Origin of the sequence: Methylobacterium sp. Leaf465 (assembly GCF_001424705.1) — a bacterium.
Lineage (GTDB): Bacteria > Pseudomonadota > Alphaproteobacteria > Rhizobiales > Beijerinckiaceae > Methylobacterium.
In genome coordinates, this window is sequence record NZ_LMRA01000023.1 from 56,563 (window position 1) to 166,082 (window position 109,520).

The following is a 109,520-nucleotide window of genomic DNA, read 5'->3' on the forward strand; positions in this document are numbered from 1 at the left end:
GCGTGTCCAAGAGTTGTCGTTAACGGCGCATCAAGCACTCGGGTGCCGGGGCATCAGCCGTGCGGACCTTCGCTACGACGACACACCGGGGGGAACCGGTGCCCTCGTCGTGCTGGAGGTCAACACGCAACCCGGCATGACGAAGACGAGCTTGGTCCCGGAGATGGCAGCCCATGCGGGCTATAGTTTCGGTGAGCTCGTTCAATGGATGGTGGAGGACGCAACGTTGGGCCGCTAGGGGCCGAAGGCCCGCTCGGCGGCCACGGCCTCCTCGGGTCGGGCCTGCCGGGTCCGGCCGCCGGCACCGTGCGTTCGGTCCGGTCCGCGCTGGCGGCGCGCCTGCGCCGCTTCACGCCGCCCGGTCGGCGCTCCCGCCTCGCGGTCCCGATCGAGCGCCGCGTCCCGCGCCACCTCGGGACGGCGGCCTTCTCGGTCTCCTTCGCCGCCCTCGCCCTCGCCGGCTTCATCGGCAGCGGCGCCTATGATCGCTTCGTGGCCGAGCACGGCCGCCCCCTCGACATCGCGGCGCGGATCGCCGGCTTCGGCGTCGAGCGCGTCACCATCTCGGGCATCGCCCGGCTCTACGAACGCGAGGTGCTGCAGGCCGCCGGCATCGACGGCCACTCCTCGGTGGTCTTCCTCGACGTGGCGGAGGCCCGCGAGCGCCTGCTGGCGGTGCCGCTGATCGCGAGTGCCTCCGTGCGCAAGGTCTATCCGAACGAGATCGTCATCACCCAGGTCGAGCGCGAGCCCGCCGCCCTCTGGCAGCGCAACGGCGAGATCGCCGTGATCGCCGCCGACGGCACGGTGATCGACCAGATGCGCGACGACCGCTACGCCGCGCTTCCCCTCGTGGTCGGTGACGACGCCAACCTCAAGCTCAAGGACTACCTCGCCCTGATCGAGGCGGCCGGCGCCCTGGCCGAGCGGGTCAAGGCCGGCACCTACGTGTCCGGACGGCGCTGGACGCTCAAGCTCGACGGTGTCGACATCCGCCTGCCCGAGACGGGCGCCACCGAGGCCCTGGCTCGATTGGTCAAGCTCGAGCGCGACAACCGCATCCTCGAGAAGGACATCATCGCGGTGGACCTGCGCATGCCCGACCGGGTGGTGGTGCGGCTCACCGAGGAGGCGGCCGCGGCCCGCGCCGAATCCCAGAAGAAGTCCAAGCCCAAGGGGACCAGCACATGAGCCGCACGATCCGTCCGGCGCATCCCGCGTCCCGTCCCCGTTTCACCTCCTCCGCTCGGTAGCCCGATGCACGACCCGCACGGCCTCACCCCACGCCTGAAGCCTCTCTCCGCCCGGCGCAGCACCACCCTCTCGGTGCTCGACATCGGAACGAGCAAGGTCGTCTGCCTCATCGCCGAGCTTCAGCCGGCCGAGGCCCTCACCACCCTGCGCGGGCGCACCCACTTCGCCCGCGTCATCGGCATCGGCCACCAGCGTTCGCAGGGTCTCAAGGGCGGCGTCATCGTCGACCTCGAGGCCGCCGAGGGCGCGATCCGCCAGGCGGTCCACGCCGCCGAGCGGATGGCGAAGGTCGAGGTGCAGTCGGTCATCGTCAACATGTCCGGCGGCCGGATCGGCTCGCAGCACTTCGAGGCGCGCGTCGGCACCCGCACCGGCACCGTCACGGGCTCCGACGTGGAGCGCGTGCTGGAGACCGCCTCCGCGCACGGCGTCAGCCCCGGCCGGGCGGTGCTCCACGCTCTGCCCACCGGCTACGCCATCGACGGCCAGGGCACGGTCATCGATCCGTCGGGCATGATGGGCGACGCCCTCGGGGTCGACCTCCACGTGGTCACCGGCGAGGCGGCCGCCGCCCGCAACCTCATGCTCGCCGTCGAGCATTGCCACCTCGGCGTCGAGGCGGTGATCGCCACCCCCTACGCCGCCGGGCTCTCGGCCCTGGTCGACGACGAGGCCGAGATGGGCGTCGCCGTGGTCGACATGGGCGGCGGCACCACCAGCGTCGGCGTCTTCTCCGGCGGCCACCTCGTCCACGTGGACGCCGTGGCGGTCGGCGGCCACCACGTCACCATGGATATCGCCCGCGGCCTCTCCACCCGGGTCGCCGCGGCCGAGCGCCTCAAGACCCTCTACGGCTCGGCCATCGCCACCGCCTCCGACGAGCGCGACATGATCGCGGTCCACGGGGTGGGCGAGGACGAGGGCGATGCCCCCAACCACGTGCCGCGCTCGCAGCTCGTGCGGATCATCCGCCCCCGCGTCGAGGAGGTGGTGGAACTGGTGCGCGACCGCCTCCGGGCCGCCGGCTTCTCGGCCCAGGCCGGGCGGCGAGTGGTGCTGACGGGGGGCGCGAGCCAGCTCGTCGGTCTGCCGGAGGTCGCCCGCCGGGTGATGGAGGGCCAGGTCCGCATCGGCCGGCCGCTCGGCATCCGCGGCCTGCCGGAGGCCGCCAAGGGACCCGCCTTCTCCGCGGCGGTGGGCCTCCTGGTCTACCCGCAGGTGGCGCATGCGGAGCATTTCGAGCCGCGGGGCCACGGAGCCTTCGCCGGCACGGGAACGGACGGCTACCTCTCGCGCGTCGGACGCTGGATCCGCGAGAGTTTCTGAGACGACCGCCGTCGCGCCCCAAACCCCACACATCGGGGTGGGTGCGAACGGCCAGACGAGAATCGGCGCCTTCCTCAACCGAGGCGTCAAACGAAACGTGAAAGGCACGAGAGGCTCGACACCATGGCCATCAGTCTGCAGGCGCCGGATATCCGGGAACTCAAGCCCCGCATCACCGTCTTCGGTGTCGGCGGAGCCGGCGGCAACGCCGTCAACAACATGATCGAATCCGGCTTGCTGGGCTGCGAATTCGTGGTCGCCAACACCGACGCCCAGGCGCTGACCTCCTCGAAGGCCGAGCGCGTGATCCAGATGGGCCTCGGCGTGACGCAGGGCCTCGGCGCCGGCTCGCACCCCGAGGTCGGCTCGGCCGCCGCCGACGAGGTCATCGACGAGATCCGTGACCAGCTCTCCGGCGCCCACATGTGCTTCATCACCGCCGGCATGGGCGGCGGCACCGGCACCGGCGCGGCCCCCGTCATCGCCCGCGCGGCCCGTGACATGGGCATCCTCACCGTCGGCGTCGTGACGAAGCCGTTCCAGTTCGAGGGCGTGCGCCGCATGCGCACCGCCGAGGCCGGCATCCAGGAGCTCCAGGCCGCCGTCGACACCCTGATCGTCATCCCGAACCAGAACCTGTTCCGGGTCGCCAACGAGAAGACCACCTTCGCCGACGCCTTCGCGATGGCCGACCAGGTGCTGTACTCGGGCGTCGCCTGCATCACCGACCTGATGGTCAAGGAAGGCCTGATCAACCTCGACTTCGCCGACGTCCGGGCCATCATGCGCGGCATGGGCAAGGCCATGATGGGCACCGGCGAGGCCTCGGGCGAGAACCGCGCCAACCGGGCCGCCGAGGCCGCCATCGCCAACCCGCTCCTCGACGACGTCTCGATGAAGGGCGCGCGCGGCCTGCTGATCTCGATCACCGGCGGCAACGACCTCACCCTCTACGAGCTCGACGAGGCCGCCACCCGCATCCGCGAGGAGGTCGATTCGGACGCCAACATCATCCTGGGCGCCACCTTCGACGAGAGCCTCGACGGCATCATCCGGGTGTCCGTGGTCGCCACCGGCATCGAGCCGGCGCTGATCGCCGCCAACTCGCAGAACAACCCCGACATCGTCCAGACCGAGCAGCGCATCGCCGAGGTCGCCGAGCGTCTGCGTGCGGAAGCGAGGGCGCGGGCCGCACAGCCCGCGTCGACCTTTCGCCCCATCGGACAGGACGGAGCCGTAGCGGCCCCGGCCGCGCCGCCCGCCGCACCGGCGTCGCTGCAGGCCGCCCCGATCCAGGCCGCTCCGGTCCAGGCTCCGGTGCAGCAGGCCCTGCGCGCCCCCGAGCCGATGGCCCTCGCCCCCGAGCCGATGCGGGTCGAGCTGCCCCAGGCTCCGGTGATGCGCGACGAGGTGATGCTGACGCAGACCCAGCCGCGCGCCGCCATGTCCTACGAGCCCGCACCGATGCCGGCTCCCGAGCCCGCGCCCCAGCATGCCGCCGGCCCGTTCGTGCCGCCCCGGCCGGCCGTGGCCGTGGCCCGCGCCCCGCGCATGCCGCAGATCCAGGACCTGCCGCTTCCCGCCCAGGCCCAGCTCCGGGCCCGCGAGGAGCAGCCGGCCGAGCCGGCGGGCGATTCCAAGCGCATGACGCTGCTGCGCCGTCTCGCGACGGTGGGCTTCGGCGGACGCCGTGAGGAGGTCGAGGCCGCGCCGCTTCCGCAGATGCGGGCGCCCGCCGCCCCGGTCCCGCAGGCCGCTCCGCCCGCGGACTACGCCAAGCGCGCTCCCGTTCAGGCTCCCCCGGCCTACCGCCCGGCCCAGGGCAACCTCGATCCTCAGGGTCGCGTCGCTCCCCAGGCCCGCATGATGGACGACGACCAGCTCGAGATCCCGGCCTTCCTGCGCCGCCAGGCGAACTGAAACCGGGGTCCGGCGGACGCGTCAACGCCAAGGCTGAGATATTTCAGCCACAGGCCCGGAGCCTCGCGGCTCCGGGCTATGCCTATTGTTAAACCGTTGTTCCAAAACGAGATTCGGATTCGCTGGTAGAAACCGCGGCTGTAACACAGCGTAAGAATCCGTGATTTGGCCTGCCTTGGAGGCGCGGCTATACGAATTTTGGAACGACAAGGCGCGGTGGTTTCGGCCATCAGACGCCGGCAGGGGCTTCGAGCAGCGGACGGATCGCAAGGGGCGCAGGGCCCATCCCGACGGGATGGGCGCGCCCGATCACGGCCGAGGGCTATGGAATGCGAACGAACCAACAGACGACACTCAAAGCCCCCGCGACCCTGAGCGGCATCGGCGTCCATTCCGGGAACCCGGTCGAGATCACGCTGCATCCGGCGCCCGCCAACCACGGCATCGCCTTCCTTCGCACCGGAATGCCCACCGGCAACGACCGGCTCATCAAGGCCCATCACGCCTGCGTCTCCGCCACCGAGCTCTGCACCGTCATCGGTGACGTCGAGAGCGGCGCGGTCGCCACCATCGAGCACCTGATGTCGGCGCTCTACGGTCTCGGGATCGACAACGTCCTCGTCGAGATCGACGGCCCCGAGATGCCCATTCTCGACGGCAGCGCGCTCCCCTACGTCCAGGCCATCGACGCCGTGGGCACCGCGACCTGCGGCGCCGCCAAGCGCTGGATCAAGGTCCTCCGCTCCGTCCGCATCGAGGTCGGCCGGGCCTTCGCCGAGCTCCGCCCCATCGACCGGGGCTTCCGCCTCGACGTCGAGATCGATTTCGAGAACCCGGTGATCGGCCGGAGCCGCAAGGCGATGGACCTCACCCCCTCCGCCTACCGTCGCGAGATCGCCGGCGCCCGCACCTTCGGCATGATGCGGGACGTCGAGCGCTACTGGAAGGCGGGCTTCGCCCTCGGCGCCTCCCTCGAGAACACCGTCGCGGTCAGCGAGACCGCCGTCGTGAACCCCGAGGGCCTGCGCTACGCCGACGAGTTCGTCCGGCACAAGTTCCTCGACGCCGTGGGCGATCTCGCCCTCGCGGGTCTCCCGCTCCAGGGCGGCTACCGCTCCTATTGCGGCGGTCACCGCATGAATGTCGGCGTCCTCACCGCCCTGTTCTCCGATCGCGCCAACTACGCCATCGTCGAGGCTCCCGGCGCCCGCCGCGAGACCAGCCTGACCGAGTTCGGCGCCAGCCTCGGCATCGCCGCCTTCGTGGGCGATCTGTAGCGCCACCGACACACTGCCGTCGTTTCTGTCCAGGGCGTGGCCCGCCCGCCGCTTTCGCGCCCAAATCGCGCTCCACGGTGAATCGGGCGTGAAACGGGACGTCCGTCCGGTGTGCAGCGCACCCGGATCGTGGCATGAGGCCGTCAGCCACGCGACCGACCTTTGTGATGGCTTGACGACGCGAGTCCGAGAACGGACCCGTCTGTTGGGGGAACACCGGAATGCGCCTTACTCATCCCAACCGCGGTGCGATGGCGGCCGTGCTGGTGTCCGTCCTCGGCCTCGGCCTCGGCGGATGCGACGCCCTCGACTCGATCAATCCCTTCGCCGAGAAGTACAAGCCGGAAGTGGTTCCGGATGTTCCCGCCGACAAGCTCTACAGCGAGGGCTTGGCGCGGATGGAAGACAAGGACTACGAGGGCGCCTCGAAGAAGTTCGGCGAACTCGACAAGGCCTACAGCTATTCCGACTGGTCGCGCAAAGCGCTGCTGATGACGGCCTACGCGAATTACGAGGGCGCGAAGTACGACGACGCGATCAACGCCTCGAAGCGCTACCTGCAGCGCCACCCGGCGAGCAAGGACGCGGCCTACGCCCAGTACCTGATGGCGATGTCGCACTACAAGCAGATCCCCGACGTGACCCGCGACCAGGACCGCTCCGAGAAGGCGCTCGCCGGCCTGCAGGAGCTCGTGCAGAAGTACCCGACCTCTGAATACGCGGCCGACGCCAAGGCCAAGATCCAGATCACGCGAGACCAGCTCGCCGGCAAGGAGATGGAGGTCGGGCGCTTCTACCTCGAGCGCCGTAACTTCCCGGCCGCGATCAACCGGTTCCGCGACGTGGTCAGCAAGTACCAGACGACCCGTCACGCCGAAGAGGCCCTGGAGCGCCTGACCGAGGCCTACATGGCCCTCGGCCTGACCCAGGAGGCCCAGACCTCCGCCGCCGTGCTCGGCCACAACTTCCCCGACAGCCCCTGGTACAAGGATGCCCACGCGCTCCTGCAGAACGGGGGTCTCGAGCCGCGCGAGGAGAAGACCTCGTGGATCAGCAAGGTCTATCGCGGCGTCATCGGGCGCACCGCCGAGGCCCAGTAATCCCGGCGCCGCTCCGGCGCCCGTTCGGCGATCCGAGCGCCGCTTGGCCGCTCCCGGTGGGGGCGGCATCTTTTTGCGTGAAGCCGGCGGCACTTCGCCGTAAGGACAGCGCCAGGCTTCACAACGGGACCTCAGACGCGGCATGCTGAGCCAGCTCGCGATCCGCGACATCGTTCTCATCGACAAGCTCGTCCTGAACTTCCGCGAGGGCCTCAGCGTCCTTACCGGCGAGACGGGCGCAGGCAAGTCGATCCTGCTCGACGCCTTCGCGCTGGCCCTCGGCGGCCGCGGCGACGGCCGCCTCGTGCGTCACGGGGAGGGGCAGGGCGCCGTCACGGCCGTGTTCGACGTGCCCCTCGATCATCCGGCCCGTGCGCTCGCCGCCGAGGCGGAAATCGACACCGAGGGCGATCTCATCCTGCGTCGCGTGCAGATGGCGGACGGTCGCACGCGCGCCTTCGTCAACGACCAGGCCGTCGGCGTCCAGGTCCTACGGGCCATCGGCGCGGCCCTCGTGGAGATCCACGGGCAACACGACGACCGGGCCCTGGCCGATCCCACCACCCACCGCGCCATCCTGGACGCCTTCGGGGGCCTGCAGGGCCCACTGGTTCAGGTCGCCGAGGCGGCCAAGCGCGTGAAGGGCGCCCGCTCCGCCCTGTCCGAGCACCGGGCCCGGGTCGAAGCCGCTGCCAAGGAATCCGATTTCCTGCGTCATGCCGTGGCGGAGCTCGAAACCCTCGCGCCGGAGCCGGGCGAGGAGACCACCCTGGCCGAGCGCCGCACGGTGATGCAGCAGAGCGAGAAGGTCGCGCGCGAGCTGAACGAGGCGATCGAGGCTTCGGGCGGTCCCATCGTTTCCCATCTCTCCTCCGCCCTGCGCAAGCTGGAGCGCCGGGCGGCGCAGTTGCCGGCCCTGGTCGAGCCCTGCGTCGCCGCCCTCGACACCGCCCTGACCGCCCTCGACGAGGCCCACACCATCCTCGACGTGGCCCTGCGCGAGGCGGAGTTCGATCCGCGGGAGCTGGAGCGGGTGGAGGAGCGGCTGTTCGCGCTTCGGGCCGCCTCGCGGAAATACCAGGTGCCGGTGGACGACCTCGCGGCCCTGCGCGCGCGCTACGCCGCGGACGTCGCGGCGATCGACGCCGGCGAGGAAGCCCTCGGCGGCCTGGAGGCGACGCTCGCCGCGGCCGAGGCCGCCTACGCGAAGGCCGCGGCCAAGCTCACGGAGGGCCGCAAGCGCGCGGCCAAGGCCCTCGACGCGGCGGTGAAGGCCGAGCTGCCGCCGCTCAAGCTGGAGCGCGCCCGCTTCATCACCGAGATCGCCACCGATCCGGACGCCCGCGATCCGTCCGGCTACGACCGCGTGGAGTTCTGGGCCCAGACCAATCCCGGCACGCGCCCGGGGCCGATGATGAAGGTCGCCTCGGGCGGCGAACTCTCGCGCTTCATGCTCGCCCTGAAGGTGGTGCTCGCCGACAAGGGGTCCGCGCCGACCTTGATCTTCGACGAGATCGACACCGGCATCGGCGGGGCGGTGGCGGATGCGATCGGCGCCCGGCTTGGGCGCCTCTCCACTCGGGTCCAGGTGGTGGCTGTGACTCACGCGCCGCAGGTGGCGGCGCGGGCGGAGACGCACTTCCTGATCGCCAAGGACCCCGTGAAGGGCAGCGACCGGGTCGCCACCCGGGTCGCCTCCCTCGAAGCTCCCGCGCGTCGCGAGGAGATCGCCCGGATGCTGGCCGGCGCGACGGTGACCGACGAGGCCCGGGCCGCGGCTGCGCGCCTGCTTCAGGCGGCCGACGTCTGAGCGTAACGGCGCGGCGCAGCCTTTAACGGTTCCTTAACCATGTTGGGCGACACTCGTTGAACGGCGAGTGTGCTCCATTTCGGCGCCGGCGTTGGATCGCTCGAACGAGGGACTGAGACGTTGGACCAGAGAGTTTGCGACGGCGAGATGCGGGAGGACACGACGCATGCGTGTCAGCCCAACCTGCCCGACGACACGCGGTACCGTCTCGGAACCGCGCTGCGATCGATCTACGAAGAAACCTGCGACACCCTGCCGATCCCGGACAGCCAGATCGATCTCCTCCTGCGCCTGAGGCACAAGGAGCGGGACCTGCGGCGGCTCGACTAGGGGTCTACTACCAGCGCCGCGCATTGGGCTGCCGCTTGTACTCGGCGGCGCGGATCTGGGTGAGGACGCGGTCGAGGCTGAGGAGCAACACCTTCTCGTCGTCGGCCGCCTGATCCACGGCCACTTGGCCCGGGCCGAACTGCCGGCGCAACTGCACCAACGACAATTGGCGTTCCAGATCCTCGCGCTGCGCATGCAGGTCAAGGAAGGCGGCCTCGTCGGCATCGATGGCAGTCGTCGGCTCCGTCACGGCTCGTCACCTTCTCTCGCCGGTCGGGGACCGGCGACGAAGATCAACGCGCGAAGTCCCGAAACCGTGCCGCGCTCGCGCGCGACGGATCAGCGAAAGCCGCCGACGCGCCGGTCTCGCTTGCGCTCGGCGGCCGGCTGGTAGGCGATCTGTGCGTGGGCGGTGCAGTAGGGCAGGCCGGTGATCGAGCGGTCGCCGCAGTAGTGGAAGTCGGGCGAGGTCGGATCGCCGATGGGCCACCGGCACATCGATTCCCGCAGGTCCATGATCGTCACGCGACGGGAGATCGTCAGGGCCACGGGCTGCACCACGGCCGGTGCGGCTGCGGGAGCCGCGAAGGCAACGGGAGCTTCGTCGAGGTCCGGGGCCACGATCGCGGGCGCCACGACCTCCAGCTCCGGCTCGCGCACGACCTTGCGGGGCGATACGCCGGGCGTCTCGGCCGCCTTGACGCGGCCCGACAGGCCGAGCCGGTGGACCTTGCCGATCACTGCGTTGCGGGTCACGCCGCCGAGCTGCGTCGCGATCTGGCTGGCGCTCAGGCCATCCTCCCACAGCCGGCGCAGGAGATCGACCCGCTCGTCCGACCAACCCGGGACCGTTTCCGTCATAGCCCCCTCCGAAATCGCCCGCTTCCGTCCGTTCGGCTCACGTGACGCCCCTGCACCGGGCCTGCGGCGCCGAGATCAAGACCGTCATCGCAGGAAGGACAGCGGCCCCCCGGCCGTCGATGTGCGAACCGTACAGGACGCCGAGACGCCGAGGCAAGTGCGGGCAGGATCAGGCCCCGGCACCCCGCTCACCTGTCCACCGGCAAAGGCCGAGCTGCCGCGCGCCGGCCGGCCTCGCCCGTGCGGCCCGGATAAGCTAGAGCGGCGGCTCCGTGCCCTCCCGTCCGCCCCCTGACCCCCTGCGAGTGTTCATGACCGCCCTGCCGCCCATCGCCGTCTTCGACCTCGACGGAACCCTGGCCGAGACCGCCGGCGACCTGATCGGCACCCTGAACGTGATCCTGCGCCGCGAGGGCCTCCAGGCCCTGCCCCTCGAACAGGCCCGGGACATGATCGGGGCAGGCGCCAAGGCCCTGATCCAGCGTGGCTTCACCACGGCCGGCGAGCCGCTGTCGACCGAGCGGCTGGAGGCGCTGTTCTCGGACTTCATCGCCCATTACGGCGACCATCTCTGCGAGCAGTCGCACCTGTTCCCCGGCGTGGTCGAGGCTCTGGACGCCCTGCGCGCCCGCGGCTTCCTTCTCGCCGTCTGCACCAACAAGTACGAGGGCCAGGCCGTGCGCCTCCTCGAACTCCTCGGGGTGGCCGACCGCTTCGCGACCATCTGCGGCCGCGAGACCTTCCCGTACTTCAAGCCGGATCCGCGCCACATCACCCTGACCGTCGAGCGTGCCGGCGGCGATCCGGCCCGGGCCGTGATGGTGGGGGATTCCCGCGCCGACATCGATGCCGCCAAGGCTGCCGGGATCCCGGTGGTGGCGGTGCCCTTCGGCTACACCGACCTGCCCGTGACGGAGCTCGGCCCGGACCGGGTTATCGCCCATTTCGACGATCTCGGCGCCGCCGTGGAGGCCCTTCTCCCCGCCGCCTGATGCGAGCGACGGTTGCGGACCACGAAAAAGGGCCGCCCCACGGGGCGGCCCTCTCTCATTCCGACGTGGCGTGCCGGTCAGTTGATCCGGTCGGCGAGGTTGGCCGAGTGGGCGTGCTCGCCGGCGATGTACGGCAGCGCCTGGTTGGCGAACTCACGACCCTGCGCGTTGTCGCCGTTGCGGGCGTAGGAGGCGTAGAGGCCGAGGGTGCGGGCGTCCGAGTTGGCCTGCTGGTCGACGTAGGTGCGGTCGAAGTCGCGGCCCGCGCGGGCGGACTTCAGACGGTCGATGCGGCCCTGGCCCTCGGCGCCGATGGCGACGCGGCGGCCCGGCTCCGAGGGGCTGTTGTCGACGAGGCCGACGCCGCCGAGGACGCCGCCCACGACGCGTTGGGCGATGGTGGCCGAGATCGTCACCGGGGCGAGGACGACGCCGATCGGGTTGTCGAGGCGGGTCTCGAAGGGCTGGGTGTCGGACACGACGGTGCCGCCGGCGGTCAGCGAGGTGCCCTCGGGCAGCAGCGCCTGGGTGGTGGCCTTACGCTCGACCAGAACGTTGTGGGCGTACTGACGGACGCGCGGGTTGCGCGAGCGCTCCAGGGCGATGCGGCTCGACTCGATGCTGACGGCATCCGAGCGCAGCGCCGCGGCGCGGAAGTCGGAGGTGTCGGTCACGGTCGGCTGGTTGTCGCCGAATTGCGGCGCGACGCGGAACGACAGGGGCTCCTGGGCGAGCGCCGGAGTGGCGAGGGCGGCGACCGACAGGCCGAGGGCGGCGAGGAGGGACTTGGTCATGGCAGGGTCTCTTTCCGGGGCGCCCGCACGGCGCCGTTCTTGTTGATCGTTTGCGGTGCGGCAACACGCGGCCCAAGCGGGCGTTCCACCCTGCGTCGCATTGGAGCATTGCGTTCGGAGGGGTGTCATTCCGCCGGCCCGACTCCAAAGCGGCGCCGTTCCCCGAGGGGGGATGCCGGTGCGCCCGTCGGATGTCGCGTCCGCCGGCGCGGGGCACCGCAGCGCGCCGCCCTCCGCGATCAAGACCGGCGACCCGGACGCCATGGTCCACTACCGGTTCGACGGACCGACCGTCGCGCGGCAGCTGCGGATCAACCGGGGGGCCTGGCCCGTCGTACGGATCGCCGCCGAACCGGCTCCTGGTCCGTGTCGCCGATCTCGCCGCCGGGCTCGGCCGGACCCGAGGCGGAGGCGGCGCGAGGCACCTCTCAGTGCGCTTCCTCCCAGTTCAGGGCGGCCCGGGCCTCGACCACCAGGGGCACCCGCAGGGTCAGGGCGGGGGCGGGGGCGTCGACCATGATGCGGGTGATCACCGGCAGGGCCTTCTCGACCTCGTCCTCGGGCGCCTCGAACACGAGTTCGTCGTGCACCTGCAGGAGCATGCGCACGTTGAGGCGCTCGGCCCGGAGCGCTTCCTCCATGCGGATCATCGCCCGGCGGATGATGTCGGCGGCCGAGCCCTGGATCGGGGCGTTGATGGCCTGACGCTCGACGGAGGCGCGCTCGTTGGGATTGTTCGAGCGGATCTGCGGGTAGTGGCAGACCCGGCCGAACAGGGTGGTGACGTAGCCGAGATCCCGGCAGCGGCGCTTGGTGTCGTCGATATAGGCGCGGATGCCGGGGAAGCGTTCGAAATACTGCTTGATGAAGGCCCCGGCCTCCTCGCGGCCGATGCCGAGGCGGTCGGCGAGGCCGAAGGCCGAGATGCCGTAGATGATGCCGAAATTGATGGTCTTGGCGCGCCGGCGCAGGTCCGGCGTCATCTCGGCGAGCGGCACACCGAACATCGCGCTGGCGGTGGCCGCGTGGATGTCGATGCCGTCCGCGAAAGCCTGGCGCAGCTGCGGGATGTCGGCGATGTGGGCGAGGAGGCGCAGTTCGATCTGGCTGTAATCGGCCGAGATCAGGCGGTTGCCCTCCGCCGCCACGAAGGCGCGGCGGATGCGGCGCCCTTCTTCCGTGCGGATCGGGATGTTCTGCAGGTTCGGCTCGGAGGAGGAGAGCCGGCCGGTGGTGGTGGCGGCCAACGAGAACGAGGTGTGGACCCGGTCGGTCTCGCGGTCCGCATGCTGCTGCAGCGAGTCCGTGTAGGTGGATTTCAGCTTGGCGAGCTGGCGCCATTCGAGGATCTTCTTCGGCAGGGGGTGCCCGGCCTGGGCCAGCTCCTCGAGCAGGGTCGCGGGCGTCGCCCACTGGCCCGAGGGCGTCTTCTTGGCGCCGGGCAAGCCCATCTTGCCGAACAGGATGTCGCCGATCTGCTTGGGCGAGGAGACCTGGAATCTCTCGCCCGCATCCTCCTGGATCTCCTCCTCCAGGCGCACCAGGATCTGGGAGAAGTCGCCGGACAGGCGGCTCAGCATGTTGCGGTCGACGCGGATGCCCTGCCCCTCCATCCGGGCGATCACCGGCACCAGCGGGCGCTCCAGGGTCTCGTAGACGGCGACGCGCTTCTCGGCCACGAGCCGCGGCTTCATCATGCGCCAGAGGCGCAGGGTGACGTCGGCATCCTCGGCCGCGTAGGCGGTGGCCTTGTCCAGCGCCACCCGGTCGAAGGTGATCTTGGCCCGGCCGGTGCCGGCCACGTCCGAGAAGGTGATGGGCTGGTGTCCGAGGTGGCGGCGGGCGAGCTCGTCCATGCCATGTCCGCCCTTGCCGGCATCGAGCACGTAGGAGATCAGCATGGTGTCGTCGAAGGGCGTCACGCGGATGTCGTAGCGGGACAGGACGGCGAGATCGTATTTCAGGTTCTGGCCGACCTTCAGCACGCCGGGATTTTCAAGGAGCGGCTTCAGGCGCTCGATCACCACCTTCGCGTCGATCTGGCCCGCCGCCGGCTGGAACGCCTCCGAGGCCGCCTTGGCGTCGCCGAACAGGTCTCCGTCCGCGCCCTTGACGGGCTCCTGGTGCCGGAGCGGGATGTAGGCCGCCCGTCCCGGCGCGACGCAGAGGGAGACGCCCACGAGGTTGGCGTGGTTGGCGTCCAGCGAATCCGTCTCGGTGTCGACGGCGATGACGCCGGCCTCCTCGGCCTCGGCGATCCAGGCGTCGAGTTGCTCGACGGACTGAATCGTCTCGTAGGCGGCCGTGTCGAAGGGCTTCACCGCCTCCGCCGCCCGCGCCGCCACGAGGCCGGCGGGGGTCGGCTCGGAGGGGCCGCGGGGCTTGGGCGCGACGTCGGGCAGGCCGAGATCGGCGAAGGGATCGACCTCGCCGCTCGGCGCGCCGGACGCGGTCTCGGGATCGACCGGCACGGGATCACCGTGGGCATCGGGGAAGAACGGGGCGTCGGGCGCGGGCTTGCGGTTCGGCAGCAGCGCCGGGTCGGGCTGCACCGCCTCCGGGTCCACGTGGAGCATCTGGGCGATGCGCCGGGTCAGGGTGTTGAACTCCATCGCCTTGAGGAAGCCGACGAGTTTCTGCGGATCGGGCTTGGGCAGGCGCAGGTCGTCCAGCGGCACCGGGAGGGGCACATTCTCCTCCAGCGCCACCAGCTTTCGCGAGAGCCGAGCCTGATCGATGCTGGCGAGCAGGGTTTCGCGGCGCTTGGGCTGCTTGATCTCGGCGGCGCGATCGAGCAACGCGTCGAGGCTGCCGTATTCCTTGATGAGCGCGGCCGCCGTCTTCAGGCCGATGCCGGGCACGCCCGGCACGTTGTCCGAGGTGTCGCCGATCAGCGCCAGGGCGTCGCCGATCTGCTCGGGGGTGAGGCCCTCCCACTTGGCGATGATCGCATCGCGGTCGAGGTTGCGCTCGGGCCGGTAGCCGGGCTTGCCCTTGGCGCCGGACTCGAAGTCGTAGAACCGCACCAGGGGGCCGACGAGCTGCATCAGGTCCTTGTCGGAGGACACGATGATGACGCCGGCGCCCCGCGCCTCGGCCTGGCGCGAATAGGTGGCGATGAGGTCGTCGGCCTCGTAGCGGATGAGCTCGATCGGCTGCAGGCCGAAGGCCCGCACGGCGTCGCGCATCAGCGGCATCTGCCGCTTGAGGTCGTCCGGCGCGTCCGGCCGGTGGCCCTTGTAGTCGGGAAACAGCTCCTTGCGGAACGAGCCCTCCGACTTGTCGAACACGATGGCCAGATGCGTCGGCATCACCCCGGCCGCGCCCTCCTGCACGAACTGGGCGATCTTGGTGCAGAACAGCCGCACCGCCCCGGTGGGCAGGCCGTCCGACGGCCGGGTGTTGTACTTCTGGTCCTGGTTGATCGACTGGAAGTAGGCGCGAAAAATGAACGAAGAGCCGTCGACCAGGATGAGCTGATCGCCGGGGCCGACGGGCTTTTCGGAGGAGGAAGCGGTCATCGATCGATCAACGAAAGGAGGGGGCAAATGGCGACGTCGCCGCGAAGATCATTGGTCGGACCGTAGTTCGTTCCGGCATACCGTGAGTAGGTCAGGCAATGCCTCATGGACGGTCCCGCACAGAAGCTTTGCCGAGACACGCTCATATCGATGCCGATAGACGTTCCCCGAGTCCGCGATCTGCCGCCATGGGATATGGACGTTCCGGAGTCGGGTTTCCTCGTCGACGCGCCGACTCGCCTCCGAGATGATATCCAGGCAGCGCGTCACGCCGTAGAGTAGAAGCCGGTTGCTGGCGAAATCTTCGAAGCTCAGGTCCGCAGTGAAATCCTGAGCCGCTTCAACATTTTCGATGATGCCGAGCAGGGCGCGGCGGCCCCGCTCAGAAAGCATGGATCGCGTCGCGCTCGGCTCCGGGGCGTACGTGAGGCTTCAGCACCGAGCGGGTTGCGACATCCACTTCGACAGGGAACAGATCGGCGATGAACCCGACGACGCCGACGTACCCGTAGACATCCCGGATGGTGGTCTCGTCGATGTCGATCATGACATCGAGGTCGCTTGCCGCATGCGCCTCGCCACGCGCGACGGAACCGAATAGGGCGGCATGCAGAACGCCCCGTTCGCGCAACTCGGCCTCGTGCGCGCGAAGAATCTCAAGGGCGGTGCTGCGATCCATACCGCGACCGTACTGGAAATCAGACCTGAGCTGAAGGGCTCCCCCTCACGTCGCCGCCCCCACCGTATCGGCCATCCGGGCGTCGCGGGTGCCGAGCGGCTGCTCGGGGCCGCGGGTGGTATCGGCCTCGGTCTGGTGCTCCATCTCGGCGTTGATCTCGGCGCCGATGAGCACGATCGTGGTGGAGATCCAGATCCAGGTCATGAAGCCGATCACGGCACCCAGCGAGCCGTAGGTCTCGTTGTACTTGCCGAAATTGGCCACGTACCAGGAGAAGCCCAGCGAGGTGATGAGCCAGGCCACGGCGGCCAGGGCGCTGCCCCAGGTCACCCAGCGCCAGCGCGGGGCGTCGCGGCTCGGGCCGTAGCGGTAGAGAAGGGCGAGGCCGCCGAGCACCGCGGCGAGGAGCACCGGCCAGCGCAGCAGGGCGATGTACCAGGCCTCCGAACTCAGCCCGATGATGTTGATCGCCGCCGGCACCACCACGATCCCGACCAGCGCCAGGATGATGAACAGCAGCGCGCCGCCCGTGAAGGCCAGCGAGCGCAGGTTGAGCCAGACGAAGCTGCGCGTCTCGCGTTCCTCGTAGACGATGTTCAGGGCGGAGAAGACCGCCTTCATGCCGCCGTTGGCGCTCCACAGCGACAGCACGATGCCAGTGAAGAAGGTCAAGCCGAGGGTGGTGTCGCCCTTGGCGGCGATGCGTTTGACCTGCTCGCCGACGATGTCGAGGGCCCCGGAGGGGATGACACCCTGCAGGCTCTGCAGGTGCTCGTTGATGGTGGCCACGTCCGCCACGAGCCCGTAGCACGAGACCAGGGCGGCGATGGCGGGGAAGATCGCCAGGAGCACGTAGAAGGTCACGCCGGCTGCGACCGAAACGATGTTGTTCTCCGAGACGTCGTGGAATGCCCGCATCCCGATATCCTTCCAGCCCTTCGCCGGGATGTCGGACGGCGTGCGCGCGCCGCGGCCGCGCTCGGGCTCGGCGCTGGCCACCCGGCGGGCCTCGGTGCCGGCATGGGACGGGGAGGGCTGGCGGGTCGGATCCTTCGGCATCGCCTGGGCCGGTGCCGTCCCTCCGGCCCGACGCGGGAGCGCGACGAAGCCGAGAAGTGCGGTGGCGAGGGCCACGGTCCAGAGGGTCGAGTTTCGGGTCTCGACTGCATTGGGTGCAGTCGAATGCTCGTTCGGTGAGGTCATCGATCGTCCGTTCCGCCGAAGGAATCGTAATCGCAAGGTGATGCTGGCGTTGCTCGACGCAACAAACGTTGGTTCGACAACGGGAGGTGACGGCCAAGAGTTTCCTTCCGGTTCACGGAAAAGCGAGCGCGGGCGACGCGGCGGCCCAGCCGGATTTATTCCGCGAAACCCCCGTCCGAGGGCCGACGTTGTGCGTCGGGGCACGCGAAGCGACGCGCGGTGCGGAATTTCGGGGCCAGCCTGGACGTGAGGGCCGATCGCGGCTTGCCCTCGCGGGCGCCACGCGGCACGGCCGAGGGAGCCCCAGACCTCGACCCCAAAACCTCGACCCGGAGACTCCCGACCCGTGCCGCACGCGACAGAGCTGATCGCCATCATCGCCCTCGGCCTCGTGCTGGCCTTCGTGTGCGGAATGCTGGCGCAGCGCCTGCGCCTGCCGCCCCTCGTGGGCTACCTCCTCGCGGGCGTCCTCGTCGGCCCCTACACGCCGGGCTTCGTGGGCAACAGCCAGCTCGCCGGCCAACTCGCCGAGATCGGCGTGATCCTGCTGATGTTCGGCGTCGGCCTGCATTTCTCGATCAAGGACCTGATGGCGGTGCGCACCATCGCGCTGCCGGGCGCCATCGTGCAGATCCTGGCGGCCACCGCCATGGGCGGCGCGCTGGCGCTGGCCTGGGGCTGGGGCCTCGGGGCGGGGCTCGTCTTCGGCCTTGCCCTGTCGGTGGCGAGCACGGTGGTGCTGCTGCGGGCGCTCGAGGAGCGTCGGCTCCTCGACAGCGACAAGGGACGCATCGCGGTGGGCTGGCTGATCGTCGAGGATCTGGCCATGGTGCTGGCCCTCGTGCTGCTGCCGGCGCTGGCCCCCTCCCTCGGGGGCGACGGGGCGGGCGTCGCGCACCATGCCGGGGACGGCAATATCTGGCTGACCCTGGGGCTGACGCTGGCCAAGGTCGGGATCTTCGCCGCCGTGATGCTGGTGGGCGGGCGCCGCTTCGTGCCCTGGCTCCTCGACCAGGCGGCACGCACGGGCTCGCGCGAGCTCTTCACCCTGGCGGTGCTGGCCCTGGCGCTCGGCATCGCCTTCGGTTCGGCGGAGCTCTTCGGCGTCTCGTTCGCGCTCGGCGCCTTCTTCGCCGGCATGGTGCTCGCCGAATCCGACCTCAGCCATCAGGCGGCGGCCGATTCCCTGCCGCTGCAGGACGCCTTCGCGGTGCTGTTCTTCGTCTCGGTCGGCATGCTGTTCGACCCCGGCATCCTGATCCGCGAGCCGCTCTCGGTGCTGGCGGTGCTCGGCGTCATCCTCATCGGTAAGTCCCTGGCGGCGGTGGCGATCGTGCTGGCCTTCCGGCATCCGCTGGGCACCGCCCTCACCATCGCGGCGAGCCTCGCCCAGATCGGCGAGTTCTCGTTCATCCTCGTCAGCCTCGGCCTGTCCCTGAAGCTCCTGCCGGAGGAGGGGCGCGACCTCATCCTCGGCGGCGCCATCCTGTCGATCACCCTCAACCCGCTGTTCTTCGCGCTCACCGACTGGGTCGGCCGCAAGGTCGCCGAGCGTCCGGCCCTGGCCGCCCGCTTCGAGCGCCAGGGCGCCGCGGCCCTGGCGGTCACCAGCGAGAGCCCGCCGCATCGGGGCCACGCGATCCTCATCGGCTATGGTCGGGTCGGCAGTACCATCGGCCAGGCGCTCAAGGCCTGGGACCTTCCCTACATCGTCCTCGACCGCGACCGCCGCCGGGTCCTGGAGTTGCGCCAGGAGGGCATCGAGGCGGTGTTCGGCGACGCCACGGCGCCGGGCATCCTGCAGGCCGCCGACATCGCCCAGGCCCGCCTGATCGTGGTCGCGACCCCGGAGGCCCACACGACGCGGCGCATCGTCGAGCTCGCCCGGGAGATCCATCCCGGCATCGACACCCTGGTGCGCACCCACAACGACGGCGAGCGCCGCCACTTCGAGGAGCAGGGCGTCGGACTCGTGCTGATGGCCGAACGCGAACTGGCCTTCGGCATGACCCTCTACGCCCTGCGCAGCCTCGGCCTGAAGGAGGGCGAGGCCCGCATCTTCGTCGACAGCACCCGGGTCGAGAGCCGCTCCGCCCCCATCGAGACCGCGATCGACCAGGTCACGCCGGAGCTGCGCCCCCACAAGGAGGAGGGGGCGTGAGGCGTCAGGCGGCCAGGGAGCGCCCGAGGTCGTGGACGCGGCGGAGATCGGCCACGAAGGCCGCGTAGGCCTCCGCCTTCGCCTCGTCCGGCAGGCGCAGCAGGTAGGACGGGTGCACGGTGATGAACCCCGCATAGGGTTTTTCGAAATCCGCCGGGCCGCGCGCCCGGGTGATCGGGATCTGTTTGCCCGTCAGCGCCAGCACGGCGGTGGCGCCGAGCGCCACCACGAGCTTCGGCGCGACGAAATCGAGCTCCCGGTCGAGCCACCAGCGATAGTGGCTGACCTCGCCGGCGGTGGGCTTCTGGTGGATGCGGCGCTTGCCCCGCTCCTCGAATTTGAAGTGCTTGACCGCATTGGTGAGGTAGGCCTCGCCTCGCGCGATCCCGGCCTCGGCCATCGCCCGTGAGAGCAGTTGCCCGGCTGGGCCGACGAAGGGGCGCCCCTGGCGGTCCTCCTGGTCGCCCGGCTGCTCACCCACGAAGGCGATGGACGCGCCCAGCGGTCCTTCGCCGAGGACGGCCTGGGTCGCGCCGGGGACCAGCGGCTCCGAGCGCCGGATGAGGGCGTTGAGCGCCTCCAGCGAATCCGGGGCCTGGTCCGCCATGGCCGCGACGGCCCGGGCGGGATTGCGCTTGACCGGCATCTGCGGCGTCCTCTCGATCATGGCGCCGGTCCGCGCCGCCGCCTGCCGGACGAGGCCCGGAATGGCGGCGGTCTCGGGCATGTTGCGCCAGTACTTCTTCGGCATCTCCGCCCGCATCGCGGCGAGGTTCGTCCGGGCGGGGTTGAACGTGCTCTCGTAGTAATCGCGCCAGCCGGCCTCGAATCCGTCCTGTGCCGGTGCGTCCTCGCGTCGCCCTGGCGGTCCGAACGCGAGGACATCGCCGTCCCAGCGGGCGGAGGCCTCCGGCGTCAGGATGGTCCAGTCCAGTCCGCGGAAGCGATCGACGAAGAACGGGGCGGCGGCCCCCAGGATGTGGTGGTCCGGCTCGAACCAGGCGACGAAGCGCTCCGGCCCATCGCCCTCCACGCGGCGGAAGCGCAGGAAGGCGTGCATCTTGTGCAGGTCGCGGGCGATGGCCTTGCGCATCCGCTCCAGGCGATGGACCAGCGGGTCGCTCGAGATCTCCAGCAAACGCCGCTCGCCGCGCTGGATGCGCCAGATCAGATCGTAGAGCAGGGCGTAGCGCTCAGGGTCGCGGTGCAGCACCACCCGGGCGACCATCTCGCCCACCCCGCGCGGCAGGCTCAAGGGAGCTTCCTCCGAGGGCGCGGGGGGCGGCGCCCCGAACAGCCCGGACGCTTCGCCGATGGACCACAGCACCCGCTCCGGCGGGATGCCCCGGCCGGCGAGGCGACGGGCCGCGGCCCGGAAGCCCTCGAGGTCGGCGCCCGGGGAGAGGTCGACGGCTTCGAGCGCGCCGCGCCCGAACCCTGTCCCCTCCGCGGGGGAGGGAGGAGCCGATCGGTGTGCGCCCGCCATCCTAGAACAGCGACAATTGCTTGGGCGGGTCGGCGAGCCGTGCCCGCAGGTCGAGCCGGTCGGTGAGGCCGCCCGCCGGATGGTAGTCGGCGGCGATGAGGAAGGGCCGCGCCCGCTTCAGGGCCGAGGTCAGGCGGGCGACGTCGTCGAGGCGCAGGCGGGTGTGCCGGCGGGCCCGGATGATCTTGTCCACCGCCCGGGCGCCGAGGCCTGGCACCCGAAGCAGCATCTCGCGGTCGGCGGCGTTCACGTCGACGGGAAAGCGCGCCCGGTGCTTCAGGGCCCAGGCCAGCTTCGGGTCGATGTCGAGGGAGAGCATCCCGTCCTCGGTGGCATCGGCCACGTCGTCGGGGGTGAAGGCGTAGTACCGCAGCAGCCAGTCGCCCTGGTACAGGCGGTGCTCGCGCTGGAGCGGCGGCGCAGTCAGCGGCAGGATGGTGGACCCGTCCGGGATCGGACTGAAGGCCGAGTAGTAGACCCGCTTGAGGTTGTAGGAGCCGTAGAGCAGGGCGCTCTTGCGGATCAGCGCCTCGTCCGTGGTGGCGTCGGCCCCGACGATGACCTGCGTCGACTGCCCGGCCGGCGAGAACCGGCGCTTCTCGGATTTCGCCTCGGCGATGCGCTCGCCGATCTGCGCGATGGCGTTCTGGATGACGGCGCCGTCCTTCTCGGGGGCCAGGCGCTCCAGGCTCGCCTCGGTGGGCAGCTCGACGTTGATCGACAGACGGTCGGCGTAGAGGCCCGCCTCCTCGATCAGCCAGGGGCTCGCCTCCGGGATCGATTTCAGGTGGATGTAGCCGCGAAAGCCGTGGTCGCGCCGCAGCGATTTCGCCACCCGCGTCAGCAGCTCCATGGTGTGATCGGGCGACTTGATGATGCCCGACGAGAGGAACAGGCCCTCGATGTAGTTGCGCTTGTAGAACTCCACCGTGAGGGTCACGACCTCCTCGACGGAGAACTTCGCCCGCTGCACGTTGGAGGAGCGCCGGTTCACGCAGTAGGCGCAGTCGAACAGGCAGTAATTCGTCAGCAGGATCTTCAGGAGCGAGATGCAGCGCCCGTCCGGCGTATAGGCGTGGCAGATGCCGGCGCCGGTGGTCGAGCCGAGCTCGCCCTTGCCGGCCGTGCGCTTGGGCGCCCCGGACGACGAGCACGAGGCGTCGTACTTGGCGGCATCGGCGAGGATGCGCAGCTTCTTCGCGAGCATTTCGTCCATCGACGAGAAATGCGCCTCGTTCGCGCTTCGTTCAAGTTTTCGCGCACGGATTCGGGCTTTCTCCGCCGCCGCGATGTCGCAGCCTTATAGCTGGGAACCAAAGCCCGGAGCCCGGTCCCGGAGCTAAGCCTCGTGGTCGAGGGGCTCGGCGTCGGGATCGGCCTCGATCACCCGTCGGCCGAGGCCGTACGGGAAGCCGGCGCGGGCCATGGCGGCGAGATCCCGGTCGCGATGGGCCTCGCGCGTCCCGGGCCGGCGCCAGGGTCCGAGGCGCCGCCGCTTGGCATAGGCCCGGGCCGCTTCCGCCTCAAGGTCGACGCCCGCCTCCGCCGTCTCGCGCTCGGCCTCCATCGCGCTCGCCACCTGCTCGCGCGACACGCCCTTGGCGGCGAGCTTGGCCGACAGGGCCCGGGCGGAGGCACCGCGCCGGCGCAGGGCCGCGAGGCGCCCGGCGGTGAAGCGGGCGTCGTCGACGAGGCCGGCGCCGACCGCGCGGGCGACCGTGGCCTCGATCGCCTCGGCGAAGGCGCTCGCCTCCTCCCCGCGCAGGCGGCAGCGCTTGTCGACCCGGCGCTTCAGGGTCTGCCGCAGCATCGCCACGGAGGCGCTGTAGCGTTCGAGGTAATGCAGGGCCGCCCGCTCGAGATAGGCGGGGGTGACGGGCGGGGGCGGTTTGACCTCGGCCCGGTCATCCGGTGCGGCTCCGGTGGGGCGGCGGGACGCAACGTTTCGCGGTGTCATCGGTTCTTCACGATCCGGACGGGGTTCGGGGGTCGGTCTCGCAGATATGGTGATCCCGCTGGACAAAGGCTCGTTCCTGCCATGCCGGCATTTCTCGTGAGACGCGAGTGGCTTCTCGTCCTTCTGGCGCTCGGCTTCGCCGTCGTGGCGGGGATGCTGGTCTACCTGTCGCGTCCCACCACCCTGACCGTGGCGGTCGGTCCCCGGGACGGCGCCGAGGCGACCCTGCTTCAGACCTACGCCCAGGCTCTGGCCCGCGGTCGCGAGGATGTCCGCCTCAAGCTGAACTTCTACGATGACGTGCGCGACAGCGCCGAGGCGCTCCAGCGCAACAAGGCCGACCTCGCCGTGGTCCGGCCCGACGTCCTCCTGCCCGAGAACGGGCTCACCCTGGCGATCCTGCACGACGAGGCCCTGCTGATCGCCGCGCCGGAAGCGGCGGGCATCGAGAACTTCCCCGACCTCGCGCGCAAGCGCCTCGGCGTGGTCGAGCGGCACGCCGCCGACATGCCGTTCCTGACGAACCTCCTCGCCTTCTACGACTTCTCCGCCCAGCCGGCGGCCGAGCCGGTCCCCGAAACCGGGCTCGGCCCGGCCCGGATCGCCCTCGTGCCGCTCACTCCCCAGGAGGTCACCAGCGCCATCGCGGAGGGCCGCGTCGACGCGGTGGCGGTCATCGCCGCTCCGGCCTCGAAGGCGGCGATCTCGACGGTGCGTGCCGTCGAGGCGGCCTCGGCCGAGAAGAAGATCAATTTCGTCTCCGTGCCGGATGGCGGGGCGATCATCCAGCGGATGCCCGAGTTGCAATCCGTGACGATCCCGGCCGGCACCTTCGGCGGTCGCCCGAAGCGCCCGGACGAGGACGTGAAGACGGTGGGCGCCTCCTACCGGCTGATGGCCCGCGGCGGCGTCAGCCGCTTCACGGTCGCCTCGGTGACCCAGCACCTGTTCGAGTGGCGCTCGAAGCTGGCGCCCCTGGCGCCGATCGCCAACCTGATGAAGGCGCCGGACTTCGATTCCACCGTCGCGGCCACGAGCGCTCGCCTGCCGAATCATCCCGGCGCGGTGGACTACTTCGAGCGCGAACAGCAGACGATGTTCGAGCGCTACGAGGACTACATCTACCTGCTGGCGTTCTTCGGCGGCACCGTCGGCTCTGGTGTCGCCTGGGTCGCCCAGCGCCTCGCCCGAAAGCGGCGCGAGCGCATCGACATCGTCCTCGACCGGCTCCTCGACATCCTGCGCGAGGTGCGCGCCGCCACCGGCAAGGCCGACCTCGACGGCCTCGTGCGCGAGACCGACGACCTTGTGGCCGACGTCGTCCAGCATGCCCGCGAGCGCAACATCGACAACCGCACCGTGAGCGCCCTCATCCTGGCCATCGACGCGGTCCATGCGGCGATCAACGACGAGCGCCGCAATCTCGGCGCGGGTGACATCGAGAGCGGGCGGGCGGTGGACCATGCCCGCACGGCCCGCCTCCTCTCGCTCCACACGCCGGCGGCGGAGTAGTCGGCCGAGACCCGATCGCGACGCGGCGGACGCCCGGGATCAGCCCGCCGCGTCGAGTTCGGGGCCGCGGGTGACGTCGAGGCCGCTCGGTGCGCCCGGCGGCGGGCCGACCGTGACGGGCCGGCCCGTGCGGGCCGCCTCATAGATCGCCTCCATCAGCACCTGGTCCTGCAGGCCCTCCTCGCCGGGGGTGCGCGGGCGCCGATCCTCCTGGATGCAGCGCGCCATGTGGTCGATCTCCAGGGCGAACTGGTTCTTCTGCGCGAGGATGCGGGTGTCCTGCGATTCCGCCTGCCCGTCCGGTCGCGCGATCACCAGGCGCTGGCCGCGATACGCGAAGGCGTTCTGCAGGTCGATGGCGGCCCGGTCGGTATGGACCTGGAGCCGGCGCGACTCGTGAACCCCGTAGCTCGTCAGGCACTGCGCGATGACCTGCGAGGGGAAGCGCAGGGTGAAGGAGACCGACTCCTCGACCTCGGCGAATTTCGGATCGCCTTCCGGCGAATGGATCTGTGCCTCCACCGAGACGGGCTCCTCGCCGGTGAGGGCGCGCACGCCGTTCAGGCAGTAGAGCCCGATATCCGGCAGGGCACCGCCGCCGGCCAGGGCCTTCTTCAGGCGCCATTGCTGGGGCAGGCCGGTGGTCTGGCCGTTGAAGGCCTGGATCAGGCGCGTCCGGCCGACCTCACCGGAGCGGGCGAGACGCGCCACCTCGCGGTTGTAGGGCTCGTACTGGCAGCGATAGGCGATCATCAGCTTGACCTTGGCCGCCGCGCAGGCCGCGATCATGTCCCGGGCCTCGGCGGAGGAATTCGCCATCGGCTTCTCGCAGAGCACGTGCTTGCCGGCCTTGGCCGCGGCCAGCACGTCCCCGCGATGGACGGCGTTCGGCGTCACCACGTACACGGCCTGGACCGCGGGGTTTTGCGCGAGGCGGTCCCACTCGTCGTAGCCGTAGACCGCCTCCGGCGCGATCCCGTACTGCTCGGCCACGAGCTTCGCCTTGGCGGGGGTGCCCGACATCAGAGCGACCACGCGGGCCCGCTTCGTCTCGCCGAAGGCCGGCAGGATCTCTTCCAGGCTGAGGCGTCCGAGGCCCACGATGGCGAAGCCAACGCGCTGGCCCGGCGGCATCGGGGCGGGGGGCGGCGGGGGCGCCCGGTCCCCGGGGCCGCGCCAGTTCGGGAACATGACCTTGCCGCCCTGCACCGCGCCGGTATCGGCCGGGACCGAGGGGCCGGGCGGGCCCGATTGCGCGCCCGCGCCCGTCGCCCCGAGGGCGAGGCCGGTCAGGGTCGCACTGCCCGCGCGCAGGACGTTGCGGCGGGAGAGGGGGATGTCATCCGTCATGAAGCTCGCTGTCGGTTCCGGCGGGACAGGGGCCGCGGATGGAGAACCGCAGGCCTGCTTCTTCGGGAACGTCACGGCGAGAAACGCGGTTCCGGCGATCCGACGGCCTGCGCCACCGGACCGCTGCCGCCCTCAGGCCTCGTCGCCCCGCGCGGCCAGGCGGGCCCGCAGGGACGCGATCTCCGAGCGCGCCGCCCGAAGATCGTGCATCAGGCCGATGGGGATGGGCACCGCGGCGGGCGGGTCCGGCACGAACTGGACGCCGACGCAATCGTCGCCCCGCCAGATCAGGCGTACCGGCCGCGTCTGCCGGGTCTTGCGGATATGGAGGGTGAAAATCTCCGGCAGGGGCACGCCGTCGCTGAGCGCGAGGCGCAAGCCATCGGGACCGCAGTCCCGGATCAGGCAGGCCGTGTCGGAGGTGTGCGGGGCGATGCGGATCTCGGCGCCGAGAAGGCTCCGCAGCCGGTTGCCCTGTCGACGCTCGCGGGTGATCGAACCCATGTGACCCTCTTCAGTAAGTCGCCTGGGGGTAACAGGGTTGTGGCCTCCCGGTGCCGGTGGGCGAAAGCGCCGGAGCGATTCATTGTCCGGTAGGGTTAAGGCGTCCGCTCCGGCTCTCCGTGACGGGTCGGGGCCTCGACGTCGCCGCGCTGCTGCAGAACCAGGGCGACGAACCAGCAGAGGGCGGCCCAGGCGGCTCCGACGCACCAGCCGGCGACCACGTCGCTCGGCCAGTGCACCCCGAGATAGATGCGGCTGAGCCCCACCAGCAGCGTCATCGACACCCCGACGATGAGCACCAGGATCTTCACCCCGCGCTGGCGGTCCACCCGGGCGATCAGGCTCGCCAGGGTCAGGTAGGCGATGGCCGACATCATGGCGTGGCCGCTGGGGAAGCTCGCGGTGAACACCTCCATCCCGTGGGGCACGAGGTCCGGGCGGGGGCGCTGGTAGAACATCTTGAGCACCGTCGAGGCGATCTCGCCGCCGCCGATCGCCGCGACCACGAAGACGGCGATGCGCCGGCGCCCCGTCATCGCCAGATAGGCGCAGGCCGCTGCCGTCACGAACACGATGGTGAAGACGCTGCCGAGCCCGGTGATGTCGCGCATGGTCTCTTCGAGCCAGCGCGGCCCGATCGGGTCGGAGAGATCGGCGGGATTGCGCAGGGCGAGGAGGATCTTGCGGTCGAGGGCGGCGGTCGAGCCCTCGCCGACCTCGTTGGCCAGGGCGAAGAATCCGTAGCCGAGGAGACTCACCGCCAGCAGCGCCAGGACCGGGCCGACCTCGTTCAGGCGCAGGGCCAGGCGCAGGGCGTTCGCCCGGGTGACGAGCGGATTGTTGCGGTAGCCGGAGGGCAGGGCTTTCATGCGGGCGTCTTCGCGAACTGGTCGATGGGGGGCTGGGGGCTCCCGGCATAGCGGATCGGCGGGGCGTCCTCCATCCGGGCGGACGCGGCGTTACCCGAACGCGAAGCTGGCGCGACGCTCCCAGGGACCGCCGAGGTAGCGCCAGAGCAGAAGGCCCGGCGCCGTGAACCGGAAGGGCGTGAAATCCGCCTCCAGCTCGGCGTGCAGCGTCCGGGCGGTGCCGGGATCGACCTTGTTCTGCACCGTGACGTGCGGGCGCCAGCCCTGCCGATCCTGCACGGTCAGGCCCTCGCCCAAAGCCTCGAACGGGTCGGCGAGCCGCGCCCGGAAGGCCGAGAGGGCGTCGGAGGCGAGCACGTAGGCGACGCCGCGCCCGGTGAAGCGCAGGCCGGTCACCGCCACCTCCGGCGGCGCCTGGGTCCGGGTCATCGCCGACAGGGTCTCGACGATGCCCGGCTCGCTCGGGCCCGGCAGGTGGTGGAACAGGGTCGCGTGGGCCGGGATGTGGTTCAGCGCCTTCGGGAAGTGCCGGCGGCGCAGGCCGTCGAACCGCGCGAAGGTGTCGGGATCCATCCCCAGGGTGAGGATCAGCGGGTCGGGCGTGGGGGTGTGGTCTGTCATGGTCCGATCCGGCGTGAGGCAGGGAGATGGCGCGGGCGGGGGCTGCGTCCAGGGCCGCCGCCACGGTCCGCGGCGTGGCCGCCGCCGCCCGGCCTGTTCAGGGCGGTCCGGGCCGGGTAGAGAGCCCCGATGCGGCGCAAACACCGGGAAATCGTCCATGTGGGGCGCGAGGGCTGGCTCTTCCTGATCGGAGGCACGAACGGTGTCCTCGAGCAGTATCGCGCCAGCCTGTCCCGGTGGTGGCGCCTGCGCGGCTGGGTCAAGCTCGTCACGGCGCGGGCCGCCCGGGCCCAGGCGCTTGGCATCCGCTACGTGCACGTCGTCGTGCCCGAGAAGCTGTCGGTCTACGACGACCGGACCCAGGATCTGCGCTTCGATCCGCGCCAGGCGCCCACCCGCGTGCTGGCGCGGCGGCTGATCAACAATCCCCACTACGTCGACCTGCTGGCGCCGATGCGGGCGGCGCGCGACGGCGCGGTGCCGCTCTACTACCGCACCGACACGCACTGGAACTACGAGGGCTGCCGGCTGGCCTACGGCGTGCTGATGCGGGCCTGCGGCGCGGTGCCCCCGGCCGATCTCGATGCCCGCGAGCGCTACGAGACCACCCGGGTGCGCGATCTGGGCGAGAAGATTCCGGAGAAGCCGATCGAGACGGCGAGCCATGCGGTGCTCGACCGCGACGCCCGTCGGACCTACGCGAGCCCGCTCGTGGCCGCCTACGAGGCCGCCGGCCGCGCCCCGGATCTCCATGTGGGCGCCCATGTCTGCTTCCGGAACGACCGGCCGGACGTCGATCCGCGCACCCTGGTGCTGTTCGGCGATTCCTACGCGCATTTCGCGCCGATCATGCTCACCGGCATCCTGGCGGAGAGCTTCCGCGAGGTGCACTTCGTCTGGTCGTCGAGCATCGACTGGGGCTACGTCGAGCGGGTGCGGCCCGACCTCCTGGTCTTCGAGATGGCCGAGCGCTTCGTCACGCGCCTGCCGGACGACACCTTCGACATCGCGACCTACCAGAAGGGCGAGCACCTCGCGGCCGCCGCGCCCGCCGTCGCGGCCCCCCCGGCCGAGGTCCCCGCACCGGAGGGGCTGTCCGCCGAGGCCTGAGCGCCCATCTTTCCGCGGACACGCAAACGCGGGAGGGAACGATCATGGGGCTGCTCGTCGACGGCGTCTGGCAGGATACCTGGTACGACACCAAGGAGACCGGCGGCCGCTTCAAGCGTACCGACGCCAAGTTCCGGAACTGGATCACCGCCGACGGATCCCCCGGTCCCAGCGGGGAGGGCGGGTTCCCGGCGGAGGCCGGGCGCTACCACCTCTACGTGTCGCTGGCCTGCCCCTGGGCCCACCGCACCCTGATCGTGCGGGCCCTGAAGGGCCTGGAGGCGGCGATCTCGGTCTCTGTGGTCGATCCGCACATGGGCCCGGAGGGCTGGGTCTTCGGCGATTCGCCCGGCGCCACGCCCGACACGGTCAACGGCGCGACCCGCCTCTACGAGGTCTACCTGAAGAACGATCCCGGCTTCACCGGCCGCGTCACCGTGCCGGTGCTGTGGGACAAGCAGCGCGCCGCCATCGTGTCGAACGAGTCGGCCGAGATCATCCGGATGCTGAACGGCGCCTTCGGGACCGCCGGGCCGGACCTCTACCCGGCCGACCTCGCGGGCACGATCGACGCGGTCAACGCCCGGGTCTACGACGCCGTCAACAACGGGGTGTACAAGGCGGGCTTCGCCACCGAGCAGGCCGCCTACGCGGAGGCCTTCACCGCGCTGTTCGCCGAACTCGACGCCCTGGAGGCCCGCCTCGACACGGCGCGCTACCTCTGCGGCGACCGGCTGACCGAGGCGGATCTCCGCCTCTTCACCACCCTGGTGCGGTTCGACGCCGTCTATGTCGGGCATTTCAAGTGCAACCGCCATCGCATCGCCGACTATCCCAATCTGTCGAACTATCTGCGCGACCTCTACGCCCTGCCGGGGGTCGCCGGCACGGTGAACCTCGCCCATATCAAGCGGCACTATTACGAGAGCCACCCGACCATCAATCCGACCCGGATCGTGCCCCTCGGGCCGGCCCTCGACTTCGACGGCCCGAACGACCGCGCCGCCCGCTTTCCCGCCTGAGCCCGGAGCCCTGCGCGCCCGCAGCCCCTCGACGAACCGACCCGCAGCCTTACATCGGAATCATGATGCGCCTCTCGACCACCCGCCTCGTCCTTCTCGCCGCCCCGCTGCTCACGGCCGCGCCCGCCTTCGCCCAGACGGCCGTCAAGCTCGAGGGGCGCTGCGAGAAGCTCGTGATCGCCGGCCAGGACGTCTCGGCCACCTGCAAGAACACCCTGATGAACACGGTCTCGCGCAACCGCACGAGCTTCGACTTCGCCGCCGAGGGCCGGTCCCTGAGCTTCAGCGGCAACGGCGCCCAGCAGGAGCGGACGGAGGAGACCGACCCGCTTCAGCCGATCAACCTCGTGATCCCGAGCGAGACCACCAAGGACGGCGTGGTCCAGGGCCCTCTGGTCGCCGTCGGCTCCTGCGCCTTTAGCACCCCGGAGCCGGGCAAGACGACGATCACCTGCGAGGCGAACGCCGCCAAGGGAACCTACCAGGGTGTCTTCGTGACCGATGCCAAGGCACCGGATGCGGGCAAGGCCGGCGGCAGCGCCCCCCGCTAGGAGCGCGGGTTTCCTCCGGTGGGTGGGTCGTGTCGAAGCGGGATCCGCCGATGACCCGGGGGCGATTGCGTGTGGACGTCCGCTCTGGTCCGAGCGAGCGGAGTTCCCATCTCTTGACGCAGGACGGAACGGGTGGACAGACCCGGACCCTCCGACGGATCCAAACGAAGGCCTCGAGGACGTTATGCTGAACGATGCGCCGGTGCCGGGCGGCCCCACCCCCACCAAGGACGTGACCACGGCGAGCTTCCGCCAGGACGTCATCGCCGAGTCGATGCAGCAGCCCGTGCTCGTCGACTTCTGGGCCCCGTGGTGCGGCCCGTGCAAGCAGCTCGCCCCCGTGCTGGAGAAGGTGGTCGCGGGTTCCGCCGGCAAGGTGAAGCTCGTCAAGATGAACATCGACGAGCATCCCTCCATCGCCGGCCAGCTCGGCATCCAGTCGATCCCCGCCGTGATCGCGTTCGACAAGGGGCAGCCGGTCGACGGGTTCATGGGCGCGGTGCCCGAGGCCCAGATCAAGGACTTCATCACGCGCCTGGCCGGCCCCGCCGGTCCGACGCCGATCGAGGAGGCCCTGTCCGAGGCCGAGGCCCTCCTCGGGGTCGGCGACGTGGCGCAGGCCGCGCAGCTCTACGCCGCCGTGCTCGCCGAGGAGCCCGCGAACGTCGACGCGATCGCGGCCCTGGCCAAGATCCAGCTCGACGCCGGCGACATCGAGAACGCCAAGGAGCTCGTCGCCATGGCGCCGCCCGAGACGGCGTCCCATGCCGGCCTCGCCAGCGTGCGCGCGGCGATCGAGCTCGCCGAGCAGGCGGCGGCCCTGGGCGACCTCGGTACCTTTCAGGCCCGGATCGAGGCAGACCCGAACGATTTCCAGGCTCGCTTCGACCTCGCGCTCGGTCTCAACGGCCGCAACCTGCGCGACGAGGCGGTGGACCAGCTCATCGAGATCGAGCGCCGGGACCGCACCTGGAACGAGGGCGCGGCGCGCAAGCAGCTCCTCACCTTCTTCGAGGCCTGGGGCCTGATGGACAAGGCCTCGATCCGCGGGCGGCGACGCCTGTCGACGCTCGTCTTCGCGTGAGGCCGCGAACGAACCGCAGGGGAACACGATGAGCACGCATGCGGGCTACAAGGGACCGGCCGACTGCCCCGGAGTGATTCCGGTCTTCCCGCTGCCCGGTGCGCTGCTGCTGCCGCGCGGACAGATGCCGCTGAACATCTTCGAGCCGCGCTACCTCGCCATGATCGACGATGCCCTGCGGAACGACCGGATCATCGGCATGATCCAGCCCGACGTGGAGGCGGGCTCGTCGCCGATGACGCCGAAACTCTTCCGCGTCGGCTGCGCCGGGCGGATCACCCAGTTCGCCGAGACCGGTGACGGGCGCTACCTCATCTCGCTCACCGGCATCGCCCGGTTCCGGGTGGAGAGCGAGCTCGCCACCACCACCCGCTACCGCCGCTGCCAGGTCTCCTACGACGACTTCGCCACGGATTTCGAGGCGCGGGCGGGTGAGGCGGCGGTGGACCGGGAGGGCGTGCTCAAGGCCCTGCGCGACTTCGTCGAGGTCAACGACCTCAAGGTCGATTGGGCCGGCATCGAGGAGGCGCCCAACGAGGCCCTCGTCAACGCCCTCTGCATGATGAGTCCCTTCGGCGCCCGCGAGAAGCAGGCCATGCTGGAGGCGCCGGACCTCAAGACGCGGGCCGAGGTCTTGATTGCGGTGACCGAAATGGAGTTGGTGCGCGGGTCGGGCTCCGAGCCCACGCTGCAATAGTTTTTTCCCGCGAAGGATACGCCCCAGATGGCCGATGACACCCCGGGCCCCGTCGAGGCCACCCGCGTCGACCCCAAGCTCCTCGAGCTCCTCGTCTGCCCGTTGACGAAGGACACCCTCGAATACGATGCCGGCCGCCAGGAGCTGGTGAGCCGCTCCGCCCGCCTCGCCTATCCGATCCGCGACGGCATCCCGATCATGCTGCCGGAAGAGGCGCGGGCGCTCACCGACTGATCGGCCGCGCCGGCATGACCGATCGCCCGACCATCGCCCTCGTCGCCACCGGCGGCACCATCGCGATGAAGCACGATCCCGTCACGGGGGCCCCGGTGCCCGCCCTGACGGGGGCCGACCTCGCCGCCGCGGTGCCGCGCTTGGCCGACCTCGCCCGGATCGCGGTGGTGGAGTTCGCCAACGTGCCGAGCGCCTATATGGGCCCGGACCTCTGGCCCGGCCTCAGCCGCACGGTGGCGGACCTGCTGGCGCGGTCGGACATCGCGGGCGCCATCGTCCTGCACGGCACCGACACCCTCGACCAGACCGCCTATTTCCTCGATCTGACGCTGGCGAGCGACAAGCCGGTGGTGATGGTGGGCGCCCAGCGCAACGCCTCCGAGGCGGATGCCGACGGCGCGCGCAACCTCCTCAATGCGGTCCGCCAGATCCTGGCCCAGGGCGCGCGCGAAGATCTGCGTGGGCTGGGGGTGACGGTGACGCTGAACCACAACATCAACGCCGCCCGCGCGGTGCGGAAGTCCCACACCAACAACGTCGAGACCTTCAATTCCGGCGAGGCCGGCTTCCTCGGGCAGGTGGACGAGGACCGGGTCGTGTTCGCCCGCAAGCCCCTGCGGCGCCAGACCCTGCCGCTCCCCGAGCGGCTCGCCCGGGTCGCGCTCGTGGCGATGGCGGCCGGTGACGACGGGCGCCAGCTCCGCCACGCGGTGGCGGATGGGGCCGAGGGCGTGGTGATCGCCGCCTACGGCTTCGGCAACGTCAGCGAGGCCCTCTACGACGCGGTGGTCGAGGCCATCGCCGCCGGCGTCACCATCGTGGTGGCGAGCCAGGTCCCGCATGGCCGGGCGCTGCCCGTCTACGGCTTCAAGGGCGGCGGCAGCACGCTGCGGGCGGCCGGCGCGGTCTTCGCCGACGACCTCTCGCCGGACAAGGCCAGGGTCCTGGCGCTCCTCGCCCTGCCGATCACCCGGGACCGCCAAGCATTGCAAGCGTATTACGACCGGTAACGCCAAGCTTCGGCTTGGTCCTGGGCCATGGTCATGGCCTGTTCAGACACGTTCGGCAATAAGTCTCATCCATCGATTGCGGCGCTTGTCACAATCCTGCCGCTTCGGCGGGTATGCTCAGCGCACTCTCACTTGATCGTCTGCTTGAACCGCCGGTGCGCCATCCTGTGGCCGCGGCTCGGACGGACGCTGTTTTGCCGAAGGATGATGCATGTCCAAAGTTGCGGTGGTTCTGGCGCTCGGAGCCGGCCTGTCCTCGCCCGCGATGATCCCGGCCGCGGCCCGCGACGGCGGAAACTTCAACGGGACCTGGTCGGTGGAACTGGTCACCGAGAGCGGCATGGTCTGCGACAGCCGCTACACCTATGCGGTGTCGGTGCAGGAGGGGCAGGTGCGCCTCACCTCCGCGGCGGCCGGCGCCACCCTGAACGGCCGCGTCGGGCCGGACGGCACGGTCGGCCTCAACGTCTCGAACGGCACCGCCTCGGGTGCGGTCTCGGGCCGCCTCCAGGCCCAGAGCGGCGGCGGCACCTGGAAGGTCTCCTCCCTGTGCTCGGGCCGCTGGACGGCCCGACGCCACACCACCCGGACCGCCCAGGCGGAGTAGGGTTCGAGCCGGACGCGGCCCGCTTCCCTGGCGGATCGCGGGCCTGAAGGGACTCTCGTCGCGCTTGTGGACGACCGCGACCGGCGGTCGATCCGCGGTGGACGGGGCCCCAGGGCCCCCGCGCCTCACCCCTCCCCACAGGGGGAGAGGGACGAGCCGGCCGGATGCGTGTCCCGGCCGTCGGGTCAGGGCCTCAGGCGGCCGCGAGCCATTGGCGCGCTTCCTCGATATGCGCGCGGTCGAAGGTCTTGATCTGGGCCGGCGAGACCTTGCCGAAGGTGTCGGCGATCATCCGCAGCCACGAGGCGTCGGTCACCAGGGCGACGTGGCTGACGCCCTTCATCATGGCAAGGCCGAAGCGCGGGTCCTTGAAGAACGCGGCCGGCTCCATGCCCTTGAAGTCGCGCACGTCTTCCAGGAGCTTGATCTTGCCGCCCTTGTCGAGGTCGGCCTGCATGGCGGTGATGACGGTGTTCATGTCCGCATCGGTGATCTGTCCGTCGACCACGATCTCGGCGACGCTCGAATCCGGCTTCTTGGTGTAGGTCAGCACGTGGGGCACTCCTCAGGGGATCGAACGCTACCCAAGCGAACGTCGGGCCAGCGTTATAGGAAACTCTGCGGGTCCACGTCGATGGCGACCTTCACGTTGCCGCGAACCTTCGGGCCCCGCGCCAGCCACTCGCGCAGGTAGGTCTGCAGGTCGACGGTGCGCTCGGTCTTCACCAGTAGCCGGAAGCGGTAGCGCCCGCGGATCAGCGCGAGCGGCGCCTCGGCCGGCCCCAGCACCATCACGCCCTCCGGCGGCTCGGCGGCCCGCGCCAGGGCCTGCCCGTGGGCCTCGGCCACCTCGCGCTCGTTCGCCGAGACGATGAGGGCGGCCAACCGGCCGAAGGGCGGGAGGCCGGCGGCCTCGCGGGCGCCGATTTCCTCCTCGTAGAAGCGCTCCGAATCCCCCGAGAGCAGCGCCGCGATCACCGGATGGTCGGGCTGGTAGGTCTGGAGCAGGGCGCGGCCCGGTTTCTCGCCGCGTCCGGCCCGGCCGGTGACCTGCTGCAGCAGCTGGAAGGTGCGCTCGGCGGCGCGGGGATCGCCGGAGGTCAGGCCGATATCGGCGTCGAGGACGCCCACCAGGGTCAGGTGCGGGAAGTTGTGGCCCTTGGCCACGAGCTGCGTGCCGATGACGATGTCGCAGCCGCCCTCCGCCACGGTCTGGAGCTCGGCCCGCAGGCGCTCGGCCCCGCCGGGAAAATCGCTCGACAGCACGATGACGCGCTTGTCCGGGAAGAGCTCGGCCACCTCCTCGGCGATGCGCTCCACCCCGGGGCCGCAGGGGGTGAGGTTGTCGAAGGTGCCGCATTCCGAGCAGGAATCCGGGCGCCGCTCGGCATAGCCGCACTGGTGGCAGACCAGGGCCCGGCGGAAGCGGTGCTCAACCAGCCAGGTCGAGCAGTTGCGGCACTGGTAGCGGTGGCCGCAGGCCCGGCACAGGGTCAGGGGCGCGTAGCCGCGCCGGTTGAGGAACAGCAGGGCCTGGTCGCCGGACTCCACGGTCTCGCGCACCGCCGCCACCAGGGCCGGGGCGATGAAGCGGCCCCGCTCGGGCTTGTCGGCGCGCATGTCGATGGCGGCGATGTCGGGCAGGCGCCGGCCGCCGAAGCGCTCGGGCAGGGCGACCCGGAGGTAGCGCCCGCGCTCGGCATTGACCCGCGTCTCGATCGAGGGGGTGGCCGAGGCCAGCACCACCGGGCAGTTCTCGATCCGCCCGCGCACCACCGCCATGTCGCGGGCGTGGTAGTGCACCCCGTCCTCCTGCTTGTAGGCGGCCTCGTGCTCCTCATCGACCACGATGAGCCCCAGATCCGCGAAGGGCAGGAACAGGGCCGAGCGGGCGCCCACCACCACGGCGATCTCGCCCGCCGTGACCCCGGCGCGGATGCGCTCGCGGCGCTTGCCCCCGACGCCCGAGTGCCAGGTCGCCGGACGCACGCCGAAGCGCTCGGCGAAGCGATCGAGGAACTGCGCCGTCAGGGCGATCTCGGGCATCAGGATCAGCGCCTGGTGGCCGCGCCGGACGCAATCGGCCACTGCCTCGAAATACACCTCGGTCTTGCCCGAGCCGGTGACGCCCTCCAGCAGCACGGTCGGCGCCTTGTGCGCCACGCCGGGCGGCGCGACCTTGCCGTCGGCCGGCAGGGGATCGCCGATCGCGTCCGTCGGCGCGGGCTCGGCGGGGCCGGGGTTCATCAGCGCGACGAGCTCCCGCACCGCCGCCTCCTGCGCCTCCGAGAGGGGCACGCGGGCGTGGTCCGGGTCCGGCGGCAGGGCGACCGGCTCGGGCGCCAGGGCCAGGGCCTCGAGGGCGCCGTCGTCGATCAGGCCGTCGACCACGCTCAACGAAACGCCCGCCTCCTTGGCGAGCGCGCTCTTGCCCCGCATCGCCCCGTCCGCCGCCACGGCCAGCACCTTGGTGCGGGCGGCGGTCGGCCGGGACGGCGCCTTGCCGGAGGCCCGCACCCCGACCCGCACGGTCTCGCTCAGGGCCGATTCGTCGGGCAGCCGCAGGGCCATGGCCAGGGCCGAGCCCTTCGGCGCCAGGGTGTAGCGGGCGAGCCAGTCGACGAGTTCGCGCAAGGCGTCCGGCAGGGCCGGCACGTCGACCCGGCCGGTCACCGGCCGCAGGTTCGAGCCGCCGGGGCTCTGGCGCACGCCCCACACCACCCCCACCGTCTCGCGCGGCCCGAGGGGGATCTGCACGACCTCGCCGACCGAGAGGTCGAGCCCGGCCGGCACGGCGTAGCTGTAGGCGCTGTCCAGCGCCAGCGGGATCAGGATCTCGGCGACGCAGGGCATCGGGCGGGGCTTTGACGGAACATAACCGGAATATAAGCATGCCGGAGGCAATGCGCGACCGCCGTTCCGCCGATCGTCGCCCGGAGGCGCCCCAGGATGGACGGACCCGAACCCCCGGCCTCCGGCACGGCCGGCGATCCGGCCCCCGAGGGGGTGCTGCTCCTGCATGGCCTCGCCCGGCGGGCCGCGTCCCTGGCCCGGCTGGAGCGCGCCGTCCGGGCCGCCGGGTTCGCGGCGCTGAACCTCGATTATCCCTCCCGCAAGGCGGATCTCGCGGATCTCGCAGGCATCATCGGACCGCCCGTCGCCGCCTTCGCGGCCCGGGTACGGACCCTCCACGTGGTCACCCACTCGATGGGCGGGCTGCTCGCCCGGGCCTGGCTTCGCGAAGACCGGCCGGCCAATCTCGGACGGGTGGTGATGCTGGGGCCGCCGAATGGTGGCAGCGAGGTCGCCGACCGCCTTCACACCCTGCGCGCCTATCGCCGGGTCTTCGGCCCGGCCGGCGCCCAGTTGACCACCAAACCGGACGAAAGCCTGCGCAACTGCCTCGGCCCCGTCGATTTTCCCCTCGGGATCATCGCGGGCGACCGCACGCTCTATCCCCTGGAATCCTGGCTGATGCTGCCGGGTCCCGATGACGGCCGGGTCACCGTCGCGCGCACCCGGGTCGCCGGGATGGCCGACCACATCACCCTGCCGACCAGCCACGGCCTGATGATGCGCAATCCCTCGGTCATCGCCGAGACCCTGCGCTTCCTGCGCACCGGAGGGTTTTCGCCGTCCGCCCGCGGTGACACAAGGCGCGCATGAGCCTCGACGCGCCCCCGCCCGACCCCGTGCCGCCGCGCCTTGAGCTGCGTGGCATCGGCCTGCGCTTCGGCGCGGTGCAGGCCCTCGCCGACATCGCCTTCCAGGTCCGGCCCGGCGAGATCCTGGCCCTTCTCGGTGATTCCGGCTGCGGCAAGAGCACGCTCCTGCGGGCCATCGCCGGCCTCGAGCAGCCGGAGACCGGGACGATCCGCCTCGACGGCGCCCTGCTGAGTGAGAACGGCCGCGGCGTCGCGCCAGAGGCGCGCGGCGTCGGGCTGATGTTCCAGGACTACGCCCTGTTTCCGCATCTCACCGTGGCGGAGAACGTCCGCTTCGGCCTTCACGGCAAAAGCCTCCAGGGCAGGTCCGCCGCCGAGGCCCGCGCCCTGGTGCAGGCGCGGCTGGAGCAGGTCGGCCTCGCCGACCGGGCCAAGAGCTATCCCGGCACCCTCTCGGGCGGCGAGAGCCAGCGCGTGGCCCTGGCCCGCGCCCTGGCCCCGGGGCCGCGCGTCCTCCTTCTCGACGAACCCTTCTCGAACCTCGACCGGCGCACCCGCGACCGGGTCCGCGACGACACCCTGGCGGTCCTGCGCGCCAGCGGCGCCACGACGCTCCTCGTCACCCACGACCCCGAGGAGGCCCTGGGCTTCGCCGACCGCATCGCCCTGATGCGGCGGGGGCGCATCGTGCAGGTCGGCACCGGGCCGGACCTGTATTGCCGCCCTGCCACGCGTTTCGCCGCCCGCTTCTTCGGCGACCTCGTCGAGATCGACGGGACCTGCCGCTCCGGCACCGTGGCGACGCCGTTCGGCCTGGTTCCCGCGCCGGGCCACGCCGAGGGGGCCGCCGTGACCCTGTGCCTGCGCCCGGAGGCGATCCGCCTCGGCGCGGCGGGGGCGTCCCTCCGGGCCGTGGTGCGGGCGCGCCGCTTCCTCGGGGCCGCCGCCCTCCTGAGCCTGTCGGCGGACGGGTTGCCCGAGCCCCTGCACCTGCCCGTGCCGGCGGACGACCCGCGCGAGCCGGGGGATGCGGTCGGCCTGAGCCTCGATCCGGACCGCGGGTTTATTTTTGCGAACGAGATGGATTAAAACACAGGCCCGGGCCAAGCTTGCGCTCGATCCGGGGTAATAGTTTCGAATTGTTTTAAGTCCAAAACATCGCGCTTGTGTTTTTCTCGCCGATGCTTCTGAACACCCGCCACGTTCTGACGGAAGGGTGTCGGCCATGGCGGGTGGGATCAAGGCAATCGGGTTCGCTGGCTGCGCGTTGACGGGTTTGGCCCTCGCGGCCCTCGTCGGGACGGCGTCGGCCGCCGAGGTCAACCTCTACACCACCCGCGAACCCGGCCTGATCCGGCCCCTGCTCGACGCCTTCACCGCCAAGAGCGGCGTCACCGTCAATACGGTGTTCGTCGAGAAGGGCCTCGCCGAGCGCGTGGCGGCCGAGGGCGCCCGTGCCAAGGCCGACGTGCTGATGACCGTGGATGTCGGCAACCTCATCGACCTCGTCGACCGCGACCTCGCCCAGCCGGTGCGCTCGGGCGTGCTGGAGGCGGCGGTGCCCGCTACCCTGCGCGACGCCGAGGGCCGCTGGTTCGCCCTCTCCATGCGGGCCCGGGTGCTCTACGCCGACAAGGACCTCGCCGACCTCACGGCCATCACCTACGAGGGGCTGGCCGACCCGACCTGGAAGGGCGGCCTCTGCCTGCGCGCGGGCCAGCACCCCTACAACACGGCGCTCATCGCCCATTATCTCGTCAAGCACGGCCCGGAGAAGACCGAGGCCTGGCTGCGGGCCCTGAAGGCCAACCTCGCCCGCAAGCCCGCCGGCGGCGACCGGGACGTCGCCCGCGACATCCTCGCCGACACCTGCAGGATCGGCCTCGGCAATTCCTACTATGTCGGCCTGATGCGCTCCGGCCGCGGCGGCCCCGAGCAGCGGACGTGGGGCGAGGGCATCAAGGTGGTGATGCCGACCTTCGCGGGCGGCGGCACCCACGTGAACATCTCCGGCGCGGTGGTGGCCAGGAACGCCCCCAACCGCGACGAGGCGGTCAAGCTCCTCGAATACCTCGTCTCCGACGAGGCCCAGGGGCTCTACGCCAAGGCCGATTACGAGTATCCGGTGAAGGCCGGCGCGCCGATCGACCCGCTCCTCACGGCGCTGGGCCCCCTGACCATCGATTCCGTGCCGCTCGTCGAGATCGCCCGCAACCGCAAGGCGGCGAGCCTCCTCCTCGACACGGTGGGTTTCGACAACTGAGGAGCCTGCGGCGCAGGCGGGTGAGGGGGCGCCCCCTCCGGAGCGGTCGCTCCCCCACTCGACCCGCCGACGCGAACCACCCCCTCCCGCGGAGGGGAGAGGGACGCGCGCATGACCGCTACGGCGCGTGAGCCGGTCGGTCCTTGCGGGAGGAGCGCCCACACCGTCGGCCGATCCAACGGAAAACGTCCTTGAGACCAGCATGACCGGGGTCGCCCCCGCCCTCCCGCCCATCGCCCATCCCCGCGGCCTCGCCTGGGGCGTCGCCGCCCTGCTGCTCTGCGCCCTGGTGCTGAGCCCGGTCGTCGCCCTCGTGTTCGCGGCGGGCGACGGAAGCGGAGCGGGTGCGGGCGGCGCCGCGCTCTGGCCCCACCTCGTCGCTCACGTGCTGCCCCAGGCCCTGCGCGACACCGCCCTGCTGCTCGCCGGGGTGGGCGTGCTGGTGGTGGTGCTGGGGGCGGGCTCCGCCTGGCTCGTGGCGGCCTACGACTTCCCCGGCCGGCGCCTGCTGGAGGCCGGGCTGCTCCTGCCCATGGCGGTGCCGACCTACATCGTCGCCTTCGCGTATCTCGACCTGATGCACCCGATCGGCCCGGTGCAGACCACCCTGCGCGACCTCCTCGGTTATGCCCGCCCGCGCGATTTCGTGCTGCCGGAGATCCGCTCGCTGCCCGGCTGCATCCTGCTCCTCGGCTTCGTGCTCTACCCCTACGTCTACCTGCCGACCCGGGCCCTGTTCCTGATGCAGGCCGCCAACCTCATCGAGGCGGCGCGGATGCTCGGGCGTCGGCCCTCCGCCACCTTCCTGCGGGTCGCCCTGCCGATGGCGCGGCCGGCCATCGCCCTGGGCGCGAGCCTCGCCCTGATGGAGGCCCTGAACGACATCGGTGCGGCGGAATTCCTCGGGGTGCGCACCCTGACGGTCCAGGTCTACGCTACCTGGGTGAACCGCTCGGATCTCGCCGGTGCGGCCCAGATCGCCCTCGTCATGCTGGTAGCCGTCGTCGCCCTGGTGGCCCTGGAGCGCTGGGCCCGGGCCGGGCGCGGCTTCTCGAGCGGCGCCCAGCGCCCGCGCCGCCTCGCCCGGCAGCGGCTGAGGGGCCTGCGCGCCGCGTCCGCCCTGGCCCTCGGCCTCGTGCCCGTGGCCGTCGGCTTCGCGATTCCCGCGACCTACCTCGTGCAGGCCGCCCTGCGTCGGGTGTGGCGCAGCGGGCTGCCGGAGACGATCCTGGCGGAGATCGGCCACACCCTGCTGTATGCGGGCGCCGCGACCGTGATCGCCGCCGCCCTGGGCTTCGTGGTGGCGGCGGGGCCGCGCCTCGTCGCCCGGCGCTGGGGCGAGGCGCTGATCCGGGTGGCGAGCCTCGGCTACGCGCTCCCCGGCGCGATCCTGGCCATCGGTCTCCTCGGGCCCCTGGCCTGGGCCGACGCCACTCTGTCGGCGGGGACGACGCGGCTCTTCGGCGTCGCCCCGGCGCTGATCGGCCTCGGCACCGGCGGGGCCCTCGTCACCGCCTACCTCGTCCGCTTCCTCGCGGTCAGCATCGGCACCTGCGAGGCCGGGCTGGCCCGCGTGCCCCGCAGCCTGCCCGATGCCGGGCGGATGCTGGGGCGCGGGCCGGGCGCGACCCTGTGGCGGGTCCAATTGCCCTTGGCCTGGCCGGCGGTGCTCAGCGGCGCGCTCTTGGTCTTCGTGGACTGCGTCAAGGAACTGCCCGCGACCCTGCTGCTGCGGCCCCTCAACGTCGAGACCCTGGCGACCCATCTCTACGGCGAGGCCGCGCGCGGCACCTACGAGGACGGTACGGTGGCGGCCCTCCTCATCGTCGCCGTCGGGCTCGTGCCGGTGGTGATCCTGCTCCGCCTCGGGACCCCGCGCCGCGAAGCCGACGCAGAACCTGCCGATCAGCGCTTGACGTAGCCGCGCCCCTCGCCCTAGAAGGCCCTCGGTCCGGGTGCGTAGCTCAGCGGGAGAGCATTCGCTTCACACGCGAAGGGTCACAGGTTCGATCCCTGTCGCGCCCACCATTTCCCTCGAAGCCTCCCCGCTGCTTCGTCGACCCAATCCCAAACACCGACACGAGTCCGAGGCCGCCCATGGCGCCGCCGGTCCAGGACACGCCCGCGACGGAGGGCTCGCCCCCGCCTGGACCATATTCGGGACGCCCGCGGCGACGAGGACGGGCATGGCTGGCTCCTCTCTTCCTCAGGCCGCCCCCAGGGGCGACGACCGGGACGGGGGCCGACGCTTTCCGCGCGCCTTGCGGCGCTCGGGTGCGGGATCCGGGAGCGCTCGGGGCGTCTCAGGCGACCTCGACGGATCGGGTCTTCGGAGCTCCGACCCGGCGGCGGGGCGCGACCAGCAGGACGAGGGCGCCGGCCGCCATGCAGACGATCGATCCGGCCAGCACGCCGACCTTGGTCTCGGCCTCGAGGTCCGGTGCGTCGGCGAAGGCCAGGAGGCCGATGAACAGGCTCATGGTGAAGCCGATGCCGCAGAGGAGCGAGACCCCGTAGACCTGCATCCATCCGGCCCCCGCCGGCCGCTGGGCGAGCCCGAGCTTCACCGCCGCGAGGACGAAGCCGAACACGCCGAGCTGCTTGCCGACGACCAGACCGAGGGCGACCCCGAGGGTCACGGGGTCGAGCAGCGTCGCGGGCGTGAAGCCCGCCAGCGACACGCCCGCATTGGCGAAGCCGAAGATCGGCAGGATCAGGTAGGCCGACCAGGGATGGAGCGCTTGTTCCAGCCGGTGCAGGGGCGAGGTCGGATCGTCCGGCCGGCCGATGCTGAGCCGCAGGGGGATCGTCAGGGCCAGGAGCACGCCCGCCACCGTGGCGTGCACCCCGGATTTCAGGACGAAGACCCACAGCACCGCGCCGAGGACGAGGTAGGGCGCGAGGCGGCTGATGCCGGCCCGGTTCAGGCCGTAGAGCACCGCCAGGGTCGCGGCCGCCCCGCCCAGCATCGGCAGGGACAGGTCGGCGGTGTAGAACAGCGCGATGATGAGCACCGCGCCGAGGTCGTCGAGGATCGCCAGGGCGGTGAGGAACACCTTGAGCGAGACCGGCACCCGGGAGCCGAGCAGGGCCAGGATGCCGAGGGCGAAGGCGATGTCGGTGGCGGCGGGAATCGCCCAGCCGCGGAGGGTCTCCGGCGAGTGCCGGTTCACCGCCACGTAGACCAGGGCCGGCGCCGCCATGCCGCCGAGGGCGGCGAGGCCGGGCAGGATCCGGTCCGGCCAGGTCCGCAGGCGCCCATCCAGCATCTCGCGCTTGATCTCCAGACCGACGAGCAGGAAGAACAGCGCCATCAGGGCGTCGTTGATCCAGTGCAGGACGCTCAAGCCCCCGACCTTGGTCTGCAGGACCGCGAAGTAGCGCTCTGCCAGGGGCGAATTCGCCACCACGAGGGCGAGCACCGCGCTCGCCATCAGGACGAGGCCGCCGCCCGCCTCGGAGGTGAGCATCGACCGGAAGGCCGAGAACGGCCGGCGGAGCGGGGCAGGAGCTTGCATGGTCCTTTCCTTACGACACCTGGGCCGGGACACAACCGCGGCCGCCGGTGAACCGATGAACGCCTCGGCGCCCCCGTCCCCCTGCGCCGAGGCTCGTGGGGCGCGAGCATGCCGGATCCCCCGAACGGCCCTCGGCCACGCCCCATCGCTCCAAGCCTCCTCGGCTCTGTCTCCCGGGTCCTTGAGCTCCGGGATACTTGGAATGCACGTATTCATCCCTGGCGCTTGTCCTGTGCTGGGTCCCCGAAGACAGTTGCGTTCAGAGAAAGCATGGGTCGTCCGCAATCTCTCCCGGACGCAGGACCCCGCCAAGACGCGCCGTGCGTTTACCAAGGGGCGCGAAGGACCTTGTCGAAACGGACGCCACCTGCAATCCCTGCAGGGCCCTCGATGATCGGGGCGCAACACCGACTGTCGCCATGCGCCGCCTGCACAGCATCGACTCGATCCGTGGTCTGGCCGCCCTGGCGGTCATCTACGCCCATACCGTCGAGTTCGGGTTGAAGACGCAGCTCGGTCCGTTTCCCCTCGAGCGCCTCGTCCTGTCCGGGCTGACCGAGTACATCGATGTCGGGAAGATCGCCGTGACGCTGTTCTTCGCGGTGTCGGGCTTCGTGGTGCCCTTCTCGCTGTTCAAGGGGGGAGACCGGCCGATCCTCGCCTTCGCCGTGTCGCGGTTCTTCCGCCTCTACCCCGCCTACTGGCTCTCGATCCCCTGCGGGCTGCTGGTCCTGTTCGTGTGGCCGGGCCGTGACATCCCCGCCGTGCTCGTGCCCGCCAACATCACGATGCTCCAGCAGTTCCTCGGCGTGGAGAACATCATCGCCCTGTACTGGACCCTGCAGATCGAGCTGATCTTCTACGGCCTCTGCGTCGGGCTCTTCGTCCTCGGGCGTCTCGACGATGCCGTCGGCGTCGTGCTGTCGGCCCTGGCCCTGATCGCGGCCGCCCTCGGCCTCGCCGCCCTGCGCTTCGTCCTCGAGCGGAAATTCCCGGTGGCCGTGCCCCTGTCCCTGGCGGTGATGTTCTGGGGACTGTGCCTGCGCTACCACGTCCTCGAGCGCCGGCCGGGCTGGGGCACCGCGCTCGCCGTGGTCACCGGCGCCCTCGTCTGTGCGATCCCGCTGGCGTCCGTGCTGGCCTACGGGCGCGACATGGGCTTTCACGAGAACTGGGTGAAGTACCTCGTCACCTACTGGGCCGCGATGGCGCTGTTCGCCCTGCTGTCCCTGACGCTGCGCATCGAGGGGCGGCTGTTCACCTACCTGGGCGCCATCAGTTACTCGATCTACCTGTTCGGGCCGGTGGTCCAAGGGGTGCTCGAGCATGCGCTGGCCGGGTACGCGCCGGTCGTCCCGATCCACCTGTTCGCGGCCACGACGGCACTCGCGACCGTCGCGGTCGCGGCGCTGGTCTATCGCTGGATCGAAGCGCCCGCCATCGCGCTGGGCCGCCACGTCATCCGTCGCCGCCTCCTGTCGACCTCCGACGCAGGGCGGGACGCGCGCCCCCCGGTCGCTCCGCTGGTCGGACGCTCCGAGATCTGAGCCCGCCGCCGGGGCGACGCAACGAGGCCCTCTGCCCTGTCCGTCAGCGGGACGATCCCTCCCGGAGAACGGTTGCGCCGGGGAGGCGCGCCCCGGGTGATGGCGCTCGGCCTGCCCGACGGGCCATCTCAGGCATGCGAGTAGGACAGGTCGTAGACATCCGCGACCTCCGCGTTCCACTCCACCCGTGCGGGACCAGTTCGCCGGATGATGCATCCGCTGAGGAGGTAGGTCGGCCCAAGACTCATCTGTTGGAAATTCGTATCGTTGATGTAGTCCGGCACGATGGAGGCAGGATAGCGATACTGCGCGTCCACGACCTCGAAGCCGGTATGTGCGTTGAAGATACCCCGCCAACTCTCCTTCGAGAAGCGGAAGAAGTCCCAGGGCTCCTCGTGCAGGGGCCACGCGGCGTGCGAGATGATGAGCCCCAGGGCGCCCTGACGAAGCACCTTGTTCATCTCCAATGCCACTTTCCACGGCATGAGGAGATGTTCGAACACCGCCATGGAGAAAGCGAAGTCGAAGGTTCGGTCGACGCGCCGACTGAGATGATGCGCATCGCAGACGGTGTCGACATTCGGCCCATCCGTGATGTCGATTCCCAGGTGTTCGATGTCGGCCGGAAACCAGGAACGGTAGCTGACGCCGCTGCGCGCCCGACTGCCGATCTCCAGCATGCTTCCCCGACGCTCGGCAACTTCCCCGCAGAAGCGATCCACCATCACCTGGAAAAGCCGATCGCCAGGGTTGGAGAACCCTCCGGACGGGTCTTTCAAGACGAAGCCTTCGCTGAATCGCAGCGTGAACTTCGTCCGATCGACGTGTAGGTGGGGGACGATGGCCACGAGGACGAAGCCCCAATTGACGGAGTCCGGTCCGAACACGGTCACAAGGTCCGGCCGCAGGACGGTCTGATGCTCGGTCTTCAGTAACGCGCCATCATAATACAGTTCCGGCTGAAAGCTGTTGGCCCAGCCCTCGGCATACAGGCATCGTCCGACGACCGCGAATTTGTCCAGGTAGCCGTGATAGTTCATGGTGCCTCGGTCCACTTGGGAGAATCGCGCTACCGCCGGAGCGGCCTGATTCCGGCTGACCATGAACCCGTCCGCGATCTCGCACAACCTGCGCTGAGCGTTCTGGCTGAAGACATGAATCAGGGTTGTGTCAGCGATCGGCGCCCTTGCTGGAGGGCCCGTTTCCCGTCCCGCATCCGGTCGCAGGGAGGTCGGAGCATCAGGGGCCCAACATCACGGACCGGTCGATGCCGGACCTTCCGATCGGCACGAGGCCGCGGACGGGAGCATCCGGACCTTGTCCGCCCGCCCCCGTCCTGGCATGGACCCCGCGACGGGCGGTCTCCCGTCCGTCCAGCCGCCGTCAGGACCGAATCGCCATGCCGCACGTGACCGTGAAGATGTACCCGGGCAAGACCGACGCCGAGAAGACGGAGATGGCCGAGGCCATCGCGGCCGCCCTGATGGCCAGTGCCGGAACCGCCGAGCGGGCGATCTCGGTGTCGATCGAGGACGTGGCCCAGGCGGATTGGGAGGCGCAGGTCTACCGCCCCGAGATCGTCGGCCGGCCCGAGACCCTGTTCAAGAAGCCGGGCTACACCCTGCCCTGAGCCCCGGCCCTCATCCTTTCGATCCCTGGAACGGGCGCAGCAGCCACGCGAGGCGGCCGGCATCGTCGTCCCGGGCGTCCGGCGCCGGCCGGTCGGCCGACGGCTCGGAGGCCTTCGGCGCGCTGGCATCCTGCATGATCTGATCGAGGGGAGAGGGCAGCTCGGCGCCGTACTCGTTCAAGAGCAGGGCCGCATCGAGCAGGAAGCGGATCTGGTCGTCCGGGACGGGACGGCCCTGGATCTGCGCGTCGAGCACGGTCCGCGCGAAGAGGGCGGCCAGCCGCGACAGCTCGGGCAGCCGGTCGGGGGGCGCCCCGGCCCGGATCGATGACGCTGGAGCGGCACTCACCCGCAATCTCCCTGTCTGGATCGCGCGACCTCGACGCGCGTCGCGCATGTCAGGCCCTGTATACCGCGCGTTTCTCACCAGTTCGTTGAGTTCCGACGGCGGCATTTCCGCCGCGCCGGGCGACGAAGGCCCGAACCCAGGGGCCGGGTTCAGGCTCGCGCAGCGTCCGACCCAGGCCCGCCGGCCGGGGGACGTGTCCTAGCCGCCGCCAGGATCGGTCTCGCCGTCCGGCTGCGCACCGCCCTTCGGACCCTTTCCGGGCTTGCCGTCGGTCTTCTCGTTGGGATCCATCACCGCGTCCGGCGCCGTGTTGGCCGGCTTGTCCTTGGGCGGATCCTTGTCGTCGGAGCCTGTCATCGCGTCACTCCTCGGGGGTGGCAGGGGGGGAACGGGGCCGGTCGGACTGTCCGTCGGACGAACCGCCGGCCGGCGTGGGATTGCGCCCCTTCGGAGCGCCGTCCCAGGCGGCGTTGCGGGCCGTATCCGTCTGACCGCCGGGGCCCTGCCGGGTGATCGCGGCCTGATCGGCCGACTGGCCGCCGCCGGCGACGGCCGGGTCGCCGGGCTTTCCGACATCGGAATCGGGCTTGCGCGTGCCCACGATGGGGATGTGATCGTTCGGCATGCCTACGCCCCCGCATCCTGGCCGTTGGGCGCGGTGGCGCGGTCGATGGCCTCGCGGGCCGCGCCCGAGGTTTCGGTCTTCCGCGCGGCCGCGCCGATCTCCTCCAGGGTCGCGGGGGGCGCCTCGCCGCCCTGCACCGCAGGCTCGGATCCGGGGGGGGCGCCCTGCGTCGGCGTCCCGGCGTGGCGGTCGGCGTCCATCTCCTTCGGCGCGCTGCCCGCGCGCGGCTCGTCGGTCATGATGTCCTCCTGCTGTTGCAGGCTCAACCCGGCGCCGGCCCCGAGGTTGCTTCGCTCCAGGCGGCGCGGGCCTCGCGAAGGCGGGCCCGGTCGGCCTCGAGCGGCAGCGCCGCCTCGGCGCGCAGGAGAGCCAGGTCGGCCTGCGCGTGGGCGGCCGCCCGGACGGCCGGACTCCCGAGATCCGCGAGGGCGGCGAGGGCCTTCTGCAGCCGCAGGCCGATCGTCACGTCCGACGCGCCGTCGCGGGCGATGGGGTCGAAGGCATCCGCGAGAAGGTCGTCGGCGCCGAGGCCGGGCACGCGCAGATGCGGATAGACCCGCGCCTCGGGCGCGAGGGCGCGGCGCGCGTCCCAGAGGCCGAGCACGCGCACCAGGGTGCCGATGACAGCGACGGCCGTCCCGGGATCGTTGACCGCCGGCGACAGGGCGCGCTGGGCCACCTCCGCGAGGACGATGAGCCCGAAGCGCGGATCGTCGTCGAAGCTGCGCCGGTCGCCGACGACGAAGGCCTCGGTGATCCGGTCCCGCAGGCCGTCGTCGACGGCGCCATCGACCGCCACCAGGAGGCGTCCGGGGTGGACGAAGGCGCCCGGCAGGGCCGCCAGGTGGAGGGTGAGGCCGTGGGCCCCGGCCAGCGCGTCGAGCCGGGCCGCATCGACGTGCTGGACGTAGCCCGTCGCTGCGGCGGCGATCCGGGTCGCGCCGGGCGGTGCCGGCTGCCAGGGCAGGCCGCCGAGATGGGGCGCCGCGGCGCGCCGCCCCAGGGCATCGCCGGCCGCGGCCTCGATGGCGCCGATGGTCTCGCCGACCCGGCCGAGATGCGACAGGGTGTCGATCCAGCGCACCAGCGTCGCCACCACGCTGACGAGGACCAGCAGGGTCAGGCCGAACAGGATCACCCGTCCCTGGCTGCCGTAGACATGGGTCTTGAGGGCGATGAGGCCGACGACGCTGTAGACGAAGGCGCCGATGAAGCTCGCGACGGCCGTTTGCGCACGGGTGTCGCGCATCAGCAGGGTCACGGCGCGGGGCGTCACGGTGTTGGTGGCCCCGCCATAGGCCTGCACGATGGTGGAGAGCGAGAACGTCGCCACCGGCAGCATGCTGGTCGCCAGGACGGAGAGGATCTGGTCGACGGCGTCCGCACCGATCGAGGCGCCGAGGTCCGCCGGCACCATCGGCGCCAGGACGGCCGAGACCAGGGCGGCCCCGACGCCGCCGACGCTGAAGGCGCCGACGCGGATGAAGGGGCGCCGCCCCCAGCGGCGGAGGGCATAGAGGGCGGTGGACATGACGGCGGCTCTCGGGCGAGCCTCGCGGGGCAGGGCTCGCGAGCCGGATACGCGACCTTCGGGCGCTCCGGGAGCGAGGCCCGGAGCGCCCGTGCGGTTCTGATCCCAAATCCGCTTGATCCCCACGGGATGGCGGACTTGGGCTCCGATCAAGCGCCGCGCCGGTTCGACGATCCGGGCACCGCTTCGATCGAGCGGACCCCGTATCAGAGGCCGTCGAACAGGGCCGAGGAGATGTACCGCTCGGCGAAGGAGCAGGCGACGGTGACGATGCGCTTGCCGCGGAAATCGGGGCGTGCGGCGAGCTTCAGGGCCGCGGCCACGTTGCCGCCGGTGGAGATGCCGCCGGGAATGCCCTCGAGACGCGACAGCTGACGCGCGGTGTCGAAGGCCTCCTGGTTCGAGACCGTGATGACCTCGTCGATGATCGATTTGTCGAGGTTGTCGGGGATGAAGCCGGCGCCGATGCCCTGGATCTTGTGGGGCCCGGGCTGGCCGCCGGAGATGACCGGCGAGTCGGTGGGCTCGACGGCGACGATCTTCAGGCCGGGCAGGCGCGGCTTCAGGACCGAGCCGACACCCGTGATGGTGCCGCCCGTGCCGACGCCGGCAACGAAGGCGTCGAGATGGCCCTGGGTGTCGTTCCAGATCTCCTCGGCCGTCGTCTTGCGGTGGATCTCGGGGTTGGCCGGGTTCGAGAACTGCTGGGGCATGATCGCGCCCGGGATCTCGTTGAGGAGTTCCTCGGCCTTGGCGATGGCGCCCTTCATGCCCTGCGGGCCGGGGGTCAGGGCGAGCTCGGCGCCCAGGAAGGCCAGCATCTTGCGGCGCTCCAGCGACATGGTCTCGGGCATGACCAGGATGAGGCGGTAGCCGCGCGCGGCCGCCACGAAGGCGAGGGCGATGCCGGTGTTGCCGGAGGTCGGCTCCACCAGCGTGCCGCCGGGCTTCAGCTTGCCGGAGGCCTCGAGGGCGTCGATCATGTTGACGCCGATGCGGTCCTTCACGCTCGCGATCGGGTTGAAGAACTCGAGCTTGAGCAGGATCTCGGCATCGACCCCGTGCTCCTTGGTGATCCGGTTGAGACGGACCAGGGGCGTGTTGCCGATGGTCTCGGTGATCGAGCCGAAGATGTGGCCGTGGCCCGGCGTGCGGGGCGAGGCGGGGCTCTGGGACTCGGCCATAGATCTCTCCTGAACAGCGTGCGGATTGCGTCCCGGAGGCCGGCGCAAGGGCGTGCCGGATCCCGCCTGGAACGAACTCAGGGCCGGGAGATATCGTGTCGTTTCTGTCGAGGCAATCGACAAAGACCCGAGATCAAAGACAATCCTTCTCCGTCGGCAACGAAGCTGCCGACTTGGAGTAGTCTTCACCTGCGGTGGTCGAGAAATGGAGAAGTTATTTCTTCGTCCGGCGATCTGACGGGCGCGCGGCCGGGATCAGTGCGTCAACAGCGCGGCGCAGAGCATCACCATCGTGGCGACGACCGGGCTGGCGGTGACGATCATCGCGGCGCCCGCATGGAGCCCCTGGGGCCAGGTGTAGCGGGTCTCCTCGCGCAGCCCGGGCCGGAGGCCGTTGCTGCCGGTGGTCCATTCCACCCTGGTGCCCATCGCGTTCTCCCCATCCGCCGAAACGCTCGGCGGCCGGGCTCAGGAGGCACGGTGGGGCTTGAAGGGCGGGTAAATCCGCGGCCGCGACCGCGGATCGTCGTCAATGGAAGCTTAAAACCGTCGGACGGCTCAGAGGGCGCGGTCGAAGCGCAGCTCGCCCTTCTGGCTCTTGATCACCAGCTGAGATCCGACCAGGTCCCACTGCCCGGCGGTGCGCAGGGCGATGAAGAAGTCCTGCTCGCTGGCGCCGAGGCCCTTGTCGCAGGGCTTCTTGGTCAGGGCGAGCGGGCCGACCGCGAGGTGCTGCTCCTTGAGCGGGAAGGCGGTGGCCGCGAAGGTGTTGCAGCCGCCGTAGCCGCGGGCCCGGTACTGCTTGTCGATGGTGAAGCTCGGGCGGTCGTTGCCGCCGAAGGGCTTGCCGTTCAGGCTCACCGCCGTCCAGGTGGCATCGAGGGGGAAGATCTTTTCCTGGGGCTTGGCCGCCGGAACGTACTGCTTCTTCTCGGGCTTCTCGCGGCCCTCGCGGCCGAAGCCCGTGACGTTGTTCCCCATCTGGGCGGTCGCCGCCGTGGTCATGGCTCCCGTCATGGCCCCGGCCGCGATGGCGCCGGCCACCATGGCGATTCGGATCGCTCTCATCGTCTGGCCCCCTCACAAGCGCGCTTCGCGTCGCGTCGAACGTTGCAACCCTGCCGGCCTGTCTCGGCGCTCGGCGCGGCTGTTGCGCACGGAACCGCTCAGAACAGGACGGGCCCTGCGGCCAATCGGATAAGATTCCAGCACAAATATGGTCAAGGCCGCGGGCCCGGGATTCGACGGGACGCCGCCGCGATCCCCCGTTAACCGGCCGGCGGACCGGTTTGCGTTGAACGAACCGGCCGGGTTTCCGTTGACCGGCAGAGCATAGAGCAGGGAGTTGATGCGGTGACGGGATCGGACGAGGGAACCCCAAGCGGATTGCAGCCCGAGGCCGCGGGTCCGAACACCATCACCCCGGCGCAGTCGCGGGCGGCCCGCGCCCTTCTGAACTGGTCGGAGGCCGATCTCGCGGGCCGGCTCGGGCTCGGAGCGGATTTCGTGCGCGACTTCGAATCGGGCGGCCGGGAGCAGCCCTCCGGCCAGATCGAGGCCCTGCGCAGCACGTTCATGACCCATGGCGTGGTGTTCAGCCAGGAGGGTGGGTCGGACGGGGTCCGCCTCAGCGGGCAGGGACGCGGCGAGGGTACGCGGCTGGACGCCCTCAACACCGAGAACGACCGTTAGGCGCCCTTGACGAGCGCCTTGAGGTCCCGGGCCGGATCGGCGGCCGCCTCCGGCGTCAGCGGAAGGCCGAGGCCCAGGATGCGCCGGGCCGCCATGTGGTCGGCGGGCCGGTCCACGGTCTCGACGCCGCTCAAGTGCCCGTCGCGGAAGCGGAACACCGACAGGCCGCCCTCGGTGGGGCGGACGACGCTGGCATCGTCGGGCCGGGTCAGGCCGGCGATCTGCAGCTTGTGCGGGCCCTGGTCGCTCCAGAACCAGGGCACGGCCGCGTAGGCGACCGGGCGTCCGTTGAGCCGGGCGGCGAGGCACCGGCCCTGATCCACGGCGTTCTGCACCGATTCGATGCGCACGGGCTGCCCGTCCGCGAAGCGGCTCGGCACGCGGGCGCAGTCGCCCAGGGCCGAGATCGCCGGATCGGAGGTCGCCAGGAAGGGGTCGGCGTGGATCCCGTCGCCGACGGCGAGGCCCGCCGCTTCGGCGAGGTCCTGGTTCGGGACGACGCCGATGCCGACGAGGACGAGATCGGCATCGATCGCCGATCCGTCGGCGAGCCGGACCCGGGCCACGCGGCCCGCCTCGGCCTCCAGCGCCTGGACCCCGGCCCCGAACGCGAAGGTGACGCCGGCAGCGGTGTGCGCCTGCGTGAAGAACCCGGCGGTCTCGGCCGAGACCGCCCGGGCCATGGGCCGGTCCGCGGCCTCGATCACCGTCACGGGGCGGCCGGATCCGGCGCAGAGGCCGGCAAATTCCAGCCCGATGAAACCGGCGCCCACGATGGCGATGGCGCGCGCGGCCCCGCGGGCGGCCTTCAGCGCATCGGCGTCGGCCAGGGAGCGCAACTGGTGCACCCCCGGCAGGTCGGCGCCCGGCACCGGCAGCCTCCGGTTGCGTGCGCCGGTGGCCAGGACGAGGTGATCGTAGGCCAGGGTGGCGCCGTCGCTGAGGCGCACCTGCCGGGCCGCCCGGTCGATCGCCGTGGCGGACACGCCGGATCGGCGCTCGATGCGGTGCTCGTCGAAGTAGGCGGCGGGTCGCAGGCACAGGCCGACCGCATCGGTCTTGCCGGCGAGGTAGGCCTTCGACAGGGGCGGCCGCTGATAGGGCAGGCCCTCGTCGCCCAGGAGCGTGACGGGATCGGTGAAGCCCGCCTCGCGCAGGGAGGCCGCGACCTGGAAGCCGGCCTGGCCGGCGCCGACGATGACGACACCGGCCGCGCTCATGCCTCGAACTCCGCGGTGACGGGGGAGGGGTTCGGCGACAGCCGGAGCTGGGGCAGCCAGCGCCCGCCATCCTGGGCGATGTAGTCCCAGAAGGCCGCCGCCGCCGGCCCGAGCACCTTGTCGGCCCGGCGCACCGCGTACCAGTCGCGCCGGATCGGAAGGCCCTGGACGTCGAGGACCGCGAGGCGCCCGCTCTCGAGCTCGGCCGCCACCGTGTGGGCGGAGATGAGGGCGATGCCGAGCCCCGCCATCACCGCCTGCTTGATGGTCTCGTTCGAGCCGGAATCGATGCCGAGCCGCGCCCGCTTGATCATGACCCCGGCCATGAACTCCTCGAACACCGTGCGCGTGCCCGAGCCCTCCTCGCGGACCAGGAACGATTCCTGGGCGAGTTCGGCCCGGGTCAGCCCGGTTCGGCCCACGAGGGGGTGATGCGGACCGGCGATGATCACGATGGGGTGCGGGCCGAAGATCTCGGCCTCGATGGCGAAATCCCGGGGCGGACGCCCCATGATGGCGAAATCGATCTCGTAGTTGCGCAGCGCCTCGACCATGTTGCCGCGGTTTCCCACCGTGAGGTTAATCTCCACCGCCGGGTGCAGCCCGATGAAGCCCGCGATCACGCCCGGGGCGAAGTACTTGGCCGTGGAGACCACGCCCATCGCCACGCGACCGCTGCTGCCGCCCTTCAGGGTTTCCAGGCGGTCGGCACAGGTCTCCAGCACCGTGTTGATGCTGTTGATCGCCCAGAGCATTTCGCGGCCCGCATCCGTGGGTTTCAGCCCGGTGGGCGTCCGGTCGAACAGCATGAGGCCCGCCTCCTCCTCCAATTGGCGGATGCGGGCGTAGAGCGCGGCCGAAGTGACGTTGAGCTCCTGGGCGGCGCGCGTCATGGTGCCGAGGCGGGCGACGGCGGCGACCGCCTGGAGCTGTTTGAGAGAGAGGTTGCGCATCAGGCTTTTCTAGTTTTTTTGGAATCGCTCGCAAGTTTTTTCAGAATTCTTTCGGTGATACCATAGGGGCCTGCGCGGCATGGATGCGCCGCGGGCACTGGTGCCCGCGGGGGCACTCGTGCCAAGGGCAGGATGCGAGGGCGGGTCGGTCCCGGGCGGCGCTCCGACCTGAGACGTCACGGTCGGGCAGGCCGAACCTCCGGGACGGCAAGGCGGCCGGCAGCCGAGACGGCTCGGGCAATCAAGTCGACCCGGGCAGTCAAGTCGGCCGGACCCCCGGCCAGGAATGGAAGAAGGACGGACATTCATGTCGACGGTGTCTCTGGAGTTCGGGTCCACCCTGGCGGACTGCCTCGCGAAGACCGTGGCGGCCGATGGGCGGCTCGCCGACGCGGCGGCCGTGATCGCGGCCTGCGCCGAAGCGGCGGTCGATGTCAGCGAGGTGATCGGCCGGGGCATGCTCGGCGGTGCCGACCTCGCCGCCACCGGCGACCACAACAGCGACGGCGACGTCCAGAAGGCCCTCGACGTCCTCGCGCACGAGCGCTTCACGGAAGCCCTGCGCGGCGCCCCCGTGGCGGTGGTGGCCTCGGAGGAGGCCGAGGGCATGATGCCGCTCAATCCCGGCGCCCCCCTCGCGGTGGCGATCGATCCCCTCGACGGCTCGTCGAACATCGGCGTGAACATGGCGGTGGGCTCGATCTTCGGCATCCGCCCGGTCGTGGCCGGTGCCGCGGACTCGATCGCCGCCTTCACCACCCCGGGCTCCGAGCAGATCGCCGCCGGCTTCGTCACCTACGGGCCCGCCACCTCCCTGGTGATCACCCTCGGCCACGGCACCCAGATCTACACCCTGGACCGGGCGACGCGGACCTTCCGCCTCACGCATCCGCGCATCGAGGTGGTGGCCGCGGCCAAGGAATACGCGATCAACGCCTCGAACGCCCGGAACTGGGACGGCCCGGTGAAGGCCTATATCGAGGATTGCCTGCGCGGCTCCGAAGGCCCGCTGGACAAGGACTTCAACATGCGCTGGCTCGGCTCGCTGGTGGCGGACGCCCAGCGCGTGCTCCTGCGCGGCGGCGTGTTCCTCTATCCGGGAGACAACCGGAAGGGCTACGCGCAGGGCCGCCTGCGCCTCCTCTACGAGGCCGCCCCGATCGCCATGCTGATGGAGCAGGCGGGGGCCGGGGCCATCGACGGCGAGCGTCGGATCCTCGACATCCGCGCCACCGGCATCCACGAGCGCGTGCCGCTGATCTTCGGCTCCCTCGACGAGGTCGCCTGCGTGGCCAAGTACTTCGATGGCCGCAACGCCGCCGCCGGTCGCTCGCCCCTGTTCGGGCAGCGCGGCCTGATGCGCAGCTAGCGCGCCCGCACGGGACAGCACGCACACAGATGTCGGCGCGTCACCCCATCATCTCGGTCACCGGCTCCTCGGGGGCCGGGACCACCTCGGTCCGCAACACCTTCGAGCAGATCTTCCGCCGCGAGGACGTGAGCGCGGTCTACATCGAGGGCGATGCGTTTCACGCCTACGATCGCGACACCATGCGCCGCATGATGGTCGCGGAGCCGAACCTCAGCCACTTCGCGCCGCGCGCCAATCTCCTGCCGGAGCTGGAGGAGGTCTTCCGCACCTACGGCGAATCCGGGGGCGGCCGCACCCGGCACTACGCCCACGATGCGGCGGACGCGGCGCTCTACGGCACCGAGCCCGGCACCTTCACGGACTGGGAGGCGTTCGCGCCGGGATCCGACCTGCTGTTCTACGAGGGCCTGCACGGCTGCGTCGTCGACGACAACGTCGACATGGCCCGCTACGCCGACCTGAAGATCGGCGTGGTGCCGGTGATCAATCTCGAGTGGATCCAGAAGCTGCACCGGGACCGCTCGTTCCGGGGCTATTCCACCGAGGCCGTCACCGACGTGATCCTGCGGCGGATGCCCGACTACGTGCAGACCATCTGCCCGCAATTCACCTGGACCGACATCAACTTCCAGCGGGTGCCGACGGTGGACACCTCGAACCCCTTCATCGCCCGCTGGATCCCGACGGCCGACGAATCGCTGGTGGTGATCCGCTTCAAGGACCCCAAGGGCATCGACTTCTCCTACCTGATCTCGATGATCCAGGGCTCCTTCATGAGCCGCGCCAATTCGATCGTCATCCCGGGCGGCAAGCTCGACCTTGCCATGCAGCTCATCCTGACCCCGATCATCATGCAGCTCGTCGAGCGCAAGCGCCGCATGGCCTGAGCGCGGTCACGAGGCTCCGGAGGAACCCACCATGAACGGCCCGATCATCTCGCCCTCGATCCTCTCGGCGGATTTCGCCGCGCTCGGCGAGGAGGTGCGCGCGGTGTCCGAGGCCGGGGCCGACTGGATCCACCTCGACGTGATGGACGGACACTTCGTGCCCAACCTCACCTTCGGCCCGGCGGTGATCAAGGCCCTGCGGCCGCACTCGACCAAGCCCTTCGACGTGCACCTGATGATCGCCCCGGCCGATCCCTACCTCGCGGCCTTCGCGGAGGCCGGCGCCGATGCGATCTCGGTGCATGTGGAGGCCGGCCCGCACATCCACCGCTCGCTCCAGGCGATCCGGGATCTGGGCAAGCGCGCCGGCATCGCCCTCAATCCGGGGACGCCGGCCTCGGCGATCGAGCCGCTCCTCGACCTCGTCGACCTCGTCCTGGTGATGACGGTCAATCCGGGCTTCGGCGGCCAGAGCTTCATTCCCTCGACCCTGGAGACCATCCGGCGGATCCGGGCGATGACCGCCGGCCGCGCGATCGACATCGAGGTCGACGGCGGCATCGGCCCCGAGACCGTGGCCCTGGCCGCCCGCGCGGGCGCCAACGCCTTCGTGGCCGGCAATGCCGTGTTCAAGGGCGGGCCGGCCGGCTACGCGGACCGGATCGCGGCGATCCGCGCGGGCGCTGCGGCGGTCGGGGGCGGTCCCCTCTCATGCTGAGGGCGCTGATCTTCGACGTCGACGGGACGCTCGCCGAGACGGAGGACCTCCACCGGCAGGCCTTCAACGGCGCCTTCGCGGATCTCGGCCTGCCCTGGTCCTGGTCCCCGGCCCGCTACGCCGATCTTCTGACGGTGATGGGCGGCAAGGAACGCCTGCGCCACTACGTCGAGACCGAGCACGCCGACGCGGTCGAGACCCTGCGCCCGCGCCTGGGCGACATCCACGACCGCAAGACCCGGCGCTATGGCGACCTCGTGGAGGGCGGCAGCCTCGCCCTGCGCCCCGGGGTGGGCCGCCTGATCGCGGAGGCGCGGGCGGCCGGGCTCAAGCTCGCGGTGGCCAGCACGACGAGCCGACCCAACGTCGACACCCTGCTGCGGATCAACTTTCCCGCGGGCGACGTCCCCTTCGACGTCATCGCCTGCGGCGACGAGGCGCCGCGCAAGAAGCCGGCCCCCGACGTCTTCGATCTCGCGCTCGCGCGCCTCGAGGTCTCGGCCTCGGAGGCGATCGCCTTCGAGGATTCCGCCGCCGGCATCCGCTCTGCCCTCGATGCCGGATTGCCGGTGATCGCCACGCGCAGCCGCTACACCGAGAGCCACCGCCTCGACGGGGCGTTCTCGGCGGTCTCCGATCTCGGCGAGCCCGGCGCACCCCACCGGCACCTGTCCGGATATGCCTGGCCGGACGGCGTCGTGACCGTGGCCGCCCTGCGCGACTGGCACGCGCGGGTCACCGGCTGAGAGCGGACGTCAGGGCCCGGGGCGCCGCGTCCCGCCGCGTCCGGGCGGCGCGCCCTCGGCGCGGGTCGGAAACAGCATCGCGCCGGCGACGATCCCGAGCGCGCCCGCGAGGCCGAGCTTGAGCCAGCGCTGTGTCGTCGGCGCGTCCCGATGGGTCTGCGCGTCCGGCCCGGGCCGGGCGCGGAAATCCCTGCCGGAGCTTTCGGGCCGTGCCCGATCGATGGCCTGCTGTGTCATCGCCCCAGGATAGTCCCTGTCCGCCGGATAGCCATGGGGGATACCGCCCGCGGTCGCGCACGCTGCGGCGCAGCGTTGTCAGGGGTGCGGCCCGCGGCCTATAAGCCGGCCAACCCCGTTTCCGTCCGGCATCGCGGACCCGCCGCCCCGGCACATGGCCCCGGCACCTGGCCCCCGCGATCCGGTCTCGTTCCTACCAGTCTAGGGTCACGTCATGGCCGGCCATTCCCAGTTCAAGAACATCATGCACCGGAAGGGCCGCGTCGACGCGGTCCGCTCGAAGCTGTTCGGCAAGCTCGCCCGCGAGATCACCGTCGCGGCCAAGCTCGGGCTGCCGGACCCGGCGATGAATGCGCGTCTGCGCGCCGCCATCATCGCGGCCCGCGCCGAGAACGTGCCCAAGGACAACATCGAGCGCGCGATCAAGAAGGCGCAGGGGGCCGATGCGGAGAGCTACGACGAGATCCGCTACGAGGGCTACGGCCCCGGCGGCGCCGCCCTGATCGTCGAGGCGCAGACCGACAACCGCAACCGCACGGCCAGCGACGTGCGCTCGGCCTTCACGAAGTCGGGCGGCAGCCTGGCGGAGACGGGCGCCGTCTCCTTCATGTTCGACCATGTCGGCGTGGTGGAGTTCGACGCCAAGGTGGCGGATGCCGACACCATGCTGGAGGCCGCCATCGAGGCCGGCGCCGACGACGTGCGCTCGGACGAATCCGGCCACGAGATCACCTGCGCGCAGGAGGCCTACGGCGAGGTCTCGAAGGCCCTGGAGGCCCGCTTCGGCGAGCCGCGCCGCACGGCCCTCGTGTGGAAGGCGCAGAACACCATCGAGGTCGACGACGAGACCGGCGAGAAGCTGATCCGCCTCGTCGAGGTGATCGAGGACCAGGACGACGTCCAGAACGTCTTCGTGAACTTCGCGCTCTCGGACGCCCTGATGGAGAAGCTCCAGGGCTGATCGAAGCCGGCCCGTCAGGCGGCCTTCAGGGTTTCGAGGATGCGGTTCACCTCGGTGCCGAGCTGATCGGCCTCCTGCGCCAGCGCGGAGGCCGAGACGAGAACCGAGGCGGCCGCGGCACTCGTCGCTTCGGCCGACTGGGCGACGCCCCCGATGGTGTCGGTGATCGCCCCCGTGCCGGTCGCCGCCGCGCCCACGTTGCGGATGATCTCCCGGGTCGCGGAGCCCTGCTGGTCCACCGCCGCCGCGATGGCGTCCGCGGTCCGGCTCATGGTGCGGATCTGCGCGGCGATGGCCTCGATGGCCGTCACCGCCTCGCCGGTCGTCCCCTGGATCGCGTGGATCTGCTGCGTGATCTCCTCTGTCGCCCGGGCGGTCTGGCTGGCGAGTTCCTTGACCTCGGCCGCCACAACGGCGAAGCCGCGACCGGCCTCGCCGGCCCGCGCCGCCTCGATCGTCGCGTTGAGGGCGAGCAGGTTGGTCTGGCCGGCGATGCCCGAGATCAGGCCGACGACGTCCCCGATCCGGGCCGCGCCCGTGCTCAGGGCGTGAACCAGGCGGCCGGTGGCATCGGCCTGCCCCACCGCCCCCTGGGCCATCCGGGCCGAATCCGCGACCTGCCGGCCGATCTCCGCGACGGTGGCGCCGAGTTCCTCGGCCGCACCGGCCACCCGACCGACATTCTGCGCGGCCATCTCGGCGGCGCCGACCACGGACCCGGCGCGCCCCGCCGTGCCCTCTGCCGTTCCCGTCATGGTCTGCGCGCTGCCCTGCAGCGCCCCCGCCGCCTGCGTGACCCGGCTCAGGATGCCGCTCACCGTCGACTCGAAGGACCGGGCGGTCTGCCGCAGGGCGGCCCTGCGCTGCGCATCGGCGCCCGCCCGCGCCAGCGCGGTCTCCGATTCCAGAGCCTGCATGCGCTCCATCTGGGCGCGGATGGCGCCCTCGGAGGCCGCCTGCGCCGCGAAGGCCGTCGCGAGGGTGCGGGCGACCCAGGCCAGCACGCCCGTTTCGAGGATCAGGATGACCGCGTGCAGCATCACGCGGGCGAGGTCCGAGCGCTGGGCGGCGCCGGAGAAGATCAGGGCCGGCATCGCGAGGTTCAGGGTGAGGTGGTGCCCGGCGACGGCGGCGGCGCAGGCCACCAGGATGGTCCAGTCGCACCAGGCGACGCTCACCGCCAGGCCGGCGAAGAAATACATGTGCAGGTCGACCTGCCACGGATGCCCGGCGAAGGCCGAGAGCAGGATCGCGGCCATGCCGATCAGGGACAGGCTGCTCACCAGCCGGGTCGCCGGGCCGATGGCGGAGCGCCGCCACATCAGCGTGCTGAGGCCGGCGAGGCCGCCGGCGACCGACACCGGCACCAGCATCGGATTCCCGGCGATCCAGGCCGCGAGCACGACGATCGGCAGGTGCAGCCAGAGGAGGCCGATGAGGAAGCGGCCGAAACGCTGCCGAAGGGTGTCGAGGGTCGTCATCGCCGGGTCGGATCCAGAGGGGAGCGTCGGGGTCTTCGGGTCGGAGCGATCAGGTTCGCGAGGCGGGCGTGCAGCCCGTCGCGAACCGGGCGTCGGGGACGAGCCGGGCTCCGGACGCGTCGAGCCGGGAGACGCGGTCGGAGGATCCGGCGCGCGCCGCCAGGCCGGCCGGCAGGATCGGGGTCGCGAGGATCGCCACGGGTCCGCGGAGCCGGTTCGGGCGATGGGCCTGGGCGTCGATCACGAGGAAACCCGTCCGCCTGAATGGTGTCCTGTGAGAATACGGGCGAACAGTCTAAGGAGCGGTTACAGGTCCGTCTGGGATCGGGGAGGTCCCCGCGCCGGTCTGCCTGTCTCGTCCGATCGATCCGCGTCCTTCGTAACGACCGCCCCGCGCGGACGCATCGCGTCCGTTTGGTCCGACGCGAGGTCCGGATTTCCTTGCGACGGGTTTGTTCGGTCCGTCGCGCCACCGCGGCCGCCATCGCCGCGGCGCGGATTGGCATAACGCTCCGTTCACGGTATGTCCCTAACGCTCGAACGGCGCGATCTTCGCGCCCGGAGCCGCGCCAGCCATGACCCAGTCCGCATGACCGTTCCCGTTCGCATCCTCGGCATCGATCCGGGCCTGCGGCGCACCGGCTGGGGCGTCGTCACGGCCACGGGGACCAAGCTCGCCTACGTCGATTGCGGCGTCGTCACCTCGGACGGGGACCTGCCGCTCGCCCTGCGCCTGCGCGAGCTCTACGAGGGCATCACCCGCATCGTCGGGGCCTTCCAGCCGGACGAGGTCTCGGTCGAGGAGACCTTCGTCAACAAGGACGCGCAGGCGACGCTGAAGCTCGGCCATGCCCGCGCGGTGGCGCTGCTGGTCCCGGCGCTCGCCGGCATGCCGGTGTTCGAGTATTCCGCCAACCTGATCAAGAAGACGGTCGCGGGCTCGGGACATGCCGACAAGGTCCAGATCCAGGCCATGGTGAAGTTCCTGCTGCCGAAGGCCGAGTTCAAGGTGGCCGACGCGGCGGATGCGCTCGCCATCGCCATCACCCACAACAGCCACCGGGGCGCCCATGCCCTCAAGCGCCAGCACGCCCCCGTGGCCGGGACGAGCAGCCTGGCGGCGGCCCGCATCGCGGCGGCCCTGGCGCGCACCTGACCGCGCCGCGCCCTGGACTCCGCCCGGGCGCTTGTGCAGTGCCTCCGTGCGCGACGCGCGCGCGGGGCGGAGATCGAACGGAATGGCCCACCAGGGAACGACGCGGCCGGCGCTGCCGGTCGGCGAGACGCTGCGGGAAGGCGTGCGGTCCGCGCTTCCGGCGATCCGCGCCCTCGGCTCGGCGACCACCGCGGCGTTCCTCGTCGTCCTGGCCAAGGAGGCGGCCCACACGCTGATGGGCGACCCGACGCGGCCCGCGCGCTTCCAGGACGACCTCTTCCTGGTCGACGGCCTCTGCACGATCCTGCTCGCCCCCTACTGGATGGCGATGTTCCGGCTCCTCCTCGGGGCCGACGGCTCCGTGCGGGCGGTCGTGGCGGGCCGGGCGGGGCCGTTCCAGGACTTCCTCGCCCTCGAGCTGTTCTGGCTCCTGGTCAGCGGGGTGCTGGACCGGGGCCTCGCGCCGGAGCGGCTCGGTCCGGGTCCGCTGATCGTCGGCCTGCTCGCCTGGATCGCCCTCCTGCTCCTGCAGATCTGGACCAGCCTGCTCGCGCCGGCCCTGGCGGTCGGCGCCCCCGAGGCGACCCTGCGCGGCGTGCTCGCGATGACCCGCGGATCGGCCGCCCGGATCGGCGTGATCCTCGTGGCCACGATCCTGCCGCTCGGCCTCGTGGACCGGATGCTGCACGCGCCCGAGCGCTCCGGGGCCGACCTGCCCCCCGTCGTCCTGGCCGTCCGGATCCTCGCCTCCAGCCTGATCGACATGGCGCTGCTCGTCCTGGTGACGGCCCTCCTCGCCGCGATCTACCGGCGCCTGGGGCCGTCGGGGCGCGGCCTCACTCCACAGCCTTGAACTCGCCCTCGAGCCGCAGGGACACCTCGTCGCCGAGGAGCGGCAGGAAGGCGTTGATGCCGAAATCCGAGCGCTTGATCACCGCCCGTCCGTCGAAGCCGACCGTGTAGGCCTGGTTCACCGGGTTGATCCCGGCCTGGTTGAAGGTGGCGTCGAAGGCCACCGGCCGCGTCACCCCCTTGAGCGTCAGGTCGCCGTTGACCCGCGCGGTGGCGGGGCTCGTCGGCTCGATGCTGGTCGCGGTGAACGTGGCCTTGGGGAACTTTGCGGTGTCGAAGAAGTCCGGCGCCTTGAGGTGCTGGTTGAGCCGGTCGTCGAGGCCGTTGACGCTGTCGGTGCCGATGGTGACCGTGAGGGTGGATTTGGCCGGCTCCTTCGGGTCGAGCACCGCCTGCGCGGTCACGTCGGTGATCTGGCCGTAATAGGTCGAGAAACCGAGGTGGCTCACCGACCAGGTGATCTTGCCGTGGGCGGAATCGAGCACGTAGTCGCCCGGACGCACCTGGGTCGGATCGCTGGAGGGCGCGGCCGGTGCCGGCGTGGCCGGTGCCGGTGCCGGCGTCTCGGCCGCCCGGGCCGCGCCGGCGGTGAACAGGAGCCCGGAGGCGAGGAGCAGCGCGGTCTGGCGCATCGAGACGGTCATCCGTGTGTGTCGGGCAGGGCGCCTTTGATTTCACGAACGCCGCGCGGCCTCAAGGCGGGCCGGCCGCCGTCGCGACGGAGCACATGGCGCTCGGGCGCGCCGGCCTGTAGGCAATCCGCCGACGGATGGGCATCCGGCGGCGCGAGGGATGGGCGAGGCGATGATCGGCAAGCTGAAGGGCGTGGTGGATTCCTATGGCGAGGATTTCGTGATCCTCGACGTGCAGGGCGTCGGCTACGTGGTCCACTGCTCCGCCCGGACGCTCCAGCGCCTGCCCGGCATCGGCGAGGCGGCGGACCTCGCCATCGAGACCCATGTCCGGGAGGACATGATCCGGCTCTACGGCTTCCGCTCGGATGCCGAGCGCGAGTGGTTCCGCCTGCTCCAGACCGTGCAGGGCGTGGGCAGCAAGGTCGCCCTCGGCCTGCTCTCGGTGCTCGAGCCCGGGGCTCTCGCCTCGGCCATCGCCATGGGCGACAAGGGCGCGGTGGCGCGGGCCCCCGGCGTCGGCCCGCGCCTCGCCGCCCGCCTCGTGGCGGAACTCAAGGACAAGGCCCCGGCCTTCGCGCCCATCGATCCCGCGGTGATCGCGCTGTCCGGCGCGGTCGAGGCCCGCACGGCGCCGCAGCCCGTCGCCGACGCCATCTCGGCCCTGGTCAATCTCGGCTACGCCCCGGTCCAGGCCTCCGCGGCGATCGCCGAGGCCCTCAAGAACGCGGGCGAGGGCGCCGAGGCCAAGACCCTCATCCGGCTGGGATTGCGCGAACTCGCCCGGTGACGGCTCGTCGATCGTTGGGGCGCGACGGAATTGTGCCCTTGACGCTCGCCATTCCCGTTGCCAGTTTGGAAGGAGACAGCTAACCTGCTGAAAGTAAAGCAGTTTTCAATTATTCTAATCTACGCGCCAATCCGATGCACGGGCTCAGCTTTTGCGCTCTGGCGTCAACACCGCCTCAGATTCGACGAAGTGGCCGGGTGAAACCCTCACCCGGCGGCCTCTACCCGACACGCGAGCCACGCACGAGTCACGGTCCCGCATGATCGTCTGTTCCTGCAACGTCCTGTCCGATCGCGCGGTGCGCGCCTGCCTGCATCGCGGCCCGGATTGTCCGCGCACGCCGGCCCAGGTCCAGGCCTGCCTCGGGTGCAGCCCGAAATGCGGGCGCTGCGCCCGGACCATCCGCGGCATCCTGCAGAACGCCCTCGAAAATGCCCGCGATGAGGCCGCGCATGCGTGCACGGCGACTTGCGCGAGCTCCTGTAGTTTGGTCAAGGTCCAGGCTGCGGAGGAGGGGATCGCCGCCTGAGCGCCCATTCCGGGTGCTGAAGCTCCCCTCCGGCTGAACGTGCCTCAAGGGAGATTGGGCGGATGAAGGGTGATGCGAAGGTCGTCGAGTACCTCAATCGGGGACTGCGCAGCGAGCTCACGGCGGTCAGCCAGTACTGGCTCCATTTCCGCATGCTCAACGACTGGGGTTACATCGAGCTCGCCAAGTTCTGGCGCAAGGAATCCATCGAGGAGATGAACCACGCGGATCGGTTCGTCGACCGGATCCTGTTCCTCGACGGCTTCCCGAACCTGCAGGAACTCGATCCCCTGCGGATCGGTCAGAATGTCCAGGAGATCATCGAGTGCGATCTCGCCGCCGAGAACGAGGCGCGCGCGCTGTACCTCGAGGCGGCCAAGTACTGTGATTCGATCAACGACCGGGTGTCGAAGCGCCTGTTCGAGGATCTGGCCGAGGACGAGGAGGGCCATATCGACTTCCTCGAGACGCAGCTGGAGCTGATCGGCCAGATCGGCCTGCCGCTCTACGCCCAGAAGCACATCGGCGGCCTGGAGCCGATCGCTCCCGAAGCCGAATAAAGCTAGGAATGATGGGGCGCCGGGCTTCGAGGCCCGGCGCTCAAACGGATAGGACCCGAAAGTAGATATCGCGCAGGGACAGCACCGCCTGGATCGTCGAAAGATCGAGGACCTCATCGAGGCCATCGATCACCCGATACCCGCTCCAGCGTCCTTCGATGCGGTCGAAGACCTCGAGATGCGGCCGGTCCCGCGCCACCAGCACATAGTGCTGAAGTGAGGCGAGCTGCTGATAGACGGCCCACTTCTCGAAGCGATCCCGGGCTTCGGTCCCAGGTGAGAGCACCTCGACCAGGACCGTGGGATTCTCAACAGACGTTGCGCCTGGTTCGATGTCGCCGCAGACGACGAGCACATCCGGAAGCATCGCGGCCTCCAGGGTTTTGCTCTTCATGTAGAATGTTTCGGTGAAGGTCTGGCAGGACGATTCCTTCGCGCGAAAACCGACTTCCAGGCCCAGGGCGATGTTCTGGACGATCCGCGCATGCTCCCAGCGCGCGCCGACCATCATCCGGACCACGCGTCCCCCGATCAGCTCCCAGCGCTCGTTACGGGGCTTATCGGCCAGCAACTCCTCGAAGTCGTCGAGGGCCATCCGTTCGAATTCCTGCGACGCACCGCCCACGGGAAGCTCTCCGGCTGCGACGAACCCGCGCCCCACACGCCCTGCGCCGCGACGGGAATGTAGCGCGAACGGCGCCGTTATGCGACATCCGCCAGGAGAACAGATGATGGACGCTGGCCCCGGCCCCCACCGAGAATCCGTGTGAGCAAACCTGCGAGACCCACCTCGAAGGCATCGGCGCCCAAATCGCCGACCCTCCATCCGCTTCCCGAATCGCTCCTCACGCCCGAGCGGCGCGAGGACGACCTGGAGCAGTCGATCCGGCCCTTGAGCCTGTCCGAATTCATCGGACAGCGGGCGGCGCGCGCCAACATGAGCATCTTCATCGAGTCGGCCAAGAAGACCGGTTCGGCCCTGGACCACGTGCTGTTCGTCGGGCCGCCCGGCCTCGGCAAGACGACGCTGGCGCAGATCGTCGCCCGCGAACTCGGGGTGAACTTCCGCTCCACCTCCGGCCCGGTCATCGCCAAGGCGGGCGACCTCGCCGCCCAGCTGACGAACCTGGAAGAGCGCGACGTGCTCTTCATCGACGAGATCCACCGCCTCAATCCGGCGGTGGAGGAGATCCTCTATCCGGCGATGGAGGATTACCAGCTCGACCTCATCATCGGCGAGGGGCCGGCCGCCCGCTCGGTGAAGATCGAGCTGCCCAAGTTCACCCTGGTCGGGGCCACCACCCGCGCCGGCCTGCTGACCACGCCCCTGCGCGACCGGTTCGGCATTCCGATCCGGCTGGAATTCTACGACGTCGACGAGCTCGAGCTCATCGTCAGCCGGGGCGCCCGGGTGCTCGGCCTCGGCATGTCGCCGGAGGGCGCCAACGAGATCGCCAAGCGCGCCCGGGGGACGCCCCGCATCGCCGGGCGGCTGCTGCGCCGGGTGCGCGACTTCGCCATCGTGGCCGATGCGCCCACGGTGACCCGCGCCATCGCCGACCGGGCGCTGCAACTCCTCGACGTCGATCCGGCGGGCCTCGACGTGATGGACCGCAAGTACCTGACGATGATCGCGAGCTCCTTCAACGGCGGGCCGGTCGGGATCGAGACCATCGCGGCCGCGCTGTCGGAGCCCCGCGACGCGATCGAGGACATCATCGAGCCGTTCCTGATCCAGAAGGGGTTTGTCCAGCGCACCCCGCGCGGGCGCATGCTCACGCCCCACGCCTTCCGCCACATGGGCTTTCCCGAGCCCCGGCGCGAACCGAGCGGGCAGTTCGGCCTGTTCAACGCCGGCGACCCGGACGCCTGAACGGCGTGCGGCCGAGGGATCGTACCAAATCCTTCCGATCCCTACGGGATGGCGGATTTGGGCTTCGCTCGAGCGCCGCGCGGGCTTGCCGATCCGGGCCCGCTTCGCTCGAGCGGACCCCGTATCAGGCCGCGTCGCGCTGGTGCGTCCGGTCGGACCGCGCGTCCGCGCGATCCGGCAGGGCGAAGGTCCGGCGGGTCAGGATGTCCGTGAGGTCGGGCGCCGGCCGGGCCCGACTGAAGAGGAAGCCCTGCAGCGCGTCGCAGCCTTCCGCCTCGAGGAGGGCGGCCTGCTCGGCCGTCTCGACGCCCTCGGCGACGACGCCCATGTTGCAGGCCTTGCCGAGGCCCACCAGGGCCCGGACGATGGCGATGGCGCCCCCGTCCTGCCCGAGGGTGCGGACGAAGGACTGATCGATCTTGAGCGTGTCGAAGGGAAACCGGCGCAGGTAGCTGACGCTCGAATAGCCCGTGCCGAAATCGTCCATCGCGATCCGGACACCGAGGCTCTTCAGGCGATGCAGGATCCGGAAGGTGTCGGCGTGGTCGCGCAGGAGCACGGATTCGGTGATCTCCAGTTCCAGCCGGCTCGCCACGAGTCCGGCGCCGATCAGCGCCCGCGTCACGTCCTCGACGAGGTCGCCGCGGAGGAACTGCACGGAGGAGAGGTTGACGGCGATCGTGAGCGTGTCCGGCCAGGTCGCCGCGTCGCGGCAGGCCTGGGCCAGGACCCAGGCGCCGATCGACCGGATCAGGCCCATCTCCTCGGCCAGGGGAATGAAGGTCGCCGGACCGATCAGGCCCTCCTGGGGATGGCGCCAGCGCAGCAGCGCCTCGAAGCCCTTGAGGGTCCGGGTCCCGGCCGCGACGAGGGGCTGGTAGTGCAGCTCGAACTGCCCGGCCGCCAAGGCGCGCCGCAGCTCGGTCCCGAGCTGGTGCCGGCGCTGGATGTCCACGTCCATGTCGGTCTCGAAGAAGCGCCAGGTGCCCCGGCCCGCCGCCTTGGCCTGGTACAGGGCCACGTCGGCACGGCGCAGGACGGCGTCGCTCTCGGTGTCCGTCGGCTCCACGAGGGCGATGCCGATGCTGGTGCCGATGACGATCTCCCGGTCCTGGACCGCGAAGGGCATCTGGAGCATCGCGACGAGGCGCGCGGCGAGATCGGCCGCCTCCCCGGGCGCGACGATCCCGGACTGCACGATGGCGAACTCGTCGCCCCCCAGGCGCGCGACGAAATCGGACGGGCGCAGGCATTCCCGCAGGCGCTGCCCCGCCAGGCACAGGAGGGCATCCCCGGCCGGATGACCCAGGGTGTCGTTGACCCCCTTGAAGCCGTCGAGGTCGAGGTAGAGCACCGCCGTCCGCCTGCCGCCGCGGCCGGCGAGCACGCCCGCCATGTGCTCGCGCAGGAAGGCCCGGTTGGGCAATCCGGTCAGCGCATCGTGGCGCGCCATCCGGACGATCTGCGCCTCGCTCCGGCGGCGCTCCGTGACGTCCTCGTGCGTGCATTGCCAGCCGCCCCGGATCGGAACGTGCTTGACGGCGATGGCCCGCCCATCGGCGAGATCCCAGGTGAAGGAGGCCGGCGATCGCGCGGCCTCCTCCGGGGCGGGCCAGGGCGGAGCGCGATCGCCGTTGCTCGCCGTGAGATAGGACCGGATGGCCGCCAGCGTCGTGCCGGGCTGGCGCAGGTCCGGCGGGACGCCGTGCAGCGCGACGTAGCGCGCGTTCATCACGATCAGCCGGTTGTCCTGGTCGAACAGGCAGAGCCCTTGGGTCATGGTGTCGAGGGCGACCCCGAAGCGGGCATATTGCGTGCGCAGCGCGTGCTCGCTGCGGGCCCGCTCCTCCGCGCGCAGGAGCCGTTCCTGGCCGCCGGCCTGGCGCCGGCCGAGCACGAAGAGCCCGACGAGCCCGAGGTCGAGGAGGCCGGCGGCCGCGCCCAGCACCGTGGCCTGGCGGCGCCAGGGCGCCAGGGCCGCCGCGGTGGTGCGGCTGACGCTCAGGGTCGCCGGATAGGTCGAGAGGGCCCGGGTCGCGATGAGCCGGTCCTGCTGGTCGATCGGGCTGACGGTCCGGGTGACGCCGCCGGCCTTGTTCTGCAGGGCGATCAGGGCGGCCCCGGTCGTGGTGTACCCGCGTCCGATCGCGTTGTCCCGGTGCGGATGGCGCACCAGCAGCACGCCGTCGGTGCGGAACAGCGAGATCACGTAATCGGGCTGCGGCGCGATCTGGCCGTAGAGGCCGGCGAAGTACTCCAGCTCCACCGCGCCGAGCACGAGCCCGAGGAACGTCCCGTCCGGGGCGGAGATCTTGCGGGCGATGTACAGGGTCCAGGTTCCGTTGCCGCGGTTCTGCACCGGCTCGCTGACGAAGCGCTGGAGCAGCGGGTCCGAGGCCAGGGCCTTGAAGTAGGCCCGGTCGGCGATGTTCACGTCCGGGATGGGCCAGAACCGGGTGAAGTTGCGCAGGGTCCCGGTGTGATCGACCACCGTGACGGCGTTGACCTGGGGCAGGGCCGCCGTGCGGGCGCGCAGGGACTCGTGCATGGCGCGCGTCGAGACCTGGGCCGCGAAGGCCGCGGGCGTGGCGATCTCGGCGGCGCGGATCTCGTCGATGAGGGCGTCCTGCACGAGCTCGATCGCCTGCAGGGCCCGGTCGGCCTGATCCGCCAGGACGGTGGCGAGGCTGACGAGGTTCTGCTCGGTATCGGCGACGGCCCGGCCGTGCAGGTCCGCGATGAAGAGCCCCGCCCCCGCGGCGATCGCCAGGCCGAGAACGCCACCCGCGGATGCGAGCAGCACGATGGAGCCGGCGTGAAGGGTTTTCGCCAGGGCGATCAGATGAGCCGATCGCTTCCGAACGCTGGCCGTAAGCATGTTCCTATCCTTGTACCGCCACGGCGGCACAGACATCGCCCCGGAGCGACTCGGCGTTGCTTCCCGGGGGGCGCCAAGTGCTCGGCGCTCCAGCGCCTTCCGGTGGATCAACGTGGGAACGCCTTAATTTTCCGTCCGTGCTTTCCGGCGGAATCTTTGCTCCGCCCGCGCCGAAACCCGCGCCGTCGACGCGCGGCCTCCCGCGGGACCGCGTTGCTCGCCCCTCGGAATCTGCTAGAGCGGCCCACCGCTCGCGGACGCTGCGCACCCCGTCGCGGAGGCCTCGGCGGGCGGTCTGCGGGCCGCGGGGGGCGTTCATCACGAATCCGGGAGCCGCCACGTTGACCCAGCCCGAACCCGGCGTGCACGCCCTCGCGGTGCGCGTCTATTACGAGGACACCGACTTCTCGGGCTTCGTCTACCACGCGAGCTACCTGCGCTTCATGGAGCGGGGACGCACCGAACTCCTGCGCGGGCTCGCGGGCGACCAGTCCGACCTGCACCGGGACGCGGCCGGCCTGCACTTCGTCGTGCGCCGCATGGTGATCGACTATGCCAAGCCGGCGCGGATGGACGACCTCCTCGAGGTCCGGACCTGGACGACCGCGATGAAGGGCGCCTCGATGCACCTCGCCCAGGAGGTCCGGCGGGACGGCGCGGTGCTGGTGAAGGCCGAGGTCGTCGTCGCCTGCGTGCGCGACGGTCGCGCGATCCGCCTGCCCGACAGCCTGCGGCGGCTCCTGTCCCCGGAGCGCGACGACACCGATCCCACGCCCCGGTCATCGTAGCGGGGCCTGTGCCGACGTCCGGTCCCGCGCCCGGAGGTGGCCGCGTCCGCGTCAGATCTTGCGGACTTCGCCCAGGAAGAGCTTGACCGCGCCCGCCACCGCCTCGATCTCGCGATTGAGATCCGCGGTCGCGCGCAGCATGCTCTGGGCCGCGTCGGCCGAATCCGTCGCGCTCGTGGCGACGGCGGCGACGCTGGAACTCACCGTCTCGGTCCGGCCCGAGGCCTCCTCGACGCTGCGGCGGATCTCGGTGGCGGTGGCCGACTGCTCCTCGACGGCCGAGCCGATGGAGATGGCGCTCTCGTCGATCCTCCCGATGATGCCGGCGATGCGCTCGATGGTGGACGCCGTGGACGTCGTCGCGGCCTGGATCATCGCGACCTGACGGGACACGTCGTCCGTCGCCCGGGCGGTCTGGGCCGCGAGCTCCTTGACCTCGCTGGCCACGACGGCGAAGCCGCGTCCGGCCGGCCCGGCGCGGGCCGCCTCGATGGTCGCGTTGAGGGCGAGGAGGTTGGTCTGGCTGGCGATCTGCCCGATCATCCCGACGACCTGGCCGATATGGCCGGAATTCTCGCTGAGGGCGCGCACGCGCGTCACCGCCTCGCGGGCCTCCTCCACCGCCTCGCCCGTCACGGACCGGGAGCGGTCCATCTGCTGCGTGATCTCGGCATTGGCGGTGTTGAGTTCCTCGACGGCGCGGGCCACCGTCCGGACGTTGGCCGAGGTGCCGGACGCGCCGCGCGACGCCGTCGCGGCGGCCTCGGAGGTTTCGCCCGTCTTCTCCAGGACCTGGTTGGCCGCGTGGCGCAGGGTGTCGGTGGCATCGCCGGCGCCGTCGAGGGCCGCCCGGATGGCCCCGTCGAAGGCCGTGATCGCGTCGGCGAACGGCGTCACGTCGGCCCAGGACAGGACGGCGGCGATGTAGGCGCCCTGCGCCATCACCGCCGAGACATGCAGGTCGAGCGTCTTGGGGCCGAGGCGGATCTTCGTGTGCCAGGGCAGGCGCGACGGGTCCGCCACGATGCTGCGCTGGTGCTGGGGGTTCTTGTGAAACACATCCATCGAGGTTCCGACCATGCGGTCGGGATCGACGTCCTGGGGCAGGTCTTGCCGCAGCGCGTGCATGGTCTCGATGCTGCGCCGGTTGGCGAACGTGATGTTCGCGCTCACGGGATCGACGACGAGCACGTTGACCGGCAGCGCATCGAGGACCGCTTCCAGATCCATCTGCGGCGAGACCTTGGCCCGGTTCTCGGCGTGGGGGCGGCGCCATGCGTCCAGTATCGTTCTCTGGGTTTTCATCGTAGCGACCCGCCGGAATTTGGTCTTCGATAGCAATGATCTAGTTTTATCTGTGATGATGCTTAAAATTTCGTTAAAGCGCAGTTGAGCCGTTCGTGTTCAGCCTCTGGACAAATGTTGTTCTCCGGCGGCGTTCGCCGAGGACGCGCGGCGGACATCCCGATCCCTCGGCCCCCTCCGGGGCTCTGCCCGCGCGGGCCGCAAGGGAATGTTAACCCTGCCGGGTGCTTAACTTCCCTCGGGCCGGACGGGTGCACTGCACACGGCCGGCTCATACTTTCGACAGATTCGCGGGCCATTGAGCCTTGAAATCGCTCAAAGTTCCGGTTGAAGCGCGCAGGACGGACCACCGGTTCCGTGACGGCTCCGCGCGGGGTTTTTCGAGGATCATGTCATGAACCCAGCCGATGCCATGCAGGCGATGCCGGCCCCCGACATGACCCTGCTCGGCTTGTTCCTGCAGGCGCATTTCGTCGTCAAGATCGTGATGCTCGGGCTGATCGGGGCCTCGATCTGGTGCTGGTCGATCATCGTCGACAAGACCCTCCTGTTCCGGCGCACCAAGGCCGAGATGGACGCCTTCGAGGAGGCCTTCTGGTCCGGCCGCTCCCTGGAGGAGCTCTATCGCTCGTTCAACGACCGGCAGCCGGTGGGGCAGGGCGCCCTGTTCGTGGCCGCGATGCGCGAGTGGAAGCGCTCCTTCGAGGGCTCCGGGCGCCAGATCCAGAGCCTGTCCCAGCGCATCGACAAGGTGCTGGACGTGACGATCCAGCGCGAGGTCGAGCGCCTCGAGTCGCGCCTGCTCTTCCTCGCCTCCATCGGGTCGGCCGGTCCCTATATCGGCCTGTTCGGCACGGTCTGGGGCATCATGACCGCCTTCACGTCGATCGCCGCCTCCAAGAACACCTCGCTGGCCGTGGTGGCGCCGGGCATCGCCGAGGCGCTGTTCGCCACCGCCATCGGCCTGTTCGCCGCCATTCCGGCGGTGCTCGCCTACAACAAGCTGCAGTCCACGGTGGCCAAGAACCAGTCGCGCCTCGAAGGCTTCGCCGACGAGTTCTCCGCCATCCTCTCGCGGCAGATCGACGAGCGCCTCTCGCTCGTCGCCTGACCCCACCCCCACACCCGAGGAACGATCATGGGCATGGCCCACGGAGCAGCGCAGGGTGGCGGCGGACGGCGTCGGCGGGGACGCCGGCACGCGGCCATCAACGAGATCAACATGACGCCGTTCATCGACGTCGTGCTCGTGCTGCTGATCGTCTTCATGGTCGCGGCGCCGATGATGACGGTGGGCGTGCCCCTCGACCTGCCGCAATCCAAGGCGAGCCCGCTCAATTCCGACACCAAGCCCGTGACCCTGTCGATCCGGCAGTCGGGCCAGGTCTTCCTCGGGGAGAGCGAACTCTCCGACGACACCATCGTCCCGAAGCTCACCGAGAGCTCGAAGGCCGGCTTCGAGGAGCGCGTGTTCGTGCGCGGCGACAAGCGGGTCGATTACGGCCGCGTCGCCCAGGTGATGGCGATCGTGACCGGCGGCGGCTTCAAGAAGGTCGCCCTGGTCACCGAGCCGGACCAGAAGTAGCGGGCCCGGCGGTGCGGATTCCCTTCAAGCGCAGTGAACCGGGCGTCTGGGTCTCGGCGGCGACGCATGTCGGCCTGCTGACGGTCGCCCTGCTCTCGGTGGCGGCGCCCGCCCTGCCGGACGCGCAGGAGGGCGTGCCCGTCGAGGTGATGACCGAGCAGCAATATTCGGAGCTGACCAAGGGCGAGCGCAACGCCGATGCGCCCCAGCCCAACGCCAAGCCGCGTGCCGACCGCGTCGCCGAGAAGTTCGAGGAGCGCGAGCCCGAGAACGCCAAGGTCGATGCCCCGGCCCCGCCGAAGCGCCCCGCCGACATGAAGGTGGCGAGCGCCGAGGAGATGCCGCTGCGCTCCAGCGAGCCCGATCCGCAGGACGCCAAGGCCGAAGCCGCCAAGGCGGAAGCGGCCAAGGCCGAAGCGGCGGAAAAGGCCGCGAAGGCGGACGCCGCGAAGGCTGCGGCCGCCGCCGAAGCCAAGGCCGCCGCCGCCGCCGAGGCGAAGGCTGCCGCCGCTGCCGAGGCCAAAGCCGCGGCGGCCGAAGCCAAGGCCGCCGCCGCCGCGAAGGCCAAGGCCGAGGCCGTCAAGCGCGAGCAACTCGCCGAACTCATCGAGAAGCAGGAGGCGGAAGCCGAGGCCAAGGCCGAAGCCGCCGCCAAGGTCGAGGCTGCGAAGGCCGAGGCGAAGGCGGAGGCGGCCCGCAAAGCACGGGCGGAGGCCAAGGCGAAGGCCGACGCCGAGGCGAAGGCCGAGAAGGAAGCCGAGGCCAAGGCGAAGGCGGTCGCGGAGGCGAAAGCCAAGGCGGAGGCCGAGCGTCAGAAGGAGCTCGCCGAAGCCAAGGCGGAGGCGGACGCCGAGGCCAAGGCCGAGGCCGCCGCGAAGGCCAAGGCCGAGGCCGCCGCCAAGGCGAAGGCCAAGGCGATGGCCGACGCCAAGGCGAAGGCGGATGGGGAAGCGAAGGCCAAGAAGCAGGCCGAACTCGCCGACAAGTTCAGCGCGGGCGACATCCGTTCGCTCCTCGCCTCGAAGGCGCCCTCGCAATCCACCGGCGCCACCGGCCGCGAGGTGCAGCGCACCGCATCCCTGGGCGCGGCCTCCGGCAACGCCCAGCGCCTGTCGCCCTCCCTGCGCGATGCCCTCGTGGGCATGCTCCAGCAGCAGATCGAGCGCTGTTACGTGGCGCCGCCCGGTGCCACCCAAGGCGTGGTGCTGCCGATGCTCGACATCCGGCTCAATCCGGACGGCACGCTGACCTCCGAACCGCGCATCATGCGGGGCGGCGCCAACGCGGTCGATCGGTCGATCGCCGAGGCGGCTCAGCGCGCCGTGCGTCGCTGCGCGCCCTACAAGATCCCGGCCCAGTACGCGCCGTATTACAACGACTGGAAAGCCATCAACGCGGAGTTCGAGTTCTCGCGGGTGTGATAGGCCCGTCGGAGCGTGACCGCGTCGAAGCGTGCGGATGCCCGGCGTTCACGGGGGCCGAGGCAAGCCCTCGGCCCGATCCGCCAGGACAGGCGCAGATCCGCAGCCACGCTCCCCTCCGACCACATCGACGATCCTCGCATTCCCACGACCACGGAATCGATCATGCATCCCAGTCTTCCCAAGGGCCTGACGTCGCTCCTCGCCCTCCTGGCCCTCGTCCTGTGCGGCCTGAACCCGGCTGCGGCGCAGCTCAACCTGCGCATCGGCGGCGGGTCGTTCCAGCCGATGCCGATCGCGGTCACGGATTTCTCGGGGGATCCGAGCCTGGGCCTCCTCGTCTCCAGCGTGGTCACGAACAACCTGCGCCGGTCGGGCTACTTCACGCCCGTCGAGAAAGCGAAGTTCCCCGAGGCCCCGGGCTTCGATGCGGTCCCGGGTTTCGAGAAGTGGAAGGCGGCGGGCGTTCAGGCCCTGATCACCGGGCGGGTGGCGCGTGACGCCTCGGGCAAGCTCAAGGTCGAGTTCCGCCTCTGGGACGTCACCTCGGGCCAGCAGATGACCGGCCAGCAATACGGCACCGATCCGGCCAATGCGCGCCGCACCGGCCACCTCATCTCGGACGCGGTCTACACCAAGATCACCGGCCTCGGCCCCTGGTTCGACAGCCGCATCGCCTTCGTGGACGAGTCCGGCTCGAAGGAAAACCGGCGCAAGCGCCTGATGGTGATGGACCAGGACGGCGCCAACGTGCGGGCGCTCACCAATGGCGACAACGCCGTGGTCGCGCCGCGCTACTCGCCGGCGACCCAGGACATCGCCTTCATGACCCAGACCACCGGCCAGCAGCCGCGCATCCAGGTCATCAACCTCGAGACCGGCAGCCGGCAGGCCCTCGGCAAGTCCGGCTCGATGAGCACCAGCCCGCGCTTCTCCCCCGACGGCCGTCGTCTCGTGATGAGCGTCCAGGAGGGCGGCAACGCCGACATCGTCATCATGGACCTCGCCTCGAAGGCGCAGACGCCGGTCACCAACGGCAATGCCATCGACACCTCGCCGACCTTCTCGCCCGACGGCAGCCAGATCGTGTTCGAGTCCGATCGCGGCGGCTCGCAGCAGATCTACGTCATGAGCGCCTCGGGGGGGACGCCCACCCGCCTCTCCTTCGGCGAGGGCTCCGCCTCGCAGCCGGCCTGGTCGCCGCGCGGCGACCTCATCGCCTTCACGCGCCAGCGCAAGGGCGGCTTCGCCATCTGCGTGATGAAGCCGGACGGAACGGGCGAGCGCGTGCTCACGGAAGGCTTCCACAACGAGGGCCCGACCTTCGCGCCGAACGGCCAGTACGTGCTGTTCTTCCGCGATCCGGGCGGCCAGGGCGGCGGCAAGCTCTACATGGTCGACATCACCGGCAAGGTGGAGCAGCCGGTCCCGACCCCGTCCTACGCCTCGGACCCGACCTGGTCGCCGCTGCTGTCGGGGAAGTAGGACGGGACGCGCGCGGCGGCCGTGTCAGCCGCGCTCGTAGCCCGTGGTTCGGCGCACGAAGCTGAAAGCCGAGCTCAGCGATGCGCCGGCGGCGCCGGTCACGGCCTGAACGGCACCGACTGCCGCCTGAGCCGCCTCGCTCGCCGTCGTCGCCAGGGACGAATCCGCGTGTCCCGGTCCGTCGACCGTCGGGGTCACCCGCTGTGAGGCCCGAGCGAACCCCCGTCGCAGTACTTCCCGATCGTTGCTGATCAGCGCCGGAAGCCGCGGGTCGGCCAGGGCGATCAGCAGGCCTGCGTCCTGGAACGTGATTTCCAGCAGCGTCTGAGGTTGGGATTCCTCGGCCGACACCGAGGTCAGGGCGGTCGCGGCGAGCAGCGCCGTGCCGCTCAGATCGATGTTCGATGCGAGGGCGAGACTTCCCTTCAGACCTTCGAGAAGTTGCCCGCCCCAGTTCCGGATGCCCGCGATTTCTCCGTGCGCCTCGACGGCGAGGATGCTCTCGACGGAGCGCTCGACACCGTCCGGGCTGGTCAGAACGCCCGACTCATAGGTGCCTCTGCCTTTTCCGCAATTTCCGGCAACCACCTTGATGTCAGCCATTGCAGCCTCCTGCAGGATTTCTACGCCTGCGTGCAGGCCGCTGTCATGTCGAAAAGCTCGGCCGTGCCGGCGCGATGGATCGGCAACGGGGCTCCGAGACATCGTGTAAGGCACTGTTTTACGCAGGCTTTATCCCTGGTGTGCAGCGAATCGGGCGGCTAAGGGATAAATCCGCCCTTCACTCCGCCGGCACGAGCCGGTCCCGGGCCCGCAGCGCGGGAAACACCCGGCCCCAGAGCGCCGCGACGAGGAGGGTGGCGAGGCCGCCCGCCACCACGGCCGGGACGGCCCCGATCAGGGCCGCCAGGGTGCCGGATTCGAACTCGCCGAGTTCGTTCGAGGCGCCGATGAAGACCGAGTTCACCGCCGAGACCCGGCCGCGCATGGAATCGGGCGTCTCGCCCTGCACGAAGGTCTGGCGCACGAACACGCTGATCATGTCGGCCGCCCCCGTGACGAACAGGCAGGCCATGGAGAGGGGCAGGGAGGTCGAGAGGCCGAAGCCCACCGTGGCGAGGCCGAAGATCCCCACGGCCTGGAGCATGCGCAGGCCGGCCCGGCGCTGCAGCGGCCGGTAGGCGAGGGCGATCGCGGTGAGCACGGCGCCGGCCGCCGGCATGCTGCGCAGGACGCCGAGGCCGAGGGGGCCCACGTGCAGCACTTCCGCCGCGAAGATCGGCAGGAGGGCGGTGGCGCCCCCGAGGAGCACCGCCACGAGGTCGAGGCTGATGGCGCCGAGCACCACCGGATGCGTGCGGATGTAGGTCAGGCCGGCCGAGAGGGTCTCCCAGGTCACGGGCGGGCGCTCGGCGATGGGGGCGGGCCGGAACCGGATCGCCAGGATGAGGGCGCTGGCGAGCGCGAAGCTCACGGCGGCCGCCCCGAAGACCACCGCCGGCCCGAGGGCGTAGAGGAAGCCGCCGGTGGCCGGGCCGAGGATCGAGGCGCTCTGCCAGAGCGAGGCGTTCCAGGCGACGGCCGAGCCGAACAGGGGGCGGGGCACCAGGGTCGGCAGCAGGGCCTGCAGGGCTGGGTTGGCGAAGGCGCGACAGGTGCCGATCACGACGACGAGCCCGTAGATCGGCCACAGGGTCGTGGTGCCGAGCCAGGCCGCCAGGAGCAGGCCGAGATCCGCCGACGCCAGGGTCGCGTAGGCCAGGGCCGCCACGCGGCGGCGGTCGTAGGTGTCGGCGACGTGGCCCGTCACCAGGGCCGAGAGCATGGCGGGCAGGAAGCTCGCCAGGCCCACGAGGCCCAGGGCCAGGGCCGAGCGGGTGATGTCGTAGACGAACCACCCCACCGCCACCGCCTGCATCTGGAAGGCGAGGCCGGTGAGGAAGCGGGCCGCTCCGAAGAGGCGGAAATCGCCGTTGCGGAAGACGTCCCAGCGCGGCGCGGCATCGGTGCTCATGCGGCCGTGCTGAGGCAGGGCGGTTTGCGCGTCAAGCGCAAGGATGACGGGGCGGACTGAACCGTGCAGCCGCGGGGCTCGACCGTCCGCGGCGCGACCGGCCCGCCGGCGGAGACCTTCGTCAGCGCCGCACTTCGGTCAGGGCCGCGCGTCGGTCAGGGCCATGCGTCGGTCAGGGTCGCACTTCGGTCAGGGCCGCACTCCGGTCCGCGGCCGCGAGGGGCACCGCCTGCAGGGCCTCCAGCACCAGGCCGGGGGTGAGGATCTGGGGCAGGACCGTGGGCTCGCCCGCACCGGCATAGAGAAGGTAGAGCGGAACGCCGCTGCGGCCGTGGCGCTCCAGCAGGCGGGTGATCTCGGGGTTCTGGTTGGTCCAGTCGCCCTTGAGGGCGGTGATGCCCCGCGCCTTCAGCCCGGCCTGGACCGCCTCGGCGCGCAGGGCCACGCGCTCGTTCACCTGGCAGGTGATGCACCAGGCCGCCGTCATGTTCACGAAGACCGGCTTGCCCTGGGCCAGGAGCCCGTCGAGGCGCGCCTGGGTGAAGGCGCTGCCATCGGCCTGCGCGGCGTCGGCCCCCGCCCGGTCCCGGTCGAGGCCGAGGGTGAGGATCGCGAGGGCGGCGAGCGCCGCCACGGCGGTGCCGCGCGCGACCCAGGTGCCGGCCGGGCCGGCCCCGTGCCCGCGCTCCCAGGCCCAGGCGGCGAGGCCCACGAGGACGAGGCCGACCAGGGCGGCGAGGAGCCCGGCCGAGCCCACCTGCTGCGACAGCACCCAGACCAGCCAGGCCACGGTGGCGTAGATCGGGAAGGCCAGCGCCCCCTTCAGGGTGTCCATCCAGGCGCCGGGGCGGGGCAGCCGCCGCAGGGCCGCGGGCCAGATCGTCAGCGCGAGGAAGGGCAGGGCGAGGCCGAGGCCGAGGCTCGCGAAGACCGCGAGGCTCACGCCGGCCTCCTGGGTCAGGGCGAAGCCCACCGCCGAGCCCATGAAGGGGGCGGTGCAGGGGGTGGCCACCACGGTGGCGAGGATTCCGGTGAAGAACGAGCCTTCCAGGCCGGCCCGCCGGGTCAGGCCGTCCCCGAGGCCCGCGATGCCGGCGCCGAGATGGACGACGCCCGACAGGCTGAGTCCCATGGCGAGCAGCAGGTAGGCGAGGCCCGCCACCACCAGGGGCGATTGCAGCTGGAAGCCCCAGCCGATGCCGGCGCCGGCCCCCTTCAGGGCGATCAGCAGGCCGGCGAGGGCCAGGAAGGACGCGAGCACGCCCGCCGTGTAGGCGAGGCCGTGCAGCCGGACCCGGCCCGCCGGCTCGCCGGAATGCCGCACGAGGCTCAGGACCTTGATGGACAGGACCGGGAAGACGCAGGGCATCAGGTTGAGGAGGAGGCCGCCCAGGAAGGCGAGGCCGGCCGCGCTCCAGAGGGTCAGGCTCTCGGCCGGGGCCTGCGCGGGTGTGGGCGCCATCGCCGCGTTCGTGGTCGCGGCCGAGGCCGTCGCGACGGCGGTGGCGTCCGGGGCCTCCCCGATGGCGTAGGCGCGGCGCACGGGTCCGTCCGGCGTCGCCTCCGCGAAGGTCAGCACCCCCGGCAGGGTCGCGGGGGCCGCTGCGGTGGCGTCGCCGCGGGCCAGGTCGATGTGCAGCCCATCCGCGTCGCTGCGCGCCTCTTGGGGCGCCGCGTTCTCGATGGCGGTCTCCGCATAGGGGAAGTAGGCGACGTCGGACGCCGCGAGCCCGGCCGGCGCGGCGAGGTGCACCTGCAGGCGCCCGTTCTCGGCGCCGTAGCGCACCGGCCAGGGCGCGGGCGCGGGCAGGGCCGCGCGGGCGGCCTCGAACAGCATCATCGATCCGGGCGCGACGCCGGTGCTGGTGCCGGTCTGCGCCACCGGCAGGGTCAGGCGCAGCTCGGCCGAGCCCGGCACGCATTCGCGCTCGCAGACGAGGTAGGTCAGCTTGGCCTGGAGCGTCACCGGCTTGGCCGAGGCCAGCGTGGCCGGCGGGGTCACCTGCGCCAGGAGGACGGCCTCGTCCTCGTAGCCGTAGTTCATCAGGTGGGCGACCGGGATGCGGCTCGGGCTCGGCCACTGGATCGGCCCCGCAGAGAACCCGGGCGGCAGCGTCCAGGCGACCTCTGGAGCCAGCCCGGAATCGCCGGGATTGCGCCAGTAAACGTGCCAGTGCGGCCGCATCACCAGGCGGATCCCCACCGTGAAGGGCTCGCCCGGCCGGATCGCGGCGGGCTCCCCGACGAGGCTCGCCTTCACGAGGTCGGCCGGCACCTTGAAGCCCTGCGCGGAGGCGGTGGGCAGAGCGAGGCCGAACAGCGCGAGCGCCAGGGCGAGAAGCCGGATCATAGAATCCTGTTCGGAGATGGAGGCGGGCAGGTTACGTCCGTTCGGCCGGAGCGCAAAATCCCGAAGCCGCGAGATCCCTTGTCCCCGCCTTTCCGCGCCGCCGAAAGGCGCAGGATGGTCGCAAGGGCCGTCCGGCGCTCCGGCCGGGCCGGGGTCAGACCGACGCCGCCATCGGCCGGGTCGCCGCCGCCAGCCAGGCCCGCGTCGCCCCGTCGAGGTCCGGTTCCAGCGCCTCCCGCACGCGGGCGTGATAGGCGTCGATCCAGGCCGTCTCCTCCGGGCTCAGGAGCTCGGGGCGGATCAGGCGACGGTCGAAGGGCGCCAGCGTCAGGGTCTCGAAGCCGAGCATCGGGCGCTCGCCGCCGGGCACGTCGCGGGCCTCGACCAGGACGAGGTTCTCCAGGCGGATGCCGTAGGCGCCGGGCCGGTAGTAGCCCGGTTCGTTGGAGAGGATCATGCCGGGCTCGAGGGCGACCGTTCCGGTCTTGGCGATGCGCTGCGGCCCCTCGTGCACCGACAGGAAGGACCCCACGCCGTGGCCGGTGCCGTGGTCGAAGTCGAGGCCGGCCTCCCAGAGGGGCAGGCGGGCGAAGGCATCGATCTGCGCGCCCGTCGTGCCCTTCGGAAACACCGCCCGGGCGATGCCGATATGCCCCCGGAGCACGCGGGTGAAGTGGTCGCGCATCGCCCCGGAGGGCGTGCCGATCGCCACCGTCCGGGTGATGTCGGTGGTGCCGTCGCGGTATTGCGCCCCGGAATCCACCAGGAACAGCTCCCCGGGCCGGATGCGCCGGTCGGTCTCGCGGCTGACCCGGTAATGGACGATGGCGCCGTTGGGGCCGCTGCCGGAGATCGTCGGGAACGAGACGTCGCGCAGCAGGCCGCCCGCGGCGCGAAAATCCTCCAGGGCCTCCACGGCGGCGATCTCGGTCAGCGTCTCGCCCTGGTGCGCGAGCCAGGCGAGGAAGCGGGTCACGGCGACGCCGTCGCGCAGATGCGCCGCCCGGGTGCCGGCGATCTCCGCCGCGTTCTTCACCGCCTTCATGGCCGTGATCGGGTCGGGGCCGAGATCGGCGACGCCTCCGGCCGCCTCGACCCGCTGCTTGAGGGCGTACGCGGCGGTGGCGGCGTCGAGGCGCAGGCGCGCGGCGTTCGCCGCCTGCGCCGCAAGGCCGTCCGCGAAGGCCGCGCGCGGGTGGAGGTCGGCGAGCGGCGCGAGGGCGGCGCGCAGCTCCGGGCTCACGGCGGGCGAGGTCAGGTAGAGGGCCGCGCGGCCGTCCCGCGGCACCAGGGCGTAGCCCAGCGCCAGGGGGGTGTGGGCCACGTCGCTGCCGCGCAGGTTGAACGCCCAGGCGAGGTTGTGCGGATCGGAGATCACCAGGGCGGCGTCGTCCGCCTCGGCCAGGGCCGTGCGGATGCGGGCGAGCTTGTCCGCGGCGGACGCGCCGGCGAGCTCCGGCGGATGGGCGACGACGGGCCCCGCCGGCGGCCCCGGCCGGTCGGTCCAGACCGCGTCGACGGGGTTCCGGTCCACCGCCTGCAGACGCGCGCCGGCCCTGGCCACTGCGCGCTCCAGGCGTGCCACGCTGTCGGGGGTGTGCAGCCAGGGATCGTAGGCCAGCACCTGGCCGGCCTTGATGTGGGCGCCGATCCAGGCCGCGACGCTGGTCTCGGCCAGGGGCACCGGGGTGATGAGGGCGGTGTCGACCTGGGCCGGCGCCTGCAGGGTGTAGCGCCCGTCGACGACGAGGGCGGCTTCTTCGGACAGGATCACGGCGGTGCCGGCCGAGCCGGTGAAGCCCGTGAGCCAGGCCAGGCGCTCGGCCTGGGGCGGCACGTATTCGGACTGGTGCTCGTCGGCGCGGGGCACCACGAAGCCGTCGAGGCCGGCGTCGCGCAGGGCCGCGCGCAGGGCCCGGATGCGGTCGGCCCCGTGGCGGTGGCTCGGATCGTCGAAGGTCTGGAAGCGGGCGCGGGTCATGGCGCCCAGGGTTACGCCGGGCTCAGAGGGGCCGCAACCGCGTCCGGCGCGGGCGCGCCGCCGCGCCGCCGCGCGTGAGCACCAGCGTCGCCCAGCCCTCGATCAGCCCGTGCCGGGCGAGGTGGAAGCCCCGGTGCCGATAGGTGGAGAGGACGCCCGGCACGTCGCGCTCGATGAGGCCGGAGAGGATCAGCACGCCGCGGTCGGCGACGACCGCCGTCAGCGAGGGCGCCAGCCCCTTCAGGGGCCGCGCCAGGATGTTGGCGAAGACCACGTCGAAGCGGCGCGGCCGGTCGGCGAGGGGGTGGCGCACCCCCGGCCCCTGGTAGAGCCGCAGGACCGGCCCGAGGCCGTTGAGGCGGGCATTGCCGATGGCGGTGGTCACCGCCTCCGGGTCGAGGTCGCCGGCGATGACGGGCGTGTGCAGGTATTTCGCCGCCGCGAAGGCGAGGATGCCGGTGCCGGTGCCGACGTCGAGCACGTGGGCCGGGCGCCCGCGCTTGAGGATCCCCGCGAAGGCCCGGAGGCAGCCCAGCGTCGTGCCGTGATGGCCGGTGCCGAAGGCCAGCGCCGCCTCGATCTCGATGGCGAGGTCGTTGGCCCGGACCGTGTCGCGGTCATGGCTGCCGTGGACGAGGAAGCGGCCGGCCCGGACGGGCTTCAGGCCCTCCAGGGAGGCGCGGACCCAATCCTGCTGGTCGATGGTCTCGAAGGTGGCGACGTCCGCCTGCGCGCCGACCACGGGGCGGATCAGGTCGCGGATCATCACCTCGTCGGGCGCATCGGCGAAGTAGGCCTCGAGCCGCCAGGTCCGGCCGTCCTCGGCCTCGAAGGCGGCCACGGCCGTCTGGGTCGGGTCGAACATCTCGCCGAGGAGGTCGGTCATCGCGCGCGCCGACCCCTCGTCGGTGAGGAGGCGCAGCACATGGGTCGGACGGTGGGGAGGCAGGCCTTCGAGCATGATCGGGGCTCTATCACCCGCGACGTCCCGCCGCCACCTCACGCGCAAGCTTGGCCGGAACGGAACCGCCGGATCCGCGTTTGCTGTGGCTTCTCCAGGCTCGCGTCGATGTCGGAGCGTGCGTTGTGCGTATGAAAATCAGAAGAGCCGGCGGACGAACGCCGGTCGTTCTCGCGGAAAAGTCCAAGGCCCGCCGTCGCCTCGTGCGCGATCGCGGGGGCTTCACCGATGCCGAGACACTGACGGGACCCTTGCCCGGACCGATGCTGGTGCTCCTGAGCCGTCTGCACCGCTCGGAGCGTCCGCCCGTCGAGGACGAGGAGCGGGGCGCCTGACGAGCCCCGCCCCGATCCGTGCTATGGCGGCTCCGGCGCCGGCGGCCTCTTCCGGGTCGTGCCGGCCGCAGACGAAGGGCTGATCGATGATTCCGACGCGGCGGACGTGGCTCGGGGCGGTGCTGGGATTGGCGATCTGGGCCGGCGTGACGCCGGCGCGGGCCGAGACGCCCATGCGGGCCGAAGCCCCCGTGGTGGTCTTCGCCGCTGCCAGCCTGAAAAACGCCCTCGACGCGGCCACCGCCGCCTGGACGACGGAGACGGGCAAGACCGCCCGGATCTCCTACGCGGCCTCCAGCGCGCTGGCCAAACAGATCGAGGCCGGGGCGCCGGCCGACCTGTTCCTCTCGGCCGATCTCGCCTGGATGGACGACGTGGCGGGCAAGGACGGCCTCAAGCCGGGCACCCGCTCGAACCTCCTGCGCAACGCCCTCGTGCTGATCGCCCCCAAGGACTCCCCCGTGGCCCTGGTGCTCAAGCCCGGCCCCGACCTCGCCGCGACCTTCGCCAAAGCGCTGGGCGACGGTCGCATCGCCATGGGCAACGTCGCGGCGGTCCCGGCCGGCAAGTACGGCAAGGCGGCGCTGGAGAGCCTCGGCGCCTGGGAGGGCGTGAAGGACCGCCTCGCTCAGGCCGAGAACGTGCGGGCGGCCCTCCTGCTCGTGGCCCGCGGCGAGGCGCCGCTCGGCATCGTCTACGCCACCGACGCGGTCTCCGACCCCAGCGTGCGGGTGGTCGCCACCTTCCCGGCCGCGAGCCACCCGCCGGTGATCTATCCCGTGGCGCTCACGAAGGAGTCGACCAACCCGGATGCGGCCGCGCTTCTCGCCTACCTGCGCAGCCCCGCCGCCCGGGTGTTCTTCGAGCGCCAGGGCTTCTCGGTGATCGGCGCCGAGGACCGGACCTGATCGTCCGGCCTTGAGCGCCGCGATCCTGGACCGGCTCGGCCTCTCGCCGGAGGAATGGTCCGCCATCGCCCTCAGCCTGCGCGTGGCCGGGGTCGCCACCCTGGCGAGCCTCGGCCCGGGGCTGGCCGTCGCCTGGGTGCTGGCGCGTCGGCGCTTCCCCGGACGGGCGCTCCTCGACGGGCTGGTCCATCTCCCCCTCATCCTGCCCCCGGTGGTGACGGGCTACCTCCTGCTCCTGGCCTTCGGCCGGCGCGGGACCTTCGGGGCCGTCCTGGCCGATCTCGGCATCGTCCTCTCGTTCCGCTGGACCGGGGCGGCGCTCGCCTGCGCGGTGATGGGCTTTCCCCTGATGGTGCGGGCGATGCGCCTCTCCCTGGAGGCCGTCGATGCCCGCGTCGAGCAGGCCGCCGCGACCCTCGGCGCCGGACCCTGCGCGGTCTTCCTCACCGTGACGCTGCCCCTCGCCCTGCCGGGGGTCCTGGCCGGCGCGGTGCTGGCCTTCGCGAAGGCGATGGGCGAATTCGGCGCCACCATCACGTTCGTGTCGAACATTCCCGGGGAGACCCAGACCCTGCCTTCGGCGATCTACACCCTGACCCAGGTGCCCGGCGGGGAGGCGGGGGCCCTGCGCCTCACCCTGGTCTCCGTGGCGATCTCGATGGCGGCGCTGCTGGTCTCCGAACTCCTGGCCCGCCGGGTCGGGCGCCGGATCGGGGCGGGGTGAGCCGATGACGCTCGCGGTCGATCTCGCCCTGGCGCGCGGCGCCTTCCGCCTCGACGTGGCCTTCACCGCTCCGCCGGGCCTCACCGCCCTGTTCGGCCGCTCGGGCTCGGGCAAGAGCACGGTGATCGCCTGCCTCGCCGGTCTGGCCCGGCCCGACCGGGGCCGGATCGCCCTCGACGGCGAGACCCTGCTCGACACCGAGCGCGGCCGCGCGGTGCCCGCCCATCGCCGCCGCATCGGCACCGTCTTCCAGGAGGCGCGGCTGATGCCCCACCTCTCGGTCCGGCAGAACCTCGCCTACGGGCGCTGGTTCGCCCGCGGCCGCCGGGACAGAGCCGGCCTGGAACCGGAGGCGGTCATCACGCTCCTGGGCATCGGCCACCTCCTCGACCGGCGGCCGGCCGGTCTCTCCGGCGGCGAGGGCCAGCGCGTGGCGATCGGCCGGGCGCTGCTGTCGCGGCCCCGCCTCCTGCTCCTGGACGAGCCGCTCGCCGCCCTCGATGCCGAGCGCAAGGCCGAGATCCTGCCGCTGATCGAGCGCCTGCGTGACGTGGCCGCGATCCCCTTGGTATACGTCAGCCATGCGGTGTCCGAGGTGGCGCGCCTCGCCGACACCATCGTGGTGATCGAAGGGGGCCGCGTCGCTGCCGCCGGGCCCGCCGAGGGCATCCTGCGCCGGGGCGATCTCGGGCCCTACCACGCGGCCGAAGCCGGCGCCCTCCTCGACATGGTGGTGGAGGCCGACGCCCCGAATTCCGGCCTGACGCTCCTCTCCGGGCGGGCCGGGCGCCTCCTCGTGCCGCGCCTCAATCGGGCGGTCGGCACCGGCATCCGCGTCCACGTTCCCGCCCGCGACGTCCTGCTCTCCCTCGACGAGCCCATCGGCTTGAGCGCCCGAAATCGCCTGAGCGGGCAAGTCCTTGCCCTGCATCCTCAGGCGGACGGCACGGTGCTGGTGGAGGTGGATTGCGGCGGCGCCGTGCTCTCCGCACGCCTGACCCGCGCCTCCGTGCACGAACTCGGCCTCGTCCCCGGACGGCCGGTCTTCGCCATCGTCAAGAGCGTCGCCTTCGATCCGCACGGGATGGGACGGGCGGCCGGCGCCGTCGAGATCTGACCGATCGTTAAGATTCGACGCGTCGCCTTGGCATTGCCTTGAGCCTGTCGGCCAAGAAGCCGGTGGCGGAACCGATTCCTTAAGATCCCATTCACGCCGCAAGCCTTGTCTGGCTGGAGACCGCGAAAGCCGCGAACAGGAGCGTGCCATGTCGATCACTAGCCTCGGCGCCGTGCTTCCGGCCCGCGTCACCGGCGCCACGCCGGCTCCCAGTCCCCCGGTTCAGCCCGTTCAGGCCCCGGCGCCCCTCGCACCGGCCGTGCGGGTGGAGATTCGCAGCCAGGACCCGGGAGCCGATCCGCGCGCCGGCACCGTCCGGACGCCCACGTCCGAGCAGGACGCGAAGGCGACCCAGACCGTGATGGAGCCACGCATCCGGATCGACCAGGACACCAAGGCGGTGGTCTACCAGGAGGTGGATCCGAATTCTGGCGACGTCGTGGTGCAGCTGCCCGACCCGGTGGTGCTCAAGGCCCGCGCCTATGCGGAGGCCGCCGAGGCCCGCGCCAAGCCCGTGGCCCGCCCCTTCGACCGTACCGCCTGAGCTGCAGCGAGCGAAACGAAGAGAAGGCCGGGGCGGTGCGCCCCGGCCTTCTTTTTTGACGTCCGCTCGAACCTGAAAAAAGCCGCCGGCCCGAAGGCCGGCGGCCGGCTTCCCCTTAGCGGAGGAGCTGCAGGATGCCCTGCTGCGCCGTGTTGGCGAGCGAGAGGGCCGAGATGCCGATCGACTGGCGGGTCGACAGGGCCTGCGAGTTGCGTCAGGTTGGCCGAGCCGGTGTCGAGGATGTTGATCAGGTTCTTCGAGAAATCCTGACGGTTCTGCACCACCGTGAGATTCGAGCCGAAGGTCGAGGACTGGGCGCGAAGCTGGCTGGTGGCGGCAGTGATGGCCGTCAGGGCCGAGTTGATCTCATCATCCGACTGGAAGCCGCCGGTGATGGAGTTGAGACCCAGACCATCGGCGTCGAGCTTCGCGCCGGCAATCGTGATACTCGAAGAACCGGTCTCATTGAAAGTAACCTTCAGCGAGTTCTCACTTGGATCGCTGCCCGAGCGGGACAGCAGATTGATACCGTTGTAGCTGGAGTCCTGGGCCTGCTGCGTGATCTGGGTCAACAGGTCGTTGAACTGCTTGGCCAGCGCAGTCCGGGTAGAGTTCGTACCACTGGCTGAACCAGAGCCCGAGGCGACGACAGCCTTGGTCGTGGTACCAGCAACGCCGAAGCCGAGGTCCGTGTTGCCGCCGGCGGAGTTGTCGATGGTAATCTTCTGAGATGAGCCGGTTGCAGTCGACGTGAAGGTCAATTTGTTGTTGGTGTCGAAGCTTGCAGTGACCTGGCCCTTGAAGCCAGTATCAGATGAAAGCTGGCTGTTGATCGAGGCAAGGATCTCGGTCTTCGTCGTCGCAGCGGGTGTCGCACCTGCCGCCACCGTGATAGTCTTGGTCGGACCGCTGCCCAACTGGATGTTGAACGCAGCCGTGTTGGCACCGGAGAGATCAAGGGTCGTCGCTACAGCCGTATTGGCAACTGCGATCGCAGCGGTTGCCGTGCTCTTAGCAGCGGCACCCGTGGCAGTCTGCGCAGCGACCGCCGTGCCGAACCCGATATCCACTTCGTTGCCAGCGGTGTTGGTGACAACCGCGGAGGCTGCCGAACCCGTTGCCGTCGAGGTGAAGACAATACGACCGTCGGTGGTCTTGGACGCGGAGACCGCTGCCGGATTGGTCGTATCGTTGGCAAGCTGATTGTTGATCGCCTTCACGACGTCGTCGGCAGTCGCTTTTGCGACATTGCTGGTAACACCACTTAGAGTCGTTGCATCAAGCGTGATCGTGGTGGCGTTGGTCCCGTCACCAAGAGTGAAAGTGGCGTTGCGGGTGCCCGAAAAGTCTTGCGTACCATCGGTGGCAGCCGTGGTGGTGCCCTGAAAGCCAGTCACCGCTGTGAGGATTGCGGCAGTAGCAGGGGTTCCACTGGAGACAGCACTCTTGTCGGCCAGTGCCTGGTTGGCGGTGGACTTTGCGGAATCGACCAGCTTCTGGATCGAGGTGATACCCTGGTTGGCGGCCTGAATGGTCTGGACGCCGTTCGAAATGCCGTTGAGGAGAGAGCCGAGATCGCCCGAGCGGCCGGACAGCGACTGCGAGGTGAAGAAGCTCGTCGGGTCATCGAGGGCCGAGTTGACCTTCTTGCCGGTCGAGAGCCGGTTCTGGGTGCTGGAGAGAAGGTCGGCCGTGCCCTGCAGCGAGAGCAGGTTCTGGCGGGTCGCGGCGGTAAGGGTGATGCCTGAGGACATGCTGTTCGATCCATTCTGATCGGTGCGCCTCCGTTTTTGGAGGCAAGGTCACATGAGCACCCATCCGTTGCGATCAACTTAAGACACGCGTCGAACGAAAGCTTGATAGAAAAGATCAATTGCCGTCGATTTTGAAAAAGATGTTTTTTGTCAAAGTGTTGATGATGTAGGGCGGGATCGCCCTTGATGTCCTGTTAACCAAGATCGACCATTGTACCTGTCAGGTTCGCAACGAGGATCGCCATGCCCCTGAAGATCGAACTGAAGCCGTTCGAACGCCTGCTGATCGGGGGCACCGCGATTCGCAACGGCTCACGGCGTTCCAGCTTCGTCATCGAGACCGTGACGAAGTTTCTGCGCGAGAGCGACATCATCCTGGAGAGCGAGGCGGACACCGCCTGCAAGCGCCTCTATCTCACCCTTACGGTAATGTACCTCGCCGAGGTGACCTCGGAGACCGAGGATCTCTTCATCACGCAGGCCAATGCCCTGATCGCGGCAGCGCCCAGCATGGCGCCCTACCTGCGCGACATCCATGATTTCATCGCCGAGCGCGACCTTTATCGTGCTCTGAAGCGCTGCAAGGAGTTGATCCACTACGAGCAATCGCTGGCCGAGCGGCTGGCACCGCCCGCGGCGTCCCGCGGTTGAGGCAGGGATACCGAGGCTGAATCGAAAGAGCCCGCCGCTTCCCAGCGGCGAGCTCTTTCGATGGAGGCTTGCGGTTCGGAAGCTACATGCGCAGGCCGGCGGCGATGTTCTGATTGATGCTGATGAGGGCAGAGAGCTTCTCGGCTCTCGGTTCGATCAGCGTGTCGATCATCCGCTTGAAGACGAAGGTCGAGAGTTCCGCGATGTTGTTCTTGATCTCGACCGGCAACGGGCTCTCGGGAGCCGTGGCCGCTCCGGCGATGATGGTCCAGACCTTCTGATTGAAGTTCAGGGCGTCGTTCAGGGCAGGGGACTGATTGGTCCAATCGGTCTGGATCGCCTGCAGACGTGTCGCAGCCTTGATCAAGACGGCAGCCTCTGCCTCGCGCGGCGACAGTGCAGTCTGTGCAACCCGGGCATAGGCGCTGGCCCCGTACGACATCGCTCGATCCTCCCTCAAGGTGTGCAGACCCGATTCGGGGCGCGGGCCGAACTTAGGCACCCGATTGTTAAGGGACCGTAATATCACGCCGTGCCGTAATCATGCCCGGATATGCGACGACGGAGAGCGCGCGCCCGCGCGGATCACGCGCAGGGTGTTGGATTACCGCCACCATGATGAATTTCATTCTGGGCACTGTCGCGGGCGGATTGCTGGTCGGGCTCGTCACGATTTCCGCCGTCCGCCAACCGGTCGTGCAGGCCAAGCTGGGCCTTTTTCCCGTGTCCACTGCGCTGTTGATGCCATCGGCGAAGACGCCGGAGGCCTCTCGCCCAGATCCGCCATGCCGTCAGACCGCGACGGTAGGACAACCGGACATGCTGTTCTCAAAGCGACGGTTCTGGTTCGTCGCTCCGTGAGCGAGCGATCCGTAAGACTCAGAGGCTGCTGATCAGGAACATCACCATCGTGGTCGCCACGGTGGTGCTGACGAACCCGCAGAGGGCGGCCGCGAAGGAGGGGCCGGTGGAGAAGCTGCGATCCGTGGTCTTCAGGTCGAAGGCGGCGGTGGTGTTCATGATGGCTGACCTTGGCGGCGACTCATCTGTCGCGTGCGGGTTGACAGTGAAACGAAGCGTGGCGGGCGGGCGTGCGGGCCCACACCCCATCAATCGCAACGATTGGCGCGCTTGGCCGCCCGAAGAGCCCGCGACTCGCTGCGCAGATCGATGGCGACGACGCCAGCGCCGCAGTCCTCGAAGGCATCACGCGCATCGGCATAACGGTCGCCGATCTCGTCAAGGGTGTCACAGGCACGGTCGTGATGGCCGATCCGCGCCTCCTGACGGAACTGGTAGCGGAGGGCATTGGCCTCATCGATCTTGCGTTGCGCGTCGAGACAGGCGGGGGCGGCGAGGGCTGGCGTCACGAGAGCCATCACGAGGCCGGCGGCAAGAGTCAGTTGAAGGGGTTGACGCATGGGGATACCTGAGATGGGGACACTTGGACGTGCCGCCGGTGAACAGAATTCATCGAGCGTTCGAAAGTGTCCGCAAGATCAGTACTGAACTCTCCGATATTGCATCGGAGGAGCAGCACTCATATCGCGTGCAGGTTCTAGAAACGGCGAACCTGTCGTTAAGGTTCCACGCTGGCCCATGGCGTCGTCCGCCGGCGCCGGGAAACCAGAATTGCGGCCAGGGAAATCGGGGCGGGGCCCTGCGCATCGACACCGACATCGTACTGCCGGGGAATCGGTTTCAACTTGTTGTGCGAGTGACCGTGCAGGTTGACGGCACCGCGACCGATTCCGTTCCAAGTCCGGAACGCGTAGTGACAGAGTACCAAGCGCCGCGCATCGACGGTAATCTCGGCATAATGGGCGATCGTAGCCCATCCGGGCGCATGCAGTGTCCCGGCCCCGTCATTGTTTCCGATGATGAGGTGCTTGGTGCCCGACAGGCTTCCCAGGATCGCGGCAATGCGGCTGTCGGAGGAACCGAGGGCGAAGTCGCCAAGGTGCCAGACGTCGTCCTCGGGCCCGACGACCGTATTCCAGGCGGCGATGAGTGCGGCGTCGTGTGTCGCAAGATCGGCGTAGGGCCGCTTGTCGATCCGCAGGATGCGCGGATCGCCGAAATGCGTGTCGCTGGTGAACCACACGGCCACAGTTGGCTGCCCGCGCCGCGATCAGCGTCCGGGACTGAAGCGCAGCGGCACGGTAACGGCGAGGCTGCTCAGACTGATCCCGGCGGGTGCTGCGGGGAGTGAGCCACGAACGGTCGCCAAGGCCGCGCTGTCGATGGCGCCGACCCCGCTGCTGCTCGCCAGCCCCGAACTCAGCACCTGACCGGAGCGGGACACCGTGAACCGAACGACGGCCACGCCGCCGCTGGTGCCAGCCGCCGCATTCGCGTTCATTCGCCCCCGGATCGCCGAGCTCAGCATGCCTTGCCATGCCCTGAGCGCATTCGGATCGTTCCCGCCAGCGGCTGAGCCCGCACTGCTCTGCCGCGAAGCGGAAGCCGAATTCTGCTGGGCACGCCCTTCGCTCGCCGCGGCCGCCGCGCGGCGTGCAGCCTCCTTGGCAGCCTTTGCCTTGGCTTCCTTGGCAGCTTCGCGACGGGCCTCGGCGATGGCCTCGCGGCGCTCCTCCTGTTCGACCTTCAGGCGGGCCTCGCGATCGGCCTTCCGTTTCGCCTCACGCTTGGCCTCGAGGATCTTGGCCATATCCGGCTTCGGCTTCTCCACCTCTAAAGGCTTGGGAGCCTCCGCGATCGTGGGCGGGGGCGGCGCCAGGGCGGGCGCTTCCTGTCCCGTCGAGGTGATGACCTGATCCTCGGGCGGCGGTTCGACGACCGCTTCGGTCGGAGGCGTGACCGGTGCCTCAGGCGGCTCGGCCATGGTGGTGGCTTCGGGGGCGATCGGTGCCGCGTCCGGCGGCGGCGGGACGGTGGCTTCGGGCGGCGCCACCTCGGTCGTCTCAAGAGGTTTCGTGACCGGAACCGCCTCTGGCGTTTCCACCGGATTCGCTTCAGGCGGGGCGGGTGCCTGGGCTGCCTGCTCGGCGGGCGCCTGGGTGTTCGCCTCTGTCATCTGCGGGGCGAGATCGATCGTCACGATATTCTCGCCCGGAGGCGCGGTTGGCGCCGTGCCGAACAGTGCCATGCCGACCAGCGCTGCGAGGTGCAGGGCCAGCGCAACGAGGAACGCCGCGGCGAGCCCGGACGGACCGCGCTGTTCCGGTTCGACCGGTGTCGCGAAGGCGCTATTGGGATGCAGGGCGTTCATGGATTACTGCGGCGTTCCGCTGACAGGGGCCGGAGCGGCGGCCGGCGAAGCGGGCAGCGCACCGCCGGGCGATTGGGCGATCAACGAGACCTTCGTGAAGCCGGCTTGGCCGACGAGGCCCATCACCTCCATGATCTTGCCATAGGGCACGTCGCGGTCGCCACGCACCAGCATCACCTGGGTCGGGTCCTGGGCCGCCAATGCGCGCAGGCGGGGCAGGATCGCATCCGGCGTGAGTTCTTCCTTGGCGAGGTAGGGCCTGCCGTCCTTGTCGATGGAGATCTCGAGCGGCTTCTTGGCCTGGGCGACTTTCTGGGCGGTGGTCTTGGGCAACTGCACAGGCACGCCCGTGGTCATCAGGGGAGCGGCCACCATGAAGATGATCAGCAGCACGAGCATAACGTCGACCATCGGGGTGACGTTGATCTCGGACATCGGCGCTGCGTCGAGACCATCATCGTCATCGCTGCCGCCGGCGCGGATCGAACCCATTGCCATCGTGAAGCGGCCCTCCAGGGCCAGGGCGAAGGGCGATCAGGCCGGTCCGCCGCACAGGTTGCTGTCAGGAATCGGCGCTCGCGCGGCGCCGGAGCGTGCCTTGGTCAGGTAGGAGCGTTCACTCGGCGGCGGCACGGCCATGCACGGCTCGGTCGCGGGCGAGGCGATTGCCGAGAATGCCGATGCTGGAGACGAAACTGGACTGGATCCGACTGACATCGTTGATAAGCTTGTTGTAGGCCATCACGGCAGGGATCGCGACGATGAGGCCGATGGCCGTGGCGAACAGGGCTTCGGCGATCCCTGGGGCGACCACCGCCAGCGAGGTGTCCTGACTCTTGGCGATGGACGAGAAGGAATTCATGATGCCCCAGACCGTCCCGAACAGCCCGATGAAGGGCGCCGTCGAGCCAGCGGTGGCCAGGAGAGGCAGGCCGGTTTGCAGACGCTTGATCCGGCTGGTCAGGGCCGCGCGCATCGCGCGCTCGATGCGGTCGCGCCGCTCGGCCCGGGTCTCGCTGGAATCCTGATCCCGCCAAGCCTCTGCGGCCGCTCCCATGATCTGAGCGTCCATGCCGCCGCCGGATGATTCGAGCGCTCCACCGGACCGCACCAGCACGTCGAACGCCTTGGCTTGACGCTTGGCGGCGGCAATCCGGACGATCTTTTCGAAGACGACGGTCCAGCACGCGATCGAGGCGATTACGAGGAGGATCATCACGCCCTTCACGATCGGATCCGCCTGCAGGAACAGTCCGATGAAGGAAAAGTCGTGCGTGACTTCGGCCTGCGCTGCGGTCGGGTCCATGATGGTCTCTCTCAGTGCGTACGGTGTGCGGGCTTCGATATCGGATCTCGAATGCGCTGATCAGCGCACGAAAGCCGCGGAGGTCTTACTCTCGGTCTCAATGCGGTCGAGGCAGGTCTCACGGCTGGCCTCGCCGCCCTCGCAGGCCAGGACGTCGTTGAGGAGCAGGCGACCGATCTTTGGGCAGGCGATCCCCGGGAAGTCGAAGAGGCGGACCATCGTCTTGCGGTCTTGCACCGGTCCCAGCTCCACGGACAGGCGCTTCTGGGCGATGCCTTCGGTATCGAAGGCGAACAGATCGACCTTCAGGGATTTCAACGCTGGGCCGCGGCTGTTGTCCACGAGAAGATAGGTGCGGCAGGCGTCGCCGGCGGGTTCCAGGCGATTGAGTTCCAGCTTGATCGGCGCGGTCTTGCCGTCCTGCGCGGTGACCGGTGCGGCGAGGCTCGTGAGTATCGCCAGGGACGCGAGGCCGGCAACGACATGCTTCGCCACGATGGTCTTATTCCTACGCAAGGACCCGTCTTCGCTCACGCCGCGCACTCCCGCTAAAGTACCGTCGCTCAGCGCGACGCAACCAGATCCCAGCGCGATCGCCTGTCTCGACAGGATGTCTCGACAGCCCTGCTTGGCCCGGCATCGATTTCGGTGAGCACCCCGGCGCGCCGTCTGAGAACCACGATCCAGGGACTGCCCTACGCGGGGTGGGCATATCCGAGGACGCGACCGCAGATCAAGCGCAGGGCGGAATATCAGAGGAATTCCAAACTGTTACTCGGGACACCGAAGCGGTCTAGCTTGCGATCTGCCGAACCGTCCCGCCTTTGGATGCCGAAAGCGCCTGAGCCCTCAGGGGCTAACGGGTGCTCGGAGGCTGATGGGGCAATGTGTCGGGGCGGCCTCGCCCTTGATGCGTTCCGAGCCCGCCTCCATATCGCGATGACCGGCGATCGAATGCCGGGAGGGGTGCTGCGAAGGCGGGCCCCGATCACCGAAGTGCCTCATGAAACTCTGTTTCGGGCTTCGCTGGAAGGATATGCGTTCGTGACGACTCGGCCCTCTCCGTTTGGACATCCCTTTCTCCTCGGATTCGATGAGATCGAACAGGCTCTCGACCGGGTGTCGAAGGCCGCCAACGATGGATATCCGCCTTACAATATCGAGCGTCTGGCGCGGACCGAGCATCAGCCGGAGCGCCTTCGCATCACTCTGGCTGTCGCGGGGTTCACCCGCGATCAGCTCGACGTGATGCTCGAGGAGAGCCAACTGGTGGTGCGTGGCCGGCAGGTGGACGACAAGACCCGGCAGTTCCTCCACCGCGGTATCGCTGCGCGTCAGTTCCAGCGCGCATTTCTGCTCGCGGACGGCATGGAGGTGATGGGCGCCGATCTCTCGAACGGTCTCTTGTCGATCGACCTGACTCGGCCGGAGCCGGACAGAATCGTCCGCAAGATTGCCATCGCGTCCCGCGACGAGGCCTGATGCCAGGGCTTCGGCTCACATCGACCGCCGGGCCCGTTCCCGGTGTACCGCTCTGCCAAGAAGGAGGGCAGTCCATGACCGAGTTCAACACCAATCCGCTCACCCAGGCCGATCTCGACCCGGCCGACTTCAATGTGGCTGATCTCGCTGCGCTCGGCGAAGGACATATCGCCTATGTGCGCGCGATCCGCTCCGACGAGGTAAAGCGCATCTTTCCGCAGGCACCTGACCTGACGCCTGGTCTTGACCTGTTCGCGCTTCTCTCGGCCAGCGGTGCACCGATCCTGCTCGCTGACTCTCGGGATGCCGTGGTGGCCAATGCGGCCGCCAACGACCTCTACACGGTCAGTCTGCACTGACCTGGAATTCGGTGACCGTCGTCAGAAGCCGTTGCAGATCCTGCGGCCGGGACAGACGATGGTCGCCGTCCGCGATGAGGGTGAGGAGGGTGCCGGCCTTCGGAAGTCTCTCCACCACGCGCAAGGCGTGCGTATAGGGAACGTCGGGGTCGTCCATGCCCTGCAGGATATGGACTGGGCAGCCGGGATCGAAGTTCGCTCTGAGCAGACAATGGCGCTGACCGTCCTGGATGAGCGCGTGAGTGATCGGGACCGGCGTCGGATCATAGGCGCTTGGCCGAAGCCAGGCGCCGTCCCGTTCGATCTGCGCCCGGATTTCTGGCGTGAACCGGTCCCAGAGGAGGCTTTGGGTGAAATCCAGGGCCGGCGCGATGAGGACAAGGCCTGACGGCGCCGTCCGGCGGTTGCCTGCGCGCGCACAGGCCACCAGGCATGCGATCCAGCCGCCCATCGACGAACCCACCAGGATCGGGTTCTCGGGCGCGTAGGCAGCAACGACCGCCTGTGCATCCGCGAGCCAAGTTGAGATCGTGGCCTCGGCGAACACGCCGGTCGATTCGCCATGGCCAGTGTAGTCGAATCGAACCAGAGGTCGGCCCTGCCGCTTGGCCCAGGCATCGAGCGTCATCGCCTTGGTGGCGCCCATATCGGAGCGGAAGCCGCCGAGCCAGACCAGTGGAGGGCCTTCGCCGGCTCTCCGTCGCACTGCGATCTGCCGTGCCGCCGATCCGGTCCCGACCTCAAGGAACTCCAGCGCCCCATCCTGCGCAGACGTCATTCGTTAACCCTTGCCCTGGGATGCATCGAACTGAACGCATCGCCTTTGCATTTCGTTTACCGGGCCGTAAAGCGCGGCGTTCAAGCTCACGGCCATGACCGACACGCAAGACGGACGCTGTTTTCCTTGGGTACGCGACCCGAGCTTCGATCCCGGGCCGTGGGCCATTCCGGCTTGCCCGTCATGAACGGCGACGTGCGCGGCAGCTTTCCGTCCGAGCGTGCGCCGCTCGCGGGGGCGACCATCTTGCAGATCATTCCGGAGCTCGATGCCGGCGGCGCCGAGCGCACCACCGTCGATGTCGCCGCCGCCTTGGCTGCGGCCGGCGCCCGGGCGCTGGTGGCCACCGAGGGCGGCCGCCTGATCGGCGAATTGCAGGCCAAGGGCGGCATCTGGCTCCCGTTTCCGGCGGCTTCGAAGAATCCGCTTGCCATGGCCTTAAATGTGGGGCGCCTCGCCCGCCTGTGCCGACGCGAGGGCGTGCACGTCGTCCACGCTCGCTCGCGGGCCCCGGCCTGGGTCGCCTTGGGTGCCGCGCGCCGCGTGAAGCTTCCCTTCGTGACGACGTATCACGGCAGCTATTCCGGCCGTACGGGGGTAAAAGTCCTCTACAACTCCGTGATGGCACGGGGTGACGTGGTCATCGCCAACTCGCACTACACGGCCGACCTGATCCGCACCCTGCACCCGGAACAGGCGGGCGACCGGGTTCGGGTCATCCATCGCGGCACCGATCTGGCGCAGTTCACGCCCGCGGCGGTCTTGCCGACGCGGGTCGAAGCCCTGCGCCGTGCCTGGGGCGTCGCCCCGCATGAGCGCGTGGTGCTGCTCGCCGCGCGGCTGACGGGCTGGAAGGGTCAGCGGGTCCTGATCGAGGCGGCGGCGCTGATGCGCGATCGCGGCATCACCGACGTTGCCATTGTCCTCGCCGGCGATCCGCAGGGACGCGTCGCCTACGAGCGCGAGCTCGACGCGTTAATCGCGGCGCGCGGCCTTCAGGCGATTGTGCACCGGGTTGGGCACTGCACTGATATGCCGGCGGCCTTCCGGGCGGCCTCCGTCGTGGCGGTACCATCCGTGGAGCCCGAAGCTTTCGGCCGTTCCGCCGTGGAGGCCCAGGCCCTGGGCACCCCTGTGGTGGTGTCGGATCTTGGAGCCGTGCCGGAAACGGTGTTGGCACCTCCCGAAGTTCCGCCGGCCCAGCGGACGGGATGGCGAGTTCCGCCGGGTGATGCCGGTGCTCTGGCCGACGCTCTGTCGGACGCCCTGTCCCTAGGGGCCAGCGCGCGCGATGCGATGACCCGGCGCGGCCGAGCGCATGTCGAGGCGCACTTCTCCCTCGAAGGCATGGTCGGCGACACACTTGCCGTCTATGCCGACCTCATCGTCAGCCGGGCCGTGGCCGCACGCGGGTGATCGCTGTGTCCAATGAACCAAACTGCGACGACCGTGTTGACTTGCACGAGAGTTCAGCCAAGGTGTCGCACCGAATTTCGCGAGCGATGGGTGGCCAGGATCGACCCCAAACGGGGTTTGAGTTCGCGGGCTGCCGTTTCGTCGTTTCATTAGGAGACCAAAGCCATTCGTAGACCTATGAGAGCTATGCCGGCCCCGCAGAAGGACGGGCCGCGCGCCAACCGGGACATCCGCGGCGTCCGCGAAGTGCAGCTCATCGACGACACCGGACAGAACCGTGGCGTCGTCGCCTTCTTCGACGCCATCGCCATGGCCGAGGAGGCGGGTCTCGACCTCGTCGAGATCGCACCGAACTCCGTCCCTCCCGTCTGTAAGCTTCTTGACTACGGCCGTTTCCGCTTCAACGAACAGAAGAAGCAGAATGAAGCGCGCAAGAAGCAGAAGACGGTCGAGGTCAAGGAGATCAAACTCCGCCCCGGGATCGACAAGCACGACTACGATACAAAGATGAAGGCCGTAATCCGGTTCTTCGAGGAAGGCGACAAGGTCAAAGTGACTCTGCGCTTCCGCGGTCGTGAGATGGCTCACCAGGACATCGGCCTGCGCCTGCTCGAGCGGGTGAAGAACGAGACCCAGGAGATCGCTAAGGTTGAGAGCGAGCCGATGCTCGAAGGCCGCCAGATGATCATGATTCTGGCTCCGCGCTGAGCAGCTCTCGGCTGAGCGCCTGACGCAGAAGATGCACCGCCTTCCTCTCGGCAGGCGGTGTTTTTCGTTTTCCACGCCTGCATGAATCCGGTCGACGACGCGTCGGTGTGTCGACCGGCGGTCTTCCAAGTAGAGAGCGTTTTTGCCCAGCGGGCAGCATCCCGCGCGAATGCCGCCCGCTCTTTGAGGCCTACTTCAGCAGAGAGATCTGCGCATCGCCGGTCCGCCGGAGGACATTGACCGTGACGTCCTCGCCGTAGCGCTGCAGGCGCAGGTCCACGCGTGAGGTGCCAATCTTCAGGTTGAAGATCGACACGCCGTCGAGGAACGGCGGCAAGGTCGGATTGCGGAAGCGGACCCGATTACGGTCGTGGTCGATCTCCAACCCGAGGCAAGCCGCCAGGAAGGCGAACGGCGCCGCTGCGGCCCAGGCCTGTGGCGAGCAGGCCACGGGGTAGGAGACGGGGCCGCGCTGGTGGCGTCGCATGAAACCACAGAACAGCTCCGGCAGCCGCTTCTGATCCTGATAGAGAGCCGTGTCGAACATGCCCTCGAAGATCCGCGACGCTTCCGGTTTCAGGTTGTAACGCGCCAGTCCCAGGGCGATCAGTGCGTTGTCGTGCGGCCAGATCGAGCCGTTATGGTACGACATCGGATTGTAGCGAGCTTCGCCGCGGGCGATCGTGCGCACGCCCCAGCCGTTGAAGCCGTCCTTCGACAGGAGGTTGGCAGCGACGCTCGCTGCGCGCTCCTGCCGCGCGATGCCGGTGAAAAGCGCATGGCCGGCGTTGGACGAGCGTACGGCGCATTGCCGCTTCTCGCCATCGAGGGCGAGGGCGTAGGTGCCGATCGCCTCGCACCAGAATGCCTTGTCGAAATTGTCGCGCAGGGTCTGCGCCTCCTCGCCGAGACGCTGCGCCAGGGTGTCATGGCCCAGGAGCGAGGCGAGCTTGGCCGCCCCGTTCTTGGCGGCATAGACGTAGCCCTGGACTTCGCAGAGAGCGATAGGGCCCTTCGCCAGATTGCCGTCGGTGTGGAAGATGGAGTCGTGACTGTCCTTCCAGCCCTGGTTCTCAAGGCCTTTGTCGGTGTCGCGGGCATACTCAACGAACCCATCGCCGTCCCGGTCGCCGTACTCGTCCATCCAGGTGAGGGCGAGTTCCAGAGCAGGCCAGATCCCCGAGATTGTCTCCAGGTCACCGGTGACGGCATAGTACTCCCAGGCCAGCATCACGAAGAGCGGCGTGCCGTCGATGGTGCCGTAGTAGTGCCGGAACGGCACCTCGCCGAGCATGGCCATCTCACCGCGCCGGGTTTCGTGCAGAACCTTGCCGGGCTGCGCGTCGGCGGCCGGGTCGACGGCCTGGGCCTGGGTCGAGGCGAGGTAGCGCAAGACGCCCTTCCCGAAGTTCGGGTCGATCCAAAGCGCCATCATGGCGGTGATGATCCCGTCGCGCCCGAATACCGTGGAGTACCAGGGAATGCCCGCGAAGGGGTAGATGCCTTCCGGCGTCCGGCTTGCCAGCATGTAGAGGTCGGCGGTAGCGCGACAGGCGGCTTCGTTAAACTGGTCGTTCGACGAAATGATCGTCGTGATGCCGGCAGTGAGCTGGCGCAGGTCGCGACGGGAGTCGCGATAGGCCCGAGCGAAAATGACACCCTCGGCGAGACCCTTCGGGTGGCGCGGAGCAGCGGAACTCCCTGCGGCGCGCGACAGGCCGGCTGCTGCATCCTCGCCGACCCGCTCCGCAGCGGGAGCGCTGGTGAAGGCGCGGTGTGATTCGAAGACCGCTCTCAGGAACAGCGAAGCGCGTCCGCCTGGCGGCAGGGAGACGACGAACTCGGCGCGGCCCGGCTCGATGTGCTTGGGCGTTGGCCCAAAATGCAGGCTCGTGGTGCGCACGACCTCGTCGAGGCCGGCGTAGCGAAACTGGACCTCGGATTCGCTCGCCACCTGAACGCTGCGCTTGCCGCGCACGGGGCGGTCCATGCCGCGCACTTCGAAAAGATCCCGGAAATCGGCGTCGAAGGTGACGGCAACCTTCAGATGCCAGTGCCGGGAATCATAGTTGCGGAGGCCGATCCTATCGTAGCACGCGCCCTTGAAGAGAAACTTGGTGCGTTCGATCGCGATCAGTTCGCGGGGGATCGTGGTCTCGTCATGAGCGTCGATGCGGATGTCGGGCGTCGTCATGTCGACGCTGAGCGCGCCGTTGTCGTCCTGCATCACCGAGGACAGCAGCAGCGGTCGCTGGTCCTCGATGGTGACATGCAGACGTGAGAGGTAGCGCGTGTCTTGGAAGTAGAGGCCCTCGGGACCGGGGAGCACGCCGATATCGCCGTAGCTGTCGAGAACCGCGAAAGCCTCGCCGTATTTCAGCGAGCGCAGCGGGCGCTCGACAAGTGAGGTCTGCGCCTCGATGTGATATTGCGGCAGGACTTCGTCGGCATCCTGGAAGCCCCGGGGAATCCGCGTTTCGGTCGCGGGCTCGGAGGTCGCCTTCAGTGTATCCGCTGCCATGCCTGAGCGTCTCCGAAATGGGTGTCGAATCAAAAGGGCCGCCGGTCGCATGATGCGGCGCGGCGGCCCTCAGTGGCAGAGGTAGTGCGGCAATCTTGCGGCGCCAGCCTGCTCGGCGGCGAGCAAATCCGATGCCGGGCGGGGCCCGGCTCGGACAGTATCAGGCAGGCATCGCAGCGACGGAGATCTGGGGCAGGGCGGAGCCGTTCATCTCGCCATAATGCGAGGAGAAAGCGCCGGCATGCGGTAGCTTGATCACCGAGTTCGCGCCGGCGAGCAATCGCTCGTAGGCGGCCACGTACTTACGCACCATGCACTCGGCGGTGAAATTACCTTCGAAGTGCCTGCGCACGCCAGTACGGCTCATCGACTTCACTGCGTGGACCGCCGCCACCGCGTCATCCATCGAGTCGCACAGGACGCCAGAGACACCATCCGCGATCACCTCCGGCACGGAACCGTTCCGGAAAGCGATGACCGGCGTGCCGGCCGACATCGCCTCGATCATCACGAGGCCGAAGGGCTCCGGCCAGTCGATCGGGAAGGCGAGGGCGAGGGCGTTGCCGAGGAAGTCCTTCTTCTGCTCCTCGTTGATCTCGCCGATGAACTCGACGAGGGGATGGTGGATCATCGGCTCGATGACCTCGTCCCAATAATCTTGGTCGGCCTTGTCGACTTTTGCGGCGATTTTCAGCGGTATGCCGGAACGGATCGCCATCTCGATCGCACGGTCGGGACGCTTTTCCGGGGAGATGCGGCCGAGGAAGGCAAGGTAGCCGCCTTTCGACTCCGGATAGAACGGGCAGTTCTGGGCCGGAAGACCGTGGTGGATGGTCGAGAGCCAGTTGACGTTCTCGGGCATCGGATCACGCTGATTGTCCGAGATCGACACCAGAGGCATGCCCGTGAAGGTGCGGTAGACCGGCATGAAGTCCGGCACGTCGAGGCGCCCGTGCATCGTCGTGAGGCATTTGTGATTTAGATCTTCGAACATCGGATACTGAAGCAGATCGATGTGGAAGTGGAGGATATCGAACTCGTGCGCTCGCTTGTGCACGTGGTGCAACATGGCAAGGTGGCTCGCAGTGTGATCCCGATAGCCGAGGAGGCGCAGGCCCTCGGGCGTGCAGGCTGCGAGCTTGGCCGAGGTCTCCGAATCACCGCTAGCGAACAAAGTCACATCGTGGCCCTGGCGGACCAGTTCCTCGGTGATCCATGACACCACGCGCTCGGTACCACCATAGAACTTCGGGGGTACGGCCTCCGAAAGCGGAGCAATCTGGGCAATGCGCACGAAGCGTCTCCTATGAGGTCGAATGTTGCGCCGACCTAACGCGATCCGGCCTGAGTGGGACATGAACGAAACGGACGGCCAAGGTTATGGTTCCAGGCCCTTGAGCTACGCCAGAACTCTCTGACAAACGGACTAAGATGTCCCCGCTATCCCCGCGTTCGATGCCGTCTGGCATGCCAGACAAGTCCATGGCAGGAATTGTAGGAAACCGGCCGAACGACCCCCTGCGCGCATCGGTCGTGTTGTTCGGAACGGGGGAAGAACTACCTCAGGCGCATGGCCGATTTTGTGCGACGCACGATGCCCTTGTTTCACTCCGGGGGGTCGTCTAAGCCTCGCGCCGGCGCAGTCTGGCATTGGAGCAATTCCATGCGGCCTAAGGTGTCGAAGGCGTCGCAATCGCCTGCCAATACGAGAGGTCCCGCATGTCCGGCCTGATGGCAGACTATCTGCCCCTCATCGTCTTTATCGGCGTCTCTGTGTTCATTGCTGCGGCCCTGCTGGTTGCGCCCTTCCTGGTCGCCTACAACAGCCCCGATCCGGAAAAGCTGTCGGCCTACGAGTGTGGCTTCAATGCTTTCGACGACGCGCGCATGAAGTTCGATGTGCGCTTCTACCTCGTCGCGATCCTCTTTATCATCTTCGACCTCGAGGTCGCGTTTCTGTTCCCGTGGGCAATCTCCTTCGGTGAGCTTGGATGGTTCGGCATGTGGTCGATGATGGCTTTCCTCGGCGTTCTGACCGTCGGCTTCGTCTACGAGTGGCGCAAGGGCGCCCTCGAATGGGACTAGTGTTCCCGAATCGCGCCGTCCACGAAGTCCGCCCATCCGAAGCCTGATCCCGAGAAACCGATGGCCTTCAGCCCCGACCTCTCCCGCGCCCCGGCGATCGCCCAGACCCCCAAGGGCATCATCGATCCCAGCACGGGCCTTCCGATCGGCGCCAATGATCCGACCTTCCTGTCGATCAACGACGAACTCGCCGATCGCGGATTTCTCGTCACGTCCACGGATGATCTGATCAACTGGGCCCGCACCGGCTCGCTGATGTGGATGACCTTCGGCCTCGCCTGCTGCGCCGTTGAGATGATGCAGATGTCAATGCCGCGCTACGACTGCGAGCGCTTCGGATTTGCGCCACGCGGGAGCCCGCGTCAGTCCGATGTGATGATCGTCGCCGGCACGCTGACCAACAAGATGGCTCCGGCTTTGCGCAAGGTCTACGACCAGATGCCGGAGCCTCGCTACGTCATCTCGATGGGTTCCTGCGCCAACGGCGGAGGCTACTACCACTATTCCTACTCGGTGGTCCGCGGCTGCGACCGGGTGGTGCCGGTGGATATTTACGTCCCGGGCTGCCCGCCCACGGCCGAGGCGCTGCTGTATGGCGTGCTCCTGCTCCAGAAGAAGATCCGCCGCACTGGTACGATCGAGCGCTGAGGAAGGACGCCCGGCATGACCAATGGCATCAGCATCCTTGCCCATACCGCGCCGGAGTCCGGCGTCGGCGCCCTGCAGCGGATCAGCGACCATGTCGCCGGTGCGCTCGGGCCCGCGATCGTCTCCCGCACGATCGCCTTCGGCGAACTCACCCTCGTGGTGCAGGCCAGCGACATCGTCTACGCGCTGACCTACCTGCGCGACGACCCAGCCTGCGCCTTTCGCTGCTTCATCGACATCTGCGGCGCCGATTATCCGGCCCGGGAGAAGCGGTTCGACGTGGTCTATCACCTGCTCTCGCTGCGCCATAATTCCCGGATCCGCTTGAAGGTGCAGACCGACGACCAGACGCCGGTGCCCTCCGTAATCGAGGTCTTTCCGGCCGCGAACTGGTTCGAACGTGAGACCTACGACCTCTACGGCATCCTGTTCTCGGGCCACCCGGACCTGCGTCGGCTTCTCACTGATTACGGCTTCGAAGGGCACCCCCTGCGCAAGGACTTTCCGCTCACCGGCTTCGTCGAGGTCCGCTACGACCAGGACGAAGCGCGCGTGGTCTACGAGCCGGTCAAGCTCACCCAGGAATTCCGAAACTTCGACTTCCTTTCGCCGTGGGAGGGCACTGAGTACGTGCTCCCGGGCGATGAGAAGACGTCGGCTTGAGCAGCGGAGCGAGGCCATGACCGAGCACAACATCCGCAACTTCGCGATCAATTTCGGACCGCAGCATCCGGCGGCTCACGGCGTGCTGCGCCTCGTGCTGGAACTCGACGGGGAGATCGTCGAGCGGGTCGATCCCCACATCGGCCTGCTCCATCGTGGCACCGAAAAACTCATCGAGCACAAGACCTACCTCCAGGCGACGCCCTACTTCGACCGGCTCGACTATGTTTCGCCGATGAACCAGGAGCACGCCTTCTGCCTCGGCATCGAGAAGCTGCTCGGGCTCGAGGTGCCGCGGCGGGCGCAGCTGATCCGCACGCTGTTCTGCGAGATCGGGCGCATTCTCTCCCACCTTCTCAACGTCACCACGCAGGCCATGGATGTCGGCGCCCTGACGCCGCCGCTCTGGGGCTTCGAAGAGCGTGAGAAGCTGATGATCTTCTACGAGCGTGCATCGGGCGCTCGGCTCCACGCCAACTACTTCCGGCCCGGTGGCGTCCATCAGGACCTGCCGCCCGCACTGATCGACGACATCGAAGCGTTCATCGATCCGTTCCTGCAGGTTGTCGATGATCTCGACAACCTCGTCATGGGCAACCGCATCTTCAAGCAGCGCAACGTCGACATCGGCATCGTCACCGTGGACGAGGCGATGGCCTGGGGCTTCTCCGGCGTGATGGTCCGTGGTTCCGGCATCCCGTGGGACCTGCGCAAGTCGCAGCCCTACGAGGCCTACGAGGAGATGGAGTTCGACATCCCCGTGGGGAAGAACGGCGACACCTACGATCGCCAGGTCATCCGCATGGAAGAGATGCGCGAATCGGCGAAGATCATGAAGCAGTGCTGCATTAAGCTGCGCCAGCCGGCAGGCCAGGGGCCGATTTCAGCTACGGACGGCAAGATCGCTCCGCCGCCACGCCGCGAGATGAAGCGCTCGATGGAAGCGCTGATCCACCACTTCAAGCTCTACACCGAAGGCTTCCACGTGCCGGCCGGCGAGGTCTACGCCGCCGTCGAGGCACCCAAGGGCGAGTTCGGCGTCTATCTCGTCGCCGACGGCACCAACAAGCCCTACCGCTGCAAGATCCGCGCTCCGGGTTTCGCCCACCTTCAGGCGATGGACTGGATGTGCCGAGGCCACATGCTGGCCGACGTGTCCTGCGTGCTTGGCACGCTGGACATCGTGTTCGGCGAAGTGGACCGGTGAGGATCAAGGTTCGAAACTGATGGCCAACCGCAGACTCGCCTCCGCTGCCGAGCAGCCCGCCACCTTCACGTTCTCGTCCGAGAACGCCGATTGGGCGAAGGGCCAAATCGAGAAGTATCCTGAGGGCCGTCAGGCCTCGGCGGTGATCCCGCTGCTCTGGAAAGCGCAGGAGCAGAATGGCGGCTGGCTGCCGCAGAAGGCCATTGAGGCGGTGGCCGACGAACTTGGTATGCCGCATATCCGCGTGCTCGAAGTCGCGACCTTCTACACGATGTTCGCCTTGGAGCCGGTCGGCAGGTTCTGGATCCAGCTTTGCGGGACCGTGCCGTGTGATTCCTGTGGCGCGCGCGAGTTGAAGGACTACCTGCACCACCGTCTCGGAGCGCCCGGCCACGTGAGTGCTGACGGTAACTTCTCTTGGCTCGAGGTCGAGTGCCTGGGCGCCTGCTGCAATGCTCCGATGGCGCAGATCAATCAGGATTACTACGAGGACCTGACACCCGACCTCCTCGGCAAGCTGATGGACGACCTCGCCGCTGGCCGGCCGGTGAAGGTCGGCTCGCAAGTCGGACGGACCTCGTCCGAGCCGCTCGGGGGCGCCGATACACTCACCGATGCGAACCTGTTCGACGGATCGCGCGTCGGAACCTGGCGCAAGCGCTTCGAGCAGAAAGAGGCCGAAGGTGGCAGCGAGCAGGGCAAGGCCGAGGCGGCTTCGTCCGAACAGCGCGCCGCCGGCGACCCGAAGCCCGCCCGTCCCGATGCGGGTCGGGCCGTCGGGACGCCGGCGACCGACGGGCCTGCCCAGCGGGCTGCGGCCGGAGAGTCTCCCGTGAGGGCGAGCGATAAGGTGGATGCCGCCGACGGGACGAACTCGACGGCGCAGCCAGCCTCGCCGACCGCGCCGGCTCCGGAGATGATCGCGAAGTCTGAAGCCGCAGGTGCGGAAGCCGGTACCCAGTCGAGCCTGCCGCGCAACGAGCCACCGCCCCAGCCAGCGGCCACGGGTGCCAGCGCGGACGTCAAAGACCCTCAGTCGGCCGGCACCGAGGCCTCATCGACGAAGGCTTCAACGACGAGGCCGGAGACACCCGGGTTTTCCGCCCCAAAGAAGGGGAACTGACATGCTCGCCGATCAGGATCGCATCTTCACGAACCTCTACGGCCTGCATTCTCCCGGGCTCGAGGCCGCCAAGCAGCGCGGCGCCTGGGATGGCACCAAATTCCTGCTGGAAATGGGCCGCGACTGGATCATCGACGAGATGAAGCAGTCGGGCCTGCGGGGCCGTGGCGGCGCTGGCTTCCCCACAGGCCTTAAGTGGTCATTCATGCCCAAGAAGTCCGACGGGCGTCCGCACTACCTTGTGGTCAATGCCGACGAGTCCGAGCCGGGCACCTGCAAGGACCGGGAGATCATGCGGCACGATCCGCATCTCCTGATCGAGGGCTGCATGCTGGCATCCTTCGCGATGGCCGCGCATGCCTGCTACATCTACATCCGCGGCGAGTACGTCGCCGAGAAGCACGCCCTCCAGCGGGCGGTGGACGAGGCTTACGAGGCCCGCCTCGTCGGCAAGGACAATGTCCACGGCTATCCCTTCGACATCTACGTCCACCACGGCGCCGGCGCCTATATCTGCGGCGAGGAAACGGCGCTGCTGGAGAGCCTCGAAGGCAAGAAGGGCATGCCGCGCCTGAAGCCTCCATTCCCCGCCAATATGGGTCTTTATGGTTGCCCCACGACGGTCAACAACGTCGAATCCATTGCGGTGGCGGGCACCATCCTACGCCGCGGCGGCGCCTGGTTCGCCGGCCTCGGTGGCAAGAACAACACCGGCACCAAGCTGTTCTGCGTCTCGGGCCACGTCAACAAACCCTGCAACGTCGAGGAGGAACTCGGGATCACCTTCCGCGAACTCATCGACAAGCATTGCGGCGGCATGCGTGGCGGGTGGGACAACCTGCTCTGCTCGATTCCCGGCGGCTCCTCGGTGCCCCTGGTCCCGGCCGAGCAGATCATCGATGCCAAGATGGACTTCGACACGCTCAAGAACCTCGGCTCCGGCCTCGGCACGGCGGCGGTCATCGTGCTCGACAAGTCCACCGACATCGTCTCGGCGATCGCCCGCATCGCCTACTTCTACAAGCACGAGTCCTGCGGCCAGTGCACGCCCTGCCGCGAAGGCACGGGCTGGATGTGGCGCGTGATGCTGCGCATGGCGGAGGGCCGGGCCCAGCGCCGCGAGATCGACATGCTCCTCGACGTGACGAAGCAGATCGAGGGTCACACCATCTGCGCGCTCGGCGACGCGGCCGCCTGGCCGATCCAGGGTCTGATCCGGCACTTCCGTCCTGAGATCGAGAAGCGCATCGACCGCTACAGCGCCAACCCGCATTCCGATCCGGTGCCGATGGCGGCGGAGTGATCCGCCCCTCGCGCCGCCCTTAAGTTTCGAGACCGAGACCCACGCATGACCAAGATCGTCGTCGACGGCACCGAGGTCGATGTTCCGGCGGAGTACACGCTGCTCCAGGCCTGCGAGGCCGCAGGCGCGGAAATTCCGCGCTTCTGCTTCCACGAGCGGCTGTCCATCGCGGGCAATTGCCGGATGTGCCTCGTGGAGCTCAAGGGCGCTCCGAAGCCGGTGGCCTCCTGCGCCTATGCGGTGAAGGATTGCCGGCCCGGACCCAACGGCGAGCCGCCGGAGGTGCTGACGCGCTCGGGCCAGACGAAGAAGGCCCGCGAGGGGGTTATGGAGTTCCTCCTCATCAACCACCCGCTCGACTGCCCGATCTGCGACCAGGGCGGCCACTGCGACCTGCAGGACCAGGCAATGGCCTACGGCGTCGACTCGACCCGCTACGGGGAGAACAAGCGCGCCGTCGAGGAGAAGTACATCGGCCCGCTGGTGCGGACCGCCATGAACCGCTGCATCCACTGCACCCGCTGCGTCCGCTTCCTGGCGGAGGTCGCCGGCGTGCCGGATCTCGGCGCCATCGGGCGCGGCGAGGACATGGAGATCACGAGCTACCTCGAATCCGCCATGGGCTCGGAGCTTCAGGGCAACGTCGCCGACCTCTGCCCCGTGGGCGCCCTCGTCCACAAGCCGCAGAGCTACGAGGTGCGGCCGTGGGAGCTGTCGAAGACCGAATCCGTCGACGTGATGGACGCCGTCGGTTGCGCCATCCGGGTCGATGCCCGCGGGCGCGAGGTCATGCAGATCGAGCCGCGCGTGCACGAGGAAATCAACGAGGAGTGGATTTCCGACAAGACCCGCCACGCGGTGGATGGTCTGCGCACCCAGCGCCTCGACCGGCCCTACCTGCGCGAGAACGGCCGCCTGCGCCCTGCGTCCTGGGGTGAGGCGTTCGCCGCCATCGCGGCGAAGGTGAAGGGCACCGACCCCAAGCGCATCGGCGCGGTGGTGGGCGATCTCGCCGGCGTCGAGGAGATCTACGCGCTGAAGGCGCTGATGACCTCCCTCGGGGTGACGAGCCTCG

At 69.8% G+C, this 109,520-nt stretch carries 112 protein-coding genes and 1 tRNA gene (2 of these 113 only partly in view); 61 read left to right on the top strand and 52 right to left on the bottom strand.

Annotation, left to right across the window (positions count from 1 at the left end):
• The 8 genes from ASG51_RS12475 to ASG51_RS12510 all read left to right on the top strand — a co-directional run.
• Positions 1–238, top strand: the 3' end of a protein-coding gene (locus ASG51_RS12475) for a D-alanine--D-alanine ligase (protein WP_056215985.1). It extends 686 nt beyond the left edge of the window; only the last 238 of its 924 coding nucleotides appear in the window; the start codon falls outside the window, past its left edge; it ends in the stop codon at positions 236–238.
• A complete protein-coding gene (locus ASG51_RS12480; protein ID WP_056381152.1) occupies positions 205–1,191 on the top strand; it encodes a cell division protein FtsQ/DivIB in 987 nt (328 codons plus the stop codon). Before ASG51_RS12475 ends, ASG51_RS12480 begins: the two co-directional genes overlap by 34 nt.
• A gap of 66 nt (positions 1,192–1,257) precedes the next feature.
• Positions 1,258–2,580 (top strand): cell division protein FtsA, encoded by a 1,323-nt coding sequence (gene ftsA, locus ASG51_RS12485; protein ID WP_056215981.1) that lies wholly within the window; start codon positions 1,258–1,260, stop codon positions 2,578–2,580.
• A 123-nt stretch (positions 2,581–2,703) separates the two neighbouring features.
• Entirely contained in the window at positions 2,704–4,500 is a 1,797-nt protein-coding gene (gene ftsZ, locus ASG51_RS12490) for a cell division protein FtsZ (RefSeq protein ID WP_056381154.1), read from the top strand.
• 329 nt (positions 4,501–4,829) lie between these two features.
• Entirely contained in the window at positions 4,830–5,777 is a 948-nt protein-coding gene (gene lpxC / locus ASG51_RS12495; RefSeq protein ID WP_056381155.1) for a UDP-3-O-acyl-N-acetylglucosamine deacetylase, read from the top strand.
• Between the two features lie 221 nt (positions 5,778–5,998).
• Positions 5,999–6,877 carry an outer membrane protein assembly factor BamD gene (locus ASG51_RS12500; protein WP_056215974.1) on the top strand — a complete coding sequence of 293 codons (879 nt, stop codon included), beginning with the start codon at positions 5,999–6,001 and terminating at the stop codon, positions 6,875–6,877.
• 142 nt (positions 6,878–7,019) lie between these two features.
• The gene (gene recN, locus ASG51_RS12505; RefSeq protein ID WP_056381157.1) at positions 7,020–8,687 is read left to right on the top strand and encodes a DNA repair protein RecN; all 1,668 of its coding nucleotides are present in this window, start codon (positions 7,020–7,022) and stop codon (positions 8,685–8,687) included.
• A gap of 120 nt (positions 8,688–8,807) precedes the next feature.
• On the top strand, positions 8,808–9,017 hold the full coding sequence (locus ASG51_RS12510; RefSeq protein WP_156389702.1) for a hypothetical protein: 210 nt from the start codon (positions 8,808–8,810) through the stop codon (positions 9,015–9,017).
• A gap of 7 nt (positions 9,018–9,024) precedes the next feature.
• Here ASG51_RS12510 and ASG51_RS12515 read toward each other — a convergent pair whose 3' ends face one another.
• A complete protein-coding gene (locus tag ASG51_RS12515; RefSeq protein ID WP_056277091.1) occupies positions 9,025–9,267 on the bottom strand; it encodes a hypothetical protein in 243 nt (80 codons plus the stop codon).
• A gap of 89 nt (positions 9,268–9,356) precedes the next feature.
• Positions 9,357–9,878: a GcrA family cell cycle regulator gene (locus ASG51_RS12520; RefSeq protein ID WP_056215965.1), complete on the bottom strand. Its 522-nt coding sequence runs from the start codon at positions 9,876–9,878 to the stop codon at positions 9,357–9,359.
• A 311-nt stretch (positions 9,879–10,189) separates the two neighbouring features.
• On the opposite strand from ASG51_RS12520, the gene gph reads away from it, so the two are divergent.
• Positions 10,190–10,870, top strand: a complete 681-nt coding sequence (gene gph, locus ASG51_RS12525) for a phosphoglycolate phosphatase (RefSeq protein ID WP_056215962.1) — start codon at positions 10,190–10,192, stop codon at positions 10,868–10,870.
• Positions 10,871–10,947: 77 nt separating this feature from the next.
• Here the strand turns inward: gph and ASG51_RS12530 are convergent, their stop codons facing one another.
• The 5 genes from ASG51_RS12530 to ASG51_RS12550 all read right to left on the bottom strand — a co-directional run bounded on the left by ASG51_RS12530 (position 10,948) and on the right by ASG51_RS12550 (position 17,067).
• Positions 10,948–11,664, bottom strand: coding sequence for a DUF4142 domain-containing protein (locus ASG51_RS12530; RefSeq protein ID WP_056214300.1), 717 nt, complete (start codon positions 11,662–11,664; stop codon positions 10,948–10,950).
• Between the two features lie 428 nt (positions 11,665–12,092).
• Complete coding sequence (gene polA / locus ASG51_RS12535) at positions 12,093–15,185, bottom strand: DNA polymerase I (protein ID WP_056381160.1); 3,093 nt, start codon at positions 15,183–15,185, stop codon at positions 12,093–12,095.
• 48 nt (positions 15,186–15,233) lie between these two features.
• The gene (locus ASG51_RS12540; RefSeq protein ID WP_056381163.1) at positions 15,234–15,578 is read right to left on the bottom strand and encodes a HepT-like ribonuclease domain-containing protein; all 345 of its coding nucleotides are present in this window, start codon (positions 15,576–15,578) and stop codon (positions 15,234–15,236) included.
• Complete coding sequence (locus tag ASG51_RS12545; RefSeq protein WP_056381166.1) at positions 15,568–15,864, bottom strand: nucleotidyltransferase domain-containing protein; 297 nt, start codon at positions 15,862–15,864, stop codon at positions 15,568–15,570. Before ASG51_RS12545 ends, ASG51_RS12540 begins: the two co-directional genes overlap by 11 nt.
• Positions 15,865–15,909: 45 nt before the next feature.
• The gene (locus ASG51_RS12550) at positions 15,910–17,067 is read right to left on the bottom strand and encodes a YihY/virulence factor BrkB family protein (protein ID WP_056381167.1); all 1,158 of its coding nucleotides are present in this window, start codon (positions 17,065–17,067) and stop codon (positions 15,910–15,912) included.
• Positions 17,068–17,413: 346 nt separating this feature from the next.
• On the opposite strand from ASG51_RS12550, the gene ybaL reads away from it, so the two are divergent.
• Positions 17,414–19,228, top strand: coding sequence for a YbaL family putative K(+) efflux transporter (gene ybaL, locus ASG51_RS12555; protein ID WP_056214315.1), 1,815 nt, complete (start codon positions 17,414–17,416; stop codon positions 19,226–19,228).
• 4 nt (positions 19,229–19,232) lie between these two features.
• On the opposite strand, the gene ASG51_RS12560 is transcribed toward ybaL, so the two are convergent.
• The 3 genes from ASG51_RS12560 to ASG51_RS12570 form a co-directional block, all read right to left on the bottom strand.
• Positions 19,233–20,714, bottom strand: coding sequence for a UdgX family uracil-DNA binding protein (locus ASG51_RS12560; RefSeq protein ID WP_056381169.1), 1,482 nt, complete (start codon positions 20,712–20,714; stop codon positions 19,233–19,235).
• Position 20,715: 1 nt separating this feature from the next.
• A complete protein-coding gene (locus ASG51_RS12565) occupies positions 20,716–21,930 on the bottom strand; it encodes a putative DNA modification/repair radical SAM protein (protein ID WP_056381171.1) in 1,215 nt (404 codons plus the stop codon).
• Between the two features lie 123 nt (positions 21,931–22,053).
• Complete coding sequence (locus tag ASG51_RS12570; protein WP_056275140.1) at positions 22,054–22,671, bottom strand: RecX family transcriptional regulator; 618 nt, start codon at positions 22,669–22,671, stop codon at positions 22,054–22,056.
• Positions 22,672–22,752: 81 nt separating this feature from the next.
• Here ASG51_RS12570 and ASG51_RS12575 point away from each other — a divergent pair, with 81 nt between their 5' ends.
• Positions 22,753–24,183, top strand: coding sequence for a TAXI family TRAP transporter solute-binding subunit (locus ASG51_RS12575; protein WP_056275142.1), 1,431 nt, complete (start codon positions 22,753–22,755; stop codon positions 24,181–24,183).
• A 39-nt stretch (positions 24,184–24,222) separates the two neighbouring features.
• On the opposite strand, the gene ASG51_RS12580 is transcribed toward ASG51_RS12575, so the two are convergent.
• The 4 genes from ASG51_RS12580 to ASG51_RS12595 form a co-directional block, all read right to left on the bottom strand.
• Positions 24,223–25,533 (bottom strand): Gfo/Idh/MocA family oxidoreductase, encoded by a 1,311-nt coding sequence (locus tag ASG51_RS12580; RefSeq protein ID WP_056214333.1) that lies wholly within the window; start codon positions 25,531–25,533, stop codon positions 24,223–24,225.
• A gap of 132 nt (positions 25,534–25,665) precedes the next feature.
• A complete protein-coding gene (locus ASG51_RS12585; RefSeq protein ID WP_056381172.1) occupies positions 25,666–26,037 on the bottom strand; it encodes a hypothetical protein in 372 nt (123 codons plus the stop codon).
• A gap of 95 nt (positions 26,038–26,132) precedes the next feature.
• Positions 26,133–26,906 (bottom strand): phosphatase PAP2 family protein, encoded by a 774-nt coding sequence (locus ASG51_RS12590; RefSeq protein ID WP_056214342.1) that lies wholly within the window; start codon positions 26,904–26,906, stop codon positions 26,133–26,135.
• Between the two features lie 90 nt (positions 26,907–26,996).
• On the bottom strand, positions 26,997–27,527 hold the full coding sequence (locus ASG51_RS12595; protein ID WP_056381174.1) for a 2'-5' RNA ligase family protein: 531 nt from the start codon (positions 27,525–27,527) through the stop codon (positions 26,997–26,999).
• A 129-nt stretch (positions 27,528–27,656) separates the two neighbouring features.
• Between ASG51_RS12595 and ASG51_RS12600 the strand changes: the two genes are divergently transcribed.
• The 8 genes from ASG51_RS12600 (at position 27,657) to ASG51_RS12635 (ending at position 33,842) form a co-directional block, all read left to right on the top strand.
• Entirely contained in the window at positions 27,657–28,637 is a 981-nt protein-coding gene (locus ASG51_RS12600; RefSeq protein ID WP_082514000.1) for a hypothetical protein, read from the top strand.
• Positions 28,638–28,681: 44 nt separating this feature from the next.
• On the top strand, positions 28,682–29,659 hold the full coding sequence (locus tag ASG51_RS12605) for a glutathione S-transferase family protein (protein WP_056381175.1): 978 nt from the start codon (positions 28,682–28,684) through the stop codon (positions 29,657–29,659).
• A 65-nt stretch (positions 29,660–29,724) separates the two neighbouring features.
• Positions 29,725–30,210 carry a hypothetical protein gene (locus ASG51_RS12610; RefSeq protein ID WP_056275655.1) on the top strand — a complete coding sequence of 162 codons (486 nt, stop codon included), beginning with the start codon at positions 29,725–29,727 and terminating at the stop codon, positions 30,208–30,210.
• A 184-nt stretch (positions 30,211–30,394) separates the two neighbouring features.
• A complete protein-coding gene (trxA, locus tag ASG51_RS12615; protein ID WP_056214352.1) occupies positions 30,395–31,294 on the top strand; it encodes a thioredoxin in 900 nt (299 codons plus the stop codon).
• Positions 31,295–31,322: 28 nt separating this feature from the next.
• Entirely contained in the window at positions 31,323–31,991 is a 669-nt protein-coding gene (locus ASG51_RS12620) for an LON peptidase substrate-binding domain-containing protein (protein WP_056214355.1), read from the top strand.
• A 27-nt stretch (positions 31,992–32,018) separates the two neighbouring features.
• Complete coding sequence (locus ASG51_RS12625) at positions 32,019–32,225, top strand: Trm112 family protein (protein WP_056214359.1); 207 nt, start codon at positions 32,019–32,021, stop codon at positions 32,223–32,225.
• A gap of 14 nt (positions 32,226–32,239) precedes the next feature.
• On the top strand, positions 32,240–33,235 hold the full coding sequence (locus ASG51_RS12630; RefSeq protein WP_056381177.1) for an asparaginase: 996 nt from the start codon (positions 32,240–32,242) through the stop codon (positions 33,233–33,235).
• A gap of 211 nt (positions 33,236–33,446) precedes the next feature.
• The gene (locus ASG51_RS12635) at positions 33,447–33,842 is read left to right on the top strand and encodes a hypothetical protein (RefSeq protein ID WP_056381178.1); all 396 of its coding nucleotides are present in this window, start codon (positions 33,447–33,449) and stop codon (positions 33,840–33,842) included.
• A 193-nt stretch (positions 33,843–34,035) separates the two neighbouring features.
• Here ASG51_RS12635 and ASG51_RS12640 read toward each other — a convergent pair whose 3' ends face one another.
• A complete protein-coding gene (locus tag ASG51_RS12640; protein ID WP_056214370.1) occupies positions 34,036–34,395 on the bottom strand; it encodes an STAS/SEC14 domain-containing protein in 360 nt (119 codons plus the stop codon).
• Positions 34,396–34,448: 53 nt separating this feature from the next.
• Positions 34,449–36,695, bottom strand: a complete 2,247-nt coding sequence (locus tag ASG51_RS12645; protein ID WP_056352359.1) for a primosomal protein N' — start codon at positions 36,693–36,695, stop codon at positions 34,449–34,451.
• A 96-nt stretch (positions 36,696–36,791) separates the two neighbouring features.
• On the opposite strand from ASG51_RS12645, the gene ASG51_RS12650 reads away from it, so the two are divergent.
• The 5 genes from ASG51_RS12650 to ASG51_RS12670 all read left to right on the top strand — a co-directional run bounded on the left by ASG51_RS12650 (position 36,792) and on the right by ASG51_RS12670 (position 41,798).
• Positions 36,792–37,508, top strand: coding sequence for an alpha/beta fold hydrolase (locus ASG51_RS12650; protein WP_056381180.1), 717 nt, complete (start codon positions 36,792–36,794; stop codon positions 37,506–37,508).
• On the top strand, positions 37,505–38,596 hold the full coding sequence (locus ASG51_RS12655) for an ABC transporter ATP-binding protein (RefSeq protein WP_056381183.1): 1,092 nt from the start codon (positions 37,505–37,507) through the stop codon (positions 38,594–38,596). The genes ASG51_RS12650 and ASG51_RS12655 overlap by 4 nt, the downstream gene beginning before the upstream one ends.
• 136 nt (positions 38,597–38,732) lie before the next feature.
• Positions 38,733–39,770, top strand: coding sequence for an extracellular solute-binding protein (locus ASG51_RS12660; protein WP_056381184.1), 1,038 nt, complete (start codon positions 38,733–38,735; stop codon positions 39,768–39,770).
• Between the two features lie 202 nt (positions 39,771–39,972).
• Positions 39,973–41,691, top strand: coding sequence for an iron ABC transporter permease (locus ASG51_RS12665; protein WP_056381187.1), 1,719 nt, complete (start codon positions 39,973–39,975; stop codon positions 41,689–41,691).
• A 32-nt stretch (positions 41,692–41,723) separates the two neighbouring features.
• Positions 41,724–41,798, top strand: a tRNA-Val gene (locus tag ASG51_RS12670).
• Positions 41,799–42,073: 275 nt separating this feature from the next.
• On the opposite strand, the gene nhaA is transcribed toward ASG51_RS12670, so the two are convergent.
• Entirely contained in the window at positions 42,074–43,288 is a 1,215-nt protein-coding gene (nhaA, locus tag ASG51_RS12675) for a Na+/H+ antiporter NhaA (protein WP_056381188.1), read from the bottom strand.
• Between the two features lie 419 nt (positions 43,289–43,707).
• On the opposite strand from nhaA, the gene ASG51_RS12680 reads away from it, so the two are divergent.
• Positions 43,708–44,835, top strand: coding sequence for an acyltransferase (locus ASG51_RS12680; RefSeq protein WP_056381191.1), 1,128 nt, complete (start codon positions 43,708–43,710; stop codon positions 44,833–44,835).
• Positions 44,836–44,963: 128 nt separating this feature from the next.
• Here the strand turns inward: ASG51_RS12680 and ASG51_RS12685 are convergent, their stop codons facing one another.
• On the bottom strand, positions 44,964–45,875 hold the full coding sequence (locus ASG51_RS12685) for a methyltransferase domain-containing protein (RefSeq protein ID WP_056214402.1): 912 nt from the start codon (positions 45,873–45,875) through the stop codon (positions 44,964–44,966).
• 359 nt (positions 45,876–46,234) lie between these two features.
• Here ASG51_RS12685 and ASG51_RS12690 point away from each other — a divergent pair, with 359 nt between their 5' ends.
• Entirely contained in the window at positions 46,235–46,465 is a 231-nt protein-coding gene (locus tag ASG51_RS12690; protein WP_056214407.1) for a tautomerase family protein, read from the top strand.
• Between the two features lie 10 nt (positions 46,466–46,475).
• Here ASG51_RS12690 and ASG51_RS12695 read toward each other — a convergent pair whose 3' ends face one another.
• From ASG51_RS12695 to ASG51_RS12720, 8 genes are all read right to left on the bottom strand, one after another.
• Positions 46,476–46,814 (bottom strand): hypothetical protein, encoded by a 339-nt coding sequence (locus ASG51_RS12695; protein ID WP_244479854.1) that lies wholly within the window; start codon positions 46,812–46,814, stop codon positions 46,476–46,478.
• 198 nt (positions 46,815–47,012) lie between these two features.
• Complete coding sequence (locus tag ASG51_RS24645) at positions 47,013–47,171, bottom strand: hypothetical protein (protein ID WP_200917592.1); 159 nt, start codon at positions 47,169–47,171, stop codon at positions 47,013–47,015.
• A 4-nt stretch (positions 47,172–47,175) separates the two neighbouring features.
• Complete coding sequence (locus ASG51_RS12700) at positions 47,176–47,439, bottom strand: hypothetical protein (protein ID WP_056275174.1); 264 nt, start codon at positions 47,437–47,439, stop codon at positions 47,176–47,178.
• A gap of 2 nt (positions 47,440–47,441) precedes the next feature.
• A complete protein-coding gene (locus ASG51_RS12705; protein WP_156389703.1) occupies positions 47,442–47,678 on the bottom strand; it encodes a hypothetical protein in 237 nt (78 codons plus the stop codon).
• A 23-nt stretch (positions 47,679–47,701) separates the two neighbouring features.
• Positions 47,702–48,970, bottom strand: coding sequence for a DUF2254 domain-containing protein (locus ASG51_RS12710; RefSeq protein ID WP_056381192.1), 1,269 nt, complete (start codon positions 48,968–48,970; stop codon positions 47,702–47,704).
• 206 nt (positions 48,971–49,176) lie between these two features.
• Positions 49,177–50,154, bottom strand: a complete 978-nt coding sequence (cysK, locus tag ASG51_RS12715; RefSeq protein WP_056214417.1) for a cysteine synthase A — start codon at positions 50,152–50,154, stop codon at positions 49,177–49,179.
• Between the two features lie 255 nt (positions 50,155–50,409).
• Complete coding sequence (locus ASG51_RS24190; RefSeq protein ID WP_156389704.1) at positions 50,410–50,583, bottom strand: hypothetical protein; 174 nt, start codon at positions 50,581–50,583, stop codon at positions 50,410–50,412.
• A gap of 129 nt (positions 50,584–50,712) precedes the next feature.
• Entirely contained in the window at positions 50,713–51,222 is a 510-nt protein-coding gene (locus ASG51_RS12720; protein ID WP_056214419.1) for an META domain-containing protein, read from the bottom strand.
• Positions 51,223–51,507: 285 nt separating this feature from the next.
• Here ASG51_RS12720 and ASG51_RS12725 point away from each other — a divergent pair, with 285 nt between their 5' ends.
• Positions 51,508–51,846, top strand: coding sequence for a helix-turn-helix domain-containing protein (locus ASG51_RS12725; protein ID WP_056214425.1), 339 nt, complete (start codon positions 51,508–51,510; stop codon positions 51,844–51,846).
• Here the strand turns inward: ASG51_RS12725 and ASG51_RS12730 are convergent.
• Positions 51,843–53,066: an FAD-dependent oxidoreductase gene (locus tag ASG51_RS12730; RefSeq protein ID WP_056381194.1), complete on the bottom strand. Its 1,224-nt coding sequence runs from the start codon at positions 53,064–53,066 to the stop codon at positions 51,843–51,845. The genes ASG51_RS12725 and ASG51_RS12730 overlap by 4 nt on opposite strands.
• A complete protein-coding gene (locus ASG51_RS12735; protein WP_056214432.1) occupies positions 53,063–54,019 on the bottom strand; it encodes a LysR family transcriptional regulator in 957 nt (318 codons plus the stop codon). The genes ASG51_RS12730 and ASG51_RS12735 overlap by 4 nt, the downstream gene beginning before the upstream one ends.
• Before the next feature lie 307 nt (positions 54,020–54,326).
• Here ASG51_RS12735 and ASG51_RS12740 point away from each other — a divergent pair, with 307 nt between their 5' ends.
• The 4 genes from ASG51_RS12740 to ASG51_RS12755 are packed head-to-tail and all read left to right on the top strand — an operon-like array spanning position 54,327 to position 57,742.
• Positions 54,327–55,388 (top strand): class 1 fructose-bisphosphatase, encoded by a 1,062-nt coding sequence (locus ASG51_RS12740; RefSeq protein ID WP_200941344.1) that lies wholly within the window; start codon positions 54,327–54,329, stop codon positions 55,386–55,388.
• A gap of 29 nt (positions 55,389–55,417) precedes the next feature.
• Positions 55,418–56,278, top strand: coding sequence for a phosphoribulokinase (locus ASG51_RS12745; RefSeq protein ID WP_056214436.1), 861 nt, complete (start codon positions 55,418–55,420; stop codon positions 56,276–56,278).
• 31 nt (positions 56,279–56,309) lie between these two features.
• The gene (rpe, locus tag ASG51_RS12750) at positions 56,310–56,996 is read left to right on the top strand and encodes a ribulose-phosphate 3-epimerase (protein WP_056214440.1); all 687 of its coding nucleotides are present in this window, start codon (positions 56,310–56,312) and stop codon (positions 56,994–56,996) included.
• A complete protein-coding gene (locus ASG51_RS12755) occupies positions 56,990–57,742 on the top strand; it encodes an HAD-IA family hydrolase (protein WP_056214443.1) in 753 nt (250 codons plus the stop codon). The genes rpe and ASG51_RS12755 overlap by 7 nt, the downstream gene beginning before the upstream one ends.
• Positions 57,743–57,751: 9 nt before the next feature.
• Here the strand turns inward: ASG51_RS12755 and ASG51_RS24650 are convergent, their stop codons facing one another.
• Positions 57,752–57,979 carry a hypothetical protein gene (locus tag ASG51_RS24650; protein WP_056352381.1) on the bottom strand — a complete coding sequence of 76 codons (228 nt, stop codon included), beginning with the start codon at positions 57,977–57,979 and terminating at the stop codon, positions 57,752–57,754.
• A gap of 214 nt (positions 57,980–58,193) precedes the next feature.
• Here ASG51_RS24650 and ASG51_RS12765 point away from each other — a divergent pair, with 214 nt between their 5' ends.
• Positions 58,194–58,940 carry a YebC/PmpR family DNA-binding transcriptional regulator gene (locus ASG51_RS12765; RefSeq protein WP_056214451.1) on the top strand — a complete coding sequence of 249 codons (747 nt, stop codon included), beginning with the start codon at positions 58,194–58,196 and terminating at the stop codon, positions 58,938–58,940.
• Between the two features lie 14 nt (positions 58,941–58,954).
• Here the strand turns inward: ASG51_RS12765 and ASG51_RS12770 are convergent, their stop codons facing one another.
• Both ASG51_RS12770 and ASG51_RS12775 read right to left on the bottom strand, forming a co-directional pair.
• On the bottom strand, positions 58,955–60,421 hold the full coding sequence (locus ASG51_RS12770) for a methyl-accepting chemotaxis protein (protein ID WP_056381195.1): 1,467 nt from the start codon (positions 60,419–60,421) through the stop codon (positions 58,955–58,957).
• A gap of 49 nt (positions 60,422–60,470) precedes the next feature.
• Positions 60,471–60,665, bottom strand: coding sequence for a hypothetical protein (locus tag ASG51_RS12775; protein ID WP_056275182.1), 195 nt, complete (start codon positions 60,663–60,665; stop codon positions 60,471–60,473).
• Between the two features lie 345 nt (positions 60,666–61,010).
• Here ASG51_RS12775 and ruvC point away from each other — a divergent pair, with 345 nt between their 5' ends.
• The gene (gene ruvC, locus ASG51_RS12780; protein WP_056214464.1) at positions 61,011–61,577 is read left to right on the top strand and encodes a crossover junction endodeoxyribonuclease RuvC; all 567 of its coding nucleotides are present in this window, start codon (positions 61,011–61,013) and stop codon (positions 61,575–61,577) included.
• An 82-nt stretch (positions 61,578–61,659) separates the two neighbouring features.
• The gene (locus ASG51_RS12785) at positions 61,660–62,430 is read left to right on the top strand and encodes a hypothetical protein (RefSeq protein WP_056381197.1); all 771 of its coding nucleotides are present in this window, start codon (positions 61,660–61,662) and stop codon (positions 62,428–62,430) included.
• Here the strand turns inward: ASG51_RS12785 and ASG51_RS12790 are convergent.
• Complete coding sequence (locus ASG51_RS12790) at positions 62,414–63,061, bottom strand: YceI family protein (RefSeq protein ID WP_056381575.1); 648 nt, start codon at positions 63,059–63,061, stop codon at positions 62,414–62,416. The genes ASG51_RS12785 and ASG51_RS12790 overlap by 17 nt on opposite strands.
• A gap of 172 nt (positions 63,062–63,233) precedes the next feature.
• Between ASG51_RS12790 and ruvA the strand changes: the two genes are divergently transcribed.
• From ruvA to bfr, 3 genes are all read left to right on the top strand, one after another.
• Positions 63,234–63,851 (top strand): Holliday junction branch migration protein RuvA, encoded by a 618-nt coding sequence (gene ruvA / locus ASG51_RS12795; RefSeq protein WP_056215331.1) that lies wholly within the window; start codon positions 63,234–63,236, stop codon positions 63,849–63,851.
• Positions 63,852–64,110: 259 nt separating this feature from the next.
• Complete coding sequence (locus ASG51_RS12800) at positions 64,111–64,380, top strand: (2Fe-2S)-binding protein (protein ID WP_056214472.1); 270 nt, start codon at positions 64,111–64,113, stop codon at positions 64,378–64,380.
• A gap of 62 nt (positions 64,381–64,442) precedes the next feature.
• Positions 64,443–64,940, top strand: coding sequence for a bacterioferritin (gene bfr / locus ASG51_RS12805; protein ID WP_056214475.1), 498 nt, complete (start codon positions 64,443–64,445; stop codon positions 64,938–64,940).
• 40 nt (positions 64,941–64,980) lie between these two features.
• Here bfr and ASG51_RS12810 read toward each other — a convergent pair whose 3' ends face one another.
• Positions 64,981–65,535, bottom strand: coding sequence for a Uma2 family endonuclease (locus ASG51_RS12810; RefSeq protein ID WP_056381199.1), 555 nt, complete (start codon positions 65,533–65,535; stop codon positions 64,981–64,983).
• A gap of 276 nt (positions 65,536–65,811) precedes the next feature.
• On the opposite strand from ASG51_RS12810, the gene ruvB reads away from it, so the two are divergent.
• Positions 65,812–66,813: a Holliday junction branch migration DNA helicase RuvB gene (ruvB, locus tag ASG51_RS12815; protein WP_056215338.1), complete on the top strand. Its 1,002-nt coding sequence runs from the start codon at positions 65,812–65,814 to the stop codon at positions 66,811–66,813.
• A 124-nt stretch (positions 66,814–66,937) separates the two neighbouring features.
• Here ruvB and ASG51_RS12820 read toward each other — a convergent pair whose 3' ends face one another.
• A complete protein-coding gene (locus tag ASG51_RS12820; RefSeq protein WP_056214479.1) occupies positions 66,938–69,691 on the bottom strand; it encodes an EAL domain-containing protein in 2,754 nt (917 codons plus the stop codon).
• A gap of 341 nt (positions 69,692–70,032) precedes the next feature.
• On the opposite strand from ASG51_RS12820, the gene ybgC reads away from it, so the two are divergent.
• A complete protein-coding gene (gene ybgC, locus ASG51_RS12825; RefSeq protein WP_056381201.1) occupies positions 70,033–70,479 on the top strand; it encodes a tol-pal system-associated acyl-CoA thioesterase in 447 nt (148 codons plus the stop codon).
• A 51-nt stretch (positions 70,480–70,530) separates the two neighbouring features.
• Here ybgC and ASG51_RS12830 read toward each other — a convergent pair whose 3' ends face one another.
• Entirely contained in the window at positions 70,531–71,784 is a 1,254-nt protein-coding gene (locus tag ASG51_RS12830; RefSeq protein WP_200941345.1) for a methyl-accepting chemotaxis protein, read from the bottom strand.
• A gap of 394 nt (positions 71,785–72,178) precedes the next feature.
• On the opposite strand from ASG51_RS12830, the gene tolQ reads away from it, so the two are divergent.
• The 4 genes from tolQ to tolB all read left to right on the top strand — a co-directional run bounded on the left by tolQ (position 72,179) and on the right by tolB (position 76,275).
• On the top strand, positions 72,179–72,895 hold the full coding sequence (tolQ, locus tag ASG51_RS12835; protein ID WP_056214491.1) for a protein TolQ: 717 nt from the start codon (positions 72,179–72,181) through the stop codon (positions 72,893–72,895).
• A gap of 27 nt (positions 72,896–72,922) precedes the next feature.
• Positions 72,923–73,369 (top strand): biopolymer transporter ExbD, encoded by a 447-nt coding sequence (locus tag ASG51_RS12840; RefSeq protein ID WP_056214495.1) that lies wholly within the window; start codon positions 72,923–72,925, stop codon positions 73,367–73,369.
• 11 nt (positions 73,370–73,380) lie between these two features.
• On the top strand, positions 73,381–74,790 hold the full coding sequence (gene tolA, locus ASG51_RS12845; RefSeq protein WP_056381205.1) for a cell envelope integrity protein TolA: 1,410 nt from the start codon (positions 73,381–73,383) through the stop codon (positions 74,788–74,790).
• 165 nt (positions 74,791–74,955) lie between these two features.
• The gene (gene tolB / locus ASG51_RS12850) at positions 74,956–76,275 is read left to right on the top strand and encodes a Tol-Pal system beta propeller repeat protein TolB (RefSeq protein WP_056214500.1); all 1,320 of its coding nucleotides are present in this window, start codon (positions 74,956–74,958) and stop codon (positions 76,273–76,275) included.
• Positions 76,276–76,299: 24 nt separating this feature from the next.
• Here the strand turns inward: tolB and ASG51_RS12855 are convergent, their stop codons facing one another.
• The 5 genes from ASG51_RS12855 to ASG51_RS12875 all read right to left on the bottom strand — a co-directional run bounded on the left by ASG51_RS12855 (position 76,300) and on the right by ASG51_RS12875 (position 83,581).
• On the bottom strand, positions 76,300–76,878 hold the full coding sequence (locus ASG51_RS12855) for a hypothetical protein (protein WP_056381208.1): 579 nt from the start codon (positions 76,876–76,878) through the stop codon (positions 76,300–76,302).
• Positions 76,879–77,056: 178 nt separating this feature from the next.
• A complete protein-coding gene (locus tag ASG51_RS12860; protein WP_056381210.1) occupies positions 77,057–78,289 on the bottom strand; it encodes an MFS transporter in 1,233 nt (410 codons plus the stop codon).
• Positions 78,290–78,461: 172 nt separating this feature from the next.
• Positions 78,462–80,639, bottom strand: a complete 2,178-nt coding sequence (locus ASG51_RS12865; RefSeq protein ID WP_056381212.1) for a protein-disulfide reductase DsbD domain-containing protein — start codon at positions 80,637–80,639, stop codon at positions 78,462–78,464.
• A gap of 154 nt (positions 80,640–80,793) precedes the next feature.
• Positions 80,794–82,620 (bottom strand): aminopeptidase P family protein, encoded by a 1,827-nt coding sequence (locus ASG51_RS12870; RefSeq protein WP_056381213.1) that lies wholly within the window; start codon positions 82,618–82,620, stop codon positions 80,794–80,796.
• Between the two features lie 22 nt (positions 82,621–82,642).
• On the bottom strand, positions 82,643–83,581 hold the full coding sequence (locus ASG51_RS12875; RefSeq protein WP_056381215.1) for a 50S ribosomal protein L11 methyltransferase: 939 nt from the start codon (positions 83,579–83,581) through the stop codon (positions 82,643–82,645).
• A gap of 131 nt (positions 83,582–83,712) precedes the next feature.
• Here ASG51_RS12875 and ASG51_RS12880 point away from each other — a divergent pair, with 131 nt between their 5' ends.
• The 5 genes from ASG51_RS12880 to ASG51_RS12900 all read left to right on the top strand — a co-directional run bounded on the left by ASG51_RS12880 (position 83,713) and on the right by ASG51_RS12900 (position 87,209).
• Positions 83,713–83,916: a hypothetical protein gene (locus tag ASG51_RS12880; protein WP_156389705.1), complete on the top strand. Its 204-nt coding sequence runs from the start codon at positions 83,713–83,715 to the stop codon at positions 83,914–83,916.
• A 173-nt stretch (positions 83,917–84,089) separates the two neighbouring features.
• On the top strand, positions 84,090–84,824 hold the full coding sequence (gene modA / locus ASG51_RS12885; protein WP_244480155.1) for a molybdate ABC transporter substrate-binding protein: 735 nt from the start codon (positions 84,090–84,092) through the stop codon (positions 84,822–84,824).
• A gap of 22 nt (positions 84,825–84,846) precedes the next feature.
• The gene (gene modB, locus ASG51_RS12890; RefSeq protein WP_156389720.1) at positions 84,847–85,548 is read left to right on the top strand and encodes a molybdate ABC transporter permease subunit; all 702 of its coding nucleotides are present in this window, start codon (positions 84,847–84,849) and stop codon (positions 85,546–85,548) included.
• 4 nt (positions 85,549–85,552) lie between these two features.
• Positions 85,553–86,665, top strand: coding sequence for a molybdenum ABC transporter ATP-binding protein (gene modC / locus ASG51_RS12895; RefSeq protein ID WP_056381219.1), 1,113 nt, complete (start codon positions 85,553–85,555; stop codon positions 86,663–86,665).
• 148 nt (positions 86,666–86,813) lie between these two features.
• Entirely contained in the window at positions 86,814–87,209 is a 396-nt protein-coding gene (locus tag ASG51_RS12900; protein WP_056381221.1) for a hypothetical protein, read from the top strand.
• Here the strand turns inward: ASG51_RS12900 and ASG51_RS12905 are convergent.
• The gene (locus ASG51_RS12905) at positions 87,146–88,963 is read right to left on the bottom strand and encodes a hypothetical protein (RefSeq protein WP_056381223.1); all 1,818 of its coding nucleotides are present in this window, start codon (positions 88,961–88,963) and stop codon (positions 87,146–87,148) included. The two genes, ASG51_RS12900 and ASG51_RS12905, sit on opposite strands and share 64 nt — an antisense overlap.
• Before the next feature lie 243 nt (positions 88,964–89,206).
• Here ASG51_RS12905 and ASG51_RS12910 point away from each other — a divergent pair, with 243 nt between their 5' ends.
• On the top strand, positions 89,207–89,614 hold the full coding sequence (locus ASG51_RS12910; protein ID WP_056381225.1) for a flagellar biosynthesis repressor FlbT: 408 nt from the start codon (positions 89,207–89,209) through the stop codon (positions 89,612–89,614).
• Between the two features lie 82 nt (positions 89,615–89,696).
• Here the strand turns inward: ASG51_RS12910 and flaF are convergent, their stop codons facing one another.
• Positions 89,697–90,056, bottom strand: a complete 360-nt coding sequence (gene flaF / locus ASG51_RS12915; RefSeq protein ID WP_056214542.1) for a flagellar biosynthesis regulator FlaF — start codon at positions 90,054–90,056, stop codon at positions 89,697–89,699.
• Between the two features lie 173 nt (positions 90,057–90,229).
• Here flaF and ASG51_RS12920 point away from each other — a divergent pair, with 173 nt between their 5' ends.
• Entirely contained in the window at positions 90,230–90,475 is a 246-nt protein-coding gene (locus ASG51_RS12920; RefSeq protein ID WP_056381226.1) for a hypothetical protein, read from the top strand.
• 18 nt (positions 90,476–90,493) lie between these two features.
• On the opposite strand, the gene ASG51_RS24655 is transcribed toward ASG51_RS12920, so the two are convergent.
• The 7 genes from ASG51_RS24655 to ASG51_RS12950 form a co-directional block, all read right to left on the bottom strand.
• Positions 90,494–90,634 carry a hypothetical protein gene (locus ASG51_RS24655; protein ID WP_200941248.1) on the bottom strand — a complete coding sequence of 47 codons (141 nt, stop codon included), beginning with the start codon at positions 90,632–90,634 and terminating at the stop codon, positions 90,494–90,496.
• A gap of 89 nt (positions 90,635–90,723) precedes the next feature.
• Positions 90,724–91,035: a hypothetical protein gene (locus ASG51_RS12925; protein ID WP_056275209.1), complete on the bottom strand. Its 312-nt coding sequence runs from the start codon at positions 91,033–91,035 to the stop codon at positions 90,724–90,726.
• A 158-nt stretch (positions 91,036–91,193) separates the two neighbouring features.
• Complete coding sequence (locus ASG51_RS12930) at positions 91,194–91,724, bottom strand: metallophosphoesterase (RefSeq protein WP_056381228.1); 531 nt, start codon at positions 91,722–91,724, stop codon at positions 91,194–91,196.
• A 21-nt stretch (positions 91,725–91,745) separates the two neighbouring features.
• Positions 91,746–92,846, bottom strand: coding sequence for a TonB family protein (locus ASG51_RS12935; protein WP_056214558.1), 1,101 nt, complete (start codon positions 92,844–92,846; stop codon positions 91,746–91,748).
• A 3-nt stretch (positions 92,847–92,849) separates the two neighbouring features.
• Positions 92,850–93,344 (bottom strand): protein TolR, encoded by a 495-nt coding sequence (gene tolR, locus ASG51_RS12940; RefSeq protein WP_056275214.1) that lies wholly within the window; start codon positions 93,342–93,344, stop codon positions 92,850–92,852.
• Between the two features lie 118 nt (positions 93,345–93,462).
• The gene (locus tag ASG51_RS12945; RefSeq protein WP_056214567.1) at positions 93,463–94,152 is read right to left on the bottom strand and encodes a MotA/TolQ/ExbB proton channel family protein; all 690 of its coding nucleotides are present in this window, start codon (positions 94,150–94,152) and stop codon (positions 93,463–93,465) included.
• Positions 94,153–94,212: 60 nt separating this feature from the next.
• Entirely contained in the window at positions 94,213–94,614 is a 402-nt protein-coding gene (locus ASG51_RS12950; RefSeq protein ID WP_244472724.1) for a Tat pathway signal protein, read from the bottom strand.
• 582 nt (positions 94,615–95,196) lie between these two features.
• Between ASG51_RS12950 and ASG51_RS12955 the strand changes: the two genes are divergently transcribed.
• Together ASG51_RS12955 and ASG51_RS12960 are read left to right on the top strand one after the other, a co-directional pair.
• Positions 95,197–95,634 carry an Hsp20 family protein gene (locus tag ASG51_RS12955; RefSeq protein WP_056214570.1) on the top strand — a complete coding sequence of 146 codons (438 nt, stop codon included), beginning with the start codon at positions 95,197–95,199 and terminating at the stop codon, positions 95,632–95,634.
• Positions 95,635–95,708: 74 nt separating this feature from the next.
• Entirely contained in the window at positions 95,709–95,993 is a 285-nt protein-coding gene (locus ASG51_RS12960; protein ID WP_056214573.1) for a DUF1150 domain-containing protein, read from the top strand.
• On the opposite strand, the gene ASG51_RS12965 is transcribed toward ASG51_RS12960, so the two are convergent.
• The gene (locus tag ASG51_RS12965; RefSeq protein WP_056381230.1) at positions 95,980–96,771 is read right to left on the bottom strand and encodes an alpha/beta hydrolase; all 792 of its coding nucleotides are present in this window, start codon (positions 96,769–96,771) and stop codon (positions 95,980–95,982) included. The genes ASG51_RS12960 and ASG51_RS12965 overlap by 14 nt on opposite strands.
• Positions 96,772–96,954: 183 nt before the next feature.
• Between ASG51_RS12965 and ASG51_RS12970 the strand changes: the two genes are divergently transcribed.
• A complete protein-coding gene (locus tag ASG51_RS12970) occupies positions 96,955–98,187 on the top strand; it encodes a glycosyltransferase family 4 protein (RefSeq protein WP_056381231.1) in 1,233 nt (410 codons plus the stop codon).
• A 186-nt stretch (positions 98,188–98,373) separates the two neighbouring features.
• Positions 98,374–98,895: a translation initiation factor IF-3 gene (infC, locus tag ASG51_RS12975; protein ID WP_238280755.1), complete on the top strand. Its 522-nt coding sequence runs from the start codon at positions 98,374–98,376 to the stop codon at positions 98,893–98,895.
• Positions 98,896–99,085: 190 nt separating this feature from the next.
• Here infC and ASG51_RS12980 read toward each other — a convergent pair whose 3' ends face one another.
• Complete coding sequence (locus ASG51_RS12980) at positions 99,086–101,416, bottom strand: glycogen debranching N-terminal domain-containing protein (RefSeq protein WP_056381233.1); 2,331 nt, start codon at positions 101,414–101,416, stop codon at positions 99,086–99,088.
• A 160-nt stretch (positions 101,417–101,576) separates the two neighbouring features.
• On the bottom strand, positions 101,577–102,710 hold the full coding sequence (locus ASG51_RS12985) for a glycosyltransferase family 4 protein (RefSeq protein WP_056214584.1): 1,134 nt from the start codon (positions 102,708–102,710) through the stop codon (positions 101,577–101,579).
• Positions 102,711–103,135: 425 nt separating this feature from the next.
• Between ASG51_RS12985 and ASG51_RS12990 the strand changes: the two genes are divergently transcribed.
• The 7 genes in view from ASG51_RS12990 to nuoG are tightly spaced (at most 60 nt apart) and all read left to right on the top strand, a layout consistent with a single transcriptional unit that may run on beyond the window.
• Positions 103,136–103,501, top strand: coding sequence for an NADH-quinone oxidoreductase subunit A (locus ASG51_RS12990; protein WP_055948771.1), 366 nt, complete (start codon positions 103,136–103,138; stop codon positions 103,499–103,501).
• A gap of 60 nt (positions 103,502–103,561) precedes the next feature.
• Positions 103,562–104,149, top strand: a complete 588-nt coding sequence (locus tag ASG51_RS12995) for an NADH-quinone oxidoreductase subunit B (RefSeq protein WP_056381235.1) — start codon at positions 103,562–103,564, stop codon at positions 104,147–104,149.
• A 15-nt stretch (positions 104,150–104,164) separates the two neighbouring features.
• Entirely contained in the window at positions 104,165–104,812 is a 648-nt protein-coding gene (locus ASG51_RS13000) for an NADH-quinone oxidoreductase subunit C (protein ID WP_056352426.1), read from the top strand.
• A 16-nt stretch (positions 104,813–104,828) separates the two neighbouring features.
• Positions 104,829–106,019, top strand: a complete 1,191-nt coding sequence (locus tag ASG51_RS13005; protein ID WP_056352428.1) for an NADH-quinone oxidoreductase subunit D — start codon at positions 104,829–104,831, stop codon at positions 106,017–106,019.
• Between the two features lie 19 nt (positions 106,020–106,038).
• A complete protein-coding gene (gene nuoE / locus ASG51_RS13010) occupies positions 106,039–107,142 on the top strand; it encodes an NADH-quinone oxidoreductase subunit NuoE (RefSeq protein ID WP_056381237.1) in 1,104 nt (367 codons plus the stop codon).
• Between the two features lies 1 nt (position 107,143).
• A complete protein-coding gene (gene nuoF, locus ASG51_RS13015; RefSeq protein WP_056275233.1) occupies positions 107,144–108,445 on the top strand; it encodes an NADH-quinone oxidoreductase subunit NuoF in 1,302 nt (433 codons plus the stop codon).
• A gap of 45 nt (positions 108,446–108,490) precedes the next feature.
• Positions 108,491–109,520 carry the 5' end (the start) of an NADH-quinone oxidoreductase subunit NuoG gene (gene nuoG, locus ASG51_RS13020; RefSeq protein ID WP_056381239.1) on the top strand. It continues 1,052 nt past the right edge of the window, so the window shows 1,030 of its 2,082 coding nt (coding positions 1–1,030); its start codon is at positions 108,491–108,493; its stop codon lies beyond the right edge, outside the window.

Excerpts from the sequence above, each read along its gene's own strand:
- ASG51_RS12860 (WP_056381210.1), bottom strand. The coding sequence starts at position 78,289 with ATGAGCACCGATGCCGCGCCGCGCTGGGACGTCTTCCGCAACGGCGAT.
- ASG51_RS12900 (WP_056381221.1), top strand. The coding sequence starts at position 86,814 with ATGTCGATCACTAGCCTCGGCGCCGTGCTTCCGGCCCGCGTCACCGGC.
- ASG51_RS12700 (WP_056275174.1), bottom strand. The coding sequence starts at position 47,439 with ATGCCGAACGATCACATCCCCATCGTGGGCACGCGCAAGCCCGATTCC.
- ASG51_RS12960 (WP_056214573.1), top strand. The coding sequence starts at position 95,709 with ATGACCGAGTTCAACACCAATCCGCTCACCCAGGCCGATCTCGACCCG.
- ASG51_RS12935 (WP_056214558.1), bottom strand. The coding sequence starts at position 92,846 with ATGAACGCCCTGCATCCCAATAGCGCCTTCGCGACACCGGTCGAACCG.
- tolR (WP_056275214.1), bottom strand. The coding sequence starts at position 93,344 with ATGGCAATGGGTTCGATCCGCGCCGGCGGCAGCGATGACGATGATGGT.
- ASG51_RS12905 (WP_056381223.1), bottom strand. The coding sequence starts at position 88,963 with ATGTCCTCAGGCATCACCCTTACCGCCGCGACCCGCCAGAACCTGCTC.
- flaF (WP_056214542.1), bottom strand. The coding sequence starts at position 90,056 with ATGTCGTACGGGGCCAGCGCCTATGCCCGGGTTGCACAGACTGCACTG.
- ASG51_RS12820 (WP_056214479.1), bottom strand. The coding sequence starts at position 69,691 with ATGCTTACGGCCAGCGTTCGGAAGCGATCGGCTCATCTGATCGCCCTG.
- ASG51_RS12785 (WP_056381197.1), top strand. The coding sequence starts at position 61,660 with ATGGCCCACCAGGGAACGACGCGGCCGGCGCTGCCGGTCGGCGAGACG.
- ASG51_RS24655 (WP_200941248.1), bottom strand. The coding sequence starts at position 90,634 with ATGAACACCACCGCCGCCTTCGACCTGAAGACCACGGATCGCAGCTTC.
- ASG51_RS12545 (WP_056381166.1), bottom strand. The coding sequence starts at position 15,864 with ATGGATCGCAGCACCGCCCTTGAGATTCTTCGCGCGCACGAGGCCGAG.
- gph (WP_056215962.1), top strand. The coding sequence starts at position 10,190 with ATGACCGCCCTGCCGCCCATCGCCGTCTTCGACCTCGACGGAACCCTG.
- ASG51_RS12720 (WP_056214419.1), bottom strand. The coding sequence starts at position 51,222 with ATGAGAGCGATCCGAATCGCCATGGTGGCCGGCGCCATCGCGGCCGGG.
- ASG51_RS24645 (WP_200917592.1), bottom strand. The coding sequence starts at position 47,171 with ATGACAGGCTCCGACGACAAGGATCCGCCCAAGGACAAGCCGGCCAAC.
- ASG51_RS12995 (WP_056381235.1), top strand. The coding sequence starts at position 103,562 with ATGGCCTTCAGCCCCGACCTCTCCCGCGCCCCGGCGATCGCCCAGACC.
- ASG51_RS12730 (WP_056381194.1), bottom strand. The coding sequence starts at position 53,066 with ATGAGCGCGGCCGGTGTCGTCATCGTCGGCGCCGGCCAGGCCGGCTTC.
- ASG51_RS12500 (WP_056215974.1), top strand. The coding sequence starts at position 5,999 with ATGCGCCTTACTCATCCCAACCGCGGTGCGATGGCGGCCGTGCTGGTG.
- ASG51_RS12855 (WP_056381208.1), bottom strand. The coding sequence starts at position 76,878 with ATGGCTGACATCAAGGTGGTTGCCGGAAATTGCGGAAAAGGCAGAGGC.
- ASG51_RS12770 (WP_056381195.1), bottom strand. The coding sequence starts at position 60,421 with ATGACGACCCTCGACACCCTTCGGCAGCGTTTCGGCCGCTTCCTCATC.
- ASG51_RS12790 (WP_056381575.1), bottom strand. The coding sequence starts at position 63,061 with ATGCGCCAGACCGCGCTGCTCCTCGCCTCCGGGCTCCTGTTCACCGCC.
- bfr (WP_056214475.1), top strand. The coding sequence starts at position 64,443 with ATGAAGGGTGATGCGAAGGTCGTCGAGTACCTCAATCGGGGACTGCGC.
- ASG51_RS12705 (WP_156389703.1), bottom strand. The coding sequence starts at position 47,678 with ATGACCGACGAGCCGCGCGCGGGCAGCGCGCCGAAGGAGATGGACGCC.
- polA (WP_056381160.1), bottom strand. The coding sequence starts at position 15,185 with ATGACCGCTTCCTCCTCCGAAAAGCCCGTCGGCCCCGGCGATCAGCTC.
- ftsA (WP_056215981.1), top strand. The coding sequence starts at position 1,258 with ATGCACGACCCGCACGGCCTCACCCCACGCCTGAAGCCTCTCTCCGCC.
- ASG51_RS12645 (WP_056352359.1), bottom strand. The coding sequence starts at position 36,695 with ATGCCCTGCGTCGCCGAGATCCTGATCCCGCTGGCGCTGGACAGCGCC.
- ASG51_RS12685 (WP_056214402.1), bottom strand. The coding sequence starts at position 45,875 with ATGAACTATCACGGCTACCTGGACAAATTCGCGGTCGTCGGACGATGC.
- recN (WP_056381157.1), top strand. The coding sequence starts at position 7,020 with ATGCTGAGCCAGCTCGCGATCCGCGACATCGTTCTCATCGACAAGCTC.
- ASG51_RS12735 (WP_056214432.1), bottom strand. The coding sequence starts at position 54,019 with ATGCGCAACCTCTCTCTCAAACAGCTCCAGGCGGTCGCCGCCGTCGCC.
- ASG51_RS12710 (WP_056381192.1), bottom strand. The coding sequence starts at position 48,970 with ATGTCCACCGCCCTCTATGCCCTCCGCCGCTGGGGGCGGCGCCCCTTC.
- ASG51_RS12800 (WP_056214472.1), top strand. The coding sequence starts at position 64,111 with ATGATCGTCTGTTCCTGCAACGTCCTGTCCGATCGCGCGGTGCGCGCC.
- ftsZ (WP_056381154.1), top strand. The coding sequence starts at position 2,704 with ATGGCCATCAGTCTGCAGGCGCCGGATATCCGGGAACTCAAGCCCCGC.
- ASG51_RS12920 (WP_056381226.1), top strand. The coding sequence starts at position 90,230 with ATGATGAATTTCATTCTGGGCACTGTCGCGGGCGGATTGCTGGTCGGG.
- ASG51_RS12765 (WP_056214451.1), top strand. The coding sequence starts at position 58,194 with ATGGCCGGCCATTCCCAGTTCAAGAACATCATGCACCGGAAGGGCCGC.
- ASG51_RS12925 (WP_056275209.1), bottom strand. The coding sequence starts at position 91,035 with ATGCGTCAACCCCTTCAACTGACTCTTGCCGCCGGCCTCGTGATGGCT.
- tolB (WP_056214500.1), top strand. The coding sequence starts at position 74,956 with ATGCATCCCAGTCTTCCCAAGGGCCTGACGTCGCTCCTCGCCCTCCTG.
- ASG51_RS12480 (WP_056381152.1), top strand. The coding sequence starts at position 205 with ATGGATGGTGGAGGACGCAACGTTGGGCCGCTAGGGGCCGAAGGCCCG.
- ASG51_RS12550 (WP_056381167.1), bottom strand. The coding sequence starts at position 17,067 with ATGACCTCACCGAACGAGCATTCGACTGCACCCAATGCAGTCGAGACC.
- modA (WP_244480155.1), top strand. The coding sequence starts at position 84,090 with ATGCGGGCCGAAGCCCCCGTGGTGGTCTTCGCCGCTGCCAGCCTGAAA.
- ASG51_RS12655 (WP_056381183.1), top strand. The coding sequence starts at position 37,505 with ATGAGCCTCGACGCGCCCCCGCCCGACCCCGTGCCGCCGCGCCTTGAG.
- ASG51_RS12575 (WP_056275142.1), top strand. The coding sequence starts at position 22,753 with ATGCCGGCATTTCTCGTGAGACGCGAGTGGCTTCTCGTCCTTCTGGCG.
- tolQ (WP_056214491.1), top strand. The coding sequence starts at position 72,179 with ATGAACCCAGCCGATGCCATGCAGGCGATGCCGGCCCCCGACATGACC.
- ASG51_RS12520 (WP_056215965.1), bottom strand. The coding sequence starts at position 9,878 with ATGACGGAAACGGTCCCGGGTTGGTCGGACGAGCGGGTCGATCTCCTG.
- ASG51_RS12540 (WP_056381163.1), bottom strand. The coding sequence starts at position 15,578 with ATGCTTTCTGAGCGGGGCCGCCGCGCCCTGCTCGGCATCATCGAAAAT.
- ASG51_RS12660 (WP_056381184.1), top strand. The coding sequence starts at position 38,733 with ATGGCGGGTGGGATCAAGGCAATCGGGTTCGCTGGCTGCGCGTTGACG.
- nhaA (WP_056381188.1), bottom strand. The coding sequence starts at position 43,288 with ATGCAAGCTCCTGCCCCGCTCCGCCGGCCGTTCTCGGCCTTCCGGTCG.
- ASG51_RS12665 (WP_056381187.1), top strand. The coding sequence starts at position 39,973 with ATGACCGGGGTCGCCCCCGCCCTCCCGCCCATCGCCCATCCCCGCGGC.
- ASG51_RS12585 (WP_056381172.1), bottom strand. The coding sequence starts at position 26,037 with ATGGGTTCGATCACCCGCGAGCGTCGACAGGGCAACCGGCTGCGGAGC.
- ASG51_RS12590 (WP_056214342.1), bottom strand. The coding sequence starts at position 26,906 with ATGAAAGCCCTGCCCTCCGGCTACCGCAACAATCCGCTCGTCACCCGG.
- ASG51_RS12990 (WP_055948771.1), top strand. The coding sequence starts at position 103,136 with ATGTCCGGCCTGATGGCAGACTATCTGCCCCTCATCGTCTTTATCGGC.
- ASG51_RS12970 (WP_056381231.1), top strand. The coding sequence starts at position 96,955 with ATGAACGGCGACGTGCGCGGCAGCTTTCCGTCCGAGCGTGCGCCGCTC.
- nuoF (WP_056275233.1), top strand. The coding sequence starts at position 107,144 with ATGCTCGCCGATCAGGATCGCATCTTCACGAACCTCTACGGCCTGCAT.
- lpxC (WP_056381155.1), top strand. The coding sequence starts at position 4,830 with ATGCGAACGAACCAACAGACGACACTCAAAGCCCCCGCGACCCTGAGC.
- ASG51_RS12630 (WP_056381177.1), top strand. The coding sequence starts at position 32,240 with ATGACCGATCGCCCGACCATCGCCCTCGTCGCCACCGGCGGCACCATC.
- ASG51_RS12870 (WP_056381213.1), bottom strand. The coding sequence starts at position 82,620 with ATGACCCGCGCCCGCTTCCAGACCTTCGACGATCCGAGCCACCGCCAC.
- rpe (WP_056214440.1), top strand. The coding sequence starts at position 56,310 with ATGAACGGCCCGATCATCTCGCCCTCGATCCTCTCGGCGGATTTCGCC.
- ASG51_RS12595 (WP_056381174.1), bottom strand. The coding sequence starts at position 27,527 with ATGACAGACCACACCCCCACGCCCGACCCGCTGATCCTCACCCTGGGG.
- ASG51_RS12865 (WP_056381212.1), bottom strand. The coding sequence starts at position 80,639 with ATGATCCGGCTTCTCGCCCTGGCGCTCGCGCTGTTCGGCCTCGCTCTG.
- ASG51_RS12740 (WP_200941344.1), top strand. The coding sequence starts at position 54,327 with ATGTCGACGGTGTCTCTGGAGTTCGGGTCCACCCTGGCGGACTGCCTC.
- ASG51_RS12745 (WP_056214436.1), top strand. The coding sequence starts at position 55,418 with ATGTCGGCGCGTCACCCCATCATCTCGGTCACCGGCTCCTCGGGGGCC.
- ASG51_RS12880 (WP_156389705.1), top strand. The coding sequence starts at position 83,713 with ATGAAAATCAGAAGAGCCGGCGGACGAACGCCGGTCGTTCTCGCGGAA.
- ASG51_RS12560 (WP_056381169.1), bottom strand. The coding sequence starts at position 20,714 with ATGGCGGGCGCACACCGATCGGCTCCTCCCTCCCCCGCGGAGGGGACA.
- ASG51_RS12840 (WP_056214495.1), top strand. The coding sequence starts at position 72,923 with ATGGGCATGGCCCACGGAGCAGCGCAGGGTGGCGGCGGACGGCGTCGG.
- ASG51_RS12810 (WP_056381199.1), bottom strand. The coding sequence starts at position 65,535 with ATGGCCCTCGACGACTTCGAGGAGTTGCTGGCCGATAAGCCCCGTAAC.
- cysK (WP_056214417.1), bottom strand. The coding sequence starts at position 50,154 with ATGGCCGAGTCCCAGAGCCCCGCCTCGCCCCGCACGCCGGGCCACGGC.
- trxA (WP_056214352.1), top strand. The coding sequence starts at position 30,395 with ATGCTGAACGATGCGCCGGTGCCGGGCGGCCCCACCCCCACCAAGGAC.
- ASG51_RS12830 (WP_200941345.1), bottom strand. The coding sequence starts at position 71,784 with ATGAAAACCCAGAGAACGATACTGGACGCATGGCGCCGCCCCCACGCC.
- ASG51_RS12620 (WP_056214355.1), top strand. The coding sequence starts at position 31,323 with ATGAGCACGCATGCGGGCTACAAGGGACCGGCCGACTGCCCCGGAGTG.
- ASG51_RS12625 (WP_056214359.1), top strand. The coding sequence starts at position 32,019 with ATGGCCGATGACACCCCGGGCCCCGTCGAGGCCACCCGCGTCGACCCC.
- ASG51_RS12875 (WP_056381215.1), bottom strand. The coding sequence starts at position 83,581 with ATGCTCGAAGGCCTGCCTCCCCACCGTCCGACCCATGTGCTGCGCCTC.
- ASG51_RS12605 (WP_056381175.1), top strand. The coding sequence starts at position 28,682 with ATGGGGCTGCTCGTCGACGGCGTCTGGCAGGATACCTGGTACGACACC.
- ASG51_RS24190 (WP_156389704.1), bottom strand. The coding sequence starts at position 50,583 with ATGGGCACCAGGGTGGAATGGACCACCGGCAGCAACGGCCTCCGGCCC.
- ASG51_RS13005 (WP_056352428.1), top strand. The coding sequence starts at position 104,829 with ATGACCGAGCACAACATCCGCAACTTCGCGATCAATTTCGGACCGCAG.
- ASG51_RS13000 (WP_056352426.1), top strand. The coding sequence starts at position 104,165 with ATGACCAATGGCATCAGCATCCTTGCCCATACCGCGCCGGAGTCCGGC.
- ASG51_RS12650 (WP_056381180.1), top strand. The coding sequence starts at position 36,792 with ATGGACGGACCCGAACCCCCGGCCTCCGGCACGGCCGGCGATCCGGCC.
- modC (WP_056381219.1), top strand. The coding sequence starts at position 85,553 with ATGACGCTCGCGGTCGATCTCGCCCTGGCGCGCGGCGCCTTCCGCCTC.
- ASG51_RS12755 (WP_056214443.1), top strand. The coding sequence starts at position 56,990 with ATGCTGAGGGCGCTGATCTTCGACGTCGACGGGACGCTCGCCGAGACG.
- ASG51_RS12570 (WP_056275140.1), bottom strand. The coding sequence starts at position 22,671 with ATGACACCGCGAAACGTTGCGTCCCGCCGCCCCACCGGAGCCGCACCG.
- ASG51_RS12565 (WP_056381171.1), bottom strand. The coding sequence starts at position 21,930 with ATGGACGAAATGCTCGCGAAGAAGCTGCGCATCCTCGCCGATGCCGCC.
- ruvC (WP_056214464.1), top strand. The coding sequence starts at position 61,011 with ATGACCGTTCCCGTTCGCATCCTCGGCATCGATCCGGGCCTGCGGCGC.
- ASG51_RS12690 (WP_056214407.1), top strand. The coding sequence starts at position 46,235 with ATGCCGCACGTGACCGTGAAGATGTACCCGGGCAAGACCGACGCCGAG.
- ASG51_RS12580 (WP_056214333.1), bottom strand. The coding sequence starts at position 25,533 with ATGACGGATGACATCCCCCTCTCCCGCCGCAACGTCCTGCGCGCGGGC.
- ASG51_RS12680 (WP_056381191.1), top strand. The coding sequence starts at position 43,708 with ATGCGCCGCCTGCACAGCATCGACTCGATCCGTGGTCTGGCCGCCCTG.
- ASG51_RS12635 (WP_056381178.1), top strand. The coding sequence starts at position 33,447 with ATGTCCAAAGTTGCGGTGGTTCTGGCGCTCGGAGCCGGCCTGTCCTCG.
- ASG51_RS12910 (WP_056381225.1), top strand. The coding sequence starts at position 89,207 with ATGCCCCTGAAGATCGAACTGAAGCCGTTCGAACGCCTGCTGATCGGG.
- ASG51_RS24650 (WP_056352381.1), bottom strand. The coding sequence starts at position 57,979 with ATGACACAGCAGGCCATCGATCGGGCACGGCCCGAAAGCTCCGGCAGG.
- ASG51_RS12600 (WP_082514000.1), top strand. The coding sequence starts at position 27,657 with ATGCGGCGCAAACACCGGGAAATCGTCCATGTGGGGCGCGAGGGCTGG.
- ASG51_RS12945 (WP_056214567.1), bottom strand. The coding sequence starts at position 94,152 with ATGGACCCGACCGCAGCGCAGGCCGAAGTCACGCACGACTTTTCCTTC.
- infC (WP_238280755.1), top strand. The coding sequence starts at position 98,374 with ATGCCGGCCCCGCAGAAGGACGGGCCGCGCGCCAACCGGGACATCCGC.
- ASG51_RS12980 (WP_056381233.1), bottom strand. The coding sequence starts at position 101,416 with ATGGCAGCGGATACACTGAAGGCGACCTCCGAGCCCGCGACCGAAACG.
- ASG51_RS12965 (WP_056381230.1), bottom strand. The coding sequence starts at position 96,771 with ATGACGTCTGCGCAGGATGGGGCGCTGGAGTTCCTTGAGGTCGGGACC.
- nuoE (WP_056381237.1), top strand. The coding sequence starts at position 106,039 with ATGGCCAACCGCAGACTCGCCTCCGCTGCCGAGCAGCCCGCCACCTTC.
- ASG51_RS12530 (WP_056214300.1), bottom strand. The coding sequence starts at position 11,664 with ATGACCAAGTCCCTCCTCGCCGCCCTCGGCCTGTCGGTCGCCGCCCTC.
- ruvA (WP_056215331.1), top strand. The coding sequence starts at position 63,234 with ATGATCGGCAAGCTGAAGGGCGTGGTGGATTCCTATGGCGAGGATTTC.
- ASG51_RS12610 (WP_056275655.1), top strand. The coding sequence starts at position 29,725 with ATGCGCCTCTCGACCACCCGCCTCGTCCTTCTCGCCGCCCCGCTGCTC.